This is a genomic window from Salipiger marinus (assembly GCF_900100085.1).
Lineage (GTDB): Bacteria > Pseudomonadota > Alphaproteobacteria > Rhodobacterales > Rhodobacteraceae > Salipiger > Salipiger marinus.
On the sequence record NZ_FNEJ01000004.1, the window covers coordinates 1 to 111,609 of the forward strand.

Genomic DNA, 111,609 nt, shown 5'->3' on the forward strand with positions numbered 1-111,609 from the left:
AGCCACGCGCAGGTGGTCGATCTGGCCCGCAGCCTGCTGGGCGAGATCTACGGCCCCGAAGACCTGCACAAGATCTTCACCACCAACGCCGCGCGGTTCTACGGCCTAGCCCCCGTCTGAGCCGCGCCGCTTCTCGCGCAGGCGGTCGAACCAGTCGAGCCGCTTGCGCATCTCGCGCTCGAACCCCCGGTCGGGCGGATCGTAGAAGCGCGTCCGTTCCATGGTTTCGGGGAAATAGTCCTGCCCGGAAAACCCATCCTCGGCGTCGTGGTCATAGGCATAGCCCGCGCCATAGCCCTGATCCTTCATCAGGCCGGTGGGGGCGTTCAGGATATGCTTGGGCGGCGGTTCGGACCCGGTCTTGCGCGCCATGGCGCGGGCCTGCTTATATCCGACATAGCCCGCGTTGGATTTGGGCGCGAGGGCGAGATAGATCACCGACTGCGCCAGCGCCAGTTCCCCCTCGGGCGAGCCCAGCCGTTCATAGGTTTCCCATGCGTGCAGCGCGTGGCTTTGCGCCTGCGGATCGCCAAGGCCGATATCCTCTACCGCCATGCGCACCAGACGGCGGGCAAGGTAGCGCGGATCCTCGCCCCCCTCCAGCATCCGGGCGAACCAGTAAAGCGCGGCATCGGGATCGGAGCCACGGATGGATTTGTGCAGGGCCGAGATCAGGTTGTAATGCTCGTCGCCCGATTTGTCGTATTGCGCGGCCCGCCGCTGCAGCCGCGAGGCCAGATCCTTGGGGGCAAGCGGCGCCCGCACCTTCATGAAGGCGACCTGTTCCACGAGGTTCAGCATGGCCCGCCCGTCGCCATCGGCCATCTCTACCAGCGACAGGCGCGCTTCTTCGGTCAGCGGCAGCTTGCGCCCCAAAGTGGCCTCGGCGCGGTCCAGCAGTTCTTCCAGCGCCGTGGAGTCGAGCCGGTTCAGCACCAGCACCTGCGCGCGCGACAGGAGCGCGCGGTTCAGCTCGAAAGACGGGTTTTCGGTGGTGGCGCCCACCAGCACGATGGTGCCATCCTCCATATGCGGCAGGAAGCCGTCCTGCTGCGCCTTGTTGAAGCGATGGATCTCGTCGACAAACAGCAGCGTGCCCTGACCGGCGCGGCGGCGCTGCTTGGCGGCGTCGAACACCTTGCGCAGTTCCGGCGTGCCGGAAAAGATCGCGCTGATCTGCACGAAGGCCCGGTCCGAGGCATCGGCCAGAAGCCGCGCGATGGTGGTCTTGCCCACGCCCGGCGGCCCCCACAGGATCAGCGAGCTGAGCTGCCCCGCCGCCAGCATCCGCCCCAGCGGCGCCTCGGGATCCAGCAGATGCGCCTGACCGATGACCTGCGACAGATCGCCGGGCCGCAGCCGGTCGGCCAGCGGACGGTCGCGCGCCTCGGGTTCGGGGCTGCGGGAAGGGGGGGCGTGGTCGTCGAAAAGATCGCTCATGCCCCGATCCTAGCGCCCCGCGCGGGCAATGGAAATCGTCTCCGCGTCAGCGGTCCATGCGGTCGCGCAGGCGGTAATATTCGATGGCAAGGCTGCCATAGACCGGATGCAGCCCGTGGAAGGGCAGGGGGCGCAGACGGTCCTCCACCGGCAGGGGCAGGGGGGTGCCATGGGCCAGATGCGCCGCCATCACCTGACCCAGCGCCGTGGCCAGCGCCACGCCGCGCCCGTTGAAGCCGGTGGCGGCCAGCAGACCGGGCGCGGGCGCCAGCAGCCGCAGCCGGTGGTCGGGGGTCATGCCGACCCGCCCGAACCAGTGGTGATCCATGGCAAAGCTGCGCCCGAAGAGCCGGGTCAGTTCCGCCGCGATCCGGTGAAAGGCGGCGGGGCCCTGCGGTTCGGCAAAGCTGCCGCGCCCGCCCAGCATCAGGCGGTTTTCCGGCCCGATGCGGAAATAGGTGCCGACGCGCCGCGCCTCTGACACCACGGCGCCATGGGGCAGGATGCGGGCCAGATCATCGGGATCAAGCGGCGCCGTCGCCACCTGAAAGCTGTGGGCGGGCAGGGTGGCGCGGCGCAGGTCGGGATCGAACCCTGCGGGCGTGTAGACATTGCTGGCCAGCACCACCCGATCCGCGCTGACCGTGGCACCGCGGCCTGTGCGCGCCTGCCAGACGCCGCCGTCGCGCACCAGCGACACCACGGGCGTGTCGCCATAAAGCCGGGCACCGGCGGCGAGGGCGGCCTGCGCCAGACCGCGCGCGAATTTCAGCGGATGGATCTTGCCCGCGCGGCGGTCGATCCAGCCGCCGCAGAAGCTGCGGCTGCCGGTGGCGCGTTCCATGGCGGCGGCATCCAGCCAGTCCACCGGCGCGCCGCGCGCGGCCCATTGCGTCATGCGCGCGCGCAGCCCGGGCAGATGGACCTGCGCCATGCCCGCCTGAATCCAGCCCGCCTGCTGCGCGTCGCAGTCGATCCCCAGCCGGTCCACCAGCGCAAAAAGCCGCGCGGCGGTGGACCCGGCGAACTCCGTCGCCTGCGCCCCCCAAAGCTGGTCCAGCGCGTCGGGATCATCCTTCAGCCCCGGGATCACCTGCCCGCCATTGCGCCCCGAGGCGCCGTGACCGGGCTGCCGCGCCTCCAGCAGCACCACGTCCACGCCCGCCTCGGCCAGATGCAGCGCGGTGGACAGGCCCTGAAACCCGGCGCCGATCACCAGCACGTCGGTGCGCAGGCTTTCGTGCAGCGGCGGCAGGTCAGCCGGGGCGGGCGCGGTGGCGGCCCAGATCGAGGTCAGTGGCATGGTGCGCCCTTTACATCACGTGGCGGACGCGGCGCAGGAAATCCTGCGTGCGCGGGTTCTGCGGATGGACCAGCACCTGTTCGGCCAGCCCCTGTTCGGCGATGCGCCCCTTGTCGAGGAAGAACACGTTGCTGGCCACCTCGCGGGCGAACTGGATCTCGTGGGTGACAATGAGCATGGTCATATGCTCCTGAGCAAGATCGCGCAGCACCGACAGCACCTCGCCCACCATTTCCGGATCCAGCGCCGAGGTGGGCTCGTCGAGCAGGATCGCCTCGGGCCGCATGGCCAGTGCCCGGGCGATGGCCACCCGCTGCTGCTGGCCCCCCGACAGCGCCGAGGGGTAGAAATCGCGCTTGTCCGACAGGCCGACGCGGCGCAGATGCTCCTCGGCGCGGGCGCGGACCTCCTCGCGCGGCTCCCGCAGCACCTGCACCGGTCCTTCCATGACGTTTTCCAGCGCCGTCATGTGCGGGAACAGGTTGAAGCGCTGGAACACCATGGCCACGCGGGTGCGGATGCGGTGGATGCTGGGCGCATGGGCATCGACCCTTTCGCCATCCACAAGGATGTCGCCCTTCTGGTAATCCTCCAGCCCGTTGACGCAGCGCAGCATGGTGGATTTGCCAGAGCCGGAGGCGCCGATCAGGCAGACCACCTGTCCCTTTTCGACCTCGGCATCGATGCCGGTCAGCACCTCGTGGCGGCCAAAGGATTTGTGCAGGTTCAGGAACCGGATCACAGCGCCGCCCCCATGCGTTTTTCCACCCGCCGCATCAGCATGTTGAGCGGGATCGTCAGGCACAGGTAAAGCAGCGCCACCATGGTGAATACCGTCATGTTGTCAAAGGTCGAGGAGGCCAGCATCTTGCCCTGCATGGTCAGTTCGGCGACCGAGATCACCGAGACCTGACTGCTGTCCTTCAGCAGCATGACCATGTTGTTGCCATAGGGCGGCAGCGCGATGCGAAAGGCCTGCGGCAGCACGATGCGGCGCATCATCCGGCGATGTTTCATGCCGATGGATTTGGCGGCCTCGATCTGGCCCTTGTCCACGGCGGCGATGCCGCCCCGGAAGGTTTCGCCGATATAGCAGGAATAGATCAGCGCCAGACCCAGCACCCCGGCCTGAAAGGCGGTCAGATCAAGCCCCAGTTCCGGCATGACGAAATAAATGTAGAAGAGCACCACAAGGATCGGGATCCCGCGCAGGAATTCCACGATGTAGCGTGCGGGCAGTTCCAGCGCCCGGCGCCCCGAACTGCGCAGCATCGCCCAGACCAGCCCCAGCGCCGAGGCAAGGATCAGCGCCAGCACGGTAACGGCCACGGTGCGCCACAGCCCGGTGGCCAGCAGCGGCAGGTAATCGAGCATCCGCTCGGAAAGAGGCGGCATGAGGCCCTCCTGTTCGGCAGCAGGGTGTCCCGCGACGGCGCGCCGGACACCCCGAAAGGGTCAGAGCCCGTATTTCGCGAAAATCTCTGCCAGCTCGCCGCTGTCTTTCATGGCGGCGATGGCGGCATTGACCTCGGACAGAAGCTCGGGCTTGTCCTTCGACACGGCCAAGGCCACGTTGCCCACGCTCATCGGCTCGTAATCCTCCACCAGCCGCACGCCAAGGGCCGGATTTTGCGCGACCTGATAGGCGATGATCGGCTTGTCGCCAAAACCCGCCTTGATCCGCCCCAGCTTCACGTCGCGCATGATGTCCACAAGGCTGTCGTAAAGCTTCACCTCGCTGAAGATGCCCTTGGCCTGCAGCTGGTCGGCAAAGGTGGTGCCGATCTGCGCGCCCACGACCTCACCCGCCAGATCGTCGATCTGATATTCGCCCGCATCTTCGGAGGCCACGAACAGAGCATCACCATAGCTGTAGACCGGATCGGAAAAATCCACGACCTCGCGCCGGGTGTCGGTGGCGAACATGCCCGCCGAGATCAGGTCGATCTTGCCGGTCTGCAGCGCCGGGATCAGCGCGGAAAACTGCGTCAGCGCAAATTCGGGGGTGGCGCCCATGTCCTCGGCGATGGCGGCGGCCAGATCCACCATGGCCCCGGTGGGCTGCTGGCTGGCGGTGTCCACAAAGGTGAAGGGCACGCCGGTGGTGGTGACGCCCACGGTCACCTCCTGCGCTTGGGCGGTCATCGCGCCAAAGGCAAGCGCCCCGGCAAGGGCAAGCGGAAAAAGGTTCATGCAAGGCTCCCTGTGTCTGGCGCGTCTCTGCGGCCCGTCGGGCGCGGCGCGCTTTGTGATGTGGTATCTTCACGATATTGAAGAAATGCCCCGATGCAAGCGCAAAGCTTCATTTTGTTCATCCCAGTGAAATTCCCGTAGGCCTTGCGTGTTTTGCTTCATTTCTCTGCGGGGTGACGCTAGAAAGAACCACGGCCTCCCGGCCCCTTGCCTTCACACAGATGAAAACGCCCATGTCCCTACTTGATACCGAAGCGCGGCTGCAGAGTGATCCCTCGGGGGATATGGACGACGTGTCGCTGGGAGAGGCGGTGCGCCGTGCCCGCAAGTCGCGCGGTCTGTCGCTGCAGGTGGTGGCCGATGGCGTGGGCATTTCCACCGGGCTGCTGAGCCAGATCGAACGCGGCATCTCCTCGCCGTCGATCCGCAACCTGCGCGCCATCTGCGACGTGATCGGCATTCCGTTCCTGTCGCTGTTTTCCAGCGATGACGCGACCAGCCGCGAGGCGGGCATGATCGTGCGCGCGGGCCACCGCCGCACCGTGGATTTTGGCGATCGCGGCATGGTGAAATCCTTTGTCAGCGCCCATGACGAGGGCGCGCTGCAGGTCATGGAACTGGTGCTGTCGCCCGGCGGCGGGTCCGGCGACGACCCCTATACCCATGAGGGCGAGGAATGCGGGCTGGTGCTGGCCGGGCGGCTGGAGCTTTGGGTGGATGACATCCGGCACCTGCTGGCCGAGGGCGATGCCTTCCATTTCGAAAGCCGCCGCCCGCACCGATTCCGCAATGCGGGCGCCGACGAGACGCGGGTGCTTTGGGTGACCACGCCGCCGGTCTGGTGAGCCTGCGGAATTCCGTCCGGTTTCAGGAACACATCTCCGTCTTCGCTGTTTGGAGGGTCAGTGCGCCACGACAGCGGCGCGATCAAACGCGAGGAGAAGATCACCATGAAATTTCTGCTGAGCACCACAGCCGTTCTGGCCACCGCGGCGCTGCCCGCCTTCGCACAGGACACCCAGACGCAGGGGGGCCAGATGTTCATGAGCGGGCCTTCGGAGACCAGCCTGATGGCCTCTGACCTGAACGGCATGAACGTCTATCGCAGCGACGAGGCGGTGCAGGACACCGGCATCGACGGCATGCAGGATTCGTGGGAAGACGTGGGCGAGATCCACGATGTGATCATCTCCCGCGATGGCCAGGTCGAAGCGGTGCTGATCGACATGGGCGGCTTTCTGGGCATGGGCGAACATCGGGTCGCCATGAGCATGGACGCGCTGAGCTTCGCCTCTGACGAGTCCACCGAGGATCCGGGCGATTTCTTCGTTGTTGTGACTGCCGACAACGCCTCGATGCAGGACGCCCCCGCCTATGATCAGGGCGACCAGACCGGCGCGGCCACCGGCACGTCGGGCATGCCTGCGACCACGACCGGGGGCGACAGCGGCAACGCTGCCAACCTGCAGGAGAACGAGGCCGAGCAGGTGGGCAACGAGCCGACCACGTCCGACACCGAGCGCCCGGTCGAGACCACAACGCCCACGCAGGACATGCCCGCGTCCGGCGAGGACCAGATGGCCACGGACAATACCGAAGGCACGTCGCAGTATAATCCGCAGACCGGCGTCACCCCCGGCACCGGCGCCACCGCGCGGGACATGCGCGCCATGCCCGAGGGCTATGCCGAGGCTCCCATGGAGGATCTGACCGCCGAGATGCTGACCGGCGCCACGGTCTATGGGCCGGGCGACGAGAGCCTTGGGGATGTGTCCGAGATCCTGCTGTCCGATGATGGCAGCGTCGATGCGGTGATCGTGGATGTGGGCGGCTTTCTGGGCATCGGCGCCAAGCCGGTGGAGCTGAACCTGTCGGACATCCAGATCCTGCGCCAGTCCAATGGCGGCGCGGTGATCGTGTCGGTGCCGATGACCGAGGAAGAGCTCGAGGCGATGCCCGAATATACCGACTGATCCGGGCCGGGCGCCCGCCTTCCGGCACGCTGCGGGATCACGGGCCGGGCCTTCGGGCCCGGCTTTTTGCATGTCCGCCGCTCTGGTCCGGCGCGTTATGGCTCGCGTCGGGCCAGAATGTCGACCACCACCAGATAGGAACTGGCGATGTGGCTGCGCATCAGGCGGCGCGCCGTTTCGGCATCGCGGGCAAGGATCGCCTGCGCGATGGCGTCATGTTCGGCGCGCGAGGTTGAAAGCCGCCGCGTGTCGGCCTGAAAATTCGCGGCCCGCCAGGCCTGGGTGCGCAGGTTCATCTCGTCCAGCGTAGTGGCCAGCGCCGCGTTGCGTGCGCCTGTCTTCAGGCTGGCATGGAAGCGCGCGTTGATCGCGCCATAGCGCAGCGCATCCTCGCCGCAGGATTTCCCCTCGTCGAGCAGGGCCAGCATCTGCTGCCGCTCGATTTCGGTCATGCGGCTTGCGGCCAGTGCCGCCAGCACGCTTTCCACCTCTCCCACCGCTTCGAACAGATCGGCCAGATCGGCGGCCTTCATCCGGCGCACGACAAAGGCGCGCCGCGCGCCGCGTTCGGCAAGGCTTGCCTGTTCCAGACGGTGCAGCGCCTCGCGCACCGGGGTGCGGGACACGCCGAACTGTTCCGCCAGCGCCTGTTCGGCCAAGGGCTCCCCGGGCAGCATCCCGCCCGCCACGATGCGTCCCACCAGCGTGTCGAAGATGCTTTCTGCTGTTCGAATAATCACCTGCGATCCGCCTTCGCCGAAATGAACACTTTAACCTTGTATATGTATACATAACCTCCCAGCCTGATTCCACCCTGCGGACGGATCGGAGCGGAGGAAACACATCAAATGCCGGTCAATCGGGCGCCCCCATCAGAGCCGGAACAACCGGACAGGGCCGCTGCCCGCTGCACGGAAAAGGGAGGAGACCATGCCAACAGGAGAGACACGACATGACGCAAGTCGACCACAAGAAGCTGCTGGCCGAACGGCTGTCGGCGCGGCTTGGCCGCCGGGCCGTGCTGAAGGGTCTGGGTGCGGGCATCGTTGCCGCCAGCACCGCAGGCAGCTTTCCCGCCATTGCCCGCGCCCAGCAGAGCGGCCATCTGAAGATCGCCTCGATCAAGGTGATCGACACGCTGGACCCGCATTTCACCGGATTTCTGTCCGCCATTCAGGTCATCAACAACATCCATAACGGCCTGCTGAAGATCACCTATGACGGCACGGAGGTGAAATTCGAACCCGATCTGGCCGAGACATGGGATCTGGAAGACGACAAGACCCATGTGTTCAAGCTGCGCGAGGGGGTGATGTTCCATGACGGCACGCCCTGCGATGCCGAAGCGGTGAAATTCTCGCTGCTGCGCGTCAAGGAAGGCACGCCCGCCTCGCCGCATGCCTGGAAGCTGGAGCTGCTGAGCGAGGTCGAGGTGGTCGACCCGCTGACCGTCAAGCTGCATTTCTCCGAACCCTATGCCTTCCTGCCGGTGGCGCTGAACGGCTCCACGGGCCGCGCGGGCACCATCGTCAGCCCCGCCGCCGTGCAGAAATACGGCGCCGATTACGGCCGCAACCCGGTGGGGACGGGGCCGTTCAAATTCGTGTCGTGGCGCGAGAATGACGCCATCGAACTGGAGGCGAACCCCGACTATTTCGAACCCGGCATGCCCAAGCTGGAGCGGGTGACCTTCGTGCTGATGAACGAGGCCTCCACGGCGCTGGCCGCGCTGATGTCGGGCCAGATCGACGGCATGACCGACTGCCCGATGCAACTGGTGGATCAGGTCGCCAAATTCCCCCGCGCCACGCTTTATGGCGAGATCGAGGGCAACTACACCTTCCTTGGCATGAACTGCAAAAGGGGCCCCTTCACCGACATCAACCTGCGCCGCGCCGCGGCTTGGGCGCTGGACCGCGACACGCTGGTGAAACAGGCCTATTTCGGACGGGCGCAGGCGGCCTTCACCCCGATCTCGCCGCCCATGACCGGCTTTTTTGATCCCGACATCGCCACCTCCGGACGTGGGCAGTGGTTCGATCTGGAAAAGGCCAAATCCTTCCGCGCGCAGGCCGCCGAGCAGGGCGAGGTCGAGGTCACCTACATGATGGCCGAACGTGGCCCGGTCGGCACCCGCGTCGCCCAGACCATCGCCCCCATGCTGGCGCAGGTCGGCATCAAGGCCAATCTGGAACTGATCGAACCCGCAGCATGGGTCAAACGCCGCAACGAGGGCGATTTCGACCTCTACGATTTTGAATGGGTGGCGGACCTTGATCCCGACGAGGCGATCTATCCCGAATTCAAGTCGGATGGCGCGTGGAACTTCTGCGGCTGGGTCAACACCGAATTTGACGATCTGTGCAAGCGCGCGCAGGTGCTGCTGGACACGGCGGAACGGGCCAAGCTCTATCACGCCGCCGAGGATCTGCTGATGGACGAGGCGCCCATCGGGATCATGACGCATATGCCCATCTACAAGGTGTTTTCCAACAAGGTTCAGGGCTTCCAGTATATCCCCGCGGATCTGGTCAACCTGCACACGGTCAGCCTCGCCTGATGCTGCGGCAGGCCCTTGGAAAGATCGGGCAGACGCTGGTCGTGCTGTTCATCGTCTCGGTCGCCACCTTCGGCTTGCTGAAGCTGGCACCGGGCGACCCGGTCCAGATCATGCTTGGCTCGGAATACTCGCCAGAGGCCTACGAGCAGCTGACAATCGAGATGGGGCTGGACCGGCCCTTTCTCACCCAATACCTTGATTGGGCTACAAATTTCGTGACGGGCGACTGGGGCACCTCTTTTGTCGCCCGCACCGACATCTTCACCTATGGCTTCATGGAGGCGCTGCCCGTCACGCTGACGCTGGCCTCCTTCTCGCTGGCCTTCGCCATCCTGATCGGCGTGCCGCTGGGGGTGCTGTCGGCGGTGAAGAAAGACACGGCCTGCGACGCGGGCTCGGCGGTGCTGGCGCTGACCGGCACGGCGTTTCCGTCCTTCCTGCTGGGGATCCTGCTGATCTGGTTCTTCGGGGTCAAGCTGGGCTGGTTCCCGGTCATGGGCTATGTCTCGCCATGGCAGGATTTCTGGGGCGGGCTCTATCACATGATCCTGCCCGGGCTGACGCTGTCGACCTATTTCATCGCCATGATCACCCGGCTGACCCGCGCCACGCTGATCGAGGTGCTGGAACAGCCCTATATCGCCGCCGCCCGCGCGCGGGGCGAACCGGGCTGGCGGGTGATCTGGGTGCATGGCGTGCGCAACATCGCCATGCCGCTGGTCACCATTCTGGGCCTTCAGCTGGGCACGCTGCTGCAGGGCACGGTGCTGACCGAGACGGTGTTCAACCTGCCCGGCATCGGCCAGATGCTGACCAGCGCCGTGCTGGGCCGCGAATACATGGTGGTGCAGGCGGGGGTGATGATGACCGCCTTCCTGTTCATCGGGGTCAACCTGCTGGTGGACCTGTCCTATCCCATCCTTGACCCCAGACTGAGAGACCGCAGATGACCGTGCAGGCTCCTCTTCTTTCTGCGCCCGCCGCGCGCAGGCGCCGCGGGCGGCGCTCCATCTTCCTGCGGCGCCCGTTCTTCACCGTGGCGCTGGTCGTGGCGGCGGGCTACCTGCTGGCCGCCATCTTCGCGCCATGGGTCGCGCCTTATGACCCGGTGCTGCAGGACACCAACGCGATGATGATGCCGCCCTCTGGCGCGCATCTGCTGGGCACCGACAGTTACGGGCAGGACATCCTGTCGCGCGTCATCTTCGGCGCGCGCTACGCGCTGGTCATCGGCCTCTGCTCCGTGCTGATCGGGGCGGCGGGCGGGCTGGTGATCGGGCTTGCCGCCGGGCTGGCGGGGGGCTGGGTGGAATGGGCGCTGATGCGGCTCATCGACAGCATCCTTGCGCTGCCCTCGCTGATCCTTGCCGTGGCCTTCATCGCCATTCTGGGGCAGGGGGTCGACAAGGTGGTGATCGCGGTGGGCCTGTCGATGATCGGCCCCTTCGCCCGCACCGTGCGCGCCGACGTGATGCAGGTGCGCGTGCAGGGTTTCATCGAGGCAGCGCATCTGATGTCGATCCCGTCGCTGGCGGTGGTCTGGCGCCACGTGCTGCCCAACGTGATCTTTCCGCTGGCGGTGCAGGTGACGATCCGGATTTCCGAGGCGATCCTTGTCTCCTCCTCGCTGTCCTTTCTGGGCATCGGGGTCACGCCGCCCACACCCGACTGGGGGCTGATGATCGCCGAGGGCCGCGATTTTGTCAGCTTCGCGCCGTGGATGTCGGCCATGCCCGGCTTTGCGCTGGCGCTGCTGCTGATCGCCCTGTCCATCGTGGGGGATGGCATCCGCGAGGAAGTGGATCCCAAAAGCCGGAGGGGCGCATGAAAATGGATGCTATTGCCGCCGACCCGCTGCTGGCCGTCACCGACCTGACCGTCTATCGCGGTCAGGCCAAGATCCTCGACCGGGTGAGCCTGTCGCTGGCGCGCGGCGAGACGCTGGCGCTGGTCGGCGAAAGCGGCGCGGGAAAATCCACCATCGCCACCGCGCTGATGCGGCTTCTGGACGGCGCCGAGGTGGAGGGGCAGGCCGATCTGAGCGGTGCGGGCGATCTGCTGGCCCTGCCAGAGGCGCAGATGGTGCGGCTGCGCGGGCGGCGGATGTCGATGATCTTTCAGGATGCGGGCGCCGCGCTCAACCCCGCCTATACGGTGGGGCGGCAGCTGATTTCGGTGCTGCGCCGCACCATGGGGCTGGACCGGGCCGCCGCGCGCGCCCGGGCGGTGGATCTGTTCACGCAGGTCGGCATCAACGATGCCGAGGCGCGGCTCAGTGCCTTTCCGCATCAGCTGTCGGGCGGGATGCAGCAGCGCGTCATGGTGGCCATCGCCCTTGCCGGCAATCCCGACCTTCTGCTGGCGGATGAGCCGACCTCGGCGCTGGACGTGACCATTCAGGCGCAGATCGTGCGGCTGATCCTGTCGCTGACCCGCGACCGGGGGGCAAGCTGCATCTTCGTGCTGCATGATCTGGCGCTGGCCAGTCAGGCCTGCGACCGCATCGTGGTGCTTTACGCCGGGCAGGTGGTGGAATCCGGGCCCGCCCATGACGTGCTGACCCGCAACCGCCACCCCTATACCCGCCAGCTGCAGGGCTGCGTGCTGGAAATTGGGCGCAAGGATCTGCTGGCGCCCGAAGGCAACGTGCCCTCGCATGACCAGATGCCCGAGGGCTGCCGCTTTGCCACCCGCTGCCCGCGCGCCCTGCCGCATTGCGCGACCGAGCCGCCGCCGCTGGCCGCCGCCGATCCCGCCCGCACCGGGCCGCTGGATCACGCCTTTGCCTGCTGGAACCCGGAATGAGGCCCGCATGATGAAAGACATGTCCGCCATGACCGACCCCCGCCAGCCGCCTGCGCCGACCCGCGCGCCGGTCTTTGAACTGATCGAGGTGGAGAAGGTGTTCCAGATCCGCCGCCCCGGCGCGGGCCTGCGCCGCGACACCGTCGGCCTGCGCGCGCTGGACGGGGTGCGGCTGCGCGTGGAACAGGGCGCCTCGCTGGCGCTGGTGGGCGAAAGCGGCTCTGGCAAATCCACGCTGCTGCGAGTGCTGCTGGGGCTTGATGCGCCTACGGGGGGCCGCGCGCTGTATCACGGGCGCCCGATCCGCGAGGTGCGCGCCGAAGGCCCGCGCTTTGCCCGCGATGTGGCGATGGTCTATCAGGACGCGCGCGGCTCGCTGGACCCGCGCATGACCATCGGTGCGCTGATTGCTGAACCTTTGCGGCATTTCGGCATCGTGCCCGCCGGGCAGGTGGCGGGCCGGGTGGCGGAGCTGCTGGCGCGGGTGGGCCTGCCTGCCGATGCGGCGCAGCGGTATCCGGCGGGGCTGTCGGGCGGTCAGGTGCGGCGGGTGGCCATCGCCCGGGCGCTGGCCTCCGAACCTTCGGTGCTGGTGGCGGACGAGGCGGTGTCGGGGCTTGACGTCTCCACACAGGCGCAGCTGCTGACGCTGCTGCGCGGGCTGCAGCGCGACATGGGGCTGACGCTGGTCTTCATCACCCATGATCTGGGCGTGGCAAGCTATCTTTGCGAAGAGATCGCGATCATGTATCTGGGCCGCATCGTGGAAACCGGCCCCACCGATGCCGTGCTCGCCGCCCCCGCGCATCCCTATGCCGCCGCCCTGCGCGCCGCCGCGCCGCGGTTTTTCGAACCGCTGCCCGAACCGCTGCCGGGCGAGATCCCCAGCCCGCTTGACCTGCCGCCCGGATGCCGCTTTTCTGGGCGCTGTCCCATGGTGCAGCCCGACTGCCAGACGCGCGACCCGCAGCTGGGCCGCCATGGCGAAGGGCGCGCTGTCGCCTGTCTTCACCCGCTTGGCGCCGCCTGACGGCCCCTATTTCCAGATTTGCAGGATAGATCCCGAATGTTCGACTTTTTCTCCGCCCGCCGCCCCGACACGCTGGCCTCGCGCGCGATGATCGCCACCTCGCATCCGCTGGCCACTGCCGCCGGGCTCGAGATGCTGGGCCGGGGCGGTTTGGCCGTGGATGCAGCACTGGCCGCCGTGGCGGTGCAATGCGTGGTGGATCCGCTGATGACCGGCATCGGCGGCGACTGTTTTGCGCTTTACGCGCCAAAGGGCGGCGCGGTGCGGGCGCTCAACGGCTCGGGCCGTGCGCCCGCCGGCGCCACGCTGGAGGCGCTGCGTGCCGCCGGGCTGACCGACGAGATCCCCCAGACCAGCCCCCATGCCGTCACCATCCCCGGGGCCATTTCCGCATGGTGCCGCCTGCATGCCGATTACGGCACGCTGCCGCTTGACCAGATCTTCGCCCGCGCCATCGCCTATGCCCGCGACGGCTATCCGGTGACGCCGCGCGTGGCGCAGGACTGGGCCGCCAATGCAGCCCTTGTGGGGGGCGATGCCCATGCCGCCGCCCTGTTCCTGCCGGGTGGCGCCGCACCGCGCGCGGGCGAGCGCCACGCGCAGCCGCTGCTTGCCGACCGTCTGACCGAAATCGCGGCCCATGGCGCCGCCGCCTTTTACGAAGGCGAGACGGCGTCGCGGATGGCGGCGCATCTGCAGTCGCTGGGCGGTCTGCACACCGCGCAGGATTTCCACGAAGGCCGCGATCAGGCCTTCTGGACCGATCCCATCTCTACGTCTTACGCTGGGTATGACGTGCTGGAATGCCCGCCCAACGGGCAGGGGCTGGTGGCGCTGCTGATCCTGCGCATCCTTGCCAAGTTCGACATGGGCGCGGAGATGTCCGAGGCTGACCGCATCCACCTGCATGCCGAAGCCACCAAGCTTGCCTATCACCATCGCGACGCGCTGATCGCTGATCCCGCATCCTGCCCCGGCGTGACCGACACGCTGCTGTCCGACGCGGTGGTGGATGCGCTTGCCGCGCGGATCGACATGACCCGCGCGCTGCCGCCCGCGCTCTGGGACGAGCCCGAGCACAAGGACACCATCTATCTTTGCGTGGTGGATGCCGAGGGCAACGCGCTGTCCTTCATCAACTCCATCTTCCACGGCTTCGGCTCCACCCGGCTTGACCCAAAGACCGGCGTGCTGTTCCATTCGCGTGGCGCGTCTTTCCGGCTGATCGACGGCCATCCCAATGCCATCGCTCCCGGCAAGCGCCCGATGCACACGATCATCCCCGGCATGCTCTGCAAGGATGGTGCGGCGGTCATGCCCTTTGGCGTGATGGGCGGGCAGTATCAGGCCTCGGGCCATGCCGCCTTCCTGTCGGGCGTGCTGGATCTGGGGATGGATCTGCAGGCGGCCATGGACGCGCCGCGCAGCTTCGCCACGGGGGGCGAGCTGCAGATCGAACCGGGCGTGTCAGAGGCGGCGCGTGCCGATCTGGCGGCACGGGGTCACAAGCTGAAGGTGATGGACAGCCCCATCGGCGGCAGTCAGTCGATCCGCATCGATACCGCAACCGGCCTGCTGCATGGCGGCAGCGACAGCCGCAAGGATGGCATGGCGCTGGGGTTCTGATGGCTTAGGCTTTGCCTTATCCAACCTTCAGACTTCTGTAATTTTGCTGAAGGCCGGATGAGGCTAGTCTGATCCCGGAGCAAGCGGCGGAAAGGGCAGGGCCATGACCATTGAAACGACCGAGGTGCTGGTGGTGGGCGCCGGACAGGCGGGTGTTGCCGCCAGCGAACATCTGACCCGCGCCGGGATCCCGCATCTGGTGCTGGAACGCGCCCGCATCGCCGAACGCTGGCGCAGCGCGCGGTGGGATTCGCTGGTGGCCAATGGCCCGGCTTGGCATGACCGCTTTCCCGGCATGACCTTTCCGCATGACCCCGACGCCTTTGTGGGCAAGGACGAGGTGGCGGAGTATTTCGCCGCCTATGCCCGCCAGTTCAACGCCCCCATCCGCTGCGGGGTGGAGGTCAGCCGCGTCACCAGACTGGAGGGGCGCCCGGGCTTCCGCGCCGAAACCTCTGACGGGGTGATCGAGGCGCAGGCGGTGGTGGCCGCCACCGGGGCGTTCCAGATCCCGGTGATCCCGCCGCTGGTGCCAGAGGATCTGCCGGTCACGCAGATCCATTCCTCGGACTATCGCAACCCGCAGGCGCTGCCCGAAGGCGCGGTGCTGGTGGTGGGGGCGGGCGCCTCGGGCAGCCAGATCGCGGATGAACTGAACCGGGCGGGGCGGCGGGTCTATCTGTCGGTGGGTCCGCATGGCCGCCCGCCGCGCCGCTATCGCGGGCGCGATTTTGTCTGGTGGCTGGGGGTCTTGGGCAAATGGGATCTGGAGGCGCCCGCGCCGGGCACCGACCATGTGACTATCGCGGTCAGCGGCGCCCATGGCGGCGCCACGGTGGATTTCCGGCATCTGGCCGCCGAGGGCATCACCCTGCTGGGCCGCACCGAGGGCTATGACCACGGCGTGCTGCGCATCGCGCCCGATCTTGCCGCCAACATCGCCGCAGGTGACCGCGACTATCTTGCCGTGCTGGACGAGGCCGATGCCTATGTGGCGCGCAACGGGCTTGACCTGCCGCCTGACCCCGAAGCGCGGGAGATGCCCGCCGATCCGGCCTGCCTGACCGATCCGCTAAGCGCGCTCGATCTGGCCAAGGCGGGGATCACCACCATCCTCTGGGCCACCGGCTTCCGGTCGGATTACCGCTGGCTGCCCGAGGGCGCGCTGGACGCGCAGGGACATCCGCGCCACCAGCGCGGCGTGTCCCCCGAAAGCGGCCTCTATTTCCTTGGGCTGCCATGGCAGTCGCGGCGCGGGTCCAGCTTCATCTGGGGCGTCTGGCACGACGCCCGCCATGTGGCCGATCACATCGCCACCCGCCGCAGCTACATGGACTATCACGCGCAGGTTCAGGCGCGGACCGCGCCGCAGGCCGCCGAATAACCCGCACCCTTTGGAGAGACCATCTTGGCCCATACCCGCATCCGCCCCTTCAACACCCGCGACACCTATCCCGAACAGGCGCTGGACAACGACCTGTGTCAGGCGGTGGTCACCCGTGGCGGCCGCACCGTCTGGATGCGCGGCCAGTGCCCGCAGGATCTGGACACCGCGCGCAACATCGACAGCCACGATCCGGTGGAACAGACCCACAAGGTCATGCAGAACATCCGCCAGCTGATCGAGGAGGCGGGCGGCAGCATGGAACATCTGGTCAAGGTGGTGGTCTACATCACCGATGTCCGCCACCGCGAGGCGGTCTATCGCACCATGGGCGAATATATCCGGGGCGTGCATCCGGTCTCCACCGGGCTGGTGGTGTCGGCTCTGGCGCGGCCCGACTGGCTGGTGGAGATCGACGCCACCGCCGTGATCCCGGACTGAGGCCATGACTTTTTCGCTTGTCGCCCGCTGCGCCGAAACCGGCATGTTCGGCATGGTCATCTCCTCCTCCTCTCCGGCGGTGGCGGCGCGCTGCGCCCATGCCCGCGCCGGGGTGGGGGTGGTGGCATCGCAGAACGTCACCGATCCCGCGCTGGGGCCCCGGGTGCTGGACCTGCTGGCACAGGGGATCGCGGCACCCGAAGCCGTGGCGCGGGTGCGCGAGGCGAGCCCCTTCATGGAGTACCGCCAGATTCTGGCCGTGGACGCCACCGGCGCGACGGCGGTGCATTCCGGCGAAAATGCCCTTGGGCTCTGGTCCAGCGCGCAGGGGCAGGACGCGGCGGCGGGCGGCAACCTGCTGGCGCAGGAGGGCGTGCCGCAGGCGATGCTGGACGGGTTTCTGGCCAGATCCGGCCATCTGGGCGACCGGCTGATCGCGGCACTGGTTGCCGGGCTTGACGCGGGCGGTGAGGCGGGGCCGGTGCATTCGGCGGGTCTGCTGCTGGTGGACCGGCTGAGCTGGCCCTTGGCCGAGCTGCGCTGCGACTGGACCGACGCCTGCCCGATCGCCGCCGTGACCGAGGCCTGGGCCGCCTACAGGCCGCAGATGGGCGCCTATGTGCAGCGCGCGCTTGATCCGCGCGCGGCGCCTTCTTACGGGGTGCCCGGCGACGACTGATCCCGCGCCCCGCCCGCCCGGGCGGTGGCGCATCACAAGCGGGCGCGGACCCTATCCTTTGGAACAGGGGGGCCATCCCCCGGCTCCTTGGATCATCCCGACGTCCGCTCGTCCGGCGTGGGCGTCAGGCGTATATCTTGGTTATCGGAAGTTAACGAGTGACCTTGAAAGGAGCCTCCCATGACCGGCTATGTTGAAATCCTCACCTGCCTCGTGGTTGTCTTTGCTGCCGTCGAATTCCTCCACGATCATTACGCCCGCAAGGACGGTGATCACGACCTGTGATCCTGCGCGGCGCGGCCCGGCAGGGCGGCGCGACACCGGACCGGGTGCCGGGGCCGCCCGCCACACCGCACATCTCCCTGCCTGCCCGCGCGGGCGGGGATCAGGACCGGACCAGATGCGGCGCTCCGCAGGGCCCTGACCTTCAGTCCTGCAGCTTCAGCAGCAAATCCTTCAGCTTCTGCGTGTCCCGCCGACCCAGCTTGCGGACCAGCGCCGCCTCGTAATCCTGCGCGGCGCCGGTCAGGACGCGGAACGCCTCTTCGCCCGGCGGTCGCAGCGACAGCCTTTCGCTGCGGCGGTCCTCGGGGCTGGTGGCGCGGGCAAGAAAGCGCTTCTCCTCCAGCGCCCGGACCGCGCGCGACACCTTGGTCTTGTGGATCGAGGCGCGGTCCGAGATCTCCTTGGCGCTGAGATTGCCATAGCGGCCAAGGTGGAACAGCACCCGCCATTCGGTGCGCAGCATCCCGTAGCGGTCGCGGTAATTTGGCGAGAAAACATCGCTTTGCGCCTCCGCCGCCTGATTCAGCAGGAAGGGCGTGAAGGTCGAAAGTTCAAAGCTGTCGCTGTCATCCATCTTTTCTGATTTCGCCTCTTGTTAGTTACAAAAGCAACTAACATCCTCGCGCCAGTCAGTCGAGAGGAGGCGGAGCATGACCGATCAGAGCAGAGTGTCCGGGCTGACCCGGGCCGTGGGCATCAGCGCGCTGCACGAAGGCTACATGCCCGGCTTCGGCAATGATTTCGAGACGGAGGCCCTGCCGGGCGCGCTGCCCGAAGGCCGGAACAGTCCGCAGCGCTGCGCCTACGGGCTTTATGGCGAGCAGCTGTCGGGCACCGCCTTCACCGCGCCCAGCCATCAGAACGAACGGACATGGTGCTACCGCATCCGGCCTTCGGTCAAACATTCCGCCCGTTACGAAAAGATCGCGCTGCCCTACTGGCAGTCGGCGCCGAATGTGGATCCGGACGTGATCAGCCTTGGCCAGTATCGCTGGGATCCGGTGCCGCACAGCGACGCCCCGCTGACATGGCTGACGGGGATGCGGACCATGACCACGGCGGGCGACGTGCATATGCAGGTGGGCATGGCCGCGCATATCTATCTGGTCACCCAGTCGATGCAGGATGCCTATTTCTATTCCGCCGACAGCGAATTGCTGGTGGTGCCGCAGGAGGGGCGGCTGCGGTTCTGCACCGAACTGGGCGTGATCGACCTTGCGCCGCAGGAAATCGCCCTCCTGCCGCGGGGGCTGCTCTACCGGGTCGAACTGGTGGAGGGGCCGGCGCGGGGCTTTGTCTGCGAAAACTACGGGCAGAAATTCACCCTGCCGGGGCGGGGCCCGATCGGTGCCAACTGCATGGCCAACCGCCGCGATTTCAAGACCCCGGTCGCCGCCTTCGAGGATCGCGATGCCGCCTCGACCGTCACGGTCAAATGGCAGGGCCAGTTCCATGTCACCCGGATCGGCCATTCGCCGCTGGATGTGGTGGCGTGGCACGGCAATTACGCGCCGGTGAAATACGACCTGCGCAGCTATTGCCCGGTGGGCGCGGTGCTGTTCGACCATCCGGATCCGTCGATCTTTACCGTGCTGACTGCGCCCTCCGGGGTGGAGGGGACGGCGAACATCGATTTCGTGCTTTTCCGCGAACGCTGGATGGTGGCGGAAAACACCTTCCGCCCGCCTTGGTACCACAAGAACGTCATGTCCGAGCTGATGGGCAATATCTACGGCCAGTATGACGCGAAGCCCCAAGGATTTGTGCCGGGCGGCATGAGTCTTCACAACATGATGCTGCCGCACGGGCCGGACAATGCGGCCTTCGAGAAGGCGAGCCTTGGCGATCTGGCGCCGCACAAGCTCGACCACACCATGTCCTTCATGTTCGAGACGCGCTTTCCCCAGCATCTGACCCGCTTTGCCGCCACGGAGGCGCCGCTGCAGGACGATTACATCGACTGCTGGGAGAGCCTGAAAAAGCGCTTCGACGGCACGCCCGAAGGGAACTGGGAGTGAGCGCCGCGCGCACGGCCCGGGGGCAGGGGGGCGCTGCCCCCCGCCTTCGGCTCCCCCCGGGATATTTCTGGCCGAAGGAAGACGGGGCGCGGTCATGAGCCTGAGGACAAGCTGGGTCGAGAGCGCGAATGCGCCGGGCTGCGAGTTTCCGCTGAACAACCTGCCTTATGGCGTGTTCGATGCCGGGCAGGGGCCGCGCCTGGGGATCGCCATCGGCGACCGGGTGCTGGATGTGGCGGCGGTGGATCACGGGCTTGATGCCGGGCTTTTTGCCGAACCCGCCTGGAACGCGGTGATGGCGGCGGGGCCGCAGGTCTGGGCGGCGCTGCGGGCGCGGCTGACGGTCCTGCTGGGCGATGTGGCGCATCAGGCGGCGGTGGCGCCGCATCTGGTGCGCCTTGAAGAGGTGACGCTGGGCCTGCCCTTCACCGTCAGCGAATTCACCGATTTCTACGCCTCGCGGCATCATGCCACCAATGTCGGCACCATGTTTCGCGGGCCAGAAAACGCGCTGCCGCCGAACTGGCTGTCGATCCCCATCGGCTATAACGGGCGGGCCTCGTCGGTCGTGGTGTCGGGCACGGATGTCCGCAGGCCATGGGGGCAGCTGAAGGCGCCCGGGGCGGATCTGCCGCATCTTGGCCCTTCGGCGCGGTTCGATCTGGAGCTGGAGCTGGGGGCGGTGGTTGGCCTGCCCTCCGCAGGCATGGTGTCGGTGGCGCAGGCGGATGCGATGATCTTCGGCTATGTGCTGCTGAACGACTGGTCGGCGCGCGACATTCAGGCCTGGGAATATCAGCCGCTGGGACCGTTTCAGGCCAAGGCCACGGCGACGACGGTGTCGCCCTGGATCGTGACCAAGGCCGCGCTGGAGCCGTTCCGGGTTGGCCCCCCCGCGCGGGAGCGGCCCCTGCTGCCCTATCTGCGCGAGCCGGGGCCGATGCAATATGACATCGCGCTGAGCGTGGGGCTGACGCCCGAGGGCGGGGCGGAAACCATTCTGGCGCGGACCAATGCCCGGGAGCTGTATTATTCGGCAGCGCAGCAGCTTTGCCATCACACCACCAGCGGCTGCCCGATGCGCACCGGCGACCTGCTGGGGTCGGGCACGATCTCGGGCGGCACGCCGGACAGCCGTGGCTCACTTCTGGAGCTGAGCTGGGGCGGGGCGGAGCCGGTCCGGCTGGCGGATGGCACGGAGCGCCGCTTCCTGCAGGATGGCGACCGGCTGACGCTTTACGGCGCGGCGGAAGGCGAGGGCTATCGCGTGGGCTTCGGCGCCTGCACCGGGCGGGTGCTGCCCGCCCTGCCGCAGCCCGCATGGACACAGGACTGAAGGGAGGATCCCATGACCAAGGCATTCGCGTCGCAAGGCGACATGGACGAGAAAAAGATCAGTTTCACCGAAGTGGGCGAAGGGCTTTTCGCCTTCACCGCAGAGGGGGATCCCAATACCGGGGTGATCATCGGCGATGACAGCGTGATGATCGTCGAGGCGCAGGCGACGCCCCGGCTGGCGCGCAAGGTGATCGACTGCGTGCGCTCGGTCACCGACAAGCCGATCAGCCATCTGGTGCTGACCCATTACCACGCGGTGCGGGTGCTGGGCGCCTCGGCCTATGGCGCGCGTGACATCATCATGAGCGACGTGGCCGCCGCCATGGTCGAGGAGCGCGGGCAGGAAGACTGGGACAGCGAATTCGGGCGCTTTCCACGGCTGTTTCAGGGCCATGAGGAAATTCCCGGCCTGACCCGGCCCACGGTGACCTTCAGCGACCGCATGACCGTCTATCTGGGCCGCAGGCGGGTGGACATCCTGCATCTGGGCCGGGCGCATACCGCAGGCGATGCGGTGGTCTGGGTGCCCGATCAGGAGGTGATGTTCACCGGCGACATCGTGGAGTTCCATTCGGCCTGCTATTGCGGCGACGGGCATTTCGCCGACTGGCCGGAGACGCTGGCGCAGATCGCGGCCTATGAGCCGCGCGCCATCGCGCCGGGGCGCGGCGATGCGCTGCTGGGAGAAGACGCGGTGGCGCAGGCGCTGGAGAACACGGCGGATTTTGTGCGCTCCACCTACAGACCGGTGGCACGCGTGGTGGCGCGGGGCGGCTCGCTGCGGGAGGCATGGGAGGCGGTGCGCGACGCCTGCGATCCCAAATTCTCCGACTACGCGATCTATGAGCATTGCCTGCCGTTCAACGTGGCCCGCGCCTATGACGAGGCGCGCGGCATCGACACGCCGCGGGTCTGGACCGCCGAACGCGACCAGCAGATGTGGGCCGCCCTTCAGGGGTGAGCGCCGGTCCAGGCGCAGCCCGGCGATCTCTCCAGTGGAGAGACCGAGGCGCGAACGGGCGGAGCCCAGCCGGTCCGGGCGCAGCCCGGCGATCTCTCCAGTGGAGAGATCGAGGCGCGAACGGGCGGAGCCCAGCCGGTCCGGGCGCAGCCCGGCGATCTCTCCGGGGGAGAGACCGAGGCGCGAACGGGCGGAGCCCCGCCGGTCCGGGCGCAGCCCGGCGATCTCTCCGGTGGAGAGACCGAGGCGCCAAGGGACAGTGCCCGTGCAGAGCAGGCGCGGGCCGGGGGTGCTGCCCCGGCCTGCGCGCCCCGGTGGTGGAGCACCGGGGACGCAGAGGGAGGAGAGACCATGCCAGCCTATTCCTATGATCCGCAGCCCTTTGTCCGCCCGCCCGAACTGGACGGCGGCCGCACCGGCGCGCCGGTGGCGATTGTCGGCGCGGGGCCGGTGGGGCTTGCCATGGCCATCGATCTTGCGCTGCAGGGCGTGCGGTCGGTGGTGCTGGACGACAACAACGTGGTGTCGGTGGGCAGCCGGGCGATCTGCTGGGCCAAGCGCACGCTGGAGATCTTTGACCGGCTGGGCGTGGGCGAGCGGATGCTGGCCAAGGGCGTGACATGGAAGGTGGGGCGGCTGTTCCATGGCGAGACCGAGGTCTACAGCTTTGACCTGCTGCCCGAGGATGGCCACAAATACCCGGCCTTCATCAATCTGCAGCAATATTACGTCGAACAGTATCTGCTGGACCGGGCCAAGGAGTTCCCCGATCTCATCGACCTGCGTTTTCTGTCGAAGGTGACCGGGCACCACGCCCGGGAGGACGGCGTGACGCTGACCGTCGAGACGCCCGAAGGCGCGTATGACCTGCGCGCCGACTGGCTGCTGGCCTGCGACGGGGCGAATTCGGCCACGCGCCGCCGCATGGGGCTGGCCTTTGCCGGGCAGACCTTTGAAGAGCAGTTCCTGATCGCCGATATCGAGATGGCGGAAAGCCCCTTCGCGCAGGGTCAGCCGGAGCGCTGGTTCTGGTTCGACCCGAGCTTTCATCCCGGCAAGTCGGCGCTGCTGCACATGCAGCCCGATGACATCTACCGCATCGACCTGCAGCTGGATCCGGGCGCCGATGCCAAGGCCGAGGCGACCGAGGAAAAGGTGATCCCGCGCATCCGGGCAATTGTCGGCGACAGGCCGTTCCGGCTGGACTGGCTGTCGGTCTACAGGTTCCGCTGCATCCGGCTGGACCGTTTCGTGCAGGGCCGGGTGATCTTTGTCGGCGACAGCGCGCATGTGGTCAGCCCCTTTGGCGCGCGGGGCGGCAATGGCGGCATTCAGGATGCCGACAATCTGGGCTGGAAGCTGGCCGCCGTGGTAAAGGGGGCGGCTGGCCCCGCGCTGATCGCCAGCTATGACGAGGAACGCGGCCATGGTGCTGCCGAAAACATCCTCAACTCCGCGCGCTCGACCAATTTCATGACCCCCAAGACCCCGGTGGAGGCGCTGTTCCGGCACGAGACGCTGCGGCTGGCGCATGACCACCCCTTCGCCCGGCGGCTGATCAATTCGGGCCGCCTGTCGCTGCCCTGTTCGCTGGCGGGGCTGTCATTGCAGACCCCGGGCGAGGGCCGCGTGGGCGAGCCGATGGTGGATGCGCCGGTGGGCGAGGGCTGGCTCTTGCCGCTGCTGCACGGCGCCTTCACGCTGGTGGGGTTTGGCGACATCGCGCTGCCGGATCTGGGGCTGCGGCGGGTGGGGATCGGCCAGAGCGCCCGCGACTATCCCACCTATGACGACAGGACGGGCCACGCGCTGCAGCGGTATGGCACGGGGCTGGCCTATCTGGTGCGGCCCGATGGCCATGCGGCGGCGGTGTTCCGGGGCAGGGTCGATCCGCAGGCGCTAGACGCGGCGCTGTCCCGCGCCATGGGCCGCGACTGCGAAAGGGCGATGGCATGAGCGCGCAGCAAATGGGTCTGGGCGCCCGGGGTGACGAGTTCTACGAGGCGCTGATGGCGGCGCATGACGGGCTGAGCGAGGCGGAAAGCCACGCGCTGAACGCGCGGCTGGTGCTGCTGCTGGCCAACCGCATCGGCGATGTGGACGCGCTGAAGGATCTGCTGGTGGTGGCGCGCAGCTGTGGCTGAGGTGGTGCTTCACGATTACTGGCGCTCCACGGCAAGCTGGCGGGTGCGGATCGCGCTGAACCTTTCGGGGCTGGCATGGCAGCGCCGCGCTGTCGACCTGCGTGCGGGGGACCAGCACCGGCAGGCGCATCTGGCGCTGAACCCGCAGGGGCTGGTGCCGGTGCTGGAGATCGACGGGCTGCAGCTGACGCAGAGCCTTGCCATTCTGGACTATCTGGAGGCGACGGGGCGGCTGGCGCTGGTGCCGCCCGACCCGGGACAGGCGGCACGCGCGCGCGCGGTGGCTCTGTCCGTGGCCTGCGACATCCACCCGGTCTGCAACCTGCGGGTGGCGGATCACGTGGCGCGGCTGACCGGGCGGGAGGAAACGCGCGCCGACTGGATGCGCGCCACCCTCCTGCCCGGCCTCGCGGCGGTGGAGCGGATGCTGGACCCCCACGGTCCCTTCTGCCTTGGGCCCGATCTGACGCAGCCCGATCTGTGCCTGATCCCGCAGCTTTACAACGCCGCCCGCTGGGGCGTGGCGCCGGACGATCTGCCCCGCATCACGCGGGTGGCTGCGGCCTGCGCCGGTCTCGACGCCTTCCGCAACGCCTCGGCAGAGGAGCTACGGCCCGGCGCGGACCCGTACCTCGGCGCGCCGGGCTGACGCTTACATCCGCATCCGGGGCACGTCATGCGGATCAAGCCGCAGCTCGATCAGCAGCGGGCGGTCGCGCGTCTCGATCGCGGCGAGGGCTTTCTGCAGATCCGCCTCCGACCGGACCAGCACGCCGCGTCCCCCGAGCGAGGTGGCGACATCGGCAAAACAGGGCCAGTCGAATTCGGTCAGCGTCGGATCCATCTGCCGGTCAAGGAACTGGATATGCTCGGCGCCATAGGCGCTGTCATTGCACAGGATCACGATCAGATCCTGCTTCAGCCGCACGGCGGTGTTGAATTCGGTGAGGCCGCCCATCATGAACCCGCCATCGCCGGAAAACAGCACCACGGGGCGATCAGGGGCGGCAATCGCCGCGCCGATGGCTTCGGGCATGCCAAGGCCGATGGAGCCGAAATTGGCGGTGTTCACGAAGCTGCGCGGATCCGGGGCAGAGATGCGGCACCAGACCTCGGTCATGAAGCGGCCGCCATCGCTGACAAGGATGCGGTCCTGCGGCAGCGCCTGTTCCAGCCGCTCCAGCGCGGGGACGTATTTGATGCAGCCCTCGGCCACGGCGCCCTTGGGGGCGGGGGCATGGGCGCGCAGGGTCTGCGGGTCAAGCTCGGGCGTGAAGCCAGAGGCGGGGATCTCGGCCTCGTCCAACCAGTGCACAAAATTGTCGGCGGTCAGCCCGGCATCGGCCACCAGCGCCGCATCGGGATGCACGCTGCGCCCGATGGCGCGCGGATCGGTGTCGACCTGCACCAGCCGCTTGCCCTCCGTCAGCTTGCCGCGATCCGTGGTGAAATCGTGCAGCCCCGCGCCAAAGCACAGGATGCAGTCGGATTTGGCGATGACATCGTAGGCGGCGGGGGTGCTGAGCGTGCCGAAAATGTCCATGTCATAGGGATGACCCCGGAACAGGCCCTTGGCCTTGAGCGTGGTGGCCACCGGCGCCTCCAGCCGTTCGGCAAGGCGGAGGATCTGCGCCCGCGCCCCCGAAGCACCGCTGCCGGCAAGGATCACCGGGCGGCGGGCGCTTGCCACCATACCAAGCGCCTGATCCAGCGCGTCGCCTTCGGGCACATAGCTGCGCGTCTCGAACACGCTCAGCACGTGGCGGTCATACCGCGCCTCCTGCCACATGAAATCGGCGGGCATGTTGAGCACGACAGGCCGCCGTTCGACCTGCGCGCGATACATGGCGCGGGCCACGTCGCGGGCCACGGTGTCGGGGCTGCGCAGCTGTTCGAACCCGGCGCCGGTGGCGGCCACAACCTCGCGCTGGTTGATGCCCTGCAGGTGGCGCGGATTGGACACCGGCGTGTCGCCCGCCAGCAGCACCATGGGGATCTGCCCGCGCACGCCTTCGGTCAGGGCGGTGACGCAGTTGGTCAGCGCGGGGCCATGGGTGATGGTGGCGACCCCGACCCGCCCGGTCACATGGGCCCATGCCAGCGCCATCAGCACCGAACTGCCCTCATGTGCGGCGGGGATGAACCGGCCCCCGCAGGCGCGGGCGAAATGATCGGCGATGAACAGGTTGGCATCGCCCATCAGGCCGAACAGCCTGTCGATGCCATGATCGCGCACCGCCTGCGCGATGGCCTGATGGACATGGGTCTTGGCGGGGGCTTGGGCGGGCTGCGCGTCGTCATACATGGGCTGTCTCCTGAGCTGATGTCAGGATAGCGCGACCATGCCGCATCGTGTGTGCATGTTGCAGGGGGCGCTGCACCACAGATGCAGGCTGCGATGGATTATCCGGGACATTCTGCGTGAAACGTGCATTCTGGCGCGGAACACTGCAAGGGAGCCGCAGATGCCGCTGGACCGTTACGACCGGCAGATTCTCGACGCGCTGCAGCGCGACGGGGCGCTGACCAATGCGGATCTGTCGGCGCGGGTGAATCTCTCGGCCTCGCAATGCTCGCGCCGCCGCGCCGCGCTGGAGGCGGCAGGCTATATCGAAGGCTACCGCGCCCGGCTGAACGCCGTGAAGCTGGGTCTGGGGATCCGGGTGGTGGTGCGGGTGAACCTGCGCAGCCATGGCAAGGACGCGGACAGCCATTTCTCGCGCTGGATCGAGGCGCAGCCCGAGGTGCAGTCGGCCTTTTCCGTCTCGGGGGATGCGGATTACATCCTGCATGTGCGGGCACGCGACCTTGGCGGCTTTTCCGATTTCCTGCACGAACGGCTGCTGATCCAGCCCGAGGTGGCGCAGGTGCGGTCGGATTTTGTGCTGCGCACCTTCAAGGACAGCGACGCGCTGGATCTGGGGCATGCGGGGTAAAGCGGCGCGGCCCGCAGGCCGCGCGCCTTCGCATCAGTAGGGCAGGCCGATGTAATTCTCGGCAAGGTCTTTCTGCGCCGTTTCCGAGTCCGCCAGATGGGCCAGCGTGGCGCGGCGCATCTGCGCGGCAAAACTGTCCTCGCCCTCGAACTGGTGCAGCATGGTCGTCATCTGCCAGCTGAAGCGCATGGCCTTCCAGATCCGCTGCAGCGCGCGGGCCGAATAGCCGTCGATGCCCGCGGTGGAGCCGTGGGCCAGCGCCGCAATCAGCGCCTCGCTGGCGTAATGCACATCCGAAAACGCAAGGTTGAGCCCCTTTGCCCCGGTGGGCGGCACGATATGCGCGGCATCCCCCAGCAGCAGCAGCCGACCCCAGCGCAGCGGTTCCGACACGAAGCTGCGCAGGGGGGCGATGGATTTCTCGATCGACGGGCCGGTGACCAGCGCCGCCGCCGCCTGCGCCGGGATCCGCCGCTTGAATTCGGTCCAGAAGCGGTCGTCGGACCAGTCCTCGACCTTGTCGCTCAGCGGCACCTGCACGTAATAGCGCACCAGATTGGGGTTCCGCATCGAGGCCAGCGCGAAGCCATGTTCGGAATTGGCATAGATCAGCTCGTCATGGACCGGCGGGGTGCGGGACAGGATGCCAAGCCAGCCAAAGGGATAGACCCGCTCGAATTCCTGCCGCTTCGCCTCGGGGATGGTCTTGCGGCTGACGCCGTGGAAACCGTCGCAGCCCGCCACATAGGCGCAGGTCAGGGTCCGGCGCGCGCCATCCACGGTGAAGCTGACAGAGGCCTGCGCCGCATCCAGATCCTCGATCACCACATCCTCGACGCCATGAAGGACCGTCGTGCCCATGGCATCCTGTGCGGCATACAGATCCTCGGTCACTTCGGTCTGGCCATAGATCATGACCCGCCTGCCGGTCAGCGCCTTGAAATCGATATGCACCATGCGGTCGCCATCGGTCAGGTAGGTGCCGTCATGGGGGAGGCCCTGCACGTCCATCCGCGCGCCGATGCCCGCCTCGCGCAGCAGTTCGACCGAGCCCCATTCCAGCACGCCCGCCCGGATCCGCGACAGCACATGCGCCCGGCTCGACCGTTCCAGCACCACCGTGGCGATGCCCGCGCGGTTCAGAACCTGCGACAGCAGCAGCCCGGAGGGCCCGCCTCCGATAATGACGACCTGGGTATCCATGGGGGTCTCCTCCTTTGCCTTGGCGGCCGAAAATAGGGCCTCGGGCGCTGCGGACGAATGGACGGGCGCGGCAATTTCTGGCATTATTCAAACATGACTGCGTCACAGACCATTCCCGTCTTCACCCTGTTCGGGGAAACCAGCGCTTTCCCCGATGTGGTGCATTGCGAACGAATCTGGGACCGCGCGCCGCTGCATGACTGGGAAATCGCGCCGCACCGGCATCATGTGCTCGTGCAGGTGCTGCATATGCGGTCAGGGGCCGCGACGGTGCGGATCGACGGGCGGGAAAGTTCCTTGACGGACGGGGAGTTCCTGTTTGTCCCGGCTGGTATCGTTCATGCTTTCCGGTTCCGGCGCGGCTGCGAAGGTCTGGTGCTGTCCTTTCCGCTGAGCGTGGTGGCGGGGCTTGCGGCGGGCGCGCCCGAGGTGCAGCGCGCCCTGCGGGATCCCTTTGCCGGGCCAGCCCCGGATCTGGCGCTGGTCCTGATGGAGCGGCTGCGGGACAGCTTTGCCAGCGCTGGTTCTTTTCGGGCGGCGGAGCTTCTGGCGACCAGCCACCTGCTGCTGGTCACGCTGGCGGCGGCGCGCGCCGAAGAACCGCAGGAGGCAAACCCCGCCAGCCGCTATCTGCGCGAGTTCGACACGCAGATCCTCGATCATATGGCAGAGGGCTGGGGGGTCACGCAGCATGCCCGCGCCTTGGGCATCACCACCGGGCATCTGAACCGGATCTGCCGGGGCGCCACCGGGCAGACCGCGTCGCACCGGATCGAAAGTGCGGTGATGACCGAAGCGGCGCGGCTTCTGGCCTTTACCCGCCTGCCCGCCGCCGAAATCGGTTTCGAGCTGGGGTTTGACGACCCGTCCTATTTCTCGCGCCGGTTCCGGCATCTGCGCGGCGAAAGCCCTTCGGCCTATCGTCGGCGGGTGGCGGGCTGATCTGGCGCGGGCCTCAGGGCCAGTCCGCGAAGCCCTTGCGCAGCGCCTCCGCCTCGGCGGTGGCAGAGCGCTGCGCCACCGCGCGCCATGCCCCCGGTGACAGGCCGGTGCGCCGCTTGAAATAATGGCTGAACCGGCTGGCATCGGGAAAGCCAAGGTCGGAGGCGATCTTTTTCAGCGGTGCGCCGGAGCGGTCCAGCCGGTCGCAGGCTTCGGCGGTCAGGCGCTGGTTCACCAGATCCGCCGGGCTGCGCGCCAGTTCGGTGCGGCAGAGCCGGTGCAGCCGGTCATAGCTGACGCCAAGCGCCTGCGCATAATCGGCGACCTGCCAGTGCTCCAGATAATGCGTCTCGACCAGATGGCGGAAATGGCGCAGCAGATCGGTCTCCTTGCTGGGGGTGGCATCGCCGCCGGGAAGCCGCAGCCGCCGCGCCTCGATCAGGATCAGCCGCAGGATCGAGGCAAGCAGCATCGTCGACCGCGCCTCCTCGTGACGGGTTTCGGACAGGAACCAGTCCATCAGCACTTCGGCGCGGGCTGCGGTCTGTGGATCGGGCAGGGGGGCGATGAAGGGCGCATCGGTCAGAAGCCGCAGGTCAAGGGATTCAGACCGCGCGCCGATGGCATCCTGCCGGATCCCGTCGCCAAGCCCGATCACCACGGCGCGCGTCCCGGCACCCAGCGTCAGGTCGGAAGGCCCCGGATGCGGCCAGTAGCAATAGGCGGGGGCGGCCAGATGCGGCGCGCCGGTCTCGTCCAGCACCGTGCCTTCGGCCAGATAGACCAGCAGCGCGGATCCGTCGGCAATCCGGGGCCGGACGCGGCGGAGATGCAGCGCGGGCCGTTCCTCGCGCAGCTGCACATAATCGGACATCGGCCCTCCCTCCAGAAAACGACATGACTTTGCCAGTTTGGCGCATTTCGTGTCATCTCCCGCTCTTGTATCTGAAAGGTGGAGGCCGGGTCCATGCCCGGGGAGGATATGACACAGCAGTTTGCCGCAGACCGGCAGGCGCCAGCGCGTGCTGGCGCCCGGCCAGACATGCCCCCCTTTGGCGGGGAGGCGGGCGCGCGTCCGGCGCACAGCCTGACCGACTGCCTGCGCTTCGCCGCGCGTGCGGCGGCGGCCTTTGACAGCTGGAAACGCCGCCCCGTGGCCGAGCGCGCAGCACTGCTGCACGCGCTGGCCGACCGGCTGGAACAGCACGCCGAACCGCTGCGCCTGTGCATGGCCGAGGAAATCGGCACCCCCGCGCCATGGGCGCGCTTCAATGTCAGCTTTGCCGCCCGGCTGCTGCGCGACACCGCCGCCCTTGCCCCGCAGCTGGAGGCTGACGAGCCCCTTGCCGCCGCGTCGGGGCGTGTTGGCCTCGCCCGCCGCCTGCCCTCTGGCGTCAGCCTTGGCGTCGCGCCGTGGAATGCGCCGCTGATCCTTGGCATCCGCGCCATGGCGGCCCCGCTGCTCTGCGGCAATACCGTGCTGCTGAAAGGCTCGGAATTTGCGCCGCAGACCTTCCGGAAGCTGGGCGCGGTGCTGGCGGAGGCCGGACTGCCGCCGGATGTGGCCCGCGTGCTGGTGACCCGGCCCGAGGACAGCGAGGAGATCGTCAGCCAGCTGATTGCGGATCCGGTGGTCACGCGGGTGAATTTCACCGGCTCGACCCGTGTGGGCCGCCGCATCGCCGACATGTGCGCCCGGCATCTGAAACGCCCCCTGCTTGAACTGGGCGGGCAGGCCACGGCGGTGGTGCTGCCCGGGGCGGATCCGGATCTGGCCGCAGGCGCGCTGGCGCTTGGCGCATGGACCAATCAGGGGCAGGTCTGCATGTCGACCGAACGGGTCATCGTCGTGGGCGACATGGCCGAGGCGCTGATCCCGCGGCTGGAGGCTGCGCGGGCCGCGCTGCGGGTGGGCGACGCGCGCGACGAGACCACGCAGATCGGCCCCGTCATCAGCGAGGCCGCCGCCCACCGGCTGGCGGAGATGCTGGAGGATGCGGTGCGGCAGGGGGCGGTGATCGTGGGCGGCGGCGGCATCCAGAGCCGCCATGTGGCGCCCACGCTGATCGACCATGTGACGCCGGACATGCGGCTGGCGCGCGAGGAGGCCTTTGGCCCGGTGCTGTCGGTGCTGCGGGTGCAGAGCCCGCTGGAGGCGCTGACGGTGGCCAATGACAGCGATTACGGCCTTGCCGCCGCAGTTTTCGACCGCGATCCGGACCGGGCCGAGGCCTTTGCCGCCGATCTGCATTGCGGCATCTGCCATATCAACGGCCCCACGATCGACGATCACCCCGGCGCCCCTTTCGGCGGCACGAAGATGAGCGGCTTTGGCCGGTTCGGGGGCCGTTGGGCGCTGGACGAATTTACGGAAACACGCTGGATCACCCGCCCCGAACGCGGCTGATCCGGCAGATCACAGACTTCAGGAGGAAGGACATCATGACCATATCCATGCTTATCGGCGGCAAGGACACTGCCGCCACCGACGGGCGCACCTATGACCGCCGCGATCCGGTCACCGGCGAGGTGGCCACCGTCGCCCCCGCCGCCAGCGTCGCGGATGCGCAGGCTGCCGCCCGCGCCGCCGCCGCCGCCTTTCCGGCTTGGGCGGCCACCGCGCCTGCCAAGCGCCGCGCCCTGCTGCTGAAGGCGGCCGAAGAGATGGACGCGATGACCCCGGAGATCATCGCCACGGCCATCGCGGAAACCGGCGCCACCGGGCCGTGGATCGGGTTCAACTGCATGCTCGCCGCCAACATGCTGCGCGAGGCTGCCTCGATCACCACGATGATCACCGGCGAGGTGATCCCCGCCAACAAGCCCGGCACGCTGGCCATGGCGCAGCGCAAGCCGCTGGGGGTCTGCCTTGGCATTGCGCCTTGGAACGCGCCGGTGATCCTTGGCACCCGCGCGGTGGCAACGGCGGTCGCCTGCGGCAATACCGTGGTGCTGAAGGCGTCGGAACTGTGCCCCGCCACCCATCTGGCCATCGGCGAGGCGTTCCGCCGCGCGGGCTTCCCCGAAGGCGTGGTGAACGTGGTGACCAACGCGCCCGAAGATGCGGCGGAGGTGGTCGCGGCGCTGATCGAGGCGCCCGAGGTGCGGCACATCAACTTCACCGGCTCCACCGGCGTGGGCCGGATCATCGCGCAGAAGGCGGCGGCGGTGCTGAAGCCGGTGCTGCTGGAACTGGGCGGCAAGGCGCCGCTGGTCATTCTGGACGATGCCGATGTCGAGGCGGCGGTGAACGGCGCGGCCTTTGGCGCCTTCATGAACCAGGGCCAGATCTGCATGTCGACCGAGCGGATCATCGTGCATGAGGGCATCGCCGACCGCTTCATCGCGGCGCTTGCCGAAAAGACCAGCGCCCTGCCCGCAGGCAATCCGCGCGACAAGGTGGTGCTGGGCGCGCTGGTGACCCCGGAGGCCGCCGAGAAGATGGACCGCATCATCGCCGATGCCGTCGCCAAGGGCGGCAAGGTCATCGCGGGCGGCACCCGCGACGGCGCCGTGGTCGCGGCCACGCTGATCGATCACGTCACCCCGGACATGACCATTTATGCCGAGGAAAGCTTTGGCCCGGTCAAGCCGATCATCCGCGTCAAGGATGACGACGAGGCGGTGGCCGTGGCCAATGACACGCAATACGGGCTGTCTGCTGCGGTCTATGGCTCTGACATCACCCGCGCGCTGTCGGTGGCGGACCGGATCGAAAGCGGCATCTGCCACATCAACGGCCCCACCGTGTCCGACGAGGCGCAGATGCCCTTCGGCGGCGTGAAGGACTCGGGCTATGGCCGGTTCGGCGGCAAGGCGGGCATCGATGCCTTCACCTCGATCCGCTGGGTCACGATCGAGGATCCGCACCAGCATTTCCCGTTCTGAGGAGCGGGCGCAGACGCAACACGACAAGGCCGCCCCTCGGGGCGGCCTTTTTGGTCTCTCTCAGCGGCGGGCGGCCTCGGTATGGCGGACAAGCGCCAGCAGGGTGCGGCAGACCGGCACCTCGATCCCCAGCGCCTCGGCTTTCGCCACGATGCCGCCGGTTATGGTGTCGATCTCGGTCGCGCGCCCCGCCTCGATGTCCTGCAGCATCGACGGTTTGTGCGCGACATGATGGGCCAGCGCGTAAGACACGGTGTCGCGGATGCGGGCGGGATCCACGGCGATGCCTGCGGCATGGGCGGTGCGGCAGGCTTCCTCCACCATGGCGAAGGCCAGCGCGCGGGTGTCGGGCATCGCGCCGATCCGTCCGACCGGATCGCCGGTGACGGCGCAGAGCGCATTCAGCGCGGCGTTGAACGCGACCTTTTCCCAGATGGCGATGTCGATGCCCGGGTCGATGTCGAGCATCAGCCCCGCCGCGGCGAAGATCCGGTTCAGATCGCCGGTGTCGCAGGGCGCGCGGGGGGCAAGCCGGATGTGGCCCGCGCCCGCAGAGGAGACCTGCCCGGGCCCGTGCAGATCGGCGGGATAGGTGGTCACCCCGACAAACACCCGCTCGGGCGGGGCATGGGCCAGCAGTGCCGCATCGGTGCCAAGGCCGTTCTGCAGGCTGATGAGCCGGGTTGCGGGGCCGATGCAGGCGGCGATGCCGCGCAGGGCGGCAGCGCTGTGCATGGTCTTGGTGAAGACCAGCACGATGTCGAAGACCTGCCGCGCCTCCTGCGGCAGCACCGCCTTGGGCCACACGGTGCGGGTCTGTCCGTTGACGGTCAGCGACAGGCCCCGCGCCGCAACCGCCCCGACATGCGCGGCATCAAGGTCGATCAGCGTCACGTCCTGACCGGCCTCGGCCATGCTGCCGCCAAAGAACGACCCCATGGCCCCCGCGCCCAGAATGCCGATGGAAAGGGGCTGTGTCATGCGCGGATCCTCTGGGGCTGCGTCGAAAGTCCGTCCGGGCGGTCCGTGGCGGGGGGCGCTTCGGTCTGGATATGCTCGGGGCCCAGATCGCGGGCCTTGGGGCAGCCCAGAAGGGCCAGCGTCGTGTCGATCTCGGCGGCGATCATCGCGATGACCTCGCGCACCCCGGCCTCGCCCCGGGCGCCCAGCCCGTAAAGCGCGGCGCGCCCCAGCAGGCACATGCGCGCCCCGGCGGCGAGCGCCTTCACCACATCCTCGCCGCTGCGTATCCCGCTGTCGAGCAGCAGCGGCAGCGCGGTGCGGCCCTGAACGCTGCGCAGCGTGTCGAAGGGGGCCGCCACATCCTCCAGCTGGCGCGCGCCATGGTTCGACAGGATCACCGCGTCACAGCCCGCCGCTTCGGCGCGGGCCAGTTCGGGGGCAGAGGTGAGCCCCTTCAGCACCAGCCGGTGCGGCCAGAGCGCGCGCAGCTCCGCCAGCGCCGCCCAGTCAAAGCCCGCATCCATCTGCCGGTTCAGCAGCGCCGCCTGCGTCGAGGCATCCGCCGCCTCCGCCGAGGCGAAGCTGGCGAGCTGCGGCAGGCCGTGGCGCAGCTGCGCCATGGTCCATGCCGGATGCAGCGCGGCATCCAGCGCGATGCGCGGCGTCAGCCGGAACGGCACCTTGAAGCCGGAGCGCCGGTCGCGCAGGCGTCTGCCATTGACCGGCACGTCCACGGTCAGGATCAGCGTCGTGTAGCCCGCCGCCAGCGCGCGGCGCACAAAGAGCCGAGCCTGATCCCGGTGCAGCACGTAAAGCTGGAACCATTTTTCGCCATCCCCCGCCCGGGCCACCTCCTCGATGCTGGAGGTGGAGGCGGTGGAGAGGCAGAAGGGAATGCCCGCCTGTCCCGCCGCCCGCGCCAGCATCAGGTCGCCCTCCGGACGCAGCACCCCGGTCAGGCCCATGGGGGCAATCGCGAGGGGCAGGGGGTAGTCCCGCCCCCAGAGCGTGACGCCAGCCTCGCGGCGCGAGACGTCGGTCAGGCGGCGCGGCACGAAGAGCGTGCGGGCAAAGGCGGCGCGGTTGCGGTCCAGCCCGCGCTCCTCCCCCGCGGCGCCCTCCACATAATCCATGACCATGCGGGGCAGGTGGCGGGCGGCGCGGCGGCGATAGGCCGCCAGATCCGGGAGCGGGGTCAGGACAGCCACGCGGGCAGCCCCAGCGTCAGCACCGGGAACAGCAGCAGCAGCGCGACCCGCACCAGTTCCGCCCCGAAGAACGGCATCACGCCCTTGAAGGTCTCGATCATCGGGGTGTCGCGGTCCAGCGACGAGATGACGAAGACGTTCATGCCCACAGGCGGGGTGATCAGACCCAGTTCCACCACAATGAGCGCGAGAATGCCGAACCAGACCTTGAGATCCTCGGTGCTCATGCCGAAGCCCGCGCCCTCGGCGCCCTGATAGACGCCGCCATTGATCTCCTGCAGGACGGGCCAGAAGAAGGGGATCACCAGCAGGATCATCGACAGGCTGTCCATCAGGCAGCCCAGCAGGATCAGCGCGACCAGCAGGATCACCAGCACGGTCATCGGCGCCAGACCCGAGGTGGCGATCCAGGTCGCCGCTTCCTGCGGCAGGCCGGAGCGCGACATGAAGATCTTGAGCATCTCCGCCCCGAGCAGGATCAGATAGATCATGCCGCTGGTGGAGGCGGTTTCCAGCAGCGTCTCCCGCAGGTCGGAAAGCGAGATGCGGCGCTGCACAAGACCATAGGCCAGCACGAGGAAAACGCCGACCGCCGCCGCCGGGGTGGGGTTGAAAAGCCCCGCATAGATGCCGCCGATCACCAGCCCGAAGATCAGGAAGACGGGGATCACGCCGATGCTGGCCTCGACCAGTTCGCGGCGCTCGGGGGTCTTGCCGCGGGGGCCCGCCTCGGGGCGGATGGCGACATAGGCGGCGATGGTCAGCAGGAACATGATCACCGCCAGCAGGCCGGGGATCATCGCCGCCATGAACATCGTCACGATATTGGCCTCGACCGTGATCGCGTAGACGATCAGCACCACCGAGGGCGGAATGAGGATGCCCAGCACCCCGCCTGCGGCCAGCGTGCCGGTGGCCAGCGCGCCGGAGAACTTGTAGCGGCGCAGCTCCGGCAGGGCGACCTTGCCCATGGTCGAGGCGGTGGCGAGCGACGATCCGCAGACCGCGCCGAACCCGGCGCAGCCCGCGATGGCGGCCATGGCGGTGCCGCCGGGCAGCCAGCCCATCCACGCATTCGCCGCGCGGAACAGCGCCTGCGACAGCCCGATGCGCGAGGCGATGGCGCCCATCAGCACGAACATCGGCACGACCGACAGGTCGTAGATCGAGAACTGCCCGTAGGCCAGCGTCTTGAGCTGGCTCAGCACCAGCCCCGGACCGTTGAGCAGCAGCGTGCCGATGCCGCCCACAAGGATCATCGCATAGGCGACGGGCATGCGGATCATGATGAGCCCGACAAGCGCCCCCAGCCCCGCCAGCCCGTAGATCAAAGCGTCAGACATGGGCGCCGTCTCCCTGCGTCTTGCCGGAAAGGTTTTCAAGAACGGAGGCCAGCGCGGCCAGCGCCAGCAGCGCCAGCGAGATCAGCACCGGCACATAGGCATACCAGATCGGGATCTGCAGGATGGCCGTGGTGTAGTCGTAGGTCTTCTGGTCCAGCATGCCCAGATACATCCGCCAGATCAGCAGGCCCGCGAAGGCCAGCGCGACCAGACTGCCCAGCAGGGTCAGCAGGGCGATCAGGCCGGGCCGCATCCCGGCGGTGAAGATGTCAGCGGTCACGTTGGCGCCCATGGACTGGCAGTAGGGCAGAAAGGCGAAGGCCGCCACGGCGACGCCCATCTCCGTCAGTTCGAAATCTCCGGGGAAGGGGTGGCCGAAGATGCCCCCGATCACCGAAAACATGTTGATCGACACCACCGCAAACAGCACCAGCCCGCCGAACATGGCCCAGAGCGTGGTGATGCGGCGGACGGCACCGGGAAACCCGGTGCCGAACATGACCGATGGGGCGGCCATCAGCGCGTCGCGTGGTCTGCGATGCCCGCGCGGGCGGCCTCGACCAGTGCCTGACCGTCGATGCCCTTGCTGGAAACCTCCTCGATCCAGCGGTCGACGACCGGGGCCAGCACCTCGTCAAAGGCGGCGGTCTCTTCCTCGGTCAGCACGATATGCTCGTTGCCCGCCTCGACGGCGACCTTGATCCCGGCATCATCGACATCGCGCCAGATCTGGCCCACCTCGGCCAGCCATTCGCGCCCGGAGGCATCGCGGAACGCCTGCTGGATGTCCTCGGGCAGGCTGTCCCAGCGAGCTTTATTCATGGAGACCTGAAAGATGGTGCTGCCCCAGCGGGCCTCGTCATGGCCTTCGATCTGATACTGGGTCTGGTCCTGCACCTTCAGCGCCGGAATGATCTCCCACGGGATGAAAGCGCCGTCCACGACGCCCTTCTGCAGGGCGGGCGGCAGTTCGGGCGCGGGCATCGCGGCGGGGGAGGCGCCAAGCGCCTCGATCGTCCATGCGCCGGTGCGGGTGGGGATGCGGATTTTCTTGCCGGCCAGATCGGCGGGGCTGCGGACCAGCGTGTCGCGCATGTGGATGCCCTGTCCGGCATGGGCATGCAGGAACATCACTTCGACGCCCTGAAACTCCTCGGCGAGCATGTCGTCAAAGACATCGTCGATGGCAAGGTTGACCGCTGCGGGGTCATTCTTGAAGATCGTCGGCAGTTCGAACACCTCGGTCCGGGGGAACAGGCCCGGCGTGTAGCCATTGGTGGTCCAGACCAGATCAACCACCCCGTCGCGCACCTGCGAGATCAGTTCCGGCGGGCGGCCCCCCAGCGTCATCGACGGGAAGATCTCGATGTTCACGCGGCCATCGGTTGCGGCTTCGATCCGCTCGGCCCAAGGCTCCAGCATGGCGGTCTGCGCCGGGGCGGTGGCGCTCAGGAAATGATGCAGCTTGAAATCGAACTCGGCGGCGCTGACCGCAGCGGTGGAGCCCAGCAGTGCCGCAACCGCAGCCGCAACGGCGTGGGGTGTCTTGGTGGTCATGATCGTTCCTCCCTGGAATGATGGGCCGGCATCTGCCGGTCCCGGCGTCCCGGCCCCGCCTCCTCTGGCAGGGCCCGAAATCCTTCAGCGTTCTATCGCAATGTTCAGCAGCACCTGCCGCCGCTCTTCGGTGGCCACCCGGATCGCGCGGTCCAGCGCTGCGGGCAGGTCGGCGCCTTGGGTGACGCTTTCGGTATAGGCGCGGCTGGCCTCGGCGGTGCGGGTGAAATCGGGCGAGGGTTTGAGCGAGGTCAGCGGCACCTCGTTCGCCTTGGCGGCGAGCCCGTCGGCATAAAGCCCCGACACCGACTGGCGCACGGCGCCCCATTCCTCGTTGTTGAGCACCAGCACGATCACCGGCAGATCCAGCGCTTCGGCGACCTGATGGCAGACGGTGGGATTGGCGAACATGTAGCTGCCATCGCCCATGGTGGCAAAGACCAGCCGTTCCGGTGCCGCCATCTGCGCGCCAAGCGCCGCAGGAAAGCCCCAGCCCAGCCCACCGGAATGCGGCTCCTGAAAATAGGACAGGTGATCTTCCAGCCCCAGCGGCAGCAGCGGGCAGCCGAGTTCATGATACACGGCCGACAGCTGGCCGGTCGCGGCTTTGCGGGCGCGGATCGCCTCGCCAAGGCAGAGGCTGACCCAGTCCTTGGTCATCGGGCCCCGGTTGCCCGCCTCCGCCCGGCTGCGGATCGCGGCGCGGCTGGCGGTGGTCAGGGCGGTGATCTTCTGGCGGCGCGCCGCGATCTCCTCCGCCTGCCTGTCTGGCCCGGCCATCGCGCCGATCAGCGCCAGAATGGTCGGGCCGGTCTCGCCGGGCAGCACCAGATCTGCACGGAAATTGCGCACCGGCGTGCGCGAAAACAGCGGATCCGGCCCCAGCTGGATCACCTTGCAATCCGGGCGCAGCGACACGCGGTCGGGCCACCACGGCGCAAGGCTGTTGATCACCAGCACCACGTCTGCCTCTTCCAGCAGTGCGTCGTGATCCCAGCCGACCTGCATCGGGTGATCCAGCGGCAGGCTCAGCTGGTTGGCCCAGTATTGCGACACGGGCAGGGCCCAGTCGGTGACAAAGCCGGACAGCGCGTCAAAGGCCGCCTGCGTGCCGGTGCCGCGCTGGCTGATGATGAGCGGGGATTTTGCGCCCGCCAGAAGCTCTGCCGCCTGCGCCAGCACCTCGGGCGGCGGGGCGGTGATCACCGGCGCCATGGAGGAGGGCGCATCGAGCCCTTCCGGCGGGGTGGGTTCGCACAGCACCTCGCGGGGCAGGCTCAGATAGACCGGGCCTTTCGGCGTGGAATTGGCGATGGCCCATGCCCTGTCAAAAAGGCCGGAGACCTGTTCGGGGAAGCGCAGTTCGTAATCCCATTTGCTGGCCTCGCGCACCAGCGCGGTCTGGTCGAACATCTCCTGCCCCCAGCCGATGGGCACGGTTCGGGCGCCAAAGCGGTCCTGTTCGGTGACCGGGGTTCGCCCCGACATCAGCAGCATCGGGATATGGTCGCAGGAGGCGTTGATCGCCCCGGTTGCGCCGTTGGACAGCCCGACATTGGTGTGCAGCATCACCGACTGCGGACGCCCGGACATCTGGTAATAGCCATGCGCCATGCTGACGGCGGCCATCTCGTGCGGAACGGTGACGGGGGTGGGCAGATCCACGGCCTGATGCCCGGCGGCAATCAGCCCTTCGATGATCGGCGGAAAATCGGTGCCGGAATTGACGAAGACATGGTCGATGCCAAGCGCCTTGAGCTTGCCGAACATCGCACCGCCCGCGCTCAGCGCCTGCGGCGGGTGGACAGGTGCATCCTTTGCCATGTGCTGGCTCCTTCCCTCGACCGTCCGGAGGTCGTTTGCGCCATCTTCGCGCAGATTCTTTACAAATCTCAATATATGAGATAGTCTTCTCATTAAATGTAATTTACCGCCTTGGCTTGTGTCAAGCGGCAGCTATGCTGGGCGACCAAAAGGACTTGCCCGCAACGGAGGCCCCTGCGTGTCGACCCCCCTCAACGCTTCAGTGCTGAAAGCCTTTTCGATCCTGAGGCTGATCTCGCCGCAGCAGCCAGAGATCACGACGGCCATTGTGGCGGAGGCGCTCGGCACCAACACGGCCACGGCGCACCGTTTCCTGATGACCCTCGTCGCGGCGGGGGCGCTGAGCAGCTACCGGCGGGGTTACTATTCGCTGGGTCCGCTGATCGACGATCTGGGCTTTGCCGCGCAGGCCTGCGCGCCTTCGGTCTCGCGCATCCGGCCGCTGATCCAGAGCCTTGCGCAGGAGGTGAACGAATCCGTCATGGTGTGCCGTCTGGGCATGTCCGGCCCGACCTGCATCGCCGTGGCGAAATCGAACCGCCCGATCTCGGTCGACATCACGGTGGGCACAGTGCTGGCCATCGACCGCACCGCCCATGGCAAGCTCTGGCTGTCGACCATGACCGAGGCGATGCGCAACGACCGCTGCGGCGGCGACTGCGATGTCAGTGCGACGCTGCTTGACCAGATCCGGGGGCAGGGGTTTTCCACCAACAATGGCGAGGCGAATGACGGCATCGGCGCCATCGCCGTGCCGGTGCGCGACGCCGAGGGCGCCATGCCCCTGACCCTGAGCATTTTCGGCATGGAACACCGCTTTGACGAGGCAATGCTGGCCCATGCCCTGCCCATGCTGCTGGACACGGCGGAGCGGATTTCACAGACGCTGGCGCAGTGACGTGCCGGGCGGTTGCACCCCTGTCGCGGTAAGTGCGGCTCAGCAGGTGGTTTCGACCAAGGCCAGCAGGCGCGGGCCAGAGGTGATCTGCAGGCCGGTCGCGCCGGCCCTGACCGTCACATGCTCGCCTTGGTCAAGATTGCCCAGATAGACCACCTCGCGGCGCGTGAGCGGCGCAGGGCAGGGCCGGGCCGCTTCGGCGAGCCTTGAGAAGGTCGGGAAATACAGCAGCCCCACCGCGTTGAAATCCAGCGCCGGAACCGGCGTCTGCACCAGCAGGTCGGGCCCGGTGGCGGGCGTGTCGCGGCTCTGGCGGGCCAGCGTGCGGGCGCGGGCGTGCTGCCGGTCCAGCCCGGGGGTGGCGGCGGCCAGATCGTCAAGCCCGGGCAGGCTGCTGCGCAGCAGCCTGCGGTTCGATCCGCTGCCGTCATGGCGCAGAAAGCAGCTGATCATCCGCAGCGTTCCCAGCCAGCCCTCCGCACCGTAAAAATGATGCTCCGATCCAATGCGGTTCGCCGCCACCGCATGCAGGGTCGAGGTGATCTCGATCCCTGTGCCAAGCAGCGGGCGTGAGGGGCGGGCCAGCGTCAGCTCGGTGGCGCAGAAGGCGGCATAGACCGGATGCCCCTCCGCGTCGCGAAAGGCGATCCCGGACTGGCCAAGCGCGTCCGCGATCAGCGTCCAGTGCCGGTCGCCCGCGTCGCGCAGCAGCCACTGTTCCGACAGCCCGAAAGGCGACAGCATCGCCATGCCCAGCGACAGGCTCTCGCGCCGTTCGACCCGGCGCGGGCCGCCGACGCTGCGCAGCGCGGTGCGGGCCCTCATCCGGCCACCCGCCGTGCGGGCATGGCCAGCTGTGCCGCGATCTGTCCGGCAAGATGGCGGCTGTCTTCCTCGATGCCCAGAAACCGCCCCGAGCCCCATGTATGCAGCCAGCCCAGCCCGATAAAATGCAGCCCCCGATGCGCGGTCACGCCCCGGTCAAACACCGGCTTGCCGCGCGCTTCGAAGACATCGGCCTTGATCCACCCATAATCGGGGCGAAACCCGATGGCCCAGAGCACCGACGTGATCCCCGCCTCGGCAAGGTCAAGCTCGGTCCGCTCCTCCTCCGGGGCCCAGACCTTTTCAAAAGGCGGCTCTGCGGGCGCGTCGATGCCTTCGCGCGCGATGTAGGCGTCGATCTGGGCGCGGATGCCAAGATAGGAGCGGTCGGCATCGTCGAGGTTCTTGGCCAGATCCGGCAGGAAGCGCGCCTTGGGGCCGTCCATATCCGCCAGCGATCCATAAAGCTGCACGCCGTGTTCGACATGGAAGCGGCGCAGGTCGATTTCCTTGCCGCCGTCGCGGCCCGACATGTAGTGGTTGGTCTGGGTCACGGCCTTGACCGGATCGGGATGGCGGGCGATGGTGATGGCGTAATGCCCGGCCTCCTGCAGCCAGTCGGTGGCGTCGCGTCCGCGATACCTGCGCGGGCTGCGTGGCGCGGGGCCTACGGCCAGATGCACGTCGCGACCCGCCCGCAGAAAATCCTCCATCAGCTGCACGCCCGACTGTCCGGTGCCGACGATCAGCACGCCGCCTTCGGGGAACTGGCCGACATTGCGGTACTCGACCGAATGCATCTGGAAAATCCCGGGCGAAAGGCGCTGCGCATAGGCGGGCTCGATCGGCGTGTCATAGCCGCCGGTGGCGATCACCACCTGATCGCAGGTCCACTGTCCGATCGAGGTGTCCACCACAAAGCCGCCGCTGTCCTGCGGCACCACCCGCGTGACCTCGACCCCTTCGCGCAGGTCGGGCTGCGTGCGGTCGGCGAAAGCGTCCAGATAGGCGGTGATCTGGTCCTTCAGCATGAAGCCGTCAGGATCGGTGCCGCCATAGTCGCGGTCATAGTGGAAATCGGGCAGGCGGCATTGCCAGTTCGGCGTGACAAGGCAGAAGCTGTCCCAGCGGTTGTGGCGCCACGAATGGAATTTCTCGTGGCGCTCGAACACGATGCTGTCGATGCCCTTCTGCTTCAGGCACCACGCGGTGGACAGGCCCGCCTGCCCGCCGCCGACGATCACGACGGGACTGTGCGGCTTCGGCTTGTCTGTCATGGGGGATGTCCTCATTGCGAGATGGTCAGGCAGGTGACGCGGGCGCCGTCCTGATCCAGAAACGGGGCGATCCGCGTCTCGATCCGGTCAAGCTGGTCGAGCGCGGAGCTGCAGGCGAAGCCGTATTTGCGCTGCACCCGGTCAGAGGCGCGTTCCATCGCGCTGCGGGCGCGCTGCAGGAAGTCCGGCGCGGGGTAGCTCTGGCCGGGGGCAAAGATCTCGGCCACGACGCTGGAGGGCGAATAAAGCTGCTCCTCTGCGCCGTCCGGCCAGCGGACGGTCCAGAATGTTTCAGGCATGACAGGCTCCAAGATCCAGATAGGGGGTGGCGGCATGGTCCCAGAACAGCGCCTGCGCCGCGCCGACGCAGAGCGTGACCGCGCTGCCGGAGGTGACGCGCCCGATGGCGCTGGCGTCGATGCCCCGGGCGCAGAAGCGCGCGCAGACGGCATTGGCCTGATCCGGTGCCACCGCCAGCAGGAAGCCGAAGCTGGGAAAGCTGCGCAGCCAGCGCTCCCGGTCGATGCGGGGCGGCAGCGTCAGGTTGGTGAGGTCAAGGTCGATCCCCACGGCAGAGCATTCCGCCAGCATCAGCGCCGTGCCGACGATGCCGCCCTGACTGATGTCCTTGCCCGCGCGCACCAGACCCTCCTCCGCCAGCGCGGGCAGCAGGTCCAGATCGCGGCGCAGCCGGTCGGGCGGGGCGTCCAGTGCCGCGCAGAAATTGTCGAAGTTGCGGTAGCTGCCGCGCTGGTCGATGGCGGCGATCAGCAGATCGCCGGGCCGCGCCTCAAAGCTGGAGATCAGGCATCGCGCCCTGCCGAAGACCGAAGCGGCAAGGCCAAGCGCGGGGGCAGCAAGGTTGGTGTGCCCCCCCACCAGCGGCACGCCATACGCGGCGGAGGCATCGCGCATCCCGGCCAGCAGCGGGGCGGCGGCTGCCGCATCCGGCGCCCAGATCTGGTTGACCATGGCCACGGCGCGGCCCCCCATGGCGGCGATGTCCGACAGGTTGACCATCACCGCGCACCAGCCCGCGAACCACGGGTCATCGGCGATGAAGGCGGGGATGAAACCTTCGCCCGCCAGCAGGTCATAGCCGCCGTCGCGGGGCAGGGCTGCGGCATCGTCCCCGGACTGGCCGGGGCTGGCGGCAGTCAGCCCAAGCGCCCGCGTGCTGCGCGCGATGCCCAGCTTGGACCGGATCGAGGGATGGTCGCGCAGGCGTTGCGCCAGCGTCATCAGCGCGCTGTCGGTCATGGCCGGGGCTCGCGCGGGCGGGCGCGGTGATACCAGCCGGTGACCGGATCGGCGCAGGGCGGATAATGGCTCAGATCCGCCTCCATCTTCATGTGTGGCGTGCCGTGGATCATCACCTCGTGCTGCGGGCGCCACCGGAGGCGGCGGAACAGCGGCACGTTCTGCATCTGAACATGCGCCAGAAACCTGTCGCAGCCGCGCGCGGTGGCGGTGCAGACCGCAAGCCGGATCAGTTCGGCCCCCAGCCGGCCCACTGCGCGGAACTCGCGGTCGACGGCCAGCCGTGATCCCCACCACAGGCGTGGGGAGTCCTGATGGATACGCACGGTGCCCACCACCTGATCGGGTTCATGGGCGCAGGTGGACAGCGCCACCAGATGCGTGGCGACCGGATCGATGGCGTCGCGGTCCTGCAGCGGAAAGATGCCCTGTTCCTGCACGAACACCCGGTGGCGCAGGCTGGCCGCGCCCTCTGCCTCGAACCGGGAGGAGACGGCGCGGATGTAATAGCCCGGACAGTGGAACTGCCGCTGGTCAAGCTCCATCATGCGCGGATCTCCTGCGGCAGCTTCAGCATCTCGTAGCTGGACAGGGCCGAACAGGCGCCGCATTTGCCGCAGCCCGCCTTCATGTCGGCCGACCGGATGCCCGCCTCTGCGATCATCTGGCCCAGCGGGCGCAGGATCGAGGCCATGAAACCGGCCGAAGGCGCGGGATGGCTTTCCAGCGGCGTGCCGGAGATCGGCACGAAGGGCACCACAAACGGATAGACCCCCATGGCGCACAGCTTCTCGCCCATCTCGAGGATCGCCTCGCGCGTGTCGCCAAGGCCTGCAAGGATATAGGTGGACACCTGCCCGCGCCCGAAGACCTTCACCGCCGCCTCGAAGCTGGAAAAGTATTTCTCCAGCGGGACGCTGGCCTTGCCGGGCATGATGCGCTGGCGCACCTCGGGGGTGACGGCTTCAAGATGCATGCCCAGCGTGTCGATCCCGGCGTCAAACATGCGCTGATGCCACGCGTCATCTTCGGGCGGCTCGCACTGGCCCTGCAGCGGCAGGTTGACCGCCGCCTTGATGGCCACGGCGCTGTCGCACAGAACCTTGGCGCCGCGATCCTTGCCCGCCGGGGTGCCGGTGGTCAGCACCATATGGGTCACGCCGTCCAGCTCCACCGCCGCCTTGGCGACCTCGGCCAGCTGCGCGGGGGTCTTGTGGGCGATGGTCCGCCCGGCGGCAAGGCTCTGGCCGATGGCGCAGAACTGGCAGGTTTTCTTGCGGCTTTCGTAGCGGATGCAGGTCTGCAGCACGGTGGTCGCCAGCACGTCGCGGGAATGCAGCGCGGCGATATGGCTGTAGGGGATGCCGTCAGCGGTGCTGAGCTGGTAGAATTTCGCGCGGGTGGGAAAGCGCACCATCGCCACCTCGGCGCCGTCGCGGGTGACGCGGGCCGCGCCGGTATCGTCCGGGGCCTCCACCAGATAGGGGCTGTCGAAGCTGGGGGCGGTGTGCACGGGGATCATCACGGTGCGCGCGCCGATGGTGATGGCCTTGTGATCCGAAGGACCGGCGCCGCCCCGGCGGCTGTCCTGCCCGGCGCGCGGATCGACCAGCCGCATGCCATGGGTCTGCAATTCGTTGATAAGCTGGGCGGGATCAAGCATCGGGGCAACCCTCCTCGGGATCTGGGTCTGGCCCGGCCATGGCGGCGGGCTCGTGCCGCGTCGGGGCCGGGCGGGTGTCATGGCGCAGCGACAGCAGTTCGGGCCGGGCGTAATGGCCGACGCTGTCCATCATGCGCTTGCGCTTGGCGATCAGCCGCATGTCGAGATCGGCGATGACGATGCCCTCGCCCTCTGTCAGCGGCTCGGCCAGATGGCGGCCTTCGGGCGAGATGATGCAGGTCATGCAGCCGCTGCGCATCGCCTGCTGCAGCTTGGGATCGGGGTGGAGTTCGGCGATCTGCGCTTCGGTCAGCCAGCCGGTGGCATTGACTACGAAACAGCCCGATTCCAGCGCGTGGTGGCGCATGGTGACCTCGATCTGGTCGCGGAAGATGTCGCCGACAAGGCTGCCGGGATACTGGCCCGCGTGGATTTCCTCGTGCTGGGTCATCAGCGCGTAGCGGGCGAGCGGGTTGTAATGTTCCCAGCAGGCCAGCGCCCCGACCCGGCCCACGCGGGTCTCCACCACCTTCAGCCCGGCGCCATCGCCCTGCCCCCAGACCATGCGTTCGTGATAGGTGGGGGTGATCTTGCGCCGCTTCAGCGCCAGCGTGCCATCCGCGTCAAAGATCAGCTGCGCGTTGTAAAGCGAGCCGTGATCGCGTTCGTTCACCCCCAGCACCACCACCACGCCGCGTCTGCGCGCCGCTTCGGCCACCGCCCGCGTTTCGGCAGAGGGCACGACCACCGCCTCGCGCATCAGATCAAGATGCGGCGCGCCCTGCTGCACCGGGGGCAGCACGAAGCTGAAATAGGGGTAATAGGGCACGAAGGTTTCGGGAAAGACGATGAATTCCGCGCCCTTGTCGGCGGCCTCGGCAATGGCGTTGAGCACGCGCGTCATCGTGCCGGCCCGCCCGGACAGGTCCGGGGCGATCTGGACGGCGGCGGCGCGGATGGTATCGGTTCGCATGGGCTGGCCTGTGACGGAAGGGAAGGCGGACCGGGGGCGGGCTGCCCCCGGAGACAAGGTCATACGGTCCAGGTGTCGAGGATCACCGCATTGGCCTTCTTGTGCAGCAGGATGCAGTCCAGCACGTCCTGCGGCGCGATCGGGGTGATGCCGGGCAGCAGCGATCCTTCGCCATGGCCGTAAAGCGCCTGCAGCGCGAAGCGGCAGGCATAGACCTTGCCGCCTTCGCCCATGAATTTCTTGAGGTTCACGGCAAAGTTCTGATGACCGGGGAAGGCCTCGTCGCCCAGTGTCGGGAAGCCGCGCTGCAGGCCCAGCGTGACGCCGGGGCCGTAAAGCAGGATCGAGGTCTCGTAGCCTTTGCGGTTCAGCCGGATGGCGTTGAGAATGTTCACAAGCCCGATCGAGCCTTCGAACGCCACGGTGTGGAAGGTGACGAGCGCCTTTTCGCCCGCATCCGCCTTCACGTCCTCGAACACTTTTTCCTCGTAATCGACGAAAAAGTCTCCGTCCTTGTGTGGTTCTTTGGTAACCTTTGGCATCTCGCCCTCCTTGTCGCTGCGTGAAGACAGGATGCTGGGCGGTGAGTGATGCAATCAATCATCAGTGCAATCTCCATACAATATAGGCTGCAATAAGATCAGGATCAGCTGGATCTTTGGTCGATTCCCAGGCTCTCTGCTGAAGCGAGAAGCGTTTTTCGTCTGGCGTGGCGCCACCCATCGGGAAGTATTTGCGGCCGTGCATACAATGCCCATTCAATTGCAAGAATCATTCGGGTAAGAGGTGCCGCAACAGGAGATGATGCTGATGATTGACTGGGCGCCCGACACCATCGACACGGGAAAACCGCGCTATCTGGCGATTGCCGATGCCATCGCCCGCGATGTCCAGAGCGGCAGGCTGGGGGGCGGGGACCGGCTGCCGCCGCAGCGCCGGCTGGCGGCGCGGCTTGGCATCGACTTCACCACCGTGTCGCGTGCCTATGCCGAGGCGCAGGCGCGCGGGCTGATCGCCAGCCATGTCGGGCGCGGCACCTTCGTGGCCGACCGCGCGCCCGCCCCCGCCGAAGACCCCGAACGCAGGCGGGCCGGGGATCTGTCGATGAACATGCCGCCGGAACCCAGCGACCCCGATCTTGTGGCGCGGATGAAGGGCGGGCTCGACTATGTGTCGGCCAATCTGGTGGATCTGCTGCGCTATCAGGCACCCATCGGCACCGACCGCGACCGCACCGCCGCCTCCAGCTGGCTGAGCATGCGCGGCATGGTGCCCTCGATGGAGCGGATCGCGGTGACGCCGGGGGCACATGCGACGATGGCGGCGATCCTGTCGATCATCACAAGGCCCGGCGACACGGTGCTGTGCGAACGGGTCACCTATCCCGGCATCCGCAACATCGCGGCGCGCTTCGGGGTGACCCTGATCGGGCTCGACATGGATGGCGAAGGTGTCACGCCCGAAGCGCTGAGCGAAGCCATTGCCCGCCACCGGCCCAAGGCGCTTTACCTCAACCCGACGCTGCAGAACCCGACCACGCTGACCATTCCGGTCGACCGGCGGCTGGCGCTGGCCGAGGTGCTGCGTGCCGAGGGGCTGACCCTGATCGAGGATGACGCCTATGGCTTCATTCCCGCCAAGGCGCCCGCCCCCATCGCGCTGTCGGCGCCGGATCTGACATGGCATATCGGCGGGCTGGCGAAATGTATCGGCGCGGGGCTGCGGCTGGCCTTTACCATCGCGCCCTCGCCGCGCTGCGCCTACCGGCTGGCGCAGGCGATCCGGGCGCTGTCGGTGATGCCCTCGCCGCTGTCCATGGCGCTGACCACGCAATGGATCGAGGATGGCACCGCCGACGGCATCCGCCGGTTCATCCGCGCCGAGACCGCCGCCCGTCAGGCCATCGCGCGCGAAGCGCTGGAGGGGGTGGAGTTCGCGGCAGCCGAGAACGCCTTCAACATCTGGCTGACGCTGCCAAAGGGCGCGGGCCGCGCCGATATCGTGGCGCGCATGGCCGGGCGGCAGCTTGGCATCATGCCGTCAGACGCCTTTACCGTGGCGGGAGAACCGGGAGAGAAGCTGCGCGTCTGCCTTGGCGGCGCGGTCAGCCGCGATGCCCTGCGGGAGAACCTTTTCTTCCTTGGCAACACGCTGGCGCCCAATGCCTTCATGGGCTGACAGGCGTCTGCGGCGCGTCTGCCACGGGGCGGGCTGCCGCCCCGCGGGTTTCGTGTCTGCGGGCTGGTGCCGCGCCGTCAGGACAGCGGCATCGCCTCGGCGCGCTTCAGCGCAGCCGAGATCCGCTCCAGCTGGTCTTCGGGGACGCGGTTGAACGGGGCGCGGCAGGGGCCGACATCGCGGCCCTGCATGTTGATGCAGGCCTTGACCCCGGCGGGCCAGTTGAAGCGGCTGATCTGGCTGCACACGTCGGTGATGGCGAAATGCAGCTTCTGGGCTTTGGCGATGTCGCCGGTCTGCACCGCGTCCCACAGCGCAAGGCAGTGACGCGGCAGCAGCGCCGCAGCCCCCGAAACCGACCCCGTGGCGCCGATAGCAAGCCCGGGATAAAGCAGCCAGTCATGCGCCCAGGTCACCGAGATCTTGTCGCCGATGGTTTCAAGCAGCGCGGTCAGCGTTTCCAGCGAGCCGCCGATGGATTCCTTGGTGGCGATCAGCCCGGTCTCTGACTGGTTCGCGGCCATGCGCTGCATCAGCGGCACGGTGACGGGGGCCGTGGTCAGCACGTTATAGACCATCGTCGGCAGGCCGGATTCCTTGTGGATCGTCGCGTAGAAGTCATAGACGCCATCTTCGGAACAGATCTGGTAGATCGGCGGCGTCACCATCACGCATTGCGCGCCCGCGTCCCGCGCGACCTTGGCGCGTTTCACCGCTTCGCGGGTCGAGGTGGTGATGATCCCGGCCATGACCGGCACCCGCCCGGCGCTGGTTTCCTGCGCGGTGCGGACCAGATGGCCCAGATCCTCGGCATCGAGCGCGTGTCCTTCGCCGGTCGAGCCGCCGACGCAGATCCCCGTGACCCCCAGCGAGATGTTGAACTCCACCTCGCGCCTGAGCGCGTCAAGGTCCAGTTCTTCGTCCTTGGTGAACGGCGATACGACGGGCGGAAAGATTCCGACAACGTCTTCCTTGGTCAGCAATCTGGGCATGAGTCCTCCTCCGGGTCTGGCCGCGGGCAGGCTGCGGCGCTGTGCTTCTTGTATCATTGTTCACATAGTGGTCAATATGATCGTTATGCGGATCATGCCGCCAAGCCCGGCCCATGGCTTGCAAAGGCGGAAAGGACGTGACCTTGTGAGCGGGACTGACCTTGGCGGCATGTGACGGATGGACAATCTCAAGAGCCTCGTGAAGGCGGCGACGATCCTTGACTGTTTTTCGACGCTGGACCGCAAGCTGACGGCGGCGCAGATCGCCACGCGCACCGACATTCCGCGCGGCACGGTGCACCGCATCCTGCGCACCCTGCGCGATCTGGGGCTGGTCGATCAGGACCGCGACCGCGACCAGTACCGGCTTGGCATGAAGCTTTTCGAACTGGGCACCACGGTTCTGGCCAATATGGATCTGCACCGCGAGGCCAGCGCCTCGGTCGAAAGCCTGACGCGGGCCAGCGGCGAGACGGTGCATCTGTCGGTGTTTGACGGGCAGAATTCGACCGTCATCAACCGCACCGATCCGGGGGATGGGCGGGTCAATACCGTGGTCGTGCTGGAATCTTCGCCCGGCCATGCCACCGCCTCCGGCAAGGCGGCGCTGGCCTATCAGTCCGGCGCTGCGATCGAGCGGTTCCTTGCGCGGGGGCTGCCCCGCATCGCGCCGAACACGATCACCGATCCGGCGCGGCTCCTGGCCGAGCTGGAGACGATCCGGGGGCAGGGCTATGCGGTGGATGACGAGGAACTGCAGACCGGCACGCGCTGTGTCGGCGCCCCGATCCGCGACATGTCCGGCCGCGTCTTTGCCGCGATCAGTGTCAGTGGCCGCGCCGACCGGTTCACGCCGGAGCGTATCGCGGTTTATGCCGATCTGGTGCGCCATCACGCGCGGGCCATCTCGCTGCATCTGGGTTACCGGCCCGACGCGCCCGGCTCAGCCGGGCTGGCGGAGCGGGCGTGACAGGAACGCCTCGGCGGCCTCAAGGATGTCGGGCGCGGCGTCCAGATCGAACCCGACCAGCGGCGGGCGGACATGGGCCAGTGCCGCATCGTTGCGGGCGCGCGCGGTCAGCGCCTTGACTGCGGGGACAACCGGATGGCGGCTGATCCGGTGATAGAGCGCGCACATCGCGTCGAAATCCGGGTCATCCTCTGCCAGACCGGGCCGCAGCAGCGCCGCCATCTCTGCCGTGGCGAGATTGCCCAGCCCCGAGATCGCGCCCGCCCCGCCAAGTGCCAGCGCCTGCGGCAGGAAAATCTCGTTGCCCACGAAGATGTCGAGATCGGGAAAGCTTTTCAGGCTCGCCTCGACATGGGCCCAGTCCGGCACGCTGTCCTTGAGCCCGGCGATGACCGGGCCGAAACGGTCGATCAGCCGGAAGATCACCGGCTGCGCGATCGGCACGCCGACAAGCCCCGGAATGTCGTAAAGCGTGAGCCGCAGGCCCGCATCGTTCGCCCCCTCGATCACGGCGGCGATGAAGCGGAACAGCCCTTCCTCGGACACGCCCTTGAACAGGAAGGGCGGCAGCAGAAGCTGGCGCAGGCAGCCTGCGGCGGCGGCATGGTGCGACAGATCCGTGACGTCTGTCAGCGCCGCAGCACCGATGCCGACCATGATCCGCTCCGGCACCACGCCGCCTGAAAGCAGCGCATCAAGTCCGGCCTTGCGTTCGGCTGCGGAAAAGGACTGCGCCTCCCCCAGCGTGCCGAACAGAACGACACCTGCCGCGCCGTCATCCAGCACCTGCCGCGCGAGGCGCGCAAGGGCTCCTGTGTCGAGGCTGCCGTCGGGGGCCAGCGGGGTGATGAGGGGAACATGCAGGACGGGGGTCTTGGCCATAAGGAAATCTCCGGATCGGGGGGTCAGCGGACGAGGTATCTGTCCCAAGCGGCGGGGGTGAAGGTCACGCCATGGCCGGGGCGGTCGGGCACGAGGATCTGGCCATCGCGCAGCTCCAGCCCGTGCTCCATCAGGTCGTCCATGAAGGGGTAATATTCGACATAGGTCGCGCGCGGCAGCGCCGCCGCAAGATGGATGTGCAGCACGGTCATGAAATGCGGCGCCACGGCGAGGCCGAACATGTCCGCCATCTCGCCGATCTTGAGCGCCTCGGTGAAGCCGCCGACAAAGCACAGATCCGGCTGCAGCACGTCCAGCGCGCCCGCCGTCACGAAGGGGGCAAAGTCGCGGCGGGAATGGAAATGCTCGCCCGAGGCCACGGCCATGGGCAGCTGCGCGCGCAGCCGCCGGTAGCCTTCGATGTCCTGAGAGAGGATCGGCTCCTCGAACCAGTAGATGTCCAGATCGCCAAGCTGCCGCCCGAGCCACAGCGCGGCGGGCAGCGACAGCCGTTCGTTGGCATCGCAGAGGATACGCGGGCCGGGGCCGATGGCCTCGCGCACGGCGCGCACGCGCGCGATGTCCTGATCGGGCTGGCGGCCCACGCGGATCTTCACCGCGTCGAAGCCCGCCGCGACATACTCTGCCGAACTGCGCACCAGATCGTCGAGCGGCAGCGAGGGGCTGGCCTTGCCGCTGCCATAGGAGGGCACGCTGGCGCGGCGCTGCCCCAGCATGAAGGCCAGCGAGACGCCGCGCTGGCGCGCCCGCAGATCCCACAGCGCCACGTCAATGGCCGAGATTGCCATGGAGGCGATGCCATGACCAAGGCGATGGGTGCGGTGGAACAGCTCGTCATTGAGCACCTCCACCTCGTCGGCCTCGCGCCCGATGAGACGGTCCAGCAGCACGGTGTCGAGCAGCGCGCGCACCGCTTCCCCGCCGCCATAGTCGGAGGTGAAGGTCCAGCCGGTGCCCTCTTCGCCGCTGTCGTCACGGACCGTGACGCCGATCAGCTCGAAGAATTCGTCGCTGCGTTCGGCGGCCAGCCGGTTGGAGGGAAAGCGCAGGATCCAGCTTTGTGTCGCGCGTATCGTCATGTCTTTCTCCGTCAGTCTTCCAGGGCGACGCTGCGCGCCGGATCAAATTCAAGTGTGACCCGCATGCCCTGACCGGCAGGGGCCGGGGGCGCCGACTGGACGCGGATCAGGGCATGCGGATCGGCATCGGGGGCCACGAAGGTGTCGACAAGCCCGCCGGTGAAGACGGTGGAGGCGACGGTGCCGGGCAGGCGGTTGACCCCGGTCTTGGCGGGCGCGTCGGGGCCTGCGATGCGGATGTCGGTGGGCCGGACGGAAATCCGGCGCATCCCGCCGCCCGCGCGGTCAAGCGCGCCTGCCGCCGCCATCACCGGGGTGCCGTGATAACTGCCGGTCAGCACGCCGCCATTCAGGGAGGCGCTGGACAGGTCGAGGATGTTGGAAAGCCCGATAAATCCCGCGACAAAGGCGTTGCGCGGCCTGTCATAAATCTCGGTCGGTGTGCCGGACTGCACCACCCGCCCGCTTTCCATCACCACGATGCGGTCAGACAGCGCCAGCGCCTCGTCCTGACTGTGGGTGACATAGACGCTGGTGATGCCCAGTTCCTGCTGCAGCCTGCGGATTTCAAAGCGCATCTGTTCACGCAGCACCGCGTCAAGGTTGCTGAGCGGCTCGTCGAAAAGCAGGATGCGCGGCTGCGAGGCGACGGCACGGGCGAGGGCAACGCGCTGCTGCTGGCCGCCGGAAAGCTGGCCGGGATACCGGTCGGCCAGATGATCCATCCCGACGATGGCCAGCACCTGCCGCACCCGTTCGGCGACCTCCGTCCGGTTCATGCCCCGGCGGCGCAGGCCGTAGCCGACATTGTCGGCCACGCGCAGATGCGGCCAGAGCGCATAGGTCTGGAACACCATCCCCATGTCGCGCCGTTCCGGCGGCACCGACAGCGCCCCGTCGGACAGCACCACCGCGCCCGAGGTGATGCGGCCCGAACTGAGCGGCTCCAGCCCCGCGATCATGCGCAGCGTGGTGGTCTTGCCGCAGCCGCTTGGCCCGATCAGCGACACGAGGCTGCCCGCCGCGACGTCGATGTCGATCCCGTGCACGGCGGTGAAGGCCCCGTAGGACTTGCGCACGTCCGACAGGCGCAGATCCTGCGCCTGTCGGGGGCTGCCGGGCCGGGGGCCGGGGGCGGCGTGGTCGGTCATGAGGCTCAGCGTCCGAACGCGGCGTTGAACCTGTCGATCTGGCTGTCACGCTCGGCGGCGATGAAGTCCGCATCGACGGGCACGATGGTCACGTCCCCAACCGCCGTGCCGTCCGGGAAGCGGTAATCGACATCGTTGCGCACCGGCGCGCAGCCAAGGGCCGCCGGCATCATCGCCTGCGCCTCTGCGGAGACGATGAAATCGAGCCATGCCCGCGCCGCTTCCGGGTTCGCCGCGTTTTCGAACATCGCAAAGGACGAGATCTCGCCCGGCGATCCCTCTTCGGGCCAGACGAGGCTGGTGGGATCGCCGCGATTGGCCGAGGTCTGGCCATTGGCCAGAAGCTGCACGGCCAGCGGTCGCTCGCCGCTGGCGGTCATGTCGCGGATCGTGCCATGCGAGCGTTCAAGCCGGGGATCGTTCTGCGCGAGCTTTTCGAAATACTCCCAGCCGAAGCTGCCGTCCTGCTGGCTTGGCAGGTATTCGGAGATGAACCAGATGAAGGAATGCACCGACTGCGAACTGGCAGGATCAGCCAGCGCGATCTGGCTTTTCCAGCGCGGATCCAGAAGATCGTTCCAGCTTGAGGGCCTGTCCTCTTCGGAGATGGCGTTGGTGTTGTATTGCAGCAGATAGAGGTTCACGCAGGCAGGCACCGAGGTGCCGGAGGGATCGCGCACTTCTGAGCGCACCGCGTCAAGCTCCGCAGGCGCGTAGGTGGCAAAGGCCTGATGGGCCTGCTGCAGCGCCGCGATCGAGGCCTGATTGAGGCCGACCAGATCGGCCTGAGGCCGCCCGGCGCGCAGTTCCAGTTCCAGCGTTGACAGCAGCTGTTCCCCGGGCTGGACCGACACCTGCACATCCACATCGGGATGCGCCTTGCCGAAGCCTTCGATCAGGGCCTGCATGTGTTCGTCCGGATAGGCCGAATAGATCCTTAATGCGCCGTCCTGTGCCTGTGCGGCCTGCGTGGCCATCAGGGCTCCGGCAATGGCAAGCGCCACGGGTCTGGTCATGGTCATAGGTCTTCCTCCCTTTATTGGCTTTTCAGCCTCCTCCGAAGATGCTCTTGCGGATGGCGGGCGATCTGCGCCCGACCAGTGCGGCAAGCAGGAACAGCGCCGACACCACGGCGAAGATGCAGACGCCATAGGCGCAGGCGACCGCCAGCCCGCCATTGCCGTTCCACACGCTGAGCAGCGAGGTGGCGACGGTCTGGGTGCCAAAGCCGCGCAGGATGATCGAGGCGCTGAGTTCCGGGATCGCGAGGATGAACACCAGCAGCCATGTATAGACCAGCATCGGCAGCATGAGCGGGATGGTGATGCGCATCAGCGCGCCAAATTCCGTCGATCCGGACACCCGCGCCGCTTCTTCCAGTTCGGGCGCGATCTGCAGCAGGCCGCTTTGCCCGTTGCGCACCCCGATGGGGATGAACCGCGCGAGATAGGCGACAAGCAGGATCATCGCAGTGCCGTAGAAGCCGGTGAGGTTGCCCGGCCAGTTCAGGTAGATGACGATCAGCGCAAAGCCGATCGCGGTGCCCGGCACGGCCAAGGGCAGGATCGAGGCGTAATCCAGCAGGCTGCGCGCGCGCAGCCGGGTGCGCAGGATGACATAGGCGGTCAGCACCCCGATCACGATCACCACCGTCGCGGTGACTGCCGCCAGCCAGAAGCTGAGCCAGACCGCCTGCCGGATCGACGGATCGCCCAGCACCACCACGAAGTTCTGCAGGGTCCAGTTGCCAGCGCTGAAGCCGTTGCCGATGCTTTTCATCGCGCTGACCGCGATCATCGTGCCATAGGGCAGGATCAGCGCCACCATCACGTAAAGAAAGGCCAGCGCGCTGAGCAGATGCGTGGCCGCCCCCAGATCAAGTCGCCGCGCCGCGAAGGCCTTGCCCCCCAGCACGCGGTAGCGGTCGCCATGGCGCAGCAGCGCGCGCTGCAGGCCAAGCGCCAGCGCCGACAGCGCCACCAGCGTCACCGAGGCGACGGAGGCGGTGGAGAATTCGAGGCCAAGCAGCGCCTCCCGGATGGCGACGGTCAGCACGTCGATGCCCAGCATTTCCGGCGCGCCATACATCGCGAGCGAGGTGGCGAAGGCCAGCAGCGCGCCCGCAAGGATCGCCGGGCGCATCAGCGGCAGGGTCACGTCGATCACCGCCCTGAGCGGGCTTGCGCCCTTGAGCCGAGCCGCGTCTTCCAGCGCCGGATCCATGTTCGCCAGTGCCGGAACCAGCGCAAGAAAGACGAAGGCGACGCCATTGGGCAGGGCGGTAAAGATCAGCCCCCACAGCGAGAAGATGTCGAACGGCCCGCTGGTCGCCGAAAGGTCAAAGACCGCGCGCAGCGCCTGATTGGCGTAACCGGCATTCGGTCCCGCCATCAGGATGTAGCCCATCGCCAGCAGGAATTCCGGGCTGATCAGCGACAGGATCATCGCGGCGGAGACCAGCCCCCGGAACCACATCCGCGTCCGGGCCACGCCGAAGGCCAGCGGCACGCCGACAAGGACGCTGAGTGCGGCAATCCCCGTGGCCACGGCCAGACTGTTGAGCGTGGCGGCCAGCATCCGGCGGTCGGTCAGGAAATCGGCATAGGCCGACAGCGACGGCCCGCCGTCATAAAAGCTGGACAGGAAGATCGCACCGACCGGGGCGACGATCAGCACGGCCAGCAGGGCGGCCATCGTGGCCGCGACGGCGCGCGACCAGCCTCCTGCCCCGATGCCGCGCGCGCCGGTCATGGCCGGGCGCCCCGTGGAAGATCGCCGCCGGGGCTCATGCGGGGCTGGTCCAGGACGGGGTCAGAAGCTCGGCGGGAAGGGTGGCGAGATCGGCGGCCACCTCGACCCGGAACGGGATCCGGTCAAGCAGATCGCGGCGCAGATCGACCCCCGGCACGATCTGGGTCAGGCAGAGCCCGCCCGGCCGCACGTCGAAAATGCCGCGATCGGTGATGATGCTGGCCTGCTTGCCCTCGGCGATGCCGCGCTGCGCGTTGAAGGTGATCTGTTCGACCGCCTCGACGAAGCGGCGGATGCGGCCCTCGGTCGTGATGTGCAGCCCGTCAGGGCCGTGGGATTCCTCCAGCCCGCCGGTGGTCAGCGTGCCGCAGAACATCAGGGTGCGGACCCCGTGCACGATGTTGACGAAGCCGCCGCAGCCGGGAAGCATTCCGGAAAAGCGGCTGACATTGATGTTGCCCTGCGCGTCGACCTCGCCGAAGGACAGGATCGACACGTCCGGTCCGCCGCCTTCGTAGAACTGGAACACCTCGTTCTGGTCGAGGATGATTTCCGGGTTGCGCGACACGCCGCCGACCTTGGGCCAGCCGCCGAACGGCCCCTGTTCCACCGTGAAATAGATGTCGTCGCGGCCCATGCCCCGGGCCTGTTCCGGCACCTCGTACATCGGCAGGCCCGCGCCCAGATTGACCATCGCGCCCTTGGGCAGGCGGCTGACCGCGATACGGGCGATCACGTCGCGCGGCAGGTTGCGACCGGCAGGTGCGGGCAGGTCGGCGCGGGCGGCGCCGGTCAGCACCGGATCCTGTTCATCTTCCCAGTCCTCGGGCTGCACCACCACGCCATGCACCAGCCGCCCGGGAATGCGCCCCATCCGGGGGTGGATCTCGCCGGTCTCGACAAGGCGGTTGACCTCGGCGATGACCTTGCCGCCCGACTGGAACGCGGCGAGCGCAAGTTCTATCGTGCCGTGGTCGAAGGCTTCGCGGTCATAGTAAAGGTTGCCGCGCGCATCGGCGGCGCTGGCCTTGATCAGCGCGACATCGACGGGCAGGCGCGGGTAATAGATCATCTCCTCGCCCTCCAGCGAGGTGAGGCGGCAGATCTCCTCCCGCGTTGCGGCATTGACCTTGCCGCCGCCCTGCCGGGGGTCGACGAACGTGCCGATCCCGACCGGCGTGGCAAAGCCCCTGCGCCCTGCGGACGTGGCCCGCAGCAGCTGCACCAGCGTGCCCATCGGGATGTTGTAGGCCTCGGTCTTGTTGGCGCCGATCAGCATGTTCAGTTCGTTGGACGAGGCACGGCTGAAGCTGGAGGTGATGACGCGCTTCATCAGCCCTTCGCGCGCGAGCCGGTTCAGCCCGCTGGAGGCACCCCCCTTGCCGCCGCGCCCGCGTTCGATCATCGCGACCGTGATGACGGTCAGGCCTCGGGGCGTGCCGCGTGCGGCAAAACGGTCTGCAACGGCGGTGATCAGCGATTCCGGAACCACGCGATATCCGCCGCCGGAGACGGCGATCGTGGCGCCATCCGGCACAAGCTCTGCGGCCTGCTGACTGCTTATGACCTGCACGAAGATCCTCCCGTCTGATCCGTTCTTTGGACTCGAGGCTAGGTGAAAGCGCTATCATTGACAAGCGGCGTTTTTGACAGCCTGTCGGGATCGCGCGCGCCCATATCTTCCGAGATGACGCTTAGTGCGCGATATTTCCTAAGATAACTTCATATATTCTGGCTGATAAGCCACTCTGCGCCGTTCTGGAAAACCACATCAAAAGCCCTGAAATTTTGTAAGGGCTTACATTTACAGTTTCCTTTCCGACCCGTCTGTGGCAAGAGCAAGGAAACCCGCAGCCCGGAAGCAAACGAGATCCTGCCATGACACATGCCCTGCAATCCGGAGTGATTCCGGCCCCGATCATGCCCTTTCAGGAAAATGGCGCGATCGACTGGACGACGCTTGACCGCTACGTGGCGCAGATGGCGGGGTCTGGCATCAGCGCGCTGGCCCTGAACATGGCCGCCGCCGAAGCCACCGCGATGTCGCATGCCGAACAGGTCGAGACGCTGCAGCGCAGCCGCAAGGTTCTGGCGGGGCAGGTGCCGCTGGTGTCGGGGCTGATCGCCGGGCACACCGCCGGGGCGGTCGACCATGCGCGCAGGCTGGTCGATGCGGGGGCCGAGGGGCTGGTGGTCTTTCCGCCGCTGCCCACCTTCATGTCGAAGCCGCTGCCGGTTTCGGTGGTGGCGGAGTACCACGCCGCCGTGGTCGAGGCGGTTGATGTGCCGATCATCGCCTTTCAGACCGCCAATGCCGGCTACCCTGTCGGCACGATCCGGGCGCTGGCCGATCTGGGCGGGGTGGTGGCGATCAAGGACGCCGCCTTTGACATCGACCGGACATGGGAGATCGTCGAAGAGGCGCGCGAGACCGAAGGCCGCGTGGCGGTGCTGACCGGCAACGACACGTTCGTGCTGGAGGCGATGCTGATGGGCTGCGAAGGCGCGCTGATCGGACTGGCGGGGGCCTTCACCGCCGAACTCGTCCGGATGCAGCAGTTCGCCGCTGCGGGCAAGGCCACCGAAGCCTATGAAATCTGGAACGAACTGGGGCCGATCGCGCGCCTGTGCTGGTCGAACCCGCTGCGCGATTATCGCCCCCGCATGAAATACGTGCTGATGAAGCAGGGGGTCATCCCCTGCGATGCCACCCGCGCGCCGCAGACCCGCATCTCGGACGCCGACCGCCGCGGGATTGACGCGCTCTTCGCGCGGCACGGGCTCGATCAGGCCCGCTACCTGCCGCAGGGCTGACACCGGACACCCCCATTGCCGAACGAGGAGACTGTCATGACCCCGGAAGACCATAGCGACAAGATCGTGCTGGAACGGCCCGCCGCGCATGTGGCGGTGATCCGCATCACGCGCCCCGAAAAGAAGAACGCGCTGCACAGCTCGATGGTGATCGAGCTGGGGCGGCTGATCGTGGATCTGGACCGCGACGACGATGTGCGCTGCATCGTGCTGACCGGCACCGACACGATCTTTGCGGCAGGCGCGGACATCAAGGAGATGGTGACCTTTGGCCCGCCCGCCACCTCGAACAACCCCCGGCGGGTTGCGGCGTGGCGCGCGATGGAAACCTGCGACACGCCGATGATCGCCGCCGTCAACGGCATCGCCTTTGGCGCCGGGTCGGAACTGGCGATGGTCTGCGATTTCATCATCGCGGGAGAGACGGCCCAGTTCGGCCAGCCCGAGGTCAAGATCGGGGGCATGGCGGGCGATGGCGGCACGCAGCGGCTGCCGCGCAAGATCGGGCAGAACGTGGCGTCCTACATGCTGTTCACCGGCGATCCGATCGACGTGCAGCGCGCCCATCAGCTGGGTCTGGTCGTCGAGATCTGCAAGCCCGAGGCAACGCTCGCCCGCGCCATCGAGATTGCGGAGGTGATCGCCGCCCGCGCGCCTGTTGCCGTGCGATATACCAAGGCCTGCATCCGCACCGCGGTTGGCGCCACGCTGCAGAACGGCATCGCCTTTGAACGCGACGCCATCTGGCGCAACAGCATGACCGAAGACCGGCAGGAGGGCATGACCGCCTTCACCGAAAAGCGCGCGCCCGTCTTCAGGGGGCGCTAGGCGAGACAAAGGCGGCGCCGCGGCGGTCGCGGGAAACCCCGGCAAAGCGGCGCCCCGCCGCTGCCGCCCTCGCGGCGGCAAGGGCGCGGATCTGCGGCAGCGCCGGGTCTGACAGATCGTCGATCTCGATCCCCACGCCTGTCTTCAGGATCCGGCAGCGCAGGGTCTGCAGGCGGGGCGCCAGCCTGCTCAGCGCCTCTTCCATCTCGTTGGCAATTTGCAGATCACCTGCCGCTCCCCCGCCGCCAGAAGCCCGGGGCGGACATCGCCCAGATCATCCGGATTGGCGCCAGAGGCGATGCTGCGGTCGGTCAGCCCGGCGATGCGGTCATAAAGAGTGCTCTTGCAGAAATAGCAGCGGTTCAGCGGGTTGCGCAGATAGCGCGGGTCCGAAAATTCTCCGGCATCAATCTCGGTCAGCGCCCAGCCGTGCCGCCGTGCATGGGCGCGCACCCGCTCTGTTGCGCGGGCGGCACGGCGGGCGAGAGCGCGTGAAAGATCTGCGCATCGGTGCTGTCGGCGGTGATATGGGCCAGCGTCATGGCAAGTCTCCGTCAATGATCCCGCGCCAGAGGTCCGGCGCGGGGCAAGGGCGGGTCAGACCGGGTCCAGCTGCAGCTTGAAGGTCTTGAGTTCCGTGAATTCCTGCACCGCGTTGCGCCCCCGTTCGGATCCAAGCCCGCTGTCGCGATGGCCGACGATGGGCAGTTCCGGCACCCCTGCAAGGAAGGTGTTCACCTCGATATTGCCCGCAGCGACATGGCGGGCGAACTGCATCGCCTTGCTGATGTCGCGGGTCCAGATCCCGGCGGCCAGACCGTAACGCGTGCTGTTGGCCAGCGCGACCGCATCGTGAAAGCCGTCAAAGGGCTGCACACAGAGCACCGGACCAAAGATTTCCTCCTGCGCGATGCTCATGGCGCTATCGACCCCGGTGAAGATGGTGGGCGCCACGAAATGCCCCGGCAGGGACAGGCCGGGCGTCTCGAGGGTCCAGCGCTGCGCGCCGTCGCGGTCGCCTGCGGCAAGATACTCCTCGACCCGGGCTTTCTGCGTCGCGCTGACCAGCGGTCCCATCGTTGTCTCGGCATCCAGCGGATCGCCGATCCTCAGCGTGGCCATGTGATCCTTGACCTGCTGCAGGAAGCTTTCCGCAATGAGGCGTTCCACCAGAAGGCGGGTGCCGCCGACGCAGGCCTGCCCGGCATTTCGCGTCGCGCCAAGGGCGACCTTTTCCGCTGCCGTGGCCAGATCGGCATCGGCACAGACGATCTGCGCGCTTTTCCCGCCCAGTTCGAGCGAGACCTTTTTCAGATGCTGCCCCGCCAGAGCCGCGATCTTGCGCCCCACGGCGGTCGAGCCGGTGAAGGAGACCATGTCGACCTCGGGCGCGGTGCAGAGCCCCTCGCCAAGATCGAGCCCGGTTCCGGCGATGATGTTGACCACGCCCGCAGGCAGGCCCGCCTCCATCAGCAGCTCGCCAAGCCGCAGCGCCGAGCCGGAGGTCAGTTCGCTGGGTTTGACCACCGCCGAACAGCCGACCGCCAGCGCGAAGGGCAGTTTCTGGCTGTTGATCATCAGCGGATAGTTCCACGGGGTGATCATGCTGACCACGCCCACCGGATAGCGCATGACGAAGCCCAGCGACTGGTCGCCGAAGGTGTCGTAGCTGTCGCCGTAGCAGTGGCGGGCCATGGTGGCGGCGTATTCCCAATGCGCGATGGCGCCGCCGATCTCGCGGTCGACAAGGCCGATGGGCTTGCCGACCTCCAGACATTCGATCTCGCGCAGTTCCGTGCGGTGCCGTTCGATCAGGTCGGCCACGCGCAGCAGGATGCGGGCGCGGTCGGCGCCGGAGCGCCCGGCCCAGACCCCCGCATCAAAGGAGCGGCGCGCGGCGGACAGGGCGCGGCGCAGATCCTCCTGCGTGGCCTTGGGATAAAGGCTGACCGGGTGGTTATGGGCGGGATTGTCGCGCGCGATCGTCTCGCGGTCGGAGGCGGGGATGAACGCGCCGTCGATCAGCGCCGCATATTCGCGCGGTGCCTGCGGAAGTTTCAGGGGGCCGGGGCCTGTCGAATGTTCCATGCCGGATCCTTTCGGGGTCGGGGCTCGGTCCAGCCGGTCACGCGCGGCGTGCGGCCAGAATGAGGTCGCTGATGCGCTCGGCGACCATGATGGTGGGAAGGTTGGTGTTGCCGCTGGGGATCATCGGAAAGATCGAGGCATCCACGACCCGCAGGCCATCCACGCCATAGACCCGCCCGTCGGGCGCCGTGACGGCCAGCGGATCGTCTTCGGCCCCCATGCGGCAGGAGCAGGAGGCATGCCAGACCCCCACCGCCGCGCGCCGGATGAAGCGTTCGAGCGCGGCATCATCGGCCATCAGCACGTCGATCGGGTCGCCTTCGACGATGAGGGCGCGGAACAGCAGGCGGCGCAGCGGCGCGGGACCGTCCAGCAGCCGCGCCAGAAGCCCGGTCAGCACCTTGTTGCGCAGCGTCAGCGCCGCCACCTGCCGCACCTTGTCGCTGTAGGAGGCGGGGAAGGTGTCGCTGACCACGCCCTGCATCTCGTCGCTGAGCACGATGGCGGCAAGGCGGCGATAGGCGGCTTTCATCCGGTCCAGATCGCGCCGGTCCGACATCAGGTCGAAATCGACCCGCGGCTCGCTGCGCCAGTCGGCATCGCGCAGGCTGACCGACCCGCTTTCGGAATAGGTCTTGTTGACCCAGATGTTCACGGTGGCAAGCTGGCTGCCCACATCGTGCCATGCCGATTTGGAGGCGATGGAGGCCGCCATGTCGCCCTGCGGCGCATCGCCCATGCCAGAGGAAAACCGCAGCCCCAGCATCAGGTGGCGGCGGGTGACGCCGTTGATGCGGGCCTCGGGCGCGATGAAGCTTGCGACGGCGACCGACGGGTGGTCCATCAGCCGCCGACCCACGCCGGGACGGTCCGCCACCACCTCGATCCCGAGGCGGCGCAGGTCTTCGGCGGGTCCGATCCCGGCGCGCAGCAGATGCGCGGGCGAATGCAGCGCGCCGCTGGCAAGGATGACCTCCTGCGCCAGATGCCGCCGTTCGATGCCGTCGGGCCCCTGCGCCATCACGCCGATGCAGCGCCGGCCCTGAATCAGCAGCCGGGTGACATGGGTGTCGGTCTTCAGGGTCAGGTTGGGTCGGGCGCGCACCCGGTATCCCAGATAGCCGATGGCGGTCGACACCCGCCGGTCATAAAGGTTGGAGATGGCGACCGGGAAATAGCCGTCGACAAAGTCGCCGTTCTGGTCGTCGACGGCATCGAACCCCGCCTGCGCGAAGGCGCGCGCCATGGCCCGCGCGTGGCGGGGCCACAGATCCTCGCCGATGCGCGAAATGGGAATGGGTCCGTCCTGCCCGTGCAGCGGCCCGTCAAAATCCACGTCGCGTTCGAGCTTGCGGAAATAGGGCAGCACCGTGTCCCAGGACCAGCCGCTGGCCCCCAGAGCCTGCCATTCGTCGTAATCATGCGGGGCGCCGCGATTGGCGAGCTGGCCGTTGATGGCCGATCCGCCGCCCAGCACCCGCGCCTGTTCATATTTGCGCAGCCGGGCGGGCGGCGCGCTCGGAGCACTGCCGCCGACATCGGTCGAGGCCTTGAGGTCGTTCCAGAGAAAACGGGAATTGAGATAGGCAAGCCCGGCAAAACTGTCGAGGATGGGCGGCTGCACCCGTCCGGGCGGCGTGTCCTCGCCCGCCTCGATCACCAGCACCTTCAGCTTCGGATCGGCGGAGAGGCGGTTGGCCAGCACGCAGCCCGCCGTTCCGCCGCCGACGATGAGGATCTCATGGACCGTATCCTCCGGACCGGGGGTCATGTCATGCGGCGCCATCGACCCAGCCCCCGTATCTGACGTGATCCTGACCGATCGGCAGATGTACCCTGTCTCCGGTTTCCGCCGAATGGAACAGCGCGGTGATCAGGTCGAGCGAGCGGCGCGCGTCGTCCAGCGTGACGGTAAACGGGCGGTCCTGTTCCAGCGCTTCGGCAAAATCGGCAAACTGGCCCGCAAAATCGGGAAGGCCAAGTGGCGCCTCGCTCAGCACGCGGTCGATTTCGGGCTGAAGCTCGGGCGTGCGGGCGGTCACGAGCCACGGATCGTCCCCGGGTCGCGGCGCCTCTGCACCGTAGCACTGCCGTTCGATGACGAAATGCTCGAAACAGAGCCGCAGCCGCGTGGCGGGACGGGCCGATCCCAGCGTGGCGGCCAGCGCGGCAAGGGATCCGTCGGCCATGCGCAGGCTTGCCACGGCGCAATCTTCAACCTCGATCGGGTTGACGCGGGTGGTCTTGAACCCCTGCACCTCGGCCACGTCGCCCATCAGCCACATGAACAGATCGTGGATGTGGATCGCCTGTGTCAGCAGCACGCCGCCCAGTTCGGTCGCGAACTTGCCGCGCCATGGAACGGCGTAATACTCGGCGCCGCGCTGCCATGCCGTTTCGACCGAAGACAGATAGGTCCGCCCGCCCAGTCCGGACCGGATCAGATGGCGCACCCGCGTGATGCCGTCGGCGAAACGATACTGAAAGATCGGCATGACGCGGGTGGCGGCCTCTGCCTCCGCCGCGATCACCTCGTCCATCAGGCGCAGCGAGCTGGTAAAGGGTTTTTCGCAGATCACATGCTTGCCCGCCGCGAGCCCGGCGAGAGTCATGCCATGATGCAGCGAGGGCGGGGTGCAGATGCTGAGCACGTCGATCCGGTCATCGCGCAGCATCTCGTCAAAACCGGCGGTTGCTGTGGCGATGTCATGGCGTGCGGCGAAGTCTTTGGCGCGGCCCTCTTGGGAATCGCAGCAGGCGATCACCTCGAACCGGTCAGTCAGCAGGTCAAAGCCGCGCGTCATCTGGCTGCCCGCGACCCAGCCGCATCCGACGATCCCGACCCGCAGCCGGGGCTTTGCCATGGCGGGCTCAGATGTCATGTGCTCTGTCCTTCACGCGGGGCCTTGCCTTTCTGGAAGCGCTTTCATAACGATCAAACCGGACCCCGCAAAGCAGGGTCTGACGGGGCAGCGGCCGCGCCGGTTGGGCACGGTCGCGGCACGCGGGGCGCAGGGTCGGGAATGCGGCGGCCATCCCGGTCCCTCAGGCCTCGGGCTTGCGCGGCACGGCACGCAGGAAGTTGAAATCGCAGCCATCCTCGGCCTGAAGCACCTCGTCGAAATAAAGCTTCGCATAGCCGCGTTCGGCATGGACATGCGCGGGCGGGGTCCAGTTTTTGCGCCGTGTGCGCAGCTCCTCCTCCTCGACAAGCAGGGACAGGGTTCCGGCCTCCACATCCAGCGCGATCCGGTCGCCATCGCGCACCAGACCCAGCGGGCCGCCCGCCGCCGCCTCGGGCGAGATGTGCAGCACGATGGCCCCGAAGGCGGTGCCGCTCATCCGGGCATCGGACAGCCGCACCATGTCGCGCACGCCCTGCGCTGCGAGCTTGCGCGGGATCGGGATATATCCCGCCTCGGGCATGCCCGGCGCGCCCTTTGGCCCTGCGTTCTGCAGCACAAGCACGTCGTCGGCGGTCACGTCCAGATCGGGATCGTCCAGACGTTCGGCCATGTCCGCAAGCGAGGTGAAGACCACCGCCCGTCCGGTATGGCGCAGCAGGGCAGGGGTGGCTGCGGCCTGTTTGATGATCGCGCCATTGGGGGCAAGATTGCCGCGCAGCAGGCGGATGCCGCCGCCGGAATGGATCGGGTCGGACAGCGGGCGCACCGTGTCCTGCGACCAGGACGCGGGCTGCGCGTCGATTTCCGCGCCAAGGCTGCGACCGGTCACGGTCAGGCAGTCGCGCGCGATCAGGTCGACGATCTCGCGCAGGACGGTGACAAGCCCGCCCGCCCGGAACAGATCCTCCATGTAATGCTGGCCGGACGGTTTCAGATCGACAAGCACGGGGGTTTCCGCCCCCAGACGGTCCAGATCCTCCAGATCGAGGTCAAAGCCAAGCCGCCCCGCGATGGCTGCCAGATGCACGACGCCATTGGTCGAGCCCCCCACCGCCTGCAGCACCCGCAGCGCGTTGCGCATCGAGGCTTCGGTCATGATCTGGCGCGGGCGCAGATCCTCGGCGGCGATGGCCACGGCCCGCGCGCCGGTCGCCTCGGCATGGCGCATCCGGTCGGCGTGAACGGCGGGGATCGTGGCGCCGCCCGGCAGCATCATGCCCATGGCCTCGCTGACCAGCGCCATGGTGCTGGCGGTGCCCATCACCATGCAGGTGCCGGGCCCCGGTGCAAGCTTGCCGCTGATCTCCTCGATCTCGGCGGCATCGATTTCACCCGCGCGATGCTGACCCCAGAGCCTGCGGCAGTCGGTGCAGGCACCCAGACGTTCGCCCTTGTGGCTGCCGGTGATCATCGGGCCGGTCACGGTCAGGATCGCGGGCACGTCGGCGCTGGCCGCCCCCATCAGCAGGGCAGGCACGGTCTTGTCGCAGCCGCCGATCAGCACCACCGCATCCATGGGCTGGGCGCGGATCATCTCCTCCACATCCATGGCCATCAGGTTGCGCACATACATGCTGGTGGGGTGGGTGAAGGCCTCGTGCATGGAAATGACCGGAAACTCGACCGGCAGCCCCCCGGCCAGCATCACGCCGCGTTTGATCGCCTCGATCATGTCCGGCACGTTGCGGTGGCAGGCATTGAAGCCGGAAAAGGTGTTGGTGATCCCGATGATCGGCCGGTCGAGCGCGTCATCGGAATATCCCATCGCCTTGATGAAGGCCTTGCGCAGGAAAAGCGAAAAACCGGCGTCGCCGTAGCCCGCCAACCCTTTTCGCATGCCTCTGGGTCTGTCGCTCATGTCACTGGTCCCATTGGGTCAGGCGCCTAAGTAAGCGCTTACAATTTGGGCCACGTTATGATACTCATCCCTGCATGTCCATCGGGTATCGCGGGTATTTTGACCCAAGGCGCGAGGACCGTCCCACGGTGTGGAGTTTGCCCGATGTCGGATCATCTGCCTATGGCCTTCTGCAGCGCTCCGGATCCCGGCACGATCCCGGCGGGGGGTGATCGGATTCTTCCGCATCCCCGCCTTTGCCGGTAAAAGGGCTGAACCATGACACTTGGAGAGCAGTGATGAGCGATGGCAGCCCAGCCCCGAAACGGTCGCGTGTGCGGCGGTCCGTCCAGTCTTCGGTCAAGCTTGAGGATGTCGCGCGCCTTGCCAAAGTGTCGACCGCCACCGCGTCTCGGGTCATCAATTCCCCCGAGGCGGTGTCGGCCAAGACGCGGCTCCGGGTGGAGAAAGCGATTGCCGAGCTGGGCTGGATTCCGCATGGCGCCGCGCAGGCGCTGGCCAGCCTGCGCACGCGCACGGTGGGCGCGCTGATCCCGACGCTGGGGCACCAGACCATCGCCACCATGCTGGAATCGCTGCAGCAGACGCTTGGAAATGCGGGCTATACGCTGCTGCTCGGGCGGCCCGACGCCTCGCGCGAGCGCACCACCGTGCAGCTGTCGAAGATGATCCAGAACGGCGTGGAATGTATGGTGCTGATGGGGGAGGATCACCCGCCCGAGCTTTACGCCCTGCTGGAGCAGCGCAAGATCTTCTACGTCATCGCCTATACGACCGGGGCCTATGGGCACACCAACTGCATCGGCATCGACAATCATGACGAGATGCGCAAGATGGTGAGCTATCTGCTGGGGCTCGGGCACCGCTCCTTCGGGATCATCGCCGCCAATCACGACCATAACGACCGTATCCGCCTGCGCATCGATGCCATCCGCGACACGCTGGCTGCCGAAGGGATTGCGGTGCGCCCGCAGCATTTCAAGGTTGTCCCGAACTGGACGATCGCCTGCGGTCGGCAGGGGATGCAGGCCATCCTTGAAGAAGACGTGCGGCCCACCGCGATCATCTGCACCAACGATTATCTGGCCACGGGCGCGGTGATCGAGGCCAAGGCGGCGGGCCTGTCGGTGCCGGGCGATCTGAGCATCTCGGGCTTTGATGACAACGAACTGGCCTCGCATATGGACCCGCCGCTGACGACCGTGCATGTGCCCGCGGCGGAAATGGGCCGCACCATCGCCGAACATGTCATCTTCGTGCTGGATGGCGGCGAGGCCGAGCTGCCGCTGCGGCTGGAGGCGCAGCTTGTCATCCGCAACTCCACCGCAGCCCCGCCCGCAGGCCCTTAGGGCTGAGCGGCGGGCACCGTCGCCGCGATCAGGGGGCCAAGGTTCTGCGCCTGTGACAGGTCGCGGCACAGGGTCACCAACTGGCGGGCTTCGTCCGCCGACAGCACCATGGCAAAAAGCTCTGCCGCCTTGGCCTCGATCTGGTCGGGGCGCATGGGGTTTTCCTTGCGGCCCGCCACGTGCAGCCCTTGGCGGGCGGCATGGGTGCCCTGTGGCGTCTCGATCTCGATCCGCGCTTCGAACCGGTCCTGCCCGGGCTCGGAGGGCAGGAAATCGATGCGCTGCCCCAGACGCTGCACCGCGTCTTCCTGCATCCGCGCCTCGTCATGGGAGGCGGCGAAGCTCAGGCCGCCGTCCAGCAGCGTCACCGCCATGCAGTAGCGCAGGTTGAGGTCGGGCATGCCGTTTTCATCGCCGATGACCTTGTACCAGTCCGGATCGTAGCGGATGCGGATCTGCCGGATCTCCTCGGGGTCTGGGGCATGCCGGGCGATGATCTCTTCCAGCGCCGAAATCGGCGCGGCGATCGGAAAGCCGACGCTGTATTTCTTGATGTCGGTTTCCAGAATGCGGAACACCTGCCCAAGCCCGCGCTGCAGCGCCTCTGGCGCCATGCCGGAGGGCATCGCGTCAAAGAAATTGCGGTTGCCGGGGTCAAGAACATCGCCGCTGCCGGTGAAGCCCGACCGCACGAGCGCCGCCACCTTGACGGCATTGCTGGCAGGCATGCCCGCAAAGACATAGCTTTTCAGCGTATGCGCACGGTCCAGCCGCCATGTCGTCAGGCCAGAGGCTTCCTGTGCAAGATAGTTGAGCAGGATCAGGAACTGCGTCTCGTCAAACTCCATCAGGCTGCCTGCGGCAAACCCTGCGCCGAATAATGGCCCATACGCATGGCAGGACAGGGACGAGCGCGCAAAGCTGAGCCCGGGCGCCATCGCTTCGCCAAAGCGGATGCTCATTTCGTATCCCAGACTGACGGCGCGGATGAACGCATCGCCGCTGGCCCCGGTCGCCTCGGCTACGGCCAGCGCCGCCGGAACCACCCCGCAGCCCGGATGGGTCTGGCTGGTTTCGTGGGAATCGTCGGATTCATCGGCATGGGCGGCCATGCCATTGGCCAGCGCCGCCTCGATCAGCGGCACCCTGTCGCCGCTGCCCAGCACCGTCGCGATCCCGGGGCCGCCCAGTCCGCGCACATAGCTCTGCCCAGCCCGCCCGGCTTCGAGCGCCGAGCCGGAGACGATGGCCGCCAGCGTGTCGAGAATGTGCAGCCGCGTCTTCAGCGCGACCTCTTCGGGGATCTCGCGGCGGCGCCAGTCGACCGCCGCGCGCGCCAGCGCCCGGCCATGTTGCGGCTCGTTCATGTCAGTTTCCTTTCAGGACTGGGCGTTTGCGCCGCCTACGGCTGCGGCGTGGCGACCGGCACAAAATCTCCGCCGGATTCAAGGCTCTGCTGCGCCGCAGCCGCGACGCAAACCAGATGCAACGCCAGATCAAGCTGGGTGTCCCCGGCATCGGGGCGCCCCGCCACGGTGTCGCGCAGCGTTGCGGCGGCACGGGCAAAGGTCGCCTTGCGGTCATAGCTGAGGCCCGGCAGATCGACGCTGGTGCCATTGCGGAACTGATAGCTTTCGGCAAGCTGCACCGAGGCATCCCTGAGGTTCAGCAGCAGCGTGGAGCTTTGCCCGCCCTCGTGACGGAAGGACAGCGTGAAGGCGCCGTCCGGCTCCGTGCGCCCCGCTACTTCGCGCACGGGCCCAAGCGCCGAGACCAGCACCGACATCCCGTGCGGCGCGGCATCGTGCAGCGCGCCATACTGCGCCTGCCGCCATGGCGAGGCGGCATAGGGCCCGGCGCCAAGCGCGTTGGAGCGGAATTCGGCCCGGCCCTCGCGCGCGTCAAGCGCGCGGGCCCGGCCGAGAAAGGCGGCGATTTCGGGCACGAACATGCGGGTCAGGAAGCACAGGCCGGTGACCCCCGCCGCAGTGATGGCCCGCCGGATCGCCAGCGCGCTGTCGATGCTGTCGCCCAGAGGTTTTTCAAGGATCACATGCCGCCCCCGCGCGATGGCCAAGGGGGCGAGACGGGACTGGACCTCGGGCGGGACGGCAAAGCTCAGCGCGTCGACAGTGTCGAGCAGCGCCTCGAACGAGGGAAAGGCGGTGACGCCCGTCTTGTCTGCAAGACGCGCCGCAGGCTCGGGGCTGCGCCCCCAGAGCCCGACAAGCTCGATGCCATCGGGGGCCGCCAGCCCGGGCAGGTGGACATGTTCGGCCCAGAAGGCGGTGCCGCATACCCCGATTTTTAACGTCATGTCAGTGGTCCTTCTCGGGATTGGGGGCTGCGCTGTCGGGCTCAGCCAAAGGCGAGCCGCGGCAGCCATGTCACGAGGAACGGGATCAGCATGATGAGCACGTTGACCGCCAGAAGTGCCAGCACGAATGGCAGGATGGCGCGCGACGCCTCGCCGATGGAGATCCGCGCGATGCCCGCCGCGATGAACAGCAGCGTGCCGACCGGAGGCGTCACCCCGCCGATCAGGCAGGTGACGACGATGACGATGCCGGAATGCACCGGATCATAACCCAGCGTGGCGCAGACGGCGGCGAGGGGGGCTGCGAACATGATCAGCACGGCGGTGGCATCGATGAACAGCGTCAGGAACAGCAGCGCCAGAATGATCAGCAGCATCTGCACTTCGGCGATCGGGCTGACCGCTGACAGCAGGTCGATCAGGGTGCTCTGGAACCGGGCGCGCGTCAGCAGGTTCGCAAACACCGTCGAGGCCGCAAGGATCATCATCACCATGGCGGTGGTGTAACCGGCGCTGAGGAAGGCTTCGCGCAGCGAGGCCCATGTGAAGCTGCGGTAGATCAGCGCCCCGATCAGCAGGATGGTGACAACGGCGACCACGCCCGCCTCGGTCGGGGTGAAGAAGCCGCCGACGATGCCGCCGATGATGACGACGGGCACCAGCATGGCGGGGCCGGAGTCCTTGGCGATGGACCAGAAGGTGGCGAAGGTGCGCGGACGGTCGTCATGGTCATGCCCGATGCCAAGCCGCACCGCCTGAATATGCGCGACCAGCATCAGCGCCAGACCGACAAGGATGCCGGGGATCACGCCGCCAAGGAACAGCCGCCCCGTCGACACCCCGGTGAGGAAGCCGTAGACGATCATCAGCGTGCTCGGCGGGATGATCGACCCGATCACCGAGGAGGCTGCCGTTACCGCCGCCGAATAGCCCGCCGGATAGCCCTGCGATTTCATCGCGGGGATCATCATGGACCCGGTCGCCGCCGCATCCGCGACCGCAGAGCCGGTGACGCCACCAAAGAGCATGGAGGCGACGATGTTCACATGGGCGAGCCCCGCCCGCATCCGCCCGACCATGAAGCCGGCCAGCGCCGCGATCCGGTCCGTCAGGTTGCAGGCGCCCGCCAGCGTGCCGGTCAGCACGAAGAACGGGATCGCCATCAGCGGAAAGGAGTCGATGCCCCCGAACATGCGGCTGACGACGATGCTGAGCGGCAGGTTTCCCTGAAGCACGATCGGGACCAGCGCCCCCAGACCGATCGCGAAGGCGATCGGCACCCCAAGAAGGAGCAGGATCAAGAACGAGGTGAACAGGATGCCGACCATGAAGGACCAATCCGCAGGCTAGAGGGGAAAAGAAGGTGTCGCGGTGCGACGGCGCAGGGCGCTCAGTCGTCGACCAGCGAGGCGGCGGTGGAGGTGCCGGTCAGTTCCAGCACGATCAGCCGCAGCGTTTCAAAGACCATGATCGCAGCGCCCGCCGGGATCGCCGCATAGGCATAGCTCATCGGCATCCGGAGCGAGGCCGACTGCTGCGCGTGGTTCGAGATGGCAAGCTGGGTTCCATACCACAGCAGCACCCCCTCGAAGACCAGCATCAGGGCATAGGCGAACAGGAACATCCCGCGCCGCACGCTTCCGGGCGCGGCCATGGCGATCATGTCGGCGCTGAGATGGATGCCCCTGCGGACGCCCAGCCCGGCGGCCAGAAACACCATCCAGATGCTGACATAGCGCGTCACCTCCTCGGCCCAGAAGATGCCGCCGAAGCCCGGCACGAACCGGATCATCGCCGAGGTGAAGGTCAGCGCGACCATGACGATAAGCCCAAGGATGATGAGCGCCTCGATCAGGTGAATGTAGATCTTGGTCATGCCAGACTCTCTTGTGGGATGTCGGAGATGATTCGGCGCGCGGGCAGTGTGAGCCCGCGCAGCCTAGCAGGGGGCGGATCCGATGCCGATAAAATCGCGCCGGATCCGCACCTGATGACCTGCTCAGTCCGCCGAGACCTCCAGCATCTTCTGATACACGGCGTAGACGTCGTCGCCCTTGCTCTTGATGTAGTCATCCATCGCGGCAAGCACCGGTTCGCGGAACGGTTCGGTGTCCAGTTCGATGATCTCGACCCCGGCATCGCGCATCGTCTGCAGTGCCGCGTCATCGGCTGCCTTGTGCAGCGACAGCTGGTATTCGCCCGCTTCCTTGGCCGAGGTTTCGATGACCTCGCGCTGGTCATCGGTCAGGCCGTCCCACCACGACTTGTTCACCACCATCGGCTGCGGATAGTAATTGTGCTGCGTCAGCGTCAGATAACCAGCATTCTCATAGAACTTGCTGGAGACGATGGTTTCCGATGTCCCCTCGACCGCGTCGATCACGCCGGATTCAAGCGAGGTATAGACCTCGCCAAGGCTGATCGCCGTCGGCGTGGCGTTCCAGGACTGCGCCAGCGCCACAAACAGCGGGGTCTGCGGGATGCGCAGCTTCAGGCCCTGCATGTCCTCGAAGCTGCGGACCGGCTTGGTGGACAGCAGGTTGCGCGGGCCCTGATACATGGTGCCGACAAGGTGGAAGCCCTGCGGTTCCATGAACACGTTCAGGTCGGATTCGATGGCCCGCACGACTTCGGCCAGCTCTTCGACGGAGTCATAGGTGTAGAAGGCCTCCATCACCTCGATCTGCGGCACGAAGGCGCCGGTGCCGGGCAGGCCGCTCAGCACCATTTCGAGCCCGCCAGCGCGGGTCATCTCGGCCATCTCGCGTTCCGATCCAAGTTCTTCGGCATAGAAGACCTCGACCTCGATGGCGCCATCGGATTTCTCCTCGACCAGCCGCTCGAATTCGGCGCTGGCCTGAGAGATCGTGTGCGTGGTCTGGTAGACCGTGCCGACGCGCATGGTCAGATCGGCGGCATGGCCGGCCACCGCCGACAGCGCGATGACCGAAGCGGCCCCGGCAAATATCTTGGTAAACTGCATTTTTTCTCCTCCATTGGCGTCCGGATTGTCTTCGGCCCGGCGCAGGGCCGCAACGGTGTGGGATCCGATATCGGACGGCGCCCGGACGTTGCGCCACCTGCCCTCCCGCAGGCTCCGATATGTAATCGCTTACACTATCGACAAGATGACGGCACAGGTCAATGACCAATCTTGCGCGATGTGAAAATCCTTTGGTCTGTTTCCACCTTCCCCGGATGATACAAAAGAAATCTGCGGAAAACGGCAGAAAAATACCCGTGTCACACTTGGCTTCTCTGCGCTGCGGACAGTCTGGCGTATAAGTCTGGCAGGCGCACCTGTCCGCCGCAGCTGGGAGGCGGGCGCAACTGGCCTATTGTCTAAATCGCTTACATCGGTAGTGTGACGTCAGGTTTCCCCAGCGAGAAGACCCCGACATGACCGACAGACCCGAGTATCATCCCGCCCATCGCATCGCCCGCGTGGACGTGCATCTTGTCTCCACACGGGTGGCCTCCGGCTTTGCCGACGCGACACGCACCGTTGAATGTGTGGGCTTTACCGTCGTGCGGGTGACGACGGATCAGGGGCTGGAAGGATTTGGCCTGACCTATCACGAGGTGGGGGGCGAGGCGACGCGCAGCCTGATCCTCAACAACATCGCCCCTGCCATCATCGGGCGCGATCCGCTGGAAACCGAAGCGATCTGGACCGACCTGTTCCACTACCTGCGCGGCGTCGGTCGCAAGGGGCTGACCTTTGCGGCACTCAGCGCGATCGATCTGGCGCTCTGGGATCTGAAGGGCAAGATCGTCGACCTGCCGGTGTTTCGTCTGCTGGGGGGCAACCAGACCCGCGTGCCGGTCTATGCCTCGGGCGGCTGGACCTCCTATGACGATGACCAGCTTCTGGCCGAGATGACGGACATGGTCGCGCAGGGCTATTCGCATATCAAGTTCAAGGTCGGCGTCGAGGGCGCGACCAACCTGCGCCGCGATGTCGAACGGGTCCGCAAGGTGCGCGATGCGGTCGGGCCCGACATCCGGCTGCTGCTTGACGCCAACAACTGCTGGGATGCAGCCACGGCGGTGCAGTTCGCCAACCGGGTGCGCGACTGCGACATCTTTCTGTTCGAGGAGCCGGTGCTCGCCGATGACATTCCGGGGCTCGCGCGGTTCAAGCGGGGCACCGACATCCCACTTGCCACCGGCGAGCATGAATACACCCGTTACGGCGTGCGTGACCTGATCCTTGCGGAGGCCGCCGACATCGTGCAGGCCGATGCCGCGCGGGCGGGCGGTTACACGGAAATGCTGAAGATCGGGGCGCTGACGCAGGCATGGAACCTGCGGTTTGCGCCGCATGCGATGGAGCATATGCACCTGCATCTTGTCAGCGCGATGCCGAACGCCCCCTTTGTCGAACGCCTGCGGCTTTTCGAGGAGATCACCGGGCTGGTGCTGAAAGACGGGCCGATGCCCGAGGCGGGCGCCTTCACGCTCAACGAAAAGCCGGGATTCGGTCTGGAGCTTGACATGGACTTCATCCGCGACGCCGACGAGGCGCGCTGAGCCCCCGCCGGGCTGGCGGCGCAATATCTGCCGCCAGCCTCCGCCTCCCGACGGATGTCCAGCAGATCAGCGCGGCATCAGGGCCCGCGGGTCGCGGCGCAGGAATTCCCGAAGCAGGCAGCGGGGCGCCTCGGCGCGCAGTGGGCGGGTGCCGATCTCCAGCCAGTCCTGCGCGGCGAATTCGGGAAAGAACGTGTCGGCCCCCTCCACGGCAATGTCGACCTCGGTGATCAGCAGGCGATGCGCCAGCGGCAGCATCTCGGCATAGATCGCGGCGCCGCCGATGGCGTAGATCCGGCTGACCCCCTGCGCCCGGGCATGGCGCAGCGCCTCTTCGACCGACCGGCACAGGTCGGGGCCGTCGGGCAGCGCGGCGGAGACCACGATGTTCAGCCGGTTCGGCAGCGGTTTTCGGGGCAGGCTGTCCCACGTCCTGCGGCCCATGATCACCGCGCCGCCCAGAGTTTCCTGCTTGAACGCGGCCAGATCCTCCGGCGCGTGCCACGGGATGGTGTTTGCCTTGCCGATTGCGCCGTTGCGCGCGCGGGCCACGATGACGGTGATCATGATTACACCGCCACCGGGGCCTTGATGGCCGGATCGGGATCATAGCCGGTGATCTCGAAATCCTCATATCTGAAGTCGAAGATGTCGCTGACCTCGCGGCGGAACCTGAGCTGGGGCAGGGGCTTGGGCTGCCGGGACAGCTGCAGGGTCACCTGATCGACATGGTTGAGATAGATATGCGCGTCGCCGATGCTGTGGATGAATTCCCCCGGCTCATAGCCGGTGACCTGCGCAAGCATCCGCAGCAGCAGCGCGTAAGAGGCGATGTTGAAGGGCACGCCAAGGAACATGTCCGCCGAGCGCTGGTAAAGCTGCAGATGCAGCCGACCGCCAAGGATGCGCACCTGCCAGAGCGTGTGGCAGGGCGGCAGGGCCATCTGCGCCAGTTCAGCCGGGTTCCATGCCGAAACCAGCAGCCGCCTGCTGCTGGGGGAGGTGCGGATCGCCGCGACCAGATCCGCGATCTGGTCGATGCCGCTCTGGCCGTCCGGGCCGGGCTGGGCGGTGGCGAAGCTGCGCCACTGCTTGCCATAGACCGGGCCAAGCTCTCCGGTCTCGTCCGCCCATTCGTCCCAGATCGAGACGCCGTTTTCCTTCAGATAGCCGATATTGGTGCTGCCGGACAGGAACCACAGCAGTTCATGCAGGATGGAGCGCAGATGCAGCTTCTTCGTCGTCACCAGCGGGAAGCCATCCGCCAGATCATAGCGCGTCTGCATCCCGAAATAGGAAATCGTGCCGGTGCCGGTGCGGTCGTCGCTGGGGATCCCCTGCGTCAGAACGGTGCGGAGGGCTTCATGGTATTGGCGCATCGCGACGCTCCCTGTGGGTCCAAGGGGGGAGTGTATCCGGTGGTGCGGGCCGGTCCAAGGGCAGGAAACGGCGCGCAGCGCAGGTCCGTCCTTGCGAGAAGGCACGGCAGGGGCTGTTCAGTCCGGCGCGTCGAGCACCAGATCCTGCCCCCGGACGTTGAAGGCCTCAAGCCGGACCTCGCTGCCGGTATGGGCCAGAACCGTCAGGCTGGCCGGGCCCACGGGAATGATCTTGGACGGCGACAGCGACAGGCTGGCATCCAGCGCGGCGCGGATCACCCCGCCATGGCAGACCAGCGCCACCGTATCGGGCCCGGCGGCAAAGGCCTCCTCGATCACCTGCCGGATGCGGGACCGGAAGATGGTCCAGTCCTCCGCCCCCGGCGGGGTGAAGCGGCCCGCGCGCCATGCCAGATACTCCTCGCGGCTTTCGGCGCAGATCTCGGCGATCTCGCGGCCTTCCCAGTCGCCAAGCGCCTGCTCGCGCAGCCCCGGCTCGGGCTCCGCTGCCGGATGGCCCAGCAGATCCGCCGTGCGCCGCGCCCGGCGCAGATCGGAACTGCGCACCAGCCCGGGGGCGAGCGAGGCCACCAGCGGGGCCAGCGCGCGGGCCTGCGCCTCGCCCTCGGGGCTGAGTGCGATGTCGCACTGGCCCTGCAGGCGCCGCAGCGCGTTCCATTCGGTTTCACCGTGGCGGATCAGAAGCAGGCGTTTCAAGGGTGGGGGTCTCCTTCGGGAAAGATCGTGGGGCTGCTGTCGGGCAGCAGGATGTGAAGGCGGTCGGGGAGCGCGGTGCCGCGCGGCACCACCGCCGTCAGCCGCTGGCCCTCGACCCGGGCGGTGACCAGCCACTGCCCCGCCATCGGGATCACCTCGATCCGCTCGGCGGGCAGGCTGCCGGGGGCGGGGCTGTCGGTCAGGCGCAGATCCTCGGCCCGCACCATCGCAAGCCCGGTCCGGCCCGCAAGCTGCGGTGCCGGATGGCGGCCAAACCATGCACCGTCCCGCACCGGCACCAGATTGGCGGGCGGGGTGCCGACAAACCGCGCCACAAAGGCGCTGGCGGGCTGGTCCAGAAGCTGCATCGGCGGCGCGAACTGTTCGATGCGCCCGCGGTTCAGCACCGCCACATCGGTGGCGAGCGTCATCGCCTCCACCTGATCATGGGTGACATAGACCGAGGTGGCGCCGGTTTCCGCATGGATCCGCGCCAGTTCATGCCGCATCTCGACCCGCAGCGCGGCATCGAGATTGGACAGCGGCTCATCGAACAGCATCACCGGCGGGCGGGGCGCGATCATCCGCGCCAGCGCCACGCGCTGCTGCTGCCCGCCCGAGATCTCGCCGGTATGGCGGCCCGCAAGCTCGGCGATGCCCATCATCTCCAGCGCCTCGCCCACCCGCCTGCGCCGCTCGGGGGCTGCCATGCCCGCCACCTTCAGCGGCCAGTCGACATTGCCCGCCACCGTCATGTGCGGCCAAAGCGCGTAGGACTGGAACACCAGCCCCGCGCCGCGCTTTTCGGCGGGCAGCGACAGCGCGCCGCCTTGGGCCACCAGCCGGTCGCCGAAGCGGATGGTGCCTGCGGTCGGCGCCTCCAGCCCCGCGAGCATGCGCAGGATGGTGGATTTGCCGCAGCCCGAGGGGCCGAGCAGCACCAGAAAGGCGCCGGGCCGCACCGACAGCGAAATGTCGCGGACCACCGGGCCCGTGCCGTAATCCTTGGTCAGCCGGTCAATGGCGATCATGGGCGGCGTCCTTTCAGAAGCTGGGCCAGTGCCGTCGCCGCGACCGAGATCGCAAGGATCACCACGGTGATGGCATTGGCGAATTGCTGGAACCCGTCAGAGGCGTAGCGGTAGGACAGCACCGACAGGACGGGGGTGTCGGGGGTATAAAGCAGCGCCACGATGGCCAGATCGCCCACGACATTGACAAAGACCAGCAGCGCGCCCGCGATCAGGCCACGGCTGGCCAGCGGCAGCGTGATCGCCACCAGCCTGCGCGGGAAGGAGGCGCCGGTCATCCGCGCCGCCTCGTCGATGTCGCCCGCGATCTGCGCCACGGTGGCGCGGCCCGTCTGCACCGCGAAGGGCAGCGAGGCGGCGGTCAGCGCCAGCCCCAGCAGCAGCGGCGTGCCGTAAAGCCCTGGAACCGGACCGAAGCCCGCGCCGTAAAGCACGATGAAGGCGGCGCCAAAGGCGATGCCGGGCAGCAGCATCGGCAAAAAGGACAGCTGGTTGACCGTTTCGGTCAGGACGCGGATCCGCGGGCCGGTCAGCACAAGCGCGGCCAGAACGCCAAGGATCACCGCCGCCACGGCCACCGCCACGCCCAGCCCCAGCGTGATGACCAGCGCCTTGACGATCTGCGGGTTGCGAAAGATCCCGGCCTGACCGCGGGCGAAATCGGGATCGGCGGCGCCGGTCCAGAACTGCAGGGTCCAGTCCGAAAAGAGCGCGGATCCCTGCGGCGCAAGGCTGGCGGCGACCAGCAGCAGGATCGGGCCAAGCGTGGTGACAAAGCAGATCGCCATGGCGGTGCAGCAGAGCGGCCAGCGCGCGCGGCCGAGCTTCATCCGGTGCCGCCGCGCGCCCTTGCCCGAGATGGTGGCAAAGCTGCGCCGCCCGACCAGCAGCCGGTTGCCGACCCCCAGCAGGGCGGCTGAGACGAGGATCAGCAGGATCGCCAGCACATAGCCCCGTTCGGCCTGCCCGATCTCGATCATGCCGAACAGGCGGGTGGACAGGGTCTGCATCCGCACCGGCAGGCCCATCAGCGCGGGGGCGGCAAAATTCGACACGGCGGCGGCAAAGGCAAGCGAGGCCCCCGCCAGCAGCGCGGGCGTGACCATCGGCAGCACGATCCCCAGCAGGATGCGGCGCCGCGGCGCGCCCGACATCTCTGCCGCCTCGACGGCATCGCCGTTGAGCGAGGCGAGCGCGGCCGCGACCACGGTGAAGACCAGCGCGTAATACTGCGCGATCAGCACAAACAGCGTGGGCAGCAGCCCCCAGGCCAGCCAGTCGGGGCTGTCAAAGCCCAGGCCCGCCAGCATGCCGGTGCTGCCGCCGGTGCGGCTGTTGCGGAAAAGGCTCGACCATGCCAGCGCGGTGGCGAAGCTGGGGATCATGAAGGGCAGCGTCGCCAGCACTCCCAGCGTGCGCGCCAGCGGCACGTCGGTCATCACCACCAGCCATGCGAAAAACCCGCCGATCAGCAGCGATCCGATGGCGGTGCCAAGGCCAAGGATCATCGTATTGCCCAAGGGCTCCCATGTCAGGTTGCGCGACAGGCGGCTGACCAGCACGTCGGACCATGCGGCACTGCCAAGCGTCTGTCCCAGAATGGACAGCAGCGGCGCCGCCACCAGCAGGATCAGCGGCACCAGCACCACAAGGGTCAGGCCAAGGCGCTTTGGCAGGATCATCACGGTCTCCGCAGGCAGGGGCAGGGGGCAAAAAAGGCGGGCCCCCGCGGGGGCCCGCATCGTTAGGTGGCCCGGAGGGGCCGGGCGGATTATTGCAGCGTCAGGATCAGGTCGGCGACCTCGGCCCGGATCTCTGCGGACTTGACGGCGTCGATCTGCCAGCCGTTGAACTGGTCGAGCGGGATGGCATCCTGATGCGGCGTGATGTCGGTGCGCGTCGCCCAGTCACCGGCCACGTAGAAGGGTGCAAAGCCCGCGCCGCCGGTGTCGCTGTCATCGCCCATCAGGAAATCGATGGCGAGCCGCGCGGCGGCGGGGTTCTGCGGGGCGGCGGTCAGCGCCAGAACCGCCGGAAAGACGATGCCATTGGCCGGGGCCACGTCATTGGCCACCTGCAGCGCCCAGCCTTCTTCGGCATTGTCGCGCCGGTCGGAATAGCTGGTGAAGCCGATGGGGGCCGCCTCCTGTCCCAGCGTGCCGATGGCCGCGTTGACATCGTCGGTGGAGCCGACCAGCACCAGATCATTGGCGAAAAGATCCGCGATGAACTGCTCGCCCGCGGAGCGCAGGCCGCTGTCAAGCTCGATCGGGGCGCCGAATTCCGCCTCATAGGCGGTGGCCATCTCCTCGGCGCGCAGCACGATCTCGGTCATCAGATCCAGATAGTCGCCGCGCTGCAGCGGATCGACCATCACCACCTTGCCCGCCCATTCGGGGCGGGTCAGATCCCACAGGCTGTCGACCGGCGCGCCGTCGGGATAGGTTTCTTCGTTATACATCAGAACCTTGGTCGACAGGCGCTGCGCCAGAAGCGGCGATGTGAACTGCGCGGGCACAAGCTCTGCCACGCGCGGCGGCACATAGGGGGACAGCAGGCCGCTTTCCAGAAGCTCGGTGGTGACCACCGGCGTGTCGGAGACATAGATCACGTCGGCCACCGTCTGGCCTGCCGCCGCCTCGGCCTTCAGCCGGGTGATCTGTTCGGTGGAGGACAGATCATAGCCGATCATGTCGATGCCGGGATAGGCGGCCTCGAAAGCCTCCTCGACCCGGCCGATGCGGCTGGTGAAGGAATAGACGGTCACGCTGCCTTCGGCCTGCGCCTGCGGCAGCAGGTCGGCGGCGGAGAGCCCGTCAAGATGCTGCGCGGCGGCGGGCAGGGCGAGCGCGGTCAGGGCGAGACCGGCAAGGGTCGAAGTCATAAGTCGCATGGGAAACCTCGGGTCAGGGGGCGTTGCACCCTCTGTGTAGGCTTATCTTGCAAAATATTTATGACATGCAAGATAACTTGCAGAAAATCCCCCGCCTATTTGCGCGTCACCCCGTCCGCCTCGAAACTGGCGATCAGCGCGCCCAGATCGGAGAGCGAGGAGATGGCCTCGCTCCGCCGCCCCAGCGCAAGGATCAGCGCGTTCAGGATCAGCATGGGCACGGTCAGCGTCTGGAACCCGTCCGGCACGCCGGTGCGCGGCGCGGCAAGCATGCCTTCCGCCGCAGGCCGCAGCAGCGGGCCGACCTCGTCGGCGATGACCAGCGTCCGGGCGCCGACCTGCCGCGCCCGGTCCATCAGCGCGGCATAACCGGGCGGCTGATGGCGGAAGGCAAACAGCAGCACCGCATCCTGCCCGGTGATCCCCAGCGCGGTTTCGGCAAGATCGCGGGCGCTGCCTTCCAGCATCCGCACGTCCACCGCCATGCGCTGCAGCCGCCGTTCCGCCTGCGCGGCCAGCACGCTGGCATTGCCATGGGCGAAGACAAAGACCCGGCGCCCGTCCAGAATTTCCGCCGCCGCCGCGATCTGTGCGGCGTCCACATGATCGGTCAGACGGCCCAGCGAGGCGGTTTCCAGCGCGATCAGATGGCGCAGCGGATCCTCTCCCGCCTCGCTCAGCGTGCTGGCCATGCGCGTCGCGGGCTCGCCGCCCAGATAGGCCTGCTGCATCGCGCGCCGGAAGGCGGCATAGCTGTCATATCCCAGCTTGCGCGCCAGCCGCGAACAGGTCGCCTCGTGCAGCCCCGCCCGTTCCGCAAAGGCCGCCGCCGACAGCAGCGCCACATCGCGCGGCGCCTTGACCAGTTCGGCGACAAGACGCTCTTCCGACTGCGTCAGAACCACCGCCCGGTCGCGGATGCGCGCCATCATGTCCATCGCCTGCGCCATGTCGTCTCCCTCGCTGATCCTGCCGGTCTTTCCGGAGGGAAAGCGCGGCTGCCTGTCTGCCTACATCATAATATCGCACCGGCCCAGAGAGGTGCCGGGCCGCGTCCGGCGATCTGTCTTGGACGCGTGACAGAATTCGGGCTAACGCTTGGCGGGGCAGGGCCGTCATGGCCCCCCAAAACCGGGGCCACGGACAGGACGGACCCATGATGGCCAAGAAAAACGGCGGTGTTTCCTTCTGGTACGAGGCGCTTGGCGGTGTTCCCCGCTATCGCGCGCCGCTGCCCGGCGATCTGGAGGCGGATGTCTGCATCATCGGCGCGGGCTATACCGGGCTCTGGTCGGCCTATTACCTGACCGAACGGGATCCCGGCCTGCGCATCGTGATCGTCGAGAAAGAATTTGCGGGGTTCGGGGGATCTGGCCGCAATGGCGGCTGGTGCACCGGCGAATTCAGCTGGAACCGGGACAGCTATCTGTCGACCGGCACCCGCGCCGGTGTCATCGCGTTCGAGCGGCAGCTGCGCGATACCGTGGCCGAGGTGCAGCGGGTGACCGAGACACATGGCATCGACTGCGATTTCCTGATGACCGACTGCCTGACTTACGCGCAGACCCCGGCGCAATGGCAGCGCCTGCAGCAGGACCACGCCGAAGCCCTGTCATGGGACGTGCCCGCCAGCCGGCTCGAGCTGATCGACGGGGCAGAGGCCGCCGCGCGCATCCGGGTGCCGGATGCCCATGGCGCGCTGGTCCGGCACGGTGTGGCGCGGGTGCAGCCTGCCAAGCTGGTGCGCGGCCTTGCCGATCTGGTCGAACGGCGCGGGGTCAGGATCTATGAACAGACCGCCGTCACCGGCATCGAAAAGGGCCGCGTGTCGACCAGCCGCGGCACGGTCAGGGCCCAGCGGATCCTTCGCGCGACCGAAGGATTCACCCATGGCATCAAGGGGCAGGAACGGGAATGGCTGCCGCTCAATTCCGCGCAGATCGTGACGGAGCCGCTGCCTGACGCGCTGTGGCAGCAGATCGGCTGGGACCGGTTCCAGCTTCTGGGGGATGCGAGCCACGCCTACTGCTATTCGCAGCGCACCGCCGACAACCGCATCGCCATGGGCGGGCGCGGCGTGCCCTATCGCTTCGGCTCCGCGACCGATGTGAACGGCCAGACGCAGCCTGCCACCGTCGCGGCGCTGGTCCGGATCCTGCACCGGATGCTGCCGCAGACACGGGGGCTCGCCATCGACCATGCGTGGTGCGGGGTGCTGGGCGTGCCGCGCGACTGGTGCGCCACCGCAGGCATGGACCGTGCCACCGGCATCGGCTGGGCGGGCGGCTATGTCGGGCTAGGCGTCTCCACGTCGAACCTCGCGGGGCAGACGCTGGCGGATCTGGTGCTGGACCGGCAGACCGAGCGCACCGCGCTGCCATGGGTCAACCGCCGCCCGCGCAGATGGGAGGTGGAGCCCTTGCGCTGGCTGGGGGTGCACGGCATGTACGGGCTCTATCATCTTGCCGACCGCCTTGAGGCCCGTTCGGGGCGCAGGACCACCTCCGTTCTGGCCAGTCTGGCCAACACGCTGACCGGGCGCTAGCCGCCGCAGGAGAATGCCATGATCGATCTGTCCGTCTTCACCGCCCTGTCCGGCATCGACCTTGGCGCGCTGCAGGACAAGCCGACCACCCTGACCCCCGGTCAGAGCGAGGCGGCGCAGCCGCTCTGGACCTCGCCCGATGGCCAGCTCGAGATCGGGCTCTGGGAATGCACGCCGGGGCAGTTCACCGCCGACCGTTCGGCGGCGGCGGAATTCTGCTATTTTCTGAAGGGCCGGATCGTGATGACCCATCTTGACGGCACGCGGAAAACCCTTGGGCCGGGGGATGCGATCCTGCTGCCCAAGGGCTGGAAGGGCACGTGGGAGATCACCGAGCACACGCGCAAGATCTACGTCTTTTTCGAAGGCTGAACGCCAGAGGGCAGGGCCGCGATGGTCAGCGCAAATCTGCGCGCTGTGCCAGACGGGTGGCGGCGCGGTCGAACCTTGTGCGGGTGGCCTGCCGCGCGGCCTCGGCATCGCGGGCGCGCAGCGCCTCGACCACGGCGCGGTGTTCCCCAAGGATGCTGGCGCCAAATTCGCAGGCGGCGGCATTCTTCAGAAAGGCCGAGCGCAGGTTGTTCTGGATCGTGCTTTCGATCATCAGCGTGACCTCGACATAATAGCCGTTGCCGCTGGCCTCGGCGATGCGGCGATACAGCATCAATTCGCTGTCCACCCGCAGTTCCAGCGCCGCTTCGGGGCCAAGCCGGTCGGCGGCCTCGAGTTCGGCAAAGATCCGGTCGATGTCGCGCATGTCGGCCTTGCTGCGCATCCCTGCGGCCAGCGCGCTGGCCTCGGCCTGAACCCCGGTGCGCAGCTGCAGCAGCTGCACGATGCGCTTGCGCTTTTCGAAACAGGCGGGGCTGATGCGGAAGGAAGATCGCTGCGCCGGATCCGTGACAAAGGCGCCGACCCCGCGCCGCGAATCCACCAGCCCGTCATAGCGCAGCAGCGAGATCGCCTCGCGCACCACGGTGCGGGCGACGCCGAAACGTGCCGACAGATCCGCCTCGGTGGGCAGGCGGTCGCCGGGTTTCAGCTGTCCGGTCTCGATGGCCGCGATCAGCGCGGTCGCCACCTCGTCCGGCAGGCGGCGGGGGCGGTCGATCCTTTCGAACAGCGGCGTGGCTTCTGGCATGGTGGCTCCTGAGGGGATGGCACTCGCATATTCTACCAGCCGCCCTGTTGTCAGACAACCAGACATATGGCTAGAAAGGCTGACGCAAGGGGAGGGGACGCGGCAAAAACCGGCGACGGTTTCCGCCACATTCCCTCCCCCCTCACAGGAGCCTTTGCATGATCTTTGACCACCGCATCTATACCTGCCGCCCCGGCACCATCAAAAAGCACATGGCGCTTTATGAAGAGCACGGCTTTGCCGCGCAGTCGCGGCATCTGGGCGCGCCGGTGCTGTATGGCGCGACCGAAACCGGCGACGTGAACAGCTATGTGCATGTCTGGCGCTATGACAGCCCGCAGCACCGCACCGATTGCCGCGCGGCGCTGGCCGCTGATCCGGACTGGCAGGCCTATCTGCGGCTGAGCGCCGAGGCGGGCTATCTGACCTCGCAGGTCAATTCGATCCTGACGCCCGCGCCGTTCTTCACCCTGCCCGGCACGGAGTGACCCAAGGCCCCCCGCCGCCGCGACAGGCGCGGCGCGCGGGACCGCCGGTCAGGGCGTTTTTCTGCGCGACACCAGCCCCGCGCCAAGGATCACCATGCCGATCCGGCTGATATGGCTGACCACGACAAACGAAACCTCGAGGTTCAGCGCCAGCGCGACAAGGCTCATCTCGGCCAGCCCGCCGGGGGCAAAGGCCAGCAGGATGCCCTCCACCGGGACGTCGATCAGATATTGCAGCCCCAGCGCGAACAGCAGCGCCACCCCCAGCAGGATCACCGTGGATCCGGCGGAGGTCAGCAGGATATGCAGGATGCGGCGGCTGGAGGTGCCCGCGAACCGGCAGCCGACCGTGGTGCCCAGCACGATCTGCGCCACGGCGATCACCCCGCTTGGCACGGTGAATCCGGTGGCACCGGTCCAGTGCAGCGCCATGCTGACCAGCATGGGCCCGATCAGGAAGGGCGCGGGCATCCGCAGCAGACGGCCCAGCCCGGTGCCAAGCGCGATGGCACCCAGAAAGAACGCGACATCCAGCAGCCCCATCTCCGCCAGAGGCCGCCATGCCGCGACGCGCGCGCCGGGATCGGCCCCGGTCACCAGCGTCATCAGCGGCGGCAGGCCCAGCACGACCAGAAAGATGCGCGAGGAATGCATAAGCGCGATGGTGCGTTCATCGCCGCCGCGTTCGGCCCCCAGCAGCACCATGTCGATCAGCCCGCCGGGCATTGCCGAAAAGAACGCGGTGGGACCGTCCATGCGGATCATGCGCCGCAGATAGACGGTGCAGAGCACCGCCGAGACCAGCAGATAGGCGGCAAGCGCGACCAGCGCAGGCCACCAGTCGGCGACAGTTTCCAGCGTATGGGGGCCGAACTGCGAGCCCAGCATGACCCCGATCACCGCCGACATCGGCGGACGGGCGCGGGCCCAGCCCTTCACCGGCAGATGCAGGATGGAGGCGAGCCCCGTCGCGGTCATTGCGCCCAGCATCCATGACAGCGGCATGCCGATCAGCGTGAACAGCGCGCCCCCCAGCGTGCCGATCGCCAGCGCCATGGCAAAGCTCGGGCGCAGGGCCCCCATGCGCCCCGCCGTCATGCCGCCTGTTGGTCGTTGAGGTGGCAGGCAGAGCTGTGGCCGGGCGCGATCTCGCGCCGCTTTGGAACCTCGACGCGGCAGCGCTCATGGGCCATGGGGCAGCGCGGGTGGAAATGGCAGCCTTTCGGCGGGTCAAGCGGGCTTGGCAGTTCGCCCTTCATCGCGGCGAAGCGGCGCTTGCCCGGACGGATGCGCGGCACCTCGGCCAGCAGCTGCTGCGTGTAGGGATGGTTGGGCCGCGCGAAGACCTCCGCAACCGGCGCCTCTTCTACGACGCGGCCCAGATACATGATCGCGACCCGGTCAGAGATATGTTCGACCACGCCCAGATCATGGCTGACGAACAGGTAGGTCAGATCAAGCTGTTCGCGCAGGTCCATGAAAAGATTGAGGATCTGCGCCTGAATCGACACGTCGAGCGCCGCGACGCTTTCATCGCAGACAAGGAAATCCGGCTGCACCGCCAGCGCCCGCGCGATGTTGACCCGCGCGCGCTGCCCGCCGGAAAACTGGTGCGGCAGGCGGCGCTTCATCGCCGGATCGAAGCCCGCCTTGCGCAGGTAATCGTCCACATAGGCGCTGCGGTCGCCTTGGATCATGCCATGGATCTGCGGCGCCTCGGCCACCAGCGTCTCGATGCTCATGCGCGGGTTGAGCGCCGCCATCGGGTTCTGAAAGATCATCTGCGCGGCCAGATCGGCATCGCGCAGCTGCCGTCCGGACAGGCGCTGGCGGTCCTCGCCTTTCCACAGCACCTGCCCCGAAGAGGGCGGCAGGATCCCGGCGGCGATGCGCCCGAGCGTGGATTTGCCGCAGCCGGATTCGCCCACAAGCCCAAGCACTTCGCCCTTGCGCACGGTCAGGTTGACCTCATCCAGCGCATGGACCACGGGGGGCGGCTTGGCTGCGCCAAGCGCGATGGCGATGCGTGCGGCCAGATCGGGGCGGCTGCCGAAGGTGCGGGACACCTGACGCAGGTCCAGCAGGGGGGCGGTGGCGGGGGTCTCGGTCAGGCTCATACTCACGCAAGCGCCTCCTCATGCGGGTGGAAACAGCGGTGATAGGTCTGGTCCGTGCCAAAGCGGCCGGGGCGTTCGGCGCAGGTGCTGTCGGCGCGGGCGCAGCGGGTGCGGAAGGCGCAGCCCTGCGGCATCCGCGCCAGACCGGGCGTGACCCCGGGGATCTGCGCCAGCCGGGTGCCACGGGTGTTTTCCGACGGGACCGACCGGATCAGACCGCGCGTATAGGGGTGGCGCGGACGTTCCAGCACCTCGGTGATCGGGCCGGTCTCGACGATGCGCCCGCCATACATGACGGCAATGCGGTCAGCGAGCCCCGAGACGATGGCCAGATCATGGGTGATCCAGATCACCGCCGTGCCCTGATCCTCGGTCAGCTTCTGGAATTCCGAGATGATCTGCGCCTGAATCGTCACGTCGAGCGCGGTGGTGGGCTCGTCCGCGATGATGAGGTCGGGCCGGTGCAGCAGGGCGATGGCGATGGCCACCCGCTGCCGCATCCCGCCCGAGAACTGGTGCGGATAGGCCGCCAGCCGCTCCTCGGGGCTGGGGATGCCCACCTGACCCAGCGCGTCGCGGGCCCGCGCATGGGCCTCCTGCCGGGACAGGGTTTCATGCGCGTGCAGGGTTTCGGTCATCTGGGTGCCGATGCGCAGCACCGGGTTCAGGGTCATCATCGGATCCTGAAAGACCATGGCGATGCGCCGCCCGCGCAGCGACCGGCGGGTTTCCGGATCGGCCTTGGCAAGATCGCTGCCGTCGAACAGGATCTGCCCTGCGGCGATGCGGCCCGGAGGATCGACAAGCCCCATGATCGAAAAGCCGGTGACGCTTTTGCCCGATCCGCTTTCGCCGACGAGCCCCAGCACCTCGCCGCGGTGCACCTGCAGCGACACCTCGTCCACGGCGCGCAGATCCCGGCCGTCGCTGGGAAAGACCGTCACAAGGTCGCGAACGTCGAGCAGCGGGGTCATCGGGCGTTCCTCGGGTTGAGCACGTCGCGGAGCCTGTCGCCGACGAGATTGATGGAGACGATGGTGATCAGCAGCGCGATGCCGGGATAGAAGCTGATCCAGTAGAGCCCCGAGAGCAGATACTGATAGCCATTGGCGATCAGCATGCCGAGCGAGGGCTGCGTGACCGAGGCGCCAAGCCCCAGAAAGGACAGCGTGGCCTCCAGCCCGATGGCGCGGGCGACCTGCATCGTGGCGATGACGATGATGGGCGCAAGGCAGTTCGGCAGCAGATGGCGCAGCAGCACCCGGTGGCCGGGGATGCGCAGGCAGCGTGCGGCTTCGATATATTCCTTTTCGCGCTCCACCAGGGCCGTGCCGCGCGCGGTGCGGGCATAGGTCGCCCATTCCGCAACGATGATCGCCAGCACCACGTTGGTGACGCCATTGCCAAGGATCGCCAGCACCATCAGCGCCATCAGGATGGTCGGGAAAGACAGCTGCAGATCCACGAGCCGCATCATGAACGTCTCGGTGCGTCCGCCCATATAGGCGGCCATCAGCCCCGCCGTGGTGCCGATCAGCGCGGCCACGAATGCCGAGGCGATGCCCACGATCAGCGAGGTGCGCAGCCCGTAGAGGATACCCGACAGGATGTCGCGGCCCTGCCCGTCGGTGCCAAGGTGATAGGGCACGCCGGAAAAGCTTTCCGATCCGGGCGCCAGACGGCTGTCCATGATGTCGAGCTGCATCAGGTCATAGGGATCCTGCGGCGAGATCAGCGGCGCGAAGATCGCGGCTCCGATGACCAGCAGCAGTCCGACCGCGCCAAGCAGGGCGGCGGGGGCGGAAAAGAAGCGCCGGATCGCGGGCCAGACGCGGCGCGGTGGCGGCGCTTCGGTCACCGCGATATCCGCGGCGTCGGCGAGCTTGGTGTCCATGGCGGATTATCCCTTGCCGTCGAGCCGGACACGCGGGTCCAGCAGCGTATAGCAGATGTCGATGATGAAATTCAGCGACACGAACAGCACGACCATCATCATCAGGTAGGCCACGATGACGGGCCGATCCAGCAGGTTGATGCTGTCGATGATGAGCTTGCCCATCCCGGGCCAGCCGAAGATGCTTTCGGTCACCACGGAAAAGGCGATGAGCGAGCCGAATTCCAGCCCGATGATGGTGACCACCGGGATCATCAGGTTCTTGAGGATGTGGACCAGCACGATGCGGTTCTCGCGCAGGCCCTTGGCGCGGGCGAACTTGACGAAATCCTGCATCACCACCTCCTGCACGCCCGCACGGGTCAGCCGCAGGATGAGCGAGGTCTTGAACAGGGCGAGGTTGAGCGCGGGCAGGAACAGATGCGCCAGCCCGTCGCTGGTGAGAAAGGACCAGCGCGCGCCCAGAAACTCCGCCGTCTCGCCCCGCCCGTTGGAGGGCAGCCAGCCCAGTTGCACCGCAAAGAGCAGGATGAACATCAGCCCCACCCAGAAGGTCGGCAGCGAAAACCCGAGGATGGAGCCGGTCATGATCAGCCGCGACGACAGCCGCTCCGGATAAAGCCCGGCGTAAAGCCCCAGCGGCAGGCCCACCACCAGCGCGATCAGCATGGCGCAGAGCGCCAGTTCCAGCGTCGCGGGCAGGCGTTCCACGATCACGTCCAGCGCGGGCTTGCTGTAGACGAAGCTGTCGCCGAAATTGCCCTGCGTCAGCCCGTGCAGAAAGCTCAGATACTGGCGCCAGAGCGGCTGGTCGAGCCCGAGATTCTGCATCACGCGCAGCCGTTCGGCCTGATTGAGGTCGGGATTGATGAGGATGTCGACCGGGTTGCCGATCACGTTGACGCCAAGAAAGACGATCAGCGTCATCGCGAAGATGACGAACCCCGCCTGAATCGCGCGGCGTATGAGGGTGGTGATCATGGGCTTGCTCCTCCGGGTTCAGTCGACGCTGATCGCCATGCCGTCACGCTGCGGATCCGCCGCGCCCGAGGAGACCCCGTCCTTGATCCGGATACCGTGCAGGGCGGCGAAGGCATAGGTCTGCGGCGAGCGGACCACCTCGTAGCCCTGCGCGCGCAGGTCATCGGCGACGGACCGGCGGATGCGGTTGCAGATGTCGATGCTGTTGGACACCCCCACCAGCCGCGGTGCTGCCACCGCCTCGTGGATGCCCATGCCGAAATCGAGCATGTTGATGATGCCCTGCGCCACGGTGGGCGCGATATAGCTGCCCCCCGGCGCCCCGATGACGATGGCGGGGGCGTCGCCGTCAAAGACGATGGTGGGGGCCGCCGAACTGGCGCGGCGCTTGCGCGGCGCGATGGACGCGGCCTTGCCCGGGCGCGGGTCGAACCGGCCCATGAGCCCGTTATACATGAAGCCGAGCCCGTCGGTGATCGCCCCCGACGGCGAGCCCAGCGAATGGGTCAGGGCCACGGCATTGCCCTGCTTGTCCACCACGGAGATATGGGTGGTGTCGCGCTGCGACAGGTCCAGCCGTTCGACATTGGCCCGGTCGCCGCTGCGGATGCGCGCGGCAAGATCCGCAGCATGGCTCTTGGACAGCAGCGCCTCCACGGGCACGTCGACATAGGCCGGATCGCCCATATGGGCGTCCTTGTCGATGGTCATGTATTTCATCGCCTCGAACAGCGTGCGCACATAGTCGCTGGACCCGTGACGCATCGCGCCAAGGTCGAAATTCTCGAGGATGTGCAGCAGTTCGATCATCGGCAGGCCCGATCCCGGCGGCGGGCTGGAGGCGATGCGGTGCCCGCGATAGCTGCCCCAGAGCGGTTCGGCCTTGGTCACGGCATAGTGCGCCAGATCCTCCAGACCGATCAGCCCGCCCTTGGCGGCAAAATCCGCGGCGATCTGCTCGGCGATCTCGCCGTGATAGAAGATGTCAGAGCCGCCGCTTTCGGCGACGCGGCGCAGCGTGCGGCCAAGATCGGGGTTGCGCAGGATCTCTCCGACATTGCGCAGCTGCCCGTCGGGATGGAAATAGACGCGCCTTCCGGTTTCGGAAAACCGCAGCTTGTCCATGGTGTTGGCCTGCCCGTCGGCGGTCTGGTCCTTGGTCCAGTACCAGTGCATGTGCGGGCGGATCTTGAAGCCGTCCTCGGCATAGCGGATGGCGGGCGCGATCAGGTCGGCCCAGTCCCAGCTGCCATACTCGCGCAGCGCCGTCTCGTACCCCTTGAGCGAGCCGGGGGTGCAGCAGGCGAGATAGCCGATTTCGGAGATGTTGTTTTCGAGGATGAAGCCGAACCCGTCGCGGCTCTGGCCCTTGAGCTTGTCGAGCCACATGTCCGGGGTCGCGGCGGCGGGCGCCAGCGCGTAGAATTCGAGGATCTCGTGCAGGCCGCGGCTTGGCATATAGACCTGCATCGAGCCGAAGCCGCCGATGCCCGACATCTGCGGATCGACCACCCCCTGCACGAAGGCGCAGGCCAGCGCCGCGTCGACGGCATTGCCGCCGCGCTCCAGCACCTCGGCCCCGGCCTCGACGGCTTCGGGCTGCGGCGCCACGATGGTGGCGTTGCGGATCATGCGCGCATCTCCTTCAGCGTGCAGGTCAGGAAGGCCTTGACGGGCCCAAGGCATTTGAGCCGGTCATGGGACACGCCGGGCACCTCGTCGAAGGTGACGCGGACGCCCGCCGCCTCGAAGGATTTCTGCAGGCTGCGCAGCCGTTCCGGCCGGGTCGCGCCCGCGTCATTGGCGCCCTCCATGTAATAGGCGGCGCCGGGCTTGTGGGTGATCTCCCATGTCTCGAGGTCGAGCCCGCCCACGACCATCTGCACCGGCACCTTTGCCAGCGCTGCGGCATCGAAGGGGCGACCGAACTTTTCGGCCAGATCCCGAATGCCCACCCACCAGTCGCGGTCCGGATCAAGCAGCGTCACCGATCCCGGCGCGCCGATGCAGGCGGCCCACAGCTTTTCCGGGTGCAGGATGGCGAAGCGATGGGTGAAATGCCCGCCGCCGGAATAGCCGAACATGGCGAATTGCGACCAGTCCTGACCGTATTTTTCGGCCATCTCGGCCACCATGGCCAGCACCACCTCGTCGTAGCGGATGTCGCCCTCGCGTATGTATTTGTAGCCCGAGCGTGCGCCGTCGCCGCGCACGTTCACCGGAAAGATCGGGCAGAGAATGGCGCAGTCGTTGTAGAGCCCGAATTCGGCAAAGCCGTCGCGGAATTCCAGCGCCGAGGTGCGCCCGGTTCCGTGCACCGCGACCAGCAGGTCGACCTTGCGCCCCTCTGCGGCGGCGGGGGGGACGTAAAGCAGCATGTGAAACCGCGGATCGGCGCTGGAGGCGAAGATCGCCGTGTCGCCATAGTCGTAAATCGCGCGGGCGCGCTCTGTGGCGCCGCCCGGTGCAAGCTCCTGCATGGGATCTCCTGTGGGGGAAGGGTCGTCCGTGCCGCGGGGGAGGGCGCGGCAAAAGGCGGGGGGCAGCACCTGCCGCCCCCCGCAGTCGGGGAGTTATTCGACGCTGCCGTGCACCTCGTAGGCGAGCGTGTACTTGTCGCTGCGCGGGGTGAACTCGATGCTGCTCTTGGCGCCCAGAACCACGTTTTCGTAATGCATGGGCAGCAGCCACGTGTCGTTGAAGGTCAGTGCAGAGACCTGCTGCAGCAGCGGTTCGCGGTCCGCCTCGTCAAGCGTCGAGGTCGCCTGTTCCAGAAGGTCGTTGATCTCGGTCACGTTGATGCCGCCGCCGTTGTAGCGGCCCGTGCCCTTGTCGGCATCGCGGCCCGCGACCACCGCCAGCGCCGGGTTCGACACCTCGCCGGTGTTCACGCCCCAGGAACCGAGGAACAGCGAATATTCTCCGTCCGAATAATTGTTGGAATAGACCGACCACGGCATCACTTCGACCTTGGTGTCGATGCCGATGCGGCTCAGCATCTGGCCTGCGGCCTGCAGCACCTCGCTGTCATTCACATAACGCCCGGAAGGGCCGTGGATGGTCAGCCCGAAGCCGTCGGGATACCCCGCCTCGGCCAGCAGCGCCTTGGCGCCTTCGGGATCATAGGCGACGTTCTCGACCTCGTCGGAATGGCCAAAGAAGCCTTCGGCCACATATTGATGCGCCACGGTGCCGTTCTTCTGCATCACGCGGTCCACGATGGCCTCGCGGTTCATCGCCATCAGCAGCGCCTTGCGGACCCGTGCATCCTTGAACGGGTTGCTGTCCAGCGGCGTGCCATCCTTGGCGGTGACGAAGGGCGACACGTCGCGCGACACGTCCATGCCCAGATAGACCAGCCGGGTCGACTGGCCGCGGATCACCTCGAGCCCGTCGCCGGACTCGACCCGGGCGACCCCCTCGGCGGGCAGGTTCTCGATCAGGTCCAGATCGCCCGCGAGCAGCGAGGCAAGGCGGCCACCGTCATCGGGCACAAGCCGCAGCGTGACCTTGCTCCATTCCGAGGGGCCGTCGAAATAATCGTCGTTGCGCTCCAGCTCGATGCGGTCGCCGGGGGTGTAGGAGACCAGCTTGAACGGGCCGGTGCCCACGGCGGCGGGGCCGTTTTCGAACTCGGCGACACCGGCCTCGGCATAGTCGGAGCTGATGATGCGGATCCGGCTCAGCGAGTTGAGGATCATCGGATCGGGCGCCGTGGTTTCCACCACGACCGTATGCGGATCCTCGGCGGTGACTTCGGCGATGTTGCGGGTATAGGCGGCGAAGGCCTGGCTTTCCTTGTCGCGAGCGCGGATCAGCGAGGCGATCACGTCCTCGGCGTCAAAGGCCGAGCCGTCATGAAAGGTCACGCCCTCGCGCAGCTTGAAGCGCCAGTGCGTGTCATCGACGATCTCCCATTCGGAGGCCAGCTGCGGCTTGTTCTCGGCGGAGCCGCCCCGGTTGATCAGGCTGTCCCAGATGTGGCGGCTGGCGGCGTTGTTCGGCGAATTCGAATCCTCGTGCGGATCAAGCGAGGTGATCGGGGCGGCCATGCCGATGGACAGATGCGCCTCTTGAGCAAAAGCCGGGCTGGCAGTGGCGGCGACCAGGGCGAGGACGGAGCCATGGAAGCGGCGCCGGGTCATGGAATGCATCAATGTCAGGTTCCCTTGCTGGATGTCTGCCCGCCTTCGGCTGGGCGTTTTGATCGGGATGTGGCCATCGCCGATGCCCCGACAAAACGAAACGTGAGGCCTATGTGTCAATTTTATTTTCCGCTTGTTTCGTTAAATGAAACGCATAAGTTCACTGGTAGAAAGCAATTTTCAGGCGAGGTGAGATGCAGGATTATATAGTAGAATCAGTAGATAAAGCGATTGACCTGCTGATGGCCGTTGCGCGCAAGCCGAACATTGGCGTAACGGAACTGGCGAAAAAAACCGGGGTGACCAAGTCCCGTGCCTTCCGTCTGTTACACACAATGGAACAGCGCAAGATCATCAAACGGACCAGTGAAAGCACCTATGGGCTGGGAGAGGCCATGCTGGTGCTTGGCATCACGGCCAGCACCCAGACCGATGTGATTCGTCTTGCCACCCCGATCCTCGAGGAACTTTGCCAGCGGGTGAACGAGACGGTGCAGCTGCGCATCGTCGACGGGCTTGATGCGCTCTGCATCGCCAAGGCGGAGCCGTCGCGCGATCTGCGGGTGCATGCGAATGTGGGGCGCCGCAGGCCGCTTTATGCCGGATCTCCGAAATGCCTGCTGGCCTTCCAGCCGCAGGAGTTCATCGACCGCTGCGTGCCGCTGAAGCCGCCAGCGCTGACCGCGCATACGCCCAAATCCCGCGCCGTCATTCTGGAAGAGCTGATAAAAATCCGCAGGCAGGGCTATTGCGTCAGCCGGGGCGAGGTCAGCGACCATCAGGTGTCCTGCGCGGCCCCGGTCTTTGCGCTCGACAATTCCGTGGTGGCGACGATCCATGTGGTGGCCCCGGCCTTCCGCATCCGCGAGTCGGAGCTGGAGCACATCATCCGCATCGCCACCTCCGCCGCGCAACGGCTGTCGCGGGCGCTTGGCTGGTCCGAGGAGGAGACGGCGGTCTGAGGGCTCAAGCGCTGTCGAGCGGCAGGGAAAACCCGGTCTTGACCCGGTCCATGACGGCGCTGGTGCGAAAGCGCAGGATGTTGTCTTCGGCAAAGAAATGACGGCGGGTGAAGGCGTCGTAATCGGCCATGTCGCGGGCGGAGAGGATCAGGATAAAATCCGCGTTTCCGGTGACATAGTAGCACTGCATCACTTCGGGCGCCGCCTGCATCGCGGTCTTGAACCGGTCCAGATCCGCTTTGCGTTCGTTCTGCAGCGTCACCTCGACGATCAGGATCAGCCCGCGCCCGACCCGCGCAGGGTCCAGCACGGCGATCTCGGCCTCGATGATGCCGCTGGCACGCAGCCGCGCCAGCCGTTTGCGGCAGGCATCGGGCGACAGTGCCACCTGTTCTGAGAGGGCTTCGGCGGTGGCGCGGGCATTCCGCTGCAACGCTTCGAGGAGGAGGGCATCAAATCTGTCCATGCGGCAGGGATCGCGCAGAATCGGACCAAAGCGAAGCAGGAACTGCCGCCCGGTCTGGAAAACCGCGCCTTTCGCGCCTGCGGGTCCGGAAACCGGCCCGACTGCGGCGCAGATTTCCGGAACCGGTAGCCGCGTCTGCGCTAGGCTCTGGAACAGCGAAAGGAGCTACTCATGGTGCATATCTTCCGGAATCCGTGGCGCGGCGGCGGGATTGACGGGGCAGGGCTGCTGCCGCTGGCAGAGGCGGGCGACGTGGCGGCCCTGCTGCAGCGCTGTCCGGCCCATGCGGCGACCCCCCTGCGCCCCGCGCCGGATCTGGCGGCAGAGCTTGGGATCGCGGCGCTGTGGCTGAAGGACGAGCGCACGCGCATGGGGCTGGGCAGCTTCAAGGCGCTTGGCGCCGCCCATGCCATCGCGCGCGAGGCGGCAGCGACCGGAGCAGAGGATCTGCGCCATGCGCTGCGGGGGCGGGTCTATGTCACCGCCAGCGCGGGCAATCATGGCCTGTCCGTGGCGGCGGGTGCCCGGCTTTTTGGCGCGCGCGCGGTGATCCATCTGGCCGAGACCGTGCCGGACGCCTTTGCCACCCGGCTGCAGGACAAGGGGGCCGAGGTGGTCCGCTCTGGCGCCACGTATGAGGACAGCATGCGGGAAGCCGCCCGCGCGGCGGAGGTGCAGGGCTGGACGCTGCTGTCGGACAGTTCATGGCCGGGATATACCGAGCTGCCCCTGCGCGTGATGGAAGGCTATCTGCAGCTGGCCGCCGAGGCTGCCGCGCAGATCGACGGGCCGCCGACCCATATCCTGCTGCAGGCCGGGGTGGGCGGGCTCGCCGCCGCCGTGGCCGCCCATGCGCGGCATGTCTGGGGGCAGGCGCCGCAGATCGTGGTGGTGGAACCCGAGGCGGCCCCGGCGCTGCGCGACAGCCTGCGCGTGGGCCGGGTGGTGGACACGCAGGGCCCGGTTTCGATCATGGGGCGGCTCGACTGCAAGACGCCGTCGCTGATCGCGCTCAACGGGCTGGCGCGCGATGCCGACGCAATCGCCACCATTTCGGAGGAGGAGGCGCAGCGCGGCGTCGACTTGCTGGCCCGGCACGGCCTTGCCACGACCGCCTCGGGTGGGGCCGGGGTCGCGGCGCTGCTGGCGGGGCTCGACCTGCCCCCCGACGCGCGGGTGCTGGCCATCCTCAGCGAGGGGCCGGAACTGGGCTGACCGCGCGCGGCCTTTGCGGCGGTCAGGCGAAGCGCTTGGCCCCCGCCACACAAAGACCGACAAGGGCCGTGACCACGATCATCGACCCTGCCACCGGCTCGCCCAGAAGCAGGCCCGCCAGCGCCAGACCGAAGAAGGGCTGCAGCAGCTGCAGCTGGCCCACGCCCGCGATCCCGCCAAGCGCGAGACCGCGATACCAGAACACAAATCCCACCAGCATGCTGAAGACAGACACATAGCCAAGCCCCAGCCATTCCGGCAGGCTGACCTCTGAAAATCCTGCGGGCCAGCTGGCCAGCATCACCGCAGCCATGCCCGGCAGCGCCAGCACCAGCGCCCAGGAGATCACCTGCCAGCCTCCCAGGCGGCGGGACAGGGTGGCGCCTTCGGCATAGCCCAGACCGCAGATCAGGATGGCGCCCAGCATCAGCAGGGTGCCGGTCAGCGTGCCGCCATCCCCCTGCCGTCCGGCAAACAGCGCCACGGCAAGGCTTCCGGCGCAGGAGAACAGCCAGAAGACGGGGCGGGGCCGCTCCCTGCCGCGCAGCACGCCGAAAAGGGCTGTGGCCAGCGGCAGCAACCCGATAAAGACGATGGACTGCGCCGAGGTGATGTGGCGCAGCGCCAGCGCCGTCAGCAGCGGAAAGCCCACGACCACCCCCGCCGCGGTAAGGGCAAGCGGGACAAGGTCGCGCCGCTGCGGCCATGCCTGCCGCAGCAGCAGCAGAAGCGCAGCCCCCAGCAGGGCGGCGATCACCGCGCGGGCGGAGGTCAGGAACAGCGGGCTGAATCCCCCGACCGCGACCCGCGTCGCCGGAAGCGAGCCGCTGAATATGATCACCCCGAGCATCCCGCTGCCCCAGCCCGCGCCTGTCTGCGTCATCACCTGCTCCTTGTGGTTCCTTCCCGGATAGGGATTTGCCGCTGGCGGGGACAGGGACAGACCCATACAATTGCGCCAAACTGTATGGATCGGATGAAGGATACACTTGGCCCCATGGCACAGGGATCGCGCACGGCAGAGGTGATGGAGGCGATCCGCCGCAGGCTGGCGACACGCGCCCTTGCCCCCGGAGAGCGTCTGCCCTCGATCCGCCGGTTCGCGGGGGTGATGGGAGTGTCGCCCTCGACGGTGGTCGAAGCCTATGACCGGCTGGCCGCCGAGGGGGTGATCCGGTCCCGCCCGGGGTCGGGCTTTTATGTGGTGGGGGTGGCGCCCTCGCTGGATCTGCGGGCGCCGGGGCCGCAGCGCGACCGTGCGGTGGATCCGTTCTGGGTCTCGCGACAGTCGCTGGATGCCGGGGCCGAGGTGCTGAAACCCGGATGCGGCTGGCTGCCCCCGGACTGGATGCCGCAGACCGCGCTGCGGCGCGCGCTGCGCCAGCTTGCCCGTGCCCCCGACGCGCTGCTGGCCGAATATGGCAGCAGCCTTGGCCCGCCCCGGCTGCGCCGCATCCTTGCCCGCCACTGCGCCGAGGAAGGGCTGGAGATCGGCCCTGACGCGCTTCTGCTGACGCCCTCCGGGTCGCAGTCCATCGACCTTGTCTGCCGCTATCTGCTGCGCCCCGGCGACACGGTGCTGGTGGATGACCCCTGCTATTTCAACTTTCAGGCGCTGCTGCGGGTGCACAAGGTGCGGATCGTCTCTGTGCCGTTCACGGCCTCGGGGCCGGATCTGGACCTGTTCGCGGCGGCGCTGGCCGAGCATCGGCCCCGGCTCTACATCACCAACTCCGCGCTGCACAATCCCACCGGCGGCACGCTCACGGCGCAGACCGCGCATCGGCTGCTGGTGCTGGCGGGGGCGCATGACCTGACCGTGATCGAGGACGAGACCTTTGCCGCGCTGGAGCCCGAGCCGTCGCCACGCCTTGCCGTGCTGGACGGGCTGGAGCGGGTCATCCGCATCGGCAGCTTTTCCAAGACGCTGTCGGCTGCCGCCCGCTGCGGCTATGTCGCGGGCCCGCCCGACCTGATCGCCGCGCTGACCGATCTGCAGGTGGCCACCAATTTTGGCGGACCAAGCCCCATCGCCGCCGAGATCGTGGCCGCGGCGCTGAGCGATGGCAGCTATCGCAAACATGTGGAGGGGGTCCGGCGGCGGCTGTCCCGCGCGCGAAAGGAGGCTGCCGCGCGGCTGGCCGATCTGGGCATCACGCCATGGCTGATGCCGCGCGGCGGCTTCTATCTGTGGTGCCACCTGCCCGAAGGCCGGGACGCCGCCGATCTGTCGCGGGCGGCGCTGCGCGAGACTGTGGTGCTGGCGCCCGGCAACATCTTCAGCCCGGCGCAGACGGCGGCGGGCTTCATGCGGTTCAATGTAAGCCAGATGCCGGAGCGCGCGTGGCAGGTTCTGGCGCATGTGCTTGCCGAACCGCCGGACCGGCACGGCTGACCGCACGGGCCAGCCGGACCGGGGCTGCGGCGCTTAGTCCAGCGTCACCACCTCGGGGGCGGCGGCGGCAAGCGGGCCGGGGGCGAGGATCGCGGCGATGTCGGCGGTGGTCGGCACTTCGGCGCGGATCACGCCCTGACCGACGATCCACGCGGCCTCGCTCGCCAGCAGTTCCGGCAGATCGGGGGCCAGCACGGTGCCGAATTCCATATCGGCCCACATGCCCTGCAGCGTCTCCACCGACACGTTGCCGCTGAGCGAGGCCGAAACCCTGTCCGCCGCCATGGCGGGATCGGCGGCGACATCGGCATCAGCCCGGACCAGCGCGCCCAGAAAGGCGGTCAGATCGGCATCGCGCGCCAGCATGTCGGGGCTTGCGGCCAGAATGTAATGCGGCTCGTAGCTGCCGGGCCGCAGTTCCAGATACCGCGCGCCAAGCGCGTCCTTGGCGCCCTGATAGAAGGTCGGGAAGGGCACGATGGCGTCGACATCGCCGCGCACCAGCGCCGGGACCAGATCGCCGGGCGCGGCATTGATGACCTCTGCCGAAACCCCCGCCTCGGTCAGTGCCGTGGACAGGAAGTAATCCACATTGGTGCCAAGCGTGGTGCCGATGCGCTTGCCGTCCAAATCGGAGAGGCTGTCGAGCGGCGACTGGTCGCTGTTGCCGATGATCCGGCTGCCGGTGTAGCGGGTCAGATCGGCCACGATGGCAAAATCCTGCCCGGTCAGCGCGCCGGTCGCTGCGGGAAATTCCGCCATGAAGGCGATGTCGACCTGCCCGCCGAGCAGCGCCTCGAACGCCTCGCGCCCGGAGGCGAAATTGACCAGCGCGACCTCCAGCCCCGCCTCCTCGAAATAGCCGTCGGCCAGGGCGACATCGACCTGCGGCGTCTGCGGGTTCGGGGTCCAGGCAAAGGTGATGGGATCCGCAGCGGCGGCGGCGGGGATCAGCGACAGGGCAAAGATGGCGTGTTTCATGACAGTCCTCATGCGCGGGAGTGGGGGGAAGTGGGGTGAAGAAGCTCGATGATCTCTTCGCGGATCGGCAGCAGCACCTCGGCCTGCGCGCGCAGCGACCGGGGGCGGGGCAGATCCAGCGGATAGTCGCGCAGGATCCGGCCCGGGGCCTGACTCATCACGCAGACGCGGTCGGCGAGCAGCAGCGCCTCGTCAACGTCATGGGTGACGAACAGCACGGTGGCGCGGTGCTTCTGCCAGATGTCGATCAGCAGGCGGTGCATCACGATCCGGGTCTGGGCATCCAGCGCGCCGAAGGGTTCGTCCATCAGCAGCACCTTGGGGCCGGAGGCGAAGGTGCGGGCGATGGCCACGCGCTGCTTCATTCCGCCGGACAGCTCCTGCGGGAACTTGCGCGCGTGATCCGCCAGATTGACCTCCTCCAGCGCGGCCATGGCCCGGTCCTGCAGCTCTGCCTTGGGCAGGCCCAGACGTTTCAGCGCGAACTTGACGTTGCCAAGCGCCGTGAACCACGGAAACAGCGCGTATTGCTGGAAGATCACCCCGACATCGGGCCGGGGGCCGGAAATGCCGGTGCCGTCCAGCGTGATGGCGCCGCTGGCGGGGGTGACGAAGCCCGCGATGGCGTTCATCAGCGTGGACTTGCCGCAGCCGGACGGGCCGATCAGCGCGGTGAAGCTGCCGGGCGCCAGATGCAGCGTGGTGGGGGCCAGCGCCGTGACCGGCCCCTCCTTGCCCTTGAAGGTGATCGATACCTGATCGACGCGGACATGACCTGACATCGCCATCACCCCTGCTGCCAGTGGACAAGTTTGCGGCCCGCCCATCGGACCAGCAGATCGACGCAGGCCCCGAGCGCGCCCAGAAGGATCAGCAGCGCGAACATGCGGTCGGTGCGGATATACTGCCGTGCTTCCTGCAGCCGGTATCCCAGCCCCGAGGACGCGCCCGACAGTTCCGCCGCCACAAGGCTCAGGAACGCCAGCGCCACGCCCAGCCTCAGCCCCGCCACGATATGCGGGGCGGCGGCAGGGATCACCACGGTCAGGAATTCCCGCTGCCGCGACGCCCCCAGAGAGCGCGAGGCGCGCAGATAGATCTCGGGGATGTATTCCATGCCGTGATGCGTGTTGAACCAGACGGTGAGGAACACGGTGTAGGAGACGACGAAATATTTCGACCCCTCGCCGATGCCGAACCAGACGATCGCCACGGGCACCAGAGCGATGGCCGGGATCGGGCGCAGCAGTGTCAGAAAGGGGTTGAGCAGCGCGCGGACCAGCGCCACCCGTCCCGTCAGCAGGCCCAGCGTGACCCCCAGCACCGACCCGATGGCAAAGCCGGTGGCCGCCCGCCGCATCGACACGGCAAGATCGGTGGCAAGCGTGCCGTTCTCCGCCATCTCGACCCCGGCCTGCCAGACCGACAGCGGCGAGGGGAAGATCTGTTCCGGCACCAGCCCGGCGGCGGTGACAAAAAACCACAGCATCAGGATGAAGCCGAAAGACAGCAGCGGTCGGCCAAGGCCGGTGGCCCCTGCCAGCCCCATGGCCAGCAGCGGCCGGACCCGCCGCGGGGAAGCAGGATCAGCCATGCGCGCGCTCCTTCAGCCATGGCAGCGCCGAAGCCGGGTAACGATGCGCGCGGAAGCAGCTGTTATGCTCGCCGGTGATGAACTGGGCCAGCGGTTCGGGATAGGCCGCGAAGTCCGGGATGACATATTCCCAGACCACCGCGCCCTCTGGCGTGACCTCGAACAGGCGGCCAAAGGCGCTTTCGCAGATGAAGGTATTGCCGTTCCACAGCCGCTGGCAGCCGCCCATATAGGGCGAGAAAAACGCCATCGGCAGCGGATCGGCATAGGACCACACGACCCGGCCCGAGCGGTCGAATTCCAGCGCCCGGGAAAACGGCGAGGTGGATCCGGTGCGCAGGTTGCCATTGTCGAAGACAAGGATGTTGCCGCCTTCGGTTTCCACCGGCGTGTGCTGCTGCGCCACGACCTCGGGGCCGACATGCCAGACCACCGCGCCCGTCTCGCGGTTCACCGCCACCACGCCGGAGGTGGTGCGCAGGCTCAGCAGCATCAGCCCGTCGCTGGTCACCGACACGCCGTTGACCATCGGCCAGTGGCGGCGGTCGAAATTGGCATGGACGGGAAAATCCGCGGGATCGAGGTGATCCCAGATCCGCCATTCCCACACCACCTCGCCCGCGCGGTTCACCTCGCGCAGGATGTCGGACTGGATGATGCCATCCGCCCCGTCCTTGCGCGGATCGCCCCCGGTGACGCGGGCGGCCTTGTCGGCGGGCAGCGGCGCCGCAACGGTGTAAAGCAGGTTGCCGTTGGGCAGCCAGTGCGCGTCATGGTGGTGATAGATGTCCTCGTGCCGCCAGACGATGTCGCCCTCGGGGGTCGCTTCGTAGAAATCGCCGCCATGCCACAGATCCCATGCCGGATAGAGCGCCGCCGAAGTGGCGTGGCTGCCATTGTAGCCAATGTTGCCATTGGGCAGGATCACCGCATCGCGGCCCGGGCGCACCGGCATCTGCCAGCGATGCGCGGAATTTCCCTCGACATCCACCAGATCGACCCGGCCTTCGCCGGTCTGGGGCGCAAACAGCGTGTAGCCGCCTGCGGTGCGGTCCCGGTCGATGGCGGTGAGTCCGGTCCTGCGACGGCGGAGCGTGGTTTGATCAACAGCGGTCATCTGGGCCTCTTAAAACGATTTAACCAAGCGTTACGGACGATTCCGCCTTGAGTAAAACGTTTTAAAGGTCGAGGCTGGCCTTAAAGAAGCGCCCGCTGATAAAACGGGCAGAATGATGAATGGCAAGGCAGGATATGGACAGACCAGCGGGGCGGCGACCGACCGTCAAGGATGTGGCGAAGCTTGCCGGGGTGTCGCAGGGCACGGTGTCGAACGCGCTGTCGGGGATGCGCGGGGTCGATCCGGTGACGCGGCAGCGCATCGATCAGGCCGTGGCGCAGCTTGGTTATGTGCCCAACCTTGCGGCCCGGCGCATGCGCACCGGCATGACCCATGCCATCGCGGTGATGACCTCGATGCCGGCGGCGGTGTCGGCGGGCAGTTCGCGGCTGGGGTTCCTGATGGAAATCGCCGCCTCTGCGGCGATTCACGCGCTGGAGCATAATTCGGCGCTGGTGCTGGTGCCGCCGGTCGCCGATCCCGCGACCGCGCTGCGCAACGTGGCCATGGACGGCGCGATCATCATCGAGCCGCAGCGCGACGACGCCTTCCTGTCGCTGCTCCGGCAGCGCGGCCTGCCCACCGTGGTGATCGGCCAGCCTGCACAGGACGATCTGCCATGGATCGACATGCATTATTCGGAAACGGCAGAGATGCTGCTGTCCCATCTGCTGCAGCAGGGCTCGCGGCGCATCGCGCTGATCATCGGCGCCTCGCAGCGGGTGTCGCAGGGCATCACCGAACAGGTCTATCACGCGCAGATGCAGCGGTTCGGCATCGCGCCGCGCGTGATCCGTGTTCCCGAGGCGGAGGGGGAAGAGGGCGCCTATCGCGTCACCCGCGCGCTTCTGCAGCAGGATCCCGGGCTCGACGGCATCTTTGCCCCGGTGGATGCCTTCGCCTCCGGCGTGATGCGGGCGCTGCGCGAGGAAGGGCGGGCGGTGCCGGGCGAGGTGCGCGTGGTGACCCGTTACGACGGCCTCCGCGCGCGGGAGGAACGCCCGGCGCTGACCGCCGCGAACCTGCATCTGGATCAGGTCGCGGCCATGGCCACGCGCGTGCTGATGGATCTGATTGCCGGGCGCGAGATCGCGCATTGCACCAAGGGCCCGAGCCCGTCGCTGGTCATCCGCGACTCCTCGGCAGTGCAGGGCGGCTGACAGGGGCCGCGCCGTCTGCCCTCAGCGCGCGACTTGGGCCCGGGCGCTGCGCAGCGGACGGGCGGCGGGGGCCGGGGCGCTTGCGACCAGCGCGCGCAGGGCGGTGTCCAGCGGCTCGCGCAGCGCGCCCAGCAGTTCGGACTGGGCGCTGCCATCGCTGACCGACACCCGCACCTTGTCGAGAGAGCGCAGCATCGGCGCCACCTCCAGCGTCTGGACGAAGCGGCTGAACACTTCGGGGTTCTGCACGAAAGGCCCGGTCAGGATCACCCGGTCCGGGAACAGCAGGCGGCAGAGATTGGCGGTCACCCGCAGCATTTCCGACAGGGCCGCCTGCACCACGCGCGAGTCGCGCAGATCCATGCGCGCCAGATGGGCGGCGATGGCATGTTCGCTGGCGGGCAGGCCGGGAAATTCGGCGGCCAGATCCGACCGGATCGCCCAGAGTCCCGCGACGGTTTCCAGACAGTCGCTGTTGCCGCAGTTGCAGCGCAGGCCGCGCCCGTTGCCAAGGCCCCAGTGGCCGATCTCGCAGAACCGGCCGCGGCTGCGGTTCACCACCTCGTTTCCGGCGGCATAGGCGGCGCCGATGCCGTGGCCCCAGTGCAGCAGCAGCGCGGTCTCTTCGGGGCCGTGGTTTTCCTGCACGCGCAGCCCCGCCATTTCCGCGTCAAGGTTGCGGATCAGCCAGACCGGGCAGCCGAACCCGTCCAGCGCTGCGCCAAGGTCCAGATTGCGCAGCTGCGGCCAGCGTGCCGAGACGCACCAGATCTTGCGCCCCACATCCAGCAGGCCGGACATGGCGCAGACGATGGCCGCAAGCTCCACCTGCGGGGCAAACAGCGCGGCGGTTTCGGTCACAAGCTGGCGCAGCGTGGCGGCGATGCTGGCGCTGTCGCTGTCCATCGGCGGGGCGGCGGTGATCTGGCCCAGCACCCGCAGATCCAGATCCACCGCGCTTGCCACCAGCGTCTGGTCCATCACGGTGACGAACACCGCCCCCAGCCGCTGCTGGTTGAAGGACAGCACGGCGGCGGGGCGGCCCTTGCCCCGTCCGCGCGCGCTGTTTTCGTGCAGCACCTCCTGCGCGATGAGCTGGCCCACCAGATCCGACACCGAGGTGGAGCGCAGGCCCAGCTGGCGCGAGATCTCGCCCCGGTTGGTCGCGTGGCCGCTGCGCACCAAGGAGGCGACGGCGATCAAGTCATCGGTGCGGGCAGTGTCCATGGCAGGCGTCATCGCATCAGGGCAGGCAGGGTCATCGTCAGCGCCGGCACATATGTCACCAGCAGCAGGACCACAATCATGGCCGCGTAGAAGGGCCACATCTGCCGCACCGCCGCCCCCATGCGGATCCGCGCGATGCCGCAGCCGACGATCAGCGAGGTGCCGACCGGCGGGGTGCAGAGCCCGATGCCAAGGTTGAGGATCATCATCACTCCGAAATGGATGGGATCGACCCCGACCTTGGTGACGATGGGCAGCAGGATCGGCGTCAGCAGCAGGATCAGCACGCCCATGTCCATCAGCATCCCCAGCACCAGCAGCAGCAGGTTGATGGCCAGCAGCACGAAGATCTTGTTTTCGGAGATGAAGAAGATCCCCTCCGCCAGCAGGGCCGGGATGCGCAGATAGGACAGCAGGAAGCCGAAGACCGAGGAGGTCATGATGATCGCCGTAACCATGGCCAGCGTGGTCAGCGTGGTGGTGAAGATGCGCGACACCGCCACCCGGTCGAGGCTGCGATACCAGAACAGCGTGACCAGCAGCGCATAGACCACGGCGATGGCGGCGGATTCCGTAGCGGTGAAGATGCCGGACAGGATGCCGCCGATGATGATGACGATGGTGAAAAGCCCGATGGCGGCATCGGCCAGCGCCTTCATGCCGCTGCGCAGGTCATAGCGCTGGCCCATCGGGTGGCGGTGCCGCTTGGCCATGATCGCGCAGATCACCATCAGCGAGGCCCCCAGCAGGAAACCCGGCACATAGCCCGCAAGAAACAGGGTGGAGATCGGCAGCCCCCCGGCGGCAAGCGCGTAGAAGATCATGTTCTGGCTCGGCGGGATCAGCACCCCCTGTACCGAGGAGGTGATGGTGACCGACACCGAATAGCCCTGCGGATAGCCTGCCTTGGTCATGGCCGGGATCAGGAACGACCCGATGGAGGCGACATCGGCCACGGAGGATCCGGAAATGCCCCCGAACATGGTGCTGGCCACCACATTGCCATGGGCAAGCCCGCCGCGCAGGCGCCCCACCAGCACATCGGCAAGCTTGACCAGCTTGTCGGAAATCCCGCCCTCGGTCATGATGTTGCCGACGAGGATGAAGAAGGGCACCGCGAGGAAGGTAAAGGAATTCAGCCCGTTGATCATGCGCTGCGCGACCAGGAGCAGCGGCAGGCCAAGATGCAGCGCCGTGGCGAGCGAGGCGAGGCCAAGCGCGAAGGCGATCGGCACCCGCAGCAGCATCAGCCCCAGAAAGCCGCCCAGAAGCAGCGTGATCCCGATCCAGTCAACCGACATGATGCGCCTCCGGATGGTCCGAAACATCCGCGTCCGGCATCGACACGTCGCGCAGCAGGATGTTGCCAAGCGCGTTCAGGATGCCAAGACCCCCGCCCACCGTGGCGGAATAATACAGCAGCGCCTTCGGCCAGCCCGAGGCAGGCAGCACCTGCACCCCGGTCAGCGCGATCAGATCCTGCCCGTAATACATCACGCTGAACATGAACCCGGCCATGGCCAGCTGCGCGAGATAGTCAAGCGCCAGCGCCAGCGGCAGGGGCAGCAGGTCGCGCAGGAAGGTGATGGCGACATGTTCATGCCGCCTGATCCCCACCGCCACCGCCAAGAGCCCGAACCAGATCAGGAACAGCAGGGCGATTTCCTCTGACCAGCTGGTCGGGCTGTTCAGGGCGAAGCGCAGGAACACCTGCGCCACGGTGACAGCCGTGATCGCCACCAGAAGCAGGTGGCAGATCAGGGCGGCCAGCCGGTTGAGCCCGTCGAGTGCGAAGGCCAGCTGGCCGCGCCATGCTGTTGTCATGCCAGACCGCCGGTTACTTTGCGGCCCGGATGCGCTCGAGCAGCGGCATCAGATCGGGAAATTCCTCGTAGATCGGCTGCACCGCTTCCTGAAACGGCGCGTTGTCGATCTCTGTCACCGTGGCGCCGCCTTCGGTCACGGTCTGGCGGGCCTGCTCGTTGGCCTCGCGCATCAGGTCGCGTTCATACATGGCGGCATCGACGGCGGCGCGGGTGATCGCCTCCTGCTGTTCGGGCGGCAGGCTGTCAAAGCGCATCTTGTTCATCAGCAGCAGCGCGGGCGGGCTGAGATGCGCGTCCTCCACGTAATTCGGCGCCACCTCGTAATGGGCGGAGGTGTGGTAGGAGACGAAGTCGTTTTCCGCCCCGTCGATCACCCCGGTCTGCAGCGCGGAATAGACCTCGCCATAGTTCATGGGCGTCGGCACCGCCCCCAGCAGTTCCATCATGCGGATGGAGATGGGCGCGGGCTGCACCCGGATCTTGAGCCCCTGCATGTCGTCGATGCTGGCAATCGTCTTGCCCTCGACCGTGTAGAAGGACCGCGACCCGGCATCCATATAGGCAAAGCCCTTCAGCCCGACCTCTTCGAGATCGGCCAGCACTTCGGCGCCGATGTCGCCGTCCAGCACCTTGTATTTGTGATCCCAGTCCGCGAACACGTAAGGCAGGGTGAAGGCGCCCATGGACGGGCTGACATTGGCAAGCCCCACCGAATTGACGCGGGTGAAGTCGACGATCCCGGCCTGCGCCTGTTCGATCGTCTCGGGCTCCTGACCCAGCTGGGCGCCGGAAAAGACCTGCACCTCGACCTCGCCTCCGGAATACTCCTTCACCAGATCGGCGAAGTGATACATGGCGACGGTGACCGGGTTGGTGTCCGGCTGGTTTTCGGCCAGTCGCAGGACCGTCTGGGCCGAGGCAGCCCCCGGCACGATGGCGGCGCTGGCCAGCAGGCCGAGCAGGGCGTGACGCATGTTCATTGGAAATCTCCCTATTGGATTCTTGTCTTTGGCCCAGCAAAGCGCGCGATCTGCCTTCCGTCAATATATTTGAACATCTTGGTTCTAAAAAAGTGCCGCAAGCCCATGGATCAGTTGACAGGGGAAATCATTGTTGATTTTTATATCGCAACGCAGACGTTCAAAAAGGTGAGCCGATGAAGATTGTTGTGCATGACGACAAGGCGGCGATGGGCCGCGCGGCGGCGGCAGAGAGCATTGCTGCCATCCGCGAGGCTCTGGCGCGGGACGGGCGCGCGGCGATCATCGTCGCCACCGGGATGAGCCAGTTCGAGATGCTGGAGGAGCTGGTGCAGGCCGATCTGGACTGGAGCCGGATCACCGCCTATCACCTTGATGAATATGTCGGGCTTTCGCGCGACCACCCTGCCAGCTTCCGCGGCTATCTGCAGACGCGCTTTGTCGAGAAGGTGGGCGCGCTTGGCGAATTTGTTGCCGTGGATGGCGACGCGCCCGACCTGCAGGCCGAGATCGCGCGGCTGAATGCCCGCATCGCCGCCGAGGACATTGCCGTCTGCTTCGCGGGGGTGGGCGAGAACTGCCATCTGGCCTTCAACGATCCGCCCGCCGATTTCGACACCGACGCCCCCTATCTGGTGGTGGATCTGGATGCGGCCTGCCGCCAGCAGCAATATGGCGAAGGCTGGTTCCCGACGCTGGAGGATGTGCCGGCGCAGGCGATTTCCATGTCGATCCGCCAGATCCTGAAGGCGCGCAAGATCATCCTGACCGTGCCCGACGCGCGCAAGGCCAAGGCCGCAAAGGCCGCGCTGGAAGGGCCGGTGACCAATACCGCGCCCGCCTCGATCCTGCAGACCCATGGCGATGTCAGCGTCCACATGGACCCGCCCGCCGCGTCCCTGCTGGACGCCAAGGGCTGAGGCGGGGCGGTGCGGACCGAGGGGCTTTTTGACCTGCAGGTGAACGGCTATGGCGGCGTCGATTTCAACGACGCCGCGCTGACCGCCGACCGTCTGGATCACGCGCTGGCGGCGATGCTGGACGATGGCGTGACCGGCTGTCTGCCCACGCTCATCACCGCCACGCCGGAGCAGCTGCGCGACCGCATCGCGGCGCTGGATGCCGCCGTGCAGGGCAGCCGTCTGGGGCCGCTCATGGTGCCCGGCTATCACCTTGAAGGGCCGTTCCTGAACGCGGGAGAGGGCTATCACGGCTGCCACCCCGCCGCCGCGATGTCCGATCCCGACCGCGCGCTGGTGGCGGATCTGGAGGCGGGGCTGTCCCGGCCCATCCTGCTGCTGACGCTGGCGCCGGAACGTCCGGGCGCGCTGGACGCGATCCGGCACTGGGCGGCGGAGGGCAAGACGCTTGCCGTGGCCCATTCTGCGGCGGATTTTGCCTGCGTGCGCGCCGCCGCCGATGCCGGGCTGAGCCTGTCGACCCATCTGGGCAATGGCCTGCCGCAGATGCTGCCCAAGCTCGACAACACGCTGCTGGCGCAGCTGGCCGAACCCCGGCTTGCCGCCTGCCTGATCGCCGATGGCCACCACATCCCGCCCGAGGCGCTGCGCGCGCTGGTGGCACTCAAAGGGCCGGAGCACTGCATCCTTGTCAGCGATGCGGTGGTGGCCGCCGGGATGCCGCCGGGAGATTACAGCTTTGCGGGCATGGGCGTGCGGCTGACCCCCGAAGGCCGCGTGGTGCAGCCTTCGGGCACGGGGCTGGCGGGGTCGGCGCTGCGGCTGGATCAGGCGGTGCGCAATCTGGTGGACTGGTCCATCGCCCCGCCCGAATTGGCGGCGGCCATGGCAGGATCCGCGCCGCGCGCAGCACTGCGCCGCACGCTCGACCGGCACGGCATCACGCTTGATCCCGGCGAGGTGACATGGTCCGACGCGCTGCGCCCACGCATCAGCCGCAGGCCTGCGGTGCTGCGGCGATGAGCGGCGCGGCGCCCCGTTTGGGCGTGGTGGGCTGCGGCACCTATGGCCAGCAGATCCTGCGCTGCTTTGCCGCCGAGGCCCGGCGCGGGCGGGTCACGCTGGTGGCGCTCTGCGATCCTCACGCCGACCGCCGCGCCCGCGCGGAAGCGGAATTTGCTCTGCCCGGCTTTGCAGAGGCCGGGCAGATGATGCAGAACTGCGCGCTGGATGCGGTGGCGGTGGCCACACCCGACCATCTGCATGCCGGGGTGATCGAGACGGCGGCGCATCATGGCCTGCATGTCATGGTTGAAAAACCGCTGGACGTGAATCTGGCCCGCGCCACAAGGCTCTCCGACAGCTTCGCCCGCGCCGACCGCATCCTTTATGTGGATCAGCACAAGCGGTTCGATCCCGGCCATATCCGCCTGCGGCAGGATCTGGCGGCGGGGGCGTTCGGGCGCCCGCTTTACGGCAGCGTGCATATGGAAGACCGGATCGAGGTGCCCGAGATCTGGCTGCGCGACTGGGTCGGGCACAGCTCTCCGTCGTGGTTTCTGGGGGTCAATTTCTACGATCTGGTCACATGGCTGACCGGGCTCGCGCCGCGCCGGGTCTATGCCACCGGGCAGAAAGGCGTGCTGGAGCAGCGCGGCCTGCCCGGGATCTGGGACAGCGTTCAGGCCAAGGTGGACTATGACACCGGCTTTTCCATGCATTACGATCTGTCGTGGATCCTGCCCGCCTCCTTTCCCTCCATCGTCAATCAGGGCATC

The 111,609-nt window shown here is 67.4% G+C and carries 107 protein-coding genes (1 of these 107 only partly in view); 38 read left to right on the plus strand and 69 right to left on the minus strand.

Annotated elements, in window-relative coordinates:
* Positions 1–105: 105 nt before the first annotated feature.
* From BLR51_RS05170 to BLR51_RS05190, 5 genes are read right to left on the minus strand one after another with little or no spacing between them, the layout of a single operon-like run.
* Positions 106–1,440, minus strand: a complete 1,335-nt coding sequence (locus tag BLR51_RS05170) for a replication-associated recombination protein A (protein WP_089844685.1) — start codon at positions 1,438–1,440, stop codon at positions 106–108.
* Between the two features lie 46 nt (positions 1,441–1,486).
* The gene (locus BLR51_RS05175; protein WP_089844687.1) at positions 1,487–2,743 is read right to left on the minus strand and encodes an NAD(P)/FAD-dependent oxidoreductase; all 1,257 of its coding nucleotides are present in this window, start codon (positions 2,741–2,743) and stop codon (positions 1,487–1,489) included.
* A gap of 10 nt (positions 2,744–2,753) precedes the next feature.
* Positions 2,754–3,485, minus strand: a complete 732-nt coding sequence (locus tag BLR51_RS05180) for an amino acid ABC transporter ATP-binding protein (RefSeq protein ID WP_089844690.1) — start codon at positions 3,483–3,485, stop codon at positions 2,754–2,756.
* Positions 3,482–4,138 carry an amino acid ABC transporter permease gene (locus tag BLR51_RS05185; protein WP_089844692.1) on the minus strand — a complete coding sequence of 219 codons (657 nt, stop codon included), beginning with the start codon at positions 4,136–4,138 and terminating at the stop codon, positions 3,482–3,484. Before BLR51_RS05185 ends, BLR51_RS05180 begins: the two co-directional genes overlap by 4 nt.
* A gap of 60 nt (positions 4,139–4,198) precedes the next feature.
* A complete protein-coding gene (locus BLR51_RS05190) occupies positions 4,199–4,936 on the minus strand; it encodes a substrate-binding periplasmic protein (RefSeq protein ID WP_089844694.1) in 738 nt (245 codons plus the stop codon).
* A gap of 233 nt (positions 4,937–5,169) precedes the next feature.
* Here BLR51_RS05190 and BLR51_RS05195 point away from each other — a divergent pair, with 233 nt between their 5' ends.
* Positions 5,170–5,781, plus strand: a complete 612-nt coding sequence (locus BLR51_RS05195; protein ID WP_089845155.1) for a cupin domain-containing protein — start codon at positions 5,170–5,172, stop codon at positions 5,779–5,781.
* 105 nt (positions 5,782–5,886) lie between these two features.
* Positions 5,887–6,909: a PRC-barrel domain-containing protein gene (locus tag BLR51_RS05200; RefSeq protein WP_131821790.1), complete on the plus strand. Its 1,023-nt coding sequence runs from the start codon at positions 5,887–5,889 to the stop codon at positions 6,907–6,909.
* Between the two features lie 95 nt (positions 6,910–7,004).
* Here BLR51_RS05200 and BLR51_RS05205 read toward each other — a convergent pair whose 3' ends face one another.
* On the minus strand, positions 7,005–7,649 hold the full coding sequence (locus tag BLR51_RS05205; protein WP_089844697.1) for a GntR family transcriptional regulator: 645 nt from the start codon (positions 7,647–7,649) through the stop codon (positions 7,005–7,007).
* A gap of 212 nt (positions 7,650–7,861) precedes the next feature.
* On the opposite strand from BLR51_RS05205, the gene BLR51_RS05210 reads away from it, so the two are divergent.
* From BLR51_RS05210 to BLR51_RS05250, 9 genes are all read left to right on the plus strand, one after another.
* Complete coding sequence (locus BLR51_RS05210; protein ID WP_089844699.1) at positions 7,862–9,469, plus strand: ABC transporter substrate-binding protein; 1,608 nt, start codon at positions 7,862–7,864, stop codon at positions 9,467–9,469.
* Positions 9,469–10,419, plus strand: a complete 951-nt coding sequence (locus BLR51_RS05215; protein WP_089844702.1) for an ABC transporter permease — start codon at positions 9,469–9,471, stop codon at positions 10,417–10,419. Before BLR51_RS05210 ends, BLR51_RS05215 begins: the two co-directional genes overlap by 1 nt.
* Positions 10,416–11,297, plus strand: coding sequence for an ABC transporter permease (locus BLR51_RS05220; protein ID WP_089844704.1), 882 nt, complete (start codon positions 10,416–10,418; stop codon positions 11,295–11,297). The genes BLR51_RS05215 and BLR51_RS05220 overlap by 4 nt, the downstream gene beginning before the upstream one ends.
* A complete protein-coding gene (locus tag BLR51_RS05225) occupies positions 11,294–12,274 on the plus strand; it encodes an ABC transporter ATP-binding protein (RefSeq protein WP_242656643.1) in 981 nt (326 codons plus the stop codon). Before BLR51_RS05220 ends, BLR51_RS05225 begins: the two co-directional genes overlap by 4 nt.
* A gap of 7 nt (positions 12,275–12,281) precedes the next feature.
* Positions 12,282–13,304: an oligopeptide/dipeptide ABC transporter ATP-binding protein gene (locus tag BLR51_RS28425; RefSeq protein ID WP_278184847.1), complete on the plus strand. Its 1,023-nt coding sequence runs from the start codon at positions 12,282–12,284 to the stop codon at positions 13,302–13,304.
* A gap of 36 nt (positions 13,305–13,340) precedes the next feature.
* Entirely contained in the window at positions 13,341–14,930 is a 1,590-nt protein-coding gene (locus BLR51_RS05235) for a gamma-glutamyltransferase family protein (RefSeq protein ID WP_089844705.1), read from the plus strand.
* 103 nt (positions 14,931–15,033) lie between these two features.
* The gene (locus BLR51_RS05240) at positions 15,034–16,314 is read left to right on the plus strand and encodes a flavin-containing monooxygenase (RefSeq protein WP_089844707.1); all 1,281 of its coding nucleotides are present in this window, start codon (positions 15,034–15,036) and stop codon (positions 16,312–16,314) included.
* 24 nt (positions 16,315–16,338) lie between these two features.
* On the plus strand, positions 16,339–16,755 hold the full coding sequence (locus BLR51_RS05245; RefSeq protein WP_089844709.1) for a RidA family protein: 417 nt from the start codon (positions 16,339–16,341) through the stop codon (positions 16,753–16,755).
* Between the two features lie 4 nt (positions 16,756–16,759).
* Complete coding sequence (locus BLR51_RS05250) at positions 16,760–17,434, plus strand: DUF1028 domain-containing protein (RefSeq protein ID WP_089844711.1); 675 nt, start codon at positions 16,760–16,762, stop codon at positions 17,432–17,434.
* 427 nt (positions 17,435–17,861) lie between these two features.
* On the opposite strand, the gene BLR51_RS05255 is transcribed toward BLR51_RS05250, so the two are convergent.
* On the minus strand, positions 17,862–18,293 hold the full coding sequence (locus tag BLR51_RS05255; protein WP_089844713.1) for a MarR family transcriptional regulator: 432 nt from the start codon (positions 18,291–18,293) through the stop codon (positions 17,862–17,864).
* A gap of 76 nt (positions 18,294–18,369) precedes the next feature.
* On the opposite strand from BLR51_RS05255, the gene hmgA reads away from it, so the two are divergent.
* The 6 genes from hmgA to maiA all read left to right on the plus strand — a co-directional run bounded on the left by hmgA (position 18,370) and on the right by maiA (position 24,829).
* Positions 18,370–19,737, plus strand: coding sequence for a homogentisate 1,2-dioxygenase (hmgA, locus tag BLR51_RS05260; protein ID WP_089844715.1), 1,368 nt, complete (start codon positions 18,370–18,372; stop codon positions 19,735–19,737).
* A gap of 94 nt (positions 19,738–19,831) precedes the next feature.
* Positions 19,832–21,073, plus strand: coding sequence for a fumarylacetoacetase (gene fahA, locus BLR51_RS05265; protein WP_089844717.1), 1,242 nt, complete (start codon positions 19,832–19,834; stop codon positions 21,071–21,073).
* 12 nt (positions 21,074–21,085) lie between these two features.
* Positions 21,086–22,036, plus strand: a complete 951-nt coding sequence (locus BLR51_RS05270; RefSeq protein ID WP_089844719.1) for an MBL fold metallo-hydrolase — start codon at positions 21,086–21,088, stop codon at positions 22,034–22,036.
* A 351-nt stretch (positions 22,037–22,387) separates the two neighbouring features.
* Complete coding sequence (locus BLR51_RS05275) at positions 22,388–23,992, plus strand: FAD-dependent oxidoreductase (protein ID WP_089844721.1); 1,605 nt, start codon at positions 22,388–22,390, stop codon at positions 23,990–23,992.
* Entirely contained in the window at positions 23,989–24,180 is a 192-nt protein-coding gene (locus BLR51_RS05280) for a DUF2783 domain-containing protein (RefSeq protein WP_089844723.1), read from the plus strand. The genes BLR51_RS05275 and BLR51_RS05280 overlap by 4 nt, the downstream gene beginning before the upstream one ends.
* Entirely contained in the window at positions 24,173–24,829 is a 657-nt protein-coding gene (gene maiA, locus BLR51_RS05285) for a maleylacetoacetate isomerase (RefSeq protein ID WP_089844725.1), read from the plus strand. The genes BLR51_RS05280 and maiA overlap by 8 nt, the downstream gene beginning before the upstream one ends.
* 3 nt (positions 24,830–24,832) lie before the next feature.
* Here the strand turns inward: maiA and BLR51_RS05290 are convergent, their stop codons facing one another.
* Entirely contained in the window at positions 24,833–26,485 is a 1,653-nt protein-coding gene (locus tag BLR51_RS05290) for a thiamine pyrophosphate-binding protein (RefSeq protein WP_089844727.1), read from the minus strand.
* Positions 26,486–26,645: 160 nt separating this feature from the next.
* On the opposite strand from BLR51_RS05290, the gene BLR51_RS05295 reads away from it, so the two are divergent.
* Positions 26,646–27,116 (plus strand): Lrp/AsnC family transcriptional regulator, encoded by a 471-nt coding sequence (locus BLR51_RS05295; protein WP_089844729.1) that lies wholly within the window; start codon positions 26,646–26,648, stop codon positions 27,114–27,116.
* Between the two features lie 33 nt (positions 27,117–27,149).
* On the opposite strand, the gene pobA is transcribed toward BLR51_RS05295, so the two are convergent.
* Positions 27,150–28,319 (minus strand): 4-hydroxybenzoate 3-monooxygenase, encoded by a 1,170-nt coding sequence (gene pobA / locus BLR51_RS05300; RefSeq protein ID WP_089844731.1) that lies wholly within the window; start codon positions 28,317–28,319, stop codon positions 27,150–27,152.
* Positions 28,320–28,412: 93 nt separating this feature from the next.
* Between pobA and BLR51_RS05305 the strand changes: the two genes are divergently transcribed.
* A complete protein-coding gene (locus tag BLR51_RS05305) occupies positions 28,413–29,261 on the plus strand; it encodes a helix-turn-helix domain-containing protein (RefSeq protein ID WP_089845160.1) in 849 nt (282 codons plus the stop codon).
* Between the two features lie 13 nt (positions 29,262–29,274).
* On the opposite strand, the gene BLR51_RS05310 is transcribed toward BLR51_RS05305, so the two are convergent.
* Positions 29,275–30,135, minus strand: a complete 861-nt coding sequence (locus tag BLR51_RS05310) for a helix-turn-helix transcriptional regulator (RefSeq protein WP_089844733.1) — start codon at positions 30,133–30,135, stop codon at positions 29,275–29,277.
* A gap of 108 nt (positions 30,136–30,243) precedes the next feature.
* Here BLR51_RS05310 and BLR51_RS05315 point away from each other — a divergent pair, with 108 nt between their 5' ends.
* Entirely contained in the window at positions 30,244–31,668 is a 1,425-nt protein-coding gene (locus tag BLR51_RS05315; RefSeq protein ID WP_242656644.1) for an aldehyde dehydrogenase family protein, read from the plus strand.
* Between the two features lie 35 nt (positions 31,669–31,703).
* Entirely contained in the window at positions 31,704–33,149 is a 1,446-nt protein-coding gene (locus BLR51_RS05320) for an aldehyde dehydrogenase (RefSeq protein ID WP_089844734.1), read from the plus strand.
* Positions 33,150–33,209: 60 nt separating this feature from the next.
* On the opposite strand, the gene BLR51_RS05325 is transcribed toward BLR51_RS05320, so the two are convergent.
* From BLR51_RS05325 to BLR51_RS05350, 6 genes are all read right to left on the minus strand, one after another.
* Positions 33,210–34,130: a ketopantoate reductase family protein gene (locus BLR51_RS05325; RefSeq protein WP_089844736.1), complete on the minus strand. Its 921-nt coding sequence runs from the start codon at positions 34,128–34,130 to the stop codon at positions 33,210–33,212.
* Positions 34,127–35,320, minus strand: a complete 1,194-nt coding sequence (locus BLR51_RS05330) for an alpha-hydroxy-acid oxidizing protein (protein ID WP_207543555.1) — start codon at positions 35,318–35,320, stop codon at positions 34,127–34,129. The genes BLR51_RS05325 and BLR51_RS05330 overlap by 4 nt, the downstream gene beginning before the upstream one ends.
* Positions 35,308–36,663 (minus strand): TRAP transporter large permease, encoded by a 1,356-nt coding sequence (locus BLR51_RS05335; protein WP_089844738.1) that lies wholly within the window; start codon positions 36,661–36,663, stop codon positions 35,308–35,310. Before BLR51_RS05335 ends, BLR51_RS05330 begins: the two co-directional genes overlap by 13 nt.
* The gene (locus tag BLR51_RS05340) at positions 36,656–37,180 is read right to left on the minus strand and encodes a TRAP transporter small permease (protein ID WP_089844739.1); all 525 of its coding nucleotides are present in this window, start codon (positions 37,178–37,180) and stop codon (positions 36,656–36,658) included. Before BLR51_RS05340 ends, BLR51_RS05335 begins: the two co-directional genes overlap by 8 nt.
* Positions 37,180–38,220 (minus strand): TRAP transporter substrate-binding protein, encoded by a 1,041-nt coding sequence (locus tag BLR51_RS05345; protein ID WP_089844741.1) that lies wholly within the window; start codon positions 38,218–38,220, stop codon positions 37,180–37,182. Before BLR51_RS05345 ends, BLR51_RS05340 begins: the two co-directional genes overlap by 1 nt.
* 84 nt (positions 38,221–38,304) lie before the next feature.
* A complete protein-coding gene (locus BLR51_RS05350) occupies positions 38,305–40,044 on the minus strand; it encodes a thiamine pyrophosphate-requiring protein (protein ID WP_089844742.1) in 1,740 nt (579 codons plus the stop codon).
* A gap of 178 nt (positions 40,045–40,222) precedes the next feature.
* On the opposite strand from BLR51_RS05350, the gene BLR51_RS05355 reads away from it, so the two are divergent.
* Positions 40,223–40,942 (plus strand): IclR family transcriptional regulator, encoded by a 720-nt coding sequence (locus BLR51_RS05355; RefSeq protein WP_131821791.1) that lies wholly within the window; start codon positions 40,223–40,225, stop codon positions 40,940–40,942.
* Positions 40,943–40,981: 39 nt separating this feature from the next.
* Here the strand turns inward: BLR51_RS05355 and BLR51_RS05360 are convergent, their stop codons facing one another.
* Genes BLR51_RS05360 through BLR51_RS05395 form a run of 8 tightly spaced genes read right to left on the minus strand, consistent with a single transcriptional unit; the run spans position 40,982 to position 47,482 of the window.
* A complete protein-coding gene (locus BLR51_RS05360; RefSeq protein ID WP_165616733.1) occupies positions 40,982–41,767 on the minus strand; it encodes a Pnap_2097 family protein in 786 nt (261 codons plus the stop codon).
* Entirely contained in the window at positions 41,764–43,044 is a 1,281-nt protein-coding gene (locus BLR51_RS05365; RefSeq protein WP_089844748.1) for an MSMEG_0569 family flavin-dependent oxidoreductase, read from the minus strand. The genes BLR51_RS05360 and BLR51_RS05365 overlap by 4 nt, the downstream gene beginning before the upstream one ends.
* 11 nt (positions 43,045–43,055) lie before the next feature.
* Positions 43,056–43,343, minus strand: coding sequence for an MSMEG_0570 family nitrogen starvation response protein (locus tag BLR51_RS05370; RefSeq protein WP_089844750.1), 288 nt, complete (start codon positions 43,341–43,343; stop codon positions 43,056–43,058).
* On the minus strand, positions 43,336–44,304 hold the full coding sequence (locus tag BLR51_RS05375; RefSeq protein WP_089844753.1) for a sll0787 family AIR synthase-like protein: 969 nt from the start codon (positions 44,302–44,304) through the stop codon (positions 43,336–43,338). Before BLR51_RS05375 ends, BLR51_RS05370 begins: the two co-directional genes overlap by 8 nt.
* A complete protein-coding gene (locus BLR51_RS05380; protein ID WP_089844755.1) occupies positions 44,301–44,852 on the minus strand; it encodes an MSMEG_0567/Sll0786 family nitrogen starvation N-acetyltransferase in 552 nt (183 codons plus the stop codon). Before BLR51_RS05380 ends, BLR51_RS05375 begins: the two co-directional genes overlap by 4 nt.
* Entirely contained in the window at positions 44,849–45,967 is a 1,119-nt protein-coding gene (locus BLR51_RS05385; protein ID WP_089844757.1) for an MSMEG_0568 family radical SAM protein, read from the minus strand. Before BLR51_RS05385 ends, BLR51_RS05380 begins: the two co-directional genes overlap by 4 nt.
* Positions 45,960–46,940 carry a Nit6803 family nitrilase gene (locus BLR51_RS05390; protein ID WP_089844759.1) on the minus strand — a complete coding sequence of 327 codons (981 nt, stop codon included), beginning with the start codon at positions 46,938–46,940 and terminating at the stop codon, positions 45,960–45,962. The genes BLR51_RS05385 and BLR51_RS05390 overlap by 8 nt, the downstream gene beginning before the upstream one ends.
* Positions 46,941–46,999: 59 nt before the next feature.
* Complete coding sequence (locus BLR51_RS05395; protein ID WP_089844761.1) at positions 47,000–47,482, minus strand: MSMEG_0572/Sll0783 family nitrogen starvation response protein; 483 nt, start codon at positions 47,480–47,482, stop codon at positions 47,000–47,002.
* Positions 47,483–47,750: 268 nt separating this feature from the next.
* Here BLR51_RS05395 and BLR51_RS05400 point away from each other — a divergent pair, with 268 nt between their 5' ends.
* On the plus strand, positions 47,751–49,118 hold the full coding sequence (locus BLR51_RS05400; RefSeq protein ID WP_089845166.1) for an aminotransferase-like domain-containing protein: 1,368 nt from the start codon (positions 47,751–47,753) through the stop codon (positions 49,116–49,118).
* Positions 49,119–49,195: 77 nt separating this feature from the next.
* Here the strand turns inward: BLR51_RS05400 and BLR51_RS05405 are convergent, their stop codons facing one another.
* A complete protein-coding gene (locus BLR51_RS05405; protein WP_165616734.1) occupies positions 49,196–50,110 on the minus strand; it encodes a dihydrodipicolinate synthase family protein in 915 nt (304 codons plus the stop codon).
* A gap of 178 nt (positions 50,111–50,288) precedes the next feature.
* Between BLR51_RS05405 and BLR51_RS05410 the strand changes: the two genes are divergently transcribed.
* Positions 50,289–51,080, plus strand: coding sequence for an IclR family transcriptional regulator (locus BLR51_RS05410; protein ID WP_089844765.1), 792 nt, complete (start codon positions 50,289–50,291; stop codon positions 51,078–51,080).
* Here BLR51_RS05410 and BLR51_RS05415 read toward each other — a convergent pair.
* The 6 genes from BLR51_RS05415 to BLR51_RS05440 are packed head-to-tail and all read right to left on the minus strand — an operon-like array spanning position 51,054 to position 58,537.
* Positions 51,054–51,962: a dihydrodipicolinate synthase family protein gene (locus BLR51_RS05415; RefSeq protein WP_089844767.1), complete on the minus strand. Its 909-nt coding sequence runs from the start codon at positions 51,960–51,962 to the stop codon at positions 51,054–51,056. The genes BLR51_RS05410 and BLR51_RS05415 overlap by 27 nt on opposite strands.
* Before the next feature lie 23 nt (positions 51,963–51,985).
* A complete protein-coding gene (locus BLR51_RS05420; protein WP_089844770.1) occupies positions 51,986–53,062 on the minus strand; it encodes a mandelate racemase/muconate lactonizing enzyme family protein in 1,077 nt (358 codons plus the stop codon).
* Positions 53,063–53,073: 11 nt separating this feature from the next.
* A complete protein-coding gene (locus BLR51_RS05425) occupies positions 53,074–54,213 on the minus strand; it encodes an ABC transporter ATP-binding protein (RefSeq protein WP_089844771.1) in 1,140 nt (379 codons plus the stop codon).
* A 5-nt stretch (positions 54,214–54,218) separates the two neighbouring features.
* Positions 54,219–55,235: an ABC transporter substrate-binding protein gene (locus BLR51_RS05430; RefSeq protein ID WP_165616735.1), complete on the minus strand. Its 1,017-nt coding sequence runs from the start codon at positions 55,233–55,235 to the stop codon at positions 54,219–54,221.
* A gap of 25 nt (positions 55,236–55,260) precedes the next feature.
* Positions 55,261–56,964: an ABC transporter permease gene (locus BLR51_RS05435; RefSeq protein ID WP_089844775.1), complete on the minus strand. Its 1,704-nt coding sequence runs from the start codon at positions 56,962–56,964 to the stop codon at positions 55,261–55,263.
* Positions 56,965–56,998: 34 nt separating this feature from the next.
* Positions 56,999–58,537 (minus strand): CoA-transferase, encoded by a 1,539-nt coding sequence (locus BLR51_RS05440; RefSeq protein ID WP_165616736.1) that lies wholly within the window; start codon positions 58,535–58,537, stop codon positions 56,999–57,001.
* A gap of 305 nt (positions 58,538–58,842) precedes the next feature.
* Here BLR51_RS05440 and BLR51_RS05445 point away from each other — a divergent pair, with 305 nt between their 5' ends.
* Positions 58,843–59,778 (plus strand): dihydrodipicolinate synthase family protein, encoded by a 936-nt coding sequence (locus tag BLR51_RS05445; protein ID WP_089844778.1) that lies wholly within the window; start codon positions 58,843–58,845, stop codon positions 59,776–59,778.
* Positions 59,779–59,814: 36 nt separating this feature from the next.
* Positions 59,815–60,606 carry an enoyl-CoA hydratase/isomerase family protein gene (locus BLR51_RS05450; protein ID WP_089844780.1) on the plus strand — a complete coding sequence of 264 codons (792 nt, stop codon included), beginning with the start codon at positions 59,815–59,817 and terminating at the stop codon, positions 60,604–60,606.
* On the opposite strand, the gene BLR51_RS05455 is transcribed toward BLR51_RS05450, so the two are convergent.
* The 7 genes from BLR51_RS05455 to BLR51_RS05480 all read right to left on the minus strand — a co-directional run bounded on the left by BLR51_RS05455 (position 60,593) and on the right by BLR51_RS05480 (position 67,437).
* Positions 60,593–60,811 (minus strand): hypothetical protein, encoded by a 219-nt coding sequence (locus BLR51_RS05455; RefSeq protein ID WP_089844782.1) that lies wholly within the window; start codon positions 60,809–60,811, stop codon positions 60,593–60,595. The genes BLR51_RS05450 and BLR51_RS05455 overlap by 14 nt on opposite strands.
* Entirely contained in the window at positions 60,796–61,059 is a 264-nt protein-coding gene (locus tag BLR51_RS05460; RefSeq protein WP_089844784.1) for an adenine nucleotide alpha-hydrolase family protein, read from the minus strand. The genes BLR51_RS05455 and BLR51_RS05460 overlap by 16 nt, the downstream gene beginning before the upstream one ends.
* Positions 61,023–61,148, minus strand: a complete 126-nt coding sequence (locus tag BLR51_RS28430) for a hypothetical protein (protein ID WP_278184848.1) — start codon at positions 61,146–61,148, stop codon at positions 61,023–61,025. The genes BLR51_RS05460 and BLR51_RS28430 overlap by 37 nt, the downstream gene beginning before the upstream one ends.
* Positions 61,149–61,203: 55 nt before the next feature.
* The gene (locus BLR51_RS05465; RefSeq protein ID WP_089844786.1) at positions 61,204–62,694 is read right to left on the minus strand and encodes an aldehyde dehydrogenase family protein; all 1,491 of its coding nucleotides are present in this window, start codon (positions 62,692–62,694) and stop codon (positions 61,204–61,206) included.
* A gap of 37 nt (positions 62,695–62,731) precedes the next feature.
* Positions 62,732–64,480: a GMC family oxidoreductase gene (locus BLR51_RS05470; protein WP_242656645.1), complete on the minus strand. Its 1,749-nt coding sequence runs from the start codon at positions 64,478–64,480 to the stop codon at positions 62,732–62,734.
* A complete protein-coding gene (locus tag BLR51_RS05475; protein ID WP_089844789.1) occupies positions 64,467–65,576 on the minus strand; it encodes a Gfo/Idh/MocA family protein in 1,110 nt (369 codons plus the stop codon). Before BLR51_RS05475 ends, BLR51_RS05470 begins: the two co-directional genes overlap by 14 nt.
* Before the next feature lie 163 nt (positions 65,577–65,739).
* On the minus strand, positions 65,740–67,437 hold the full coding sequence (locus BLR51_RS05480) for a dihydroxy-acid dehydratase (protein ID WP_242656646.1): 1,698 nt from the start codon (positions 67,435–67,437) through the stop codon (positions 65,740–65,742).
* 299 nt (positions 67,438–67,736) lie between these two features.
* Between BLR51_RS05480 and BLR51_RS05485 the strand changes: the two genes are divergently transcribed.
* Entirely contained in the window at positions 67,737–68,807 is a 1,071-nt protein-coding gene (locus BLR51_RS05485) for a LacI family DNA-binding transcriptional regulator (protein WP_089844793.1), read from the plus strand.
* Here BLR51_RS05485 and BLR51_RS05490 read toward each other — a convergent pair.
* From BLR51_RS05490 to BLR51_RS05510, 5 genes are all read right to left on the minus strand, one after another.
* A complete protein-coding gene (locus tag BLR51_RS05490) occupies positions 68,804–70,174 on the minus strand; it encodes an MmgE/PrpD family protein (RefSeq protein WP_089844795.1) in 1,371 nt (456 codons plus the stop codon). The genes BLR51_RS05485 and BLR51_RS05490 overlap by 4 nt on opposite strands.
* Before the next feature lie 35 nt (positions 70,175–70,209).
* Positions 70,210–71,124, minus strand: coding sequence for a Gfo/Idh/MocA family protein (locus BLR51_RS05495; RefSeq protein WP_165616737.1), 915 nt, complete (start codon positions 71,122–71,124; stop codon positions 70,210–70,212).
* A 41-nt stretch (positions 71,125–71,165) separates the two neighbouring features.
* Positions 71,166–72,452: a TRAP transporter large permease gene (locus BLR51_RS05500; protein ID WP_089844798.1), complete on the minus strand. Its 1,287-nt coding sequence runs from the start codon at positions 72,450–72,452 to the stop codon at positions 71,166–71,168.
* A 62-nt stretch (positions 72,453–72,514) separates the two neighbouring features.
* Positions 72,515–73,000, minus strand: a complete 486-nt coding sequence (locus tag BLR51_RS05505; protein WP_089844800.1) for a TRAP transporter small permease — start codon at positions 72,998–73,000, stop codon at positions 72,515–72,517.
* A 123-nt stretch (positions 73,001–73,123) separates the two neighbouring features.
* A complete protein-coding gene (locus BLR51_RS05510) occupies positions 73,124–74,107 on the minus strand; it encodes a TRAP transporter substrate-binding protein (RefSeq protein ID WP_089844802.1) in 984 nt (327 codons plus the stop codon).
* Between the two features lie 416 nt (positions 74,108–74,523).
* On the opposite strand from BLR51_RS05510, the gene BLR51_RS05515 reads away from it, so the two are divergent.
* Positions 74,524–75,657: a mandelate racemase/muconate lactonizing enzyme family protein gene (locus BLR51_RS05515; RefSeq protein WP_089844803.1), complete on the plus strand. Its 1,134-nt coding sequence runs from the start codon at positions 74,524–74,526 to the stop codon at positions 75,655–75,657.
* 66 nt (positions 75,658–75,723) lie between these two features.
* Here the strand turns inward: BLR51_RS05515 and BLR51_RS05520 are convergent, their stop codons facing one another.
* The 7 genes from BLR51_RS05520 to BLR51_RS05550 all read right to left on the minus strand — a co-directional run bounded on the left by BLR51_RS05520 (position 75,724) and on the right by BLR51_RS05550 (position 82,627).
* On the minus strand, positions 75,724–76,224 hold the full coding sequence (locus BLR51_RS05520) for a dihydrofolate reductase (RefSeq protein ID WP_089844805.1): 501 nt from the start codon (positions 76,222–76,224) through the stop codon (positions 75,724–75,726).
* A 2-nt stretch (positions 76,225–76,226) separates the two neighbouring features.
* Entirely contained in the window at positions 76,227–77,036 is an 810-nt protein-coding gene (locus BLR51_RS05525) for a thymidylate synthase (protein WP_089844807.1), read from the minus strand.
* A 117-nt stretch (positions 77,037–77,153) separates the two neighbouring features.
* Positions 77,154–77,753 carry a histidine phosphatase family protein gene (locus BLR51_RS05530; protein WP_089844809.1) on the minus strand — a complete coding sequence of 200 codons (600 nt, stop codon included), beginning with the start codon at positions 77,751–77,753 and terminating at the stop codon, positions 77,154–77,156.
* Entirely contained in the window at positions 77,750–78,784 is a 1,035-nt protein-coding gene (locus BLR51_RS05535; protein WP_089844811.1) for an ABC transporter ATP-binding protein, read from the minus strand. The genes BLR51_RS05530 and BLR51_RS05535 overlap by 4 nt, the downstream gene beginning before the upstream one ends.
* Positions 78,781–80,466 carry an ABC transporter permease gene (locus tag BLR51_RS05540; protein WP_165616738.1) on the minus strand — a complete coding sequence of 562 codons (1,686 nt, stop codon included), beginning with the start codon at positions 80,464–80,466 and terminating at the stop codon, positions 78,781–78,783. Before BLR51_RS05540 ends, BLR51_RS05535 begins: the two co-directional genes overlap by 4 nt.
* Positions 80,467–80,555: 89 nt before the next feature.
* Positions 80,556–81,677, minus strand: coding sequence for an ABC transporter substrate-binding protein (locus tag BLR51_RS05545; RefSeq protein WP_207543557.1), 1,122 nt, complete (start codon positions 81,675–81,677; stop codon positions 80,556–80,558).
* Between the two features lie 95 nt (positions 81,678–81,772).
* Entirely contained in the window at positions 81,773–82,627 is an 855-nt protein-coding gene (locus tag BLR51_RS05550; RefSeq protein ID WP_089844817.1) for a MurR/RpiR family transcriptional regulator, read from the minus strand.
* 206 nt (positions 82,628–82,833) lie between these two features.
* Between BLR51_RS05550 and BLR51_RS05555 the strand changes: the two genes are divergently transcribed.
* Positions 82,834–84,222 carry an NAD(P)/FAD-dependent oxidoreductase gene (locus BLR51_RS05555; protein WP_089844818.1) on the plus strand — a complete coding sequence of 463 codons (1,389 nt, stop codon included), beginning with the start codon at positions 82,834–82,836 and terminating at the stop codon, positions 84,220–84,222.
* 18 nt (positions 84,223–84,240) lie between these two features.
* A complete protein-coding gene (locus tag BLR51_RS05560) occupies positions 84,241–84,594 on the plus strand; it encodes a cupin domain-containing protein (protein WP_089844820.1) in 354 nt (117 codons plus the stop codon).
* A 25-nt stretch (positions 84,595–84,619) separates the two neighbouring features.
* On the opposite strand, the gene BLR51_RS05565 is transcribed toward BLR51_RS05560, so the two are convergent.
* A complete protein-coding gene (locus tag BLR51_RS05565; RefSeq protein WP_165616739.1) occupies positions 84,620–85,363 on the minus strand; it encodes a FadR/GntR family transcriptional regulator in 744 nt (247 codons plus the stop codon).
* Positions 85,364–85,521: 158 nt separating this feature from the next.
* Between BLR51_RS05565 and BLR51_RS05570 the strand changes: the two genes are divergently transcribed.
* A complete protein-coding gene (locus BLR51_RS05570) occupies positions 85,522–85,851 on the plus strand; it encodes an NIPSNAP family protein (RefSeq protein ID WP_089844824.1) in 330 nt (109 codons plus the stop codon).
* Positions 85,852–85,899: 48 nt separating this feature from the next.
* On the opposite strand, the gene BLR51_RS05575 is transcribed toward BLR51_RS05570, so the two are convergent.
* From BLR51_RS05575 to BLR51_RS05610, 8 genes are all read right to left on the minus strand, one after another.
* On the minus strand, positions 85,900–86,934 hold the full coding sequence (locus BLR51_RS05575) for an AbrB family protein (RefSeq protein WP_165616740.1): 1,035 nt from the start codon (positions 86,932–86,934) through the stop codon (positions 85,900–85,902).
* An 11-nt stretch (positions 86,935–86,945) separates the two neighbouring features.
* Positions 86,946–87,968, minus strand: coding sequence for an ABC transporter ATP-binding protein (locus BLR51_RS05580; RefSeq protein WP_089844828.1), 1,023 nt, complete (start codon positions 87,966–87,968; stop codon positions 86,946–86,948).
* A gap of 2 nt (positions 87,969–87,970) precedes the next feature.
* Positions 87,971–88,942, minus strand: coding sequence for an ABC transporter ATP-binding protein (locus BLR51_RS05585; RefSeq protein WP_089844829.1), 972 nt, complete (start codon positions 88,940–88,942; stop codon positions 87,971–87,973).
* Positions 88,939–89,862, minus strand: a complete 924-nt coding sequence (locus tag BLR51_RS05590; RefSeq protein ID WP_089844831.1) for an ABC transporter permease — start codon at positions 89,860–89,862, stop codon at positions 88,939–88,941. The genes BLR51_RS05585 and BLR51_RS05590 overlap by 4 nt, the downstream gene beginning before the upstream one ends.
* 6 nt (positions 89,863–89,868) lie before the next feature.
* On the minus strand, positions 89,869–90,843 hold the full coding sequence (locus BLR51_RS05595) for an ABC transporter permease (RefSeq protein ID WP_089844833.1): 975 nt from the start codon (positions 90,841–90,843) through the stop codon (positions 89,869–89,871).
* An 18-nt stretch (positions 90,844–90,861) separates the two neighbouring features.
* Positions 90,862–92,475: a gamma-glutamyltransferase gene (gene ggt / locus BLR51_RS05600; protein WP_207543558.1), complete on the minus strand. Its 1,614-nt coding sequence runs from the start codon at positions 92,473–92,475 to the stop codon at positions 90,862–90,864.
* Positions 92,472–93,323 (minus strand): alpha/beta hydrolase family protein, encoded by an 852-nt coding sequence (locus BLR51_RS05605; RefSeq protein WP_089844835.1) that lies wholly within the window; start codon positions 93,321–93,323, stop codon positions 92,472–92,474. Before BLR51_RS05605 ends, ggt begins: the two co-directional genes overlap by 4 nt.
* Positions 93,324–93,416: 93 nt before the next feature.
* Positions 93,417–94,988 (minus strand): ABC transporter substrate-binding protein, encoded by a 1,572-nt coding sequence (locus BLR51_RS05610; RefSeq protein WP_089845173.1) that lies wholly within the window; start codon positions 94,986–94,988, stop codon positions 93,417–93,419.
* 194 nt (positions 94,989–95,182) lie between these two features.
* On the opposite strand from BLR51_RS05610, the gene BLR51_RS05615 reads away from it, so the two are divergent.
* The gene (locus BLR51_RS05615) at positions 95,183–95,950 is read left to right on the plus strand and encodes an IclR family transcriptional regulator (protein WP_089844837.1); all 768 of its coding nucleotides are present in this window, start codon (positions 95,183–95,185) and stop codon (positions 95,948–95,950) included.
* 4 nt (positions 95,951–95,954) lie between these two features.
* Here the strand turns inward: BLR51_RS05615 and BLR51_RS05620 are convergent, their stop codons facing one another.
* On the minus strand, positions 95,955–96,416 hold the full coding sequence (locus BLR51_RS05620; RefSeq protein ID WP_089844839.1) for an Lrp/AsnC family transcriptional regulator: 462 nt from the start codon (positions 96,414–96,416) through the stop codon (positions 95,955–95,957).
* Positions 96,417–96,587: 171 nt separating this feature from the next.
* On the opposite strand from BLR51_RS05620, the gene BLR51_RS05625 reads away from it, so the two are divergent.
* On the plus strand, positions 96,588–97,631 hold the full coding sequence (locus BLR51_RS05625; RefSeq protein WP_089844841.1) for a pyridoxal-phosphate dependent enzyme: 1,044 nt from the start codon (positions 96,588–96,590) through the stop codon (positions 97,629–97,631).
* A 22-nt stretch (positions 97,632–97,653) separates the two neighbouring features.
* Here the strand turns inward: BLR51_RS05625 and BLR51_RS05630 are convergent, their stop codons facing one another.
* Positions 97,654–98,514, minus strand: a complete 861-nt coding sequence (locus BLR51_RS05630; RefSeq protein ID WP_089844843.1) for a DMT family transporter — start codon at positions 98,512–98,514, stop codon at positions 97,654–97,656.
* A 114-nt stretch (positions 98,515–98,628) separates the two neighbouring features.
* Between BLR51_RS05630 and BLR51_RS05635 the strand changes: the two genes are divergently transcribed.
* Entirely contained in the window at positions 98,629–100,026 is a 1,398-nt protein-coding gene (locus BLR51_RS05635; RefSeq protein WP_207543560.1) for an aminotransferase-like domain-containing protein, read from the plus strand.
* A 33-nt stretch (positions 100,027–100,059) separates the two neighbouring features.
* Here the strand turns inward: BLR51_RS05635 and BLR51_RS05640 are convergent, their stop codons facing one another.
* Genes BLR51_RS05640 through BLR51_RS05655 form a run of 4 tightly spaced genes read right to left on the minus strand, consistent with a single transcriptional unit; the run spans position 100,060 to position 103,718 of the window.
* Positions 100,060–101,007 carry an ABC transporter substrate-binding protein gene (locus BLR51_RS05640; protein WP_242656648.1) on the minus strand — a complete coding sequence of 316 codons (948 nt, stop codon included), beginning with the start codon at positions 101,005–101,007 and terminating at the stop codon, positions 100,060–100,062.
* Between the two features lie 8 nt (positions 101,008–101,015).
* A complete protein-coding gene (locus BLR51_RS05645) occupies positions 101,016–101,795 on the minus strand; it encodes an ABC transporter ATP-binding protein (RefSeq protein WP_207543561.1) in 780 nt (259 codons plus the stop codon).
* Positions 101,795–102,601 (minus strand): ABC transporter permease, encoded by an 807-nt coding sequence (locus BLR51_RS05650; protein ID WP_089844847.1) that lies wholly within the window; start codon positions 102,599–102,601, stop codon positions 101,795–101,797. The genes BLR51_RS05645 and BLR51_RS05650 overlap by 1 nt, the downstream gene beginning before the upstream one ends.
* On the minus strand, positions 102,594–103,718 hold the full coding sequence (locus BLR51_RS05655) for an aryl-sulfate sulfotransferase (protein ID WP_089844848.1): 1,125 nt from the start codon (positions 103,716–103,718) through the stop codon (positions 102,594–102,596). Before BLR51_RS05655 ends, BLR51_RS05650 begins: the two co-directional genes overlap by 8 nt.
* A 119-nt stretch (positions 103,719–103,837) precedes the next feature.
* On the opposite strand from BLR51_RS05655, the gene BLR51_RS05660 reads away from it, so the two are divergent.
* Positions 103,838–104,878, plus strand: a complete 1,041-nt coding sequence (locus BLR51_RS05660) for a substrate-binding domain-containing protein (protein ID WP_242656649.1) — start codon at positions 103,838–103,840, stop codon at positions 104,876–104,878.
* Positions 104,879–104,899: 21 nt separating this feature from the next.
* Here the strand turns inward: BLR51_RS05660 and BLR51_RS05665 are convergent, their stop codons facing one another.
* From BLR51_RS05665 to BLR51_RS05680, 4 genes are read right to left on the minus strand one after another with little or no spacing between them, the layout of a single operon-like run.
* On the minus strand, positions 104,900–106,105 hold the full coding sequence (locus tag BLR51_RS05665; RefSeq protein WP_165616742.1) for an ROK family protein: 1,206 nt from the start codon (positions 106,103–106,105) through the stop codon (positions 104,900–104,902).
* An 8-nt stretch (positions 106,106–106,113) separates the two neighbouring features.
* Positions 106,114–107,406: a TRAP transporter large permease gene (locus BLR51_RS05670; RefSeq protein ID WP_207543562.1), complete on the minus strand. Its 1,293-nt coding sequence runs from the start codon at positions 107,404–107,406 to the stop codon at positions 106,114–106,116.
* A complete protein-coding gene (locus tag BLR51_RS05675) occupies positions 107,396–107,929 on the minus strand; it encodes a TRAP transporter small permease (RefSeq protein ID WP_089844853.1) in 534 nt (177 codons plus the stop codon). The genes BLR51_RS05670 and BLR51_RS05675 overlap by 11 nt, the downstream gene beginning before the upstream one ends.
* Before the next feature lie 13 nt (positions 107,930–107,942).
* Entirely contained in the window at positions 107,943–108,911 is a 969-nt protein-coding gene (locus BLR51_RS05680) for a TRAP transporter substrate-binding protein (RefSeq protein WP_207543563.1), read from the minus strand.
* A 176-nt stretch (positions 108,912–109,087) separates the two neighbouring features.
* Here BLR51_RS05680 and BLR51_RS05685 point away from each other — a divergent pair, with 176 nt between their 5' ends.
* The 3 genes in view from BLR51_RS05685 to BLR51_RS05695 are tightly spaced (at most 9 nt apart) and all read left to right on the plus strand, a layout consistent with a single transcriptional unit that may run on beyond the window.
* Entirely contained in the window at positions 109,088–109,831 is a 744-nt protein-coding gene (locus BLR51_RS05685) for a 6-phosphogluconolactonase (RefSeq protein ID WP_089844855.1), read from the plus strand.
* 9 nt (positions 109,832–109,840) lie between these two features.
* Positions 109,841–110,854, plus strand: a complete 1,014-nt coding sequence (locus BLR51_RS05690; protein ID WP_089844858.1) for an N-acetylglucosamine-6-phosphate deacetylase — start codon at positions 109,841–109,843, stop codon at positions 110,852–110,854.
* Positions 110,797–111,609: the 5' portion of a Gfo/Idh/MocA family protein gene (locus tag BLR51_RS05695; protein WP_207543564.1), read on the plus strand. 324 nt of this gene lie beyond the right edge of the window; only the first 813 of its 1,137 coding nucleotides appear in the window; its start codon is at positions 110,797–110,799; the stop codon falls past the right edge of the window. Before BLR51_RS05690 ends, BLR51_RS05695 begins: the two co-directional genes overlap by 58 nt.

Coding starts and splice junctions, on each gene's coding strand:
- BLR51_RS05295 (WP_089844729.1), top strand. CDS start 26,646: ATGCCGCTGGACCGTTACGACCGGCAGATTCTCGACGCGCTGCAGCGC.
- pobA (WP_089844731.1), bottom strand. CDS start 28,319: ATGGATACCCAGGTCGTCATTATCGGAGGCGGGCCCTCCGGGCTGCTG.
- BLR51_RS05500 (WP_089844798.1), bottom strand. CDS start 72,452: ATGGTCGGCATCCTGTTCACCTCGTTCTTGATCCTGCTCCTTCTTGGG.
- BLR51_RS05305 (WP_089845160.1), top strand. CDS start 28,413: ATGACTGCGTCACAGACCATTCCCGTCTTCACCCTGTTCGGGGAAACC.
- BLR51_RS05640 (WP_242656648.1), bottom strand. CDS start 101,007: ATGAAACACGCCATCTTTGCCCTGTCGCTGATCCCCGCCGCCGCCGCT.
- BLR51_RS05375 (WP_089844753.1), bottom strand. CDS start 44,304: ATGACCGACAGCGCGCTGATGACGCTGGCGCAACGCCTGCGCGACCAT.
- BLR51_RS05345 (WP_089844741.1), bottom strand. CDS start 38,220: ATGACCACCAAGACACCCCACGCCGTTGCGGCTGCGGTTGCGGCACTG.
- BLR51_RS05605 (WP_089844835.1), bottom strand. CDS start 93,323: ATGCAGGAGCTTGCACCGGGCGGCGCCACAGAGCGCGCCCGCGCGATT.
- BLR51_RS05290 (WP_089844727.1), bottom strand. CDS start 26,485: ATGTATGACGACGCGCAGCCCGCCCAAGCCCCCGCCAAGACCCATGTC.
- BLR51_RS05335 (WP_089844738.1), bottom strand. CDS start 36,663: ATGTCTGACGCTTTGATCTACGGGCTGGCGGGGCTGGGGGCGCTTGTC.
- BLR51_RS05610 (WP_089845173.1), bottom strand. CDS start 94,988: ATGACCCGGCGCCGCTTCCATGGCTCCGTCCTCGCCCTGGTCGCCGCC.
- BLR51_RS05400 (WP_089845166.1), top strand. CDS start 47,751: ATGATTGACTGGGCGCCCGACACCATCGACACGGGAAAACCGCGCTAT.
- BLR51_RS05170 (WP_089844685.1), bottom strand. CDS start 1,440: ATGAGCGATCTTTTCGACGACCACGCCCCCCCTTCCCGCAGCCCCGAA.
- ggt (WP_207543558.1), bottom strand. CDS start 92,475: ATGATCCGCAACGCCACCATCGTGGCGCCGCAGCCCGAAGCCGTCGAG.
- BLR51_RS05655 (WP_089844848.1), bottom strand. CDS start 103,718: ATGACCGCTGTTGATCAAACCACGCTCCGCCGTCGCAGGACCGGACTC.
- BLR51_RS05195 (WP_089845155.1), top strand. CDS start 5,170: ATGTCCCTACTTGATACCGAAGCGCGGCTGCAGAGTGATCCCTCGGGG.
- BLR51_RS05435 (WP_089844775.1), bottom strand. CDS start 56,964: ATGACCGGCGCGCGCGGCATCGGGGCAGGAGGCTGGTCGCGCGCCGTC.
- hmgA (WP_089844715.1), top strand. CDS start 18,370: ATGACCGATCAGAGCAGAGTGTCCGGGCTGACCCGGGCCGTGGGCATC.
- BLR51_RS05275 (WP_089844721.1), top strand. CDS start 22,388: ATGCCAGCCTATTCCTATGATCCGCAGCCCTTTGTCCGCCCGCCCGAA.
- BLR51_RS05515 (WP_089844803.1), top strand. CDS start 74,524: ATGACCGACAGACCCGAGTATCATCCCGCCCATCGCATCGCCCGCGTG.
- BLR51_RS05550 (WP_089844817.1), bottom strand. CDS start 82,627: ATGGCGCAGGCGATGGACATGATGGCGCGCATCCGCGACCGGGCGGTG.
- BLR51_RS05370 (WP_089844750.1), bottom strand. CDS start 43,343: ATGCCTGAAACATTCTGGACCGTCCGCTGGCCGGACGGCGCAGAGGAG.
- BLR51_RS05485 (WP_089844793.1), top strand. CDS start 67,737: ATGAGCGATGGCAGCCCAGCCCCGAAACGGTCGCGTGTGCGGCGGTCC.
- BLR51_RS05410 (WP_089844765.1), top strand. CDS start 50,289: ATGGACAATCTCAAGAGCCTCGTGAAGGCGGCGACGATCCTTGACTGT.
- BLR51_RS05510 (WP_089844802.1), bottom strand. CDS start 74,107: ATGCAGTTTACCAAGATATTTGCCGGGGCCGCTTCGGTCATCGCGCTG.
- BLR51_RS05310 (WP_089844733.1), bottom strand. CDS start 30,135: ATGTCCGATTATGTGCAGCTGCGCGAGGAACGGCCCGCGCTGCATCTC.
- BLR51_RS05250 (WP_089844711.1), top strand. CDS start 16,760: ATGACTTTTTCGCTTGTCGCCCGCTGCGCCGAAACCGGCATGTTCGGC.
- BLR51_RS05680 (WP_207543563.1), bottom strand. CDS start 108,911: ATGAACATGCGTCACGCCCTGCTCGGCCTGCTGGCCAGCGCCGCCATC.
- BLR51_RS05405 (WP_165616734.1), bottom strand. CDS start 50,110: ATGCCCAGATTGCTGACCAAGGAAGACGTTGTCGGAATCTTTCCGCCC.
- BLR51_RS05595 (WP_089844833.1), bottom strand. CDS start 90,843: ATGATCACCACCCTCATACGCCGCGCGATTCAGGCGGGGTTCGTCATC.
- BLR51_RS05220 (WP_089844704.1), top strand. CDS start 10,416: ATGACCGTGCAGGCTCCTCTTCTTTCTGCGCCCGCCGCGCGCAGGCGC.
- BLR51_RS05270 (WP_089844719.1), top strand. CDS start 21,086: ATGACCAAGGCATTCGCGTCGCAAGGCGACATGGACGAGAAAAAGATC.
- BLR51_RS05675 (WP_089844853.1), bottom strand. CDS start 107,929: ATGACAACAGCATGGCGCGGCCAGCTGGCCTTCGCACTCGACGGGCTC.
- BLR51_RS05650 (WP_089844847.1), bottom strand. CDS start 102,601: ATGGCTGATCCTGCTTCCCCGCGGCGGGTCCGGCCGCTGCTGGCCATG.
- BLR51_RS05430 (WP_165616735.1), bottom strand. CDS start 55,235: ATGACCATGACCAGACCCGTGGCGCTTGCCATTGCCGGAGCCCTGATG.
- BLR51_RS05190 (WP_089844694.1), bottom strand. CDS start 4,936: ATGAACCTTTTTCCGCTTGCCCTTGCCGGGGCGCTTGCCTTTGGCGCG.
- BLR51_RS05615 (WP_089844837.1), top strand. CDS start 95,183: ATGCAGGATTATATAGTAGAATCAGTAGATAAAGCGATTGACCTGCTG.
- BLR51_RS05580 (WP_089844828.1), bottom strand. CDS start 87,968: ATGAGCCTGACCGAGACCCCCGCCACCGCCCCCCTGCTGGACCTGCGT.
- BLR51_RS05575 (WP_165616740.1), bottom strand. CDS start 86,934: ATGGGGGCCCTGCGCCCGAGCTTTGCCATGGCGCTGGCGATCGGCACG.
- BLR51_RS05315 (WP_242656644.1), top strand. CDS start 30,244: ATGACACAGCAGTTTGCCGCAGACCGGCAGGCGCCAGCGCGTGCTGGC.
- BLR51_RS05540 (WP_165616738.1), bottom strand. CDS start 80,466: ATGATCCTGCCAAAGCGCCTTGGCCTGACCCTTGTGGTGCTGGTGCCG.
- BLR51_RS05590 (WP_089844831.1), bottom strand. CDS start 89,862: ATGGACACCAAGCTCGCCGACGCCGCGGATATCGCGGTGACCGAAGCG.
- BLR51_RS05535 (WP_089844811.1), bottom strand. CDS start 78,784: ATGATCGCCATTGACCGGCTGACCAAGGATTACGGCACGGGCCCGGTG.
- BLR51_RS05225 (WP_242656643.1), top strand. CDS start 11,294: ATGAAAATGGATGCTATTGCCGCCGACCCGCTGCTGGCCGTCACCGAC.
- BLR51_RS05490 (WP_089844795.1), bottom strand. CDS start 70,174: ATGAACGAGCCGCAACATGGCCGGGCGCTGGCGCGCGCGGCGGTCGAC.
- BLR51_RS05280 (WP_089844723.1), top strand. CDS start 23,989: ATGAGCGCGCAGCAAATGGGTCTGGGCGCCCGGGGTGACGAGTTCTAC.
- BLR51_RS05545 (WP_207543557.1), bottom strand. CDS start 81,677: ATGCGACTTATGACTTCGACCCTTGCCGGTCTCGCCCTGACCGCGCTC.
- BLR51_RS05465 (WP_089844786.1), bottom strand. CDS start 62,694: ATGGAACATTCGACAGGCCCCGGCCCCCTGAAACTTCCGCAGGCACCG.
- BLR51_RS05585 (WP_089844829.1), bottom strand. CDS start 88,942: ATGACCCCGCTGCTCGACGTTCGCGACCTTGTGACGGTCTTTCCCAGC.
- BLR51_RS05645 (WP_207543561.1), bottom strand. CDS start 101,795: ATGGCGATGTCAGGTCATGTCCGCGTCGATCAGGTATCGATCACCTTC.
- BLR51_RS28430 (WP_278184848.1), bottom strand. CDS start 61,148: ATGACGCTGGCCCATATCACCGCCGACAGCACCGATGCGCAGATCTTT.
- BLR51_RS05570 (WP_089844824.1), top strand. CDS start 85,522: ATGATCTTTGACCACCGCATCTATACCTGCCGCCCCGGCACCATCAAA.
- BLR51_RS05200 (WP_131821790.1), top strand. CDS start 5,887: ATGAAATTTCTGCTGAGCACCACAGCCGTTCTGGCCACCGCGGCGCTG.
- BLR51_RS05665 (WP_165616742.1), bottom strand. CDS start 106,105: ATGGACACTGCCCGCACCGATGACTTGATCGCCGTCGCCTCCTTGGTG.
- fahA (WP_089844717.1), top strand. CDS start 19,832: ATGAGCCTGAGGACAAGCTGGGTCGAGAGCGCGAATGCGCCGGGCTGC.
- BLR51_RS05425 (WP_089844771.1), bottom strand. CDS start 54,213: ATGACCGACCACGCCGCCCCCGGCCCCCGGCCCGGCAGCCCCCGACAG.
- BLR51_RS05215 (WP_089844702.1), top strand. CDS start 9,469: ATGCTGCGGCAGGCCCTTGGAAAGATCGGGCAGACGCTGGTCGTGCTG.
- BLR51_RS05450 (WP_089844780.1), top strand. CDS start 59,815: ATGACCCCGGAAGACCATAGCGACAAGATCGTGCTGGAACGGCCCGCC.
- BLR51_RS05350 (WP_089844742.1), bottom strand. CDS start 40,044: ATGGCAAAGGATGCACCTGTCCACCCGCCGCAGGCGCTGAGCGCGGGC.
- BLR51_RS05480 (WP_242656646.1), bottom strand. CDS start 67,437: ATGCGAAAAGGGTTGGCGGGCTACGGCGACGCCGGTTTTTCGCTTTTC.
- BLR51_RS05395 (WP_089844761.1), bottom strand. CDS start 47,482: ATGCCAAAGGTTACCAAAGAACCACACAAGGACGGAGACTTTTTCGTC.
- BLR51_RS05495 (WP_165616737.1), bottom strand. CDS start 71,124: ATGACGTTAAAAATCGGGGTATGCGGCACCGCCTTCTGGGCCGAACAT.
- BLR51_RS05620 (WP_089844839.1), bottom strand. CDS start 96,416: ATGGACAGATTTGATGCCCTCCTCCTCGAAGCGTTGCAGCGGAATGCC.
- BLR51_RS05635 (WP_207543560.1), top strand. CDS start 98,629: ATGGCACAGGGATCGCGCACGGCAGAGGTGATGGAGGCGATCCGCCGC.
- BLR51_RS05505 (WP_089844800.1), bottom strand. CDS start 73,000: ATGACCAAGATCTACATTCACCTGATCGAGGCGCTCATCATCCTTGGG.
- BLR51_RS05320 (WP_089844734.1), top strand. CDS start 31,704: ATGACCATATCCATGCTTATCGGCGGCAAGGACACTGCCGCCACCGAC.
- BLR51_RS28425 (WP_278184847.1), top strand. CDS start 12,282: ATGATGAAAGACATGTCCGCCATGACCGACCCCCGCCAGCCGCCTGCG.
- BLR51_RS05210 (WP_089844699.1), top strand. CDS start 7,862: ATGACGCAAGTCGACCACAAGAAGCTGCTGGCCGAACGGCTGTCGGCG.
- BLR51_RS05235 (WP_089844705.1), top strand. CDS start 13,341: ATGTTCGACTTTTTCTCCGCCCGCCGCCCCGACACGCTGGCCTCGCGC.
- BLR51_RS05390 (WP_089844759.1), bottom strand. CDS start 46,940: ATGCGAACCGATACCATCCGCGCCGCCGCCGTCCAGATCGCCCCGGAC.
- BLR51_RS05560 (WP_089844820.1), top strand. CDS start 84,241: ATGATCGATCTGTCCGTCTTCACCGCCCTGTCCGGCATCGACCTTGGC.
- BLR51_RS05525 (WP_089844807.1), bottom strand. CDS start 77,036: ATGCGCCAATACCATGAAGCCCTCCGCACCGTTCTGACGCAGGGGATC.
- BLR51_RS05360 (WP_165616733.1), bottom strand. CDS start 41,767: ATGAGGGCCCGCACCGCGCTGCGCAGCGTCGGCGGCCCGCGCCGGGTC.
- BLR51_RS05660 (WP_242656649.1), top strand. CDS start 103,838: ATGGCAAGGCAGGATATGGACAGACCAGCGGGGCGGCGACCGACCGTC.
- BLR51_RS05470 (WP_242656645.1), bottom strand. CDS start 64,480: ATGGCGCCGCATGACATGACCCCCGGTCCGGAGGATACGGTCCATGAG.
- BLR51_RS05380 (WP_089844755.1), bottom strand. CDS start 44,852: ATGATGGAGCTTGACCAGCGGCAGTTCCACTGTCCGGGCTATTACATC.
- BLR51_RS05475 (WP_089844789.1), bottom strand. CDS start 65,576: ATGACATCTGAGCCCGCCATGGCAAAGCCCCGGCTGCGGGTCGGGATC.
- BLR51_RS05420 (WP_089844770.1), bottom strand. CDS start 53,062: ATGACGATACGCGCGACACAAAGCTGGATCCTGCGCTTTCCCTCCAAC.
- BLR51_RS05365 (WP_089844748.1), bottom strand. CDS start 43,044: ATGACAGACAAGCCGAAGCCGCACAGTCCCGTCGTGATCGTCGGCGGC.
- BLR51_RS05625 (WP_089844841.1), top strand. CDS start 96,588: ATGGTGCATATCTTCCGGAATCCGTGGCGCGGCGGCGGGATTGACGGG.
- BLR51_RS05445 (WP_089844778.1), top strand. CDS start 58,843: ATGACACATGCCCTGCAATCCGGAGTGATTCCGGCCCCGATCATGCCC.
- BLR51_RS05255 (WP_089844713.1), bottom strand. CDS start 18,293: ATGGATGACAGCGACAGCTTTGAACTTTCGACCTTCACGCCCTTCCTG.
- BLR51_RS05185 (WP_089844692.1), bottom strand. CDS start 4,138: ATGCCGCCTCTTTCCGAGCGGATGCTCGATTACCTGCCGCTGCTGGCC.
- BLR51_RS05240 (WP_089844707.1), top strand. CDS start 15,034: ATGACCATTGAAACGACCGAGGTGCTGGTGGTGGGCGCCGGACAGGCG.
- BLR51_RS05175 (WP_089844687.1), bottom strand. CDS start 2,743: ATGCCACTGACCTCGATCTGGGCCGCCACCGCGCCCGCCCCGGCTGAC.
- BLR51_RS05415 (WP_089844767.1), bottom strand. CDS start 51,962: ATGGCCAAGACCCCCGTCCTGCATGTTCCCCTCATCACCCCGCTGGCC.
- BLR51_RS05325 (WP_089844736.1), bottom strand. CDS start 34,130: ATGACACAGCCCCTTTCCATCGGCATTCTGGGCGCGGGGGCCATGGGG.
- BLR51_RS05555 (WP_089844818.1), top strand. CDS start 82,834: ATGATGGCCAAGAAAAACGGCGGTGTTTCCTTCTGGTACGAGGCGCTT.
- BLR51_RS05630 (WP_089844843.1), bottom strand. CDS start 98,514: ATGACGCAGACAGGCGCGGGCTGGGGCAGCGGGATGCTCGGGGTGATC.
- BLR51_RS05520 (WP_089844805.1), bottom strand. CDS start 76,224: ATGATCACCGTCATCGTGGCCCGCGCGCGCAACGGCGCAATCGGCAAG.
- BLR51_RS05670 (WP_207543562.1), bottom strand. CDS start 107,406: ATGTCGGTTGACTGGATCGGGATCACGCTGCTTCTGGGCGGCTTTCTG.
- BLR51_RS05340 (WP_089844739.1), bottom strand. CDS start 37,180: ATGGCCGCCCCATCGGTCATGTTCGGCACCGGGTTTCCCGGTGCCGTC.
- BLR51_RS05455 (WP_089844782.1), bottom strand. CDS start 60,811: ATGGAAGAGGCGCTGAGCAGGCTGGCGCCCCGCCTGCAGACCCTGCGC.
- BLR51_RS05685 (WP_089844855.1), top strand. CDS start 109,088: ATGAAGATTGTTGTGCATGACGACAAGGCGGCGATGGGCCGCGCGGCG.
- BLR51_RS05385 (WP_089844757.1), bottom strand. CDS start 45,967: ATGCTTGATCCCGCCCAGCTTATCAACGAATTGCAGACCCATGGCATG.
- BLR51_RS05565 (WP_165616739.1), bottom strand. CDS start 85,363: ATGCCAGAAGCCACGCCGCTGTTCGAAAGGATCGACCGCCCCCGCCGC.